The following is a 94,841-nucleotide window of genomic DNA, read 5'->3' on the forward strand; positions in this document are numbered from 1 at the left end:
CGGCTACTTCGGCCGGTGGCTGAACGCGGGGGAACTGATGCCCACCGCGAGCGCGGCCCTCGCGCCCACCGCGGTCGCGGCCCGCGGCCGCGCCCTCCCCCGCCCCGGCGCCGGCCCCGGTGGTACGGCCCGTGCTGCCCGCGCAGCTCAGCGGGGACGCCGTGGCGGCCGCACGGACGGTGCTCGCGGCGGGCGGGGCACCGGAGAGCCTCGCCGAGGCCGCCGTGGCGGCGCTGGGCGAGCGGGCCGGGGAGACGTTGCGCGAGGACCCGTGGCAGGTGCTGGCGCTCGCCGGGGTCCGGGTGGACCAGGCCGACGGCTTCGCCAAGGCGCTGCTCGGCGGCGAGGGCGGCCCCGACGACGGGCGGCGGGTGCGCGCGCTGGTCGTCTGGCTGCTGGAACGGGCCGCCGAGCGGGGTCACACCGCGCTCGAGTGGGCCACGCTCGGTGCGGCGCTCGGGCAGAACGGGGTCACCGACGCCGAGGAGACCCTGAAGGCCGCCGTCGCGGACGGCCTGGTGCTGGTCTTCCACGTGCCGGACGAGAGCGCCGGCGCCCGTCCGGCGGCCGACGAGGAGGACGCGGAGGCGCCGGTGCGGCTGCTCCTCGGCCTGGACCGCTACGCGCTCGCCGAGGAGAGCCTCGCGGACGGCCTGAGCAGGCTCCTCAACACCTTCGACGCGGACGAGTCGCAGGACTGGGAGGGCGCGGCCGCGGCGGCCCCGTCCCCGTCCGCCGCGGCGCTGGTCCGGGCGGTCGCCGGGAGCGGGCTGGTCGCCCACACCGGCGCGGAGGCGGCCCGCGCGGAACCGGCGGCGCTGGTCGCGGCCGCCCGGTCGCTGGGGCTGCGGGCCTGGGCCGTCGCGGCCACCGAGGACGGCAGGCGGCGGCTGGCCGGGTCCGTGGACGCGGAGGCGACCGCCACCCTCGCCGGGCTGCTGGCGGGCCACGAGGGCCCCGGCCGGGACGAGGACGGCGCGCTGGCGCTGGACCTGCTGGCGGTGCTGGACGCGCCCCAGCTCGACGTGGAGACGGCCGCGACCCTGGTGGAATCCGTGCCCGACGGGGCGCGCCTGGTGCTCTCCGGGGACCCGGCGGTGCTGTGGTCCGTGGGCCCCGGCCGGGTCTTCTCCGACCTGCTCGCGGCGAAGGTGTGCCCTCAGGTCGCCTCGCGCACGCCCGACCCCGGCCCCATCGGCGAGCTGGTCTCCGGGATCGGCTTCGGCGAGCTGGCCACCGTCGACGCCCCCGGGAAGGAGGTCGTGATCGTCCCGGTGCGGGACGCCGGCGAGGCCGTGCACCGCACGGTCCAGCTCGTCGCGGACTCCGTGCCCCGGGCCATCGGCGTGCCCCCTGAGCAGACCCAGGTGATCACCCCGGGCCACGGCGGTGCCGCCGGCACCCGGGCGCTCAACGCCGCACTCAAGGAGCGTCTCAACCCCGGGCCCGGCCGCTTCGGCGGCTTCGACCCGGGCGACCGGATCGTGCACGCCCCGGCCCCCGGGACGGCCGTTCCGGGCACCGTCGTCTCCGCCGACACGGAGGGGCTGCGGCTCGACTGCGGGGGGACGCCCGTGGTGGTCGCGCCCGACGCGGTGACCGCCCAGGTGCGGCACGGCTGGGCGGTCACGGCGCACCAGGCGGCGGGCCGCCGCTGGCAAGCTGCCGTCGTCGTCCTGCCGGGGGACGCCACCCCGGCCCTGACCCGGGCCTGGATCTACACCGCCTTCAGCCGCGGGGAGCGCCATCTGTCCGTGGTGCAGGGCGTCGACCAGGCACTCCCCCACGCGGTGGCGGAGGTTCCCGCCCGGGACCGGACGACTCGCCTGCGGGACATCCTGCGCGAGCAGGCGGCCGCCGCCGCGGCGGAGTGATCCGCCGCACGGGCCCGGGCGGCTCCCCCGGGCCCGCGGGAACCGCGCCCGCGCCCGGTCAGGCCAGCCGGTCGAGCTCGTCCGCGTCGGCGTCGTCGTAGACCGCGCTGACGTCGAGGCGGAAGAGCAGATGCCGCGGGTCCGCCTGGTCGAAGGGCGCGGCAAGCCACTCGCCCGGCTCGGCGGGCTCCGCCGCGGTGACCCACAGCGTGGAGTCGCCCTCCTCCAGGCCGAACTCCTTGTGGCGCTCGGCGATCTCGTCGGGCTCGTACTCCCCGAAGAGGGCACCCACCGCCGCGCCGATGTCCCCGCCCTCGGCCGCGGCGGTTGCGGAGACCCCTTCCGCCTGCCTGCGCAGCCGCTGCGGGTCGGCCACGGTGTAGTCCCGGCGGATCAGGACGCTGATCGCGCCCGGTTCACCGGGGCCGGAGTAGTCGGGGAGGGTGTCCCCGAGCGGCACCTCGAAGGGGGTGACCTCGTCGTAGGTGTCGTAGAGCAGCTCGTCGTAGGCCTCGGCGGCCGAGGCGAGGCCCTCGAAGGCCTGGTAGACCGCGGGATCGTCCTCCCCGGTGCGGTTCTCGATCGCGTCCAGGTGGCGGTCCAGCGCGGCTTTCACCGCCTCGACGGCGGCTCGTACCTCGGCAACGGTGGGCTGCGCGGCATCAGACATGCAGAAGACGCTATCCGTACCGAGGCGCTCCCCGCACAATAGATGCGATGCCTGAATACGAATTCAGAGATGTGTACGTGCCACGGGGAGTCTCCCGCAAGGAGGCTCATCGCCTGCTGACCGACCACGCCGAGTACGGTCACTGGGAGCTCGACCGGCTCCGCCTCTACCCGGACGGCAGCCGCAGGGTGCGGCTGCGCCGCCGGATCATCCGGCAGATACGCGCCACCTGGTGAGGTCGCCGGCACGCCGAACGGGGCCCCGCGAACCGCGGGGCCCCGCTCGAAGGGGTGAGACCGGAAGGCTCAGTTCCTGACCGCGCGGGCGCGGCGGAAGAGCACCGCGCCGCCCAGCAGGAGACCGGCGCTGGTCAGCAGGCCCGTGGCGATGTCGCCGGCACCGGTGCGGGCCAGGGACGGACCGCCGCCGTGGCCCATGGACTGCGGCTGGTTGCCACCGCCGCCGCCACCGCCGCCGCCGCCACCGCCGCCGTTGCCACCACCGTTGTTCTCCTTGCCCGGCTTGTGGCGGTTGCCGTGGTGCCCGGGCTTGTGGTGGTGACCCTTGCCCTTGCCGCCGTGGTGGTAGCCACCGTTGTTGACGCAGGCGTTGCCCGCCGCCGGGTTCAGGATCCCGATGGCGTCGATCGTGTTGCCGCAGACGTTGACCGGGATGTTGATCGGCGCCTGGATCACGTTGCCGGACAGGACGCCCGGGGAGCCGACCGCTGCGGCGCGCGCCGAGGCGCCGCCACCGTGACCGTAGCCGTAGCCGTCGTCACCGCTGTGGCCCTTGCCGTAGCCCTTGCCGCCGCCGTAACCCTTGCTGCCGCCCTGGCCGTAGCCCTTGCCGCCGCCGTGGCCCTTGCCGCCGTCCTTGTCGCGGTAGCTGCCGCTGTCCTTCTTGCCGTAGCCCCCGCTCTCCTTCTTCCCGTAGCCCTTGCCCTGGCCGTAGCCATGGCCCTTGCCCTGGTCGATGGAGCCGTTGACGCAGGTGTTGCCCGCCGCCGAGTTGAGGAGCCCGACGACGTTGACGGTGTTGCCACAGGCGTTGATCGGAATGTTCACCGGCGCCTGGATGGTGTTGCCGGACAGAACGCCCGGAGAGCCGGCGGCGACCCCGGACGCGTGGGAGTCCGCGTAGGCCATACCGCCGGTGACGGCGAGCACGCCGCCTGTCGCGACTGCGGTGAGCAGCCCCTTTTTCGCGACTTGTCGCATTGAATGTCCCTGCCTCTTGCTTTTCCGATACGGAAACCGGCGGACAATCGCCCGCCGGGGGAATGAATGACCCCCCGGGGCCGGAAAACCGGTGTCCCACCCCTAGCCGGTGCGGCGGCCCCGGAACGCGGAGATGGCGCATCCGGGGCCGCCGGGATCAGGCCTGCAACGATGCGGCCCGCCGCGACGTCAGTTGTTGAAGCAGGCGTTGCCCAGGGCCGGGTTCAGCAGCCCCACGATGTTGATCGTGTTGCCGCACAGGTTGACCGGGATGTTGACGGGCACCTGGATCACATTGCCGGAGAGGACCCCCGGGGAACCGACAGCGGCGGCCTGAGCGCCGGAGTCGGCGACGGCCACGCCGGCACCCGCAGCCACGAGCCCTCCGGTGACAGCGGCAGCAGCGACGACCTTCTTGATCATTTTTCCTCCTTGTTGGCAAAACGGCCCCGACCTCGGACCGCACACGAACCAACGACTCGGAAGAAGGCGCGCTACTGCCGCCGGGATTCATTCACTCTTTTCGGCTAAGCGGCAAGAAATGTCGATAATGCGAGCGTCGTTTCAGCAGTTCGCAAGGAACCGGTCGAGAACACGGACGCCGAACTTCAGTCCGTCGACCGGTACCCGCTCGTCCACGCCGTGGAACATTCCGGCGAAATCGAGCTCCGGCGGCAGCTGCAGCGGGGCGAATCCGAAGCAGCGGATCCCCAGGTCGTCGAAGGACTTGGCGTCGGTCCCGCCGGACAGGCAGTACGGCACCGCGCGGGCGATCGGGTCCTCGGCCTTCAGCGCCGCCTGCATGGCGTCGACCAGGGCGCCGTCGAAGCTGGTCTCCAGCGCCTTGTCGGAGTGGACGTCCTCGCGCTTGACCCGGGGGCCGAGGATCCGGTCGACGTCGGCCAGGAACTCCTCCTCGTACCCGGGCAGGAAGCGCCCGTCGACGTGCGCGGTGGCCTGGCCGGGGATGACGTTCACCTTGTAGCCGGCGCCCAGCATCGTGGGGGCCGCGGTGTTGCGCAGCGTGGCCCCGATGATCTTGGCGATGCCGCCGAGCTTGGCGAGCGTGGTCTCCATGTCCTCCGGGTCGAGCTCGGTACCGAGGGCGTCGCCCAGCTCGTCCAGGAATCCGCGCACGGACTTGGTCACCCGCACCGGGAACTCGTGCCGGCCAAGCCGGCCGACCGCCTCGCAGAGCTCGGTGATGGCGTTGTCGGTGTTGGTCATGGACCCATGGCCGGCGGTGCCGTCCACGGTCAGCCGCATCCAGTGCATGCCCTTCTGGGCGGTCTCGATCAGGTACAGGCGCACGTCCTCGTTGACGGTGAAGGAGAAGCCGCCCACCTCGCCGATGGCCTCGGTCACGCCCTCGAAGAGCCCGGCGTGGCGGTCGACCAGGTGCCGCGCCCCGTAGACGCCGCCCGCCTCCTCGTCGGCGAGGAAGGCCAGCACGATGTCCCGGGGCGGACGGCGACCGCTGCGCAGCATGTCGCGCACGACGGCCAGGGTCATCGCGTCCATGTCCTTCATGTCGACCGCACCGCGTCCCCACACGCACCCGTCGGCGATCTCGCCGGAGAAGGGGTGGTGGGTCCAGTCGTCCGCGTTCGCGGGCACGACGTCGGTGTGGCCGTGGATCAGCAGGGCCGGGCGGGAGGGGTCCTCGCCGGCGATGCGGGCGACGGTGGAGGCCCGCCCCTTGTGCGACTCGAAGATCTGCGGTTCCAGGCCGACCTCGGCGAGCTTCTCCGCCACGTACTCGGCGGCGGCCCGCTCACCCGGCCCGGAGTGGTCGCCGTAGTTGCTGGTGTCGATCCGGATGAGGTCCCGGCAGAGGTCGACGACCTCGTCCTCTCCGGTGGTCGTACGGGCGGCCGAGTTCGACTCACTCACGCTGTCTCCTTCGTTCGTCGGTCACGGCCATCCTCCCCCGCGCCCTCCGGGGCCCGCGAGGGCCCCGGGTCGGCCGTCACGCTCCCGTCACGGGAAGCGCGTGATCGGGGACCTCCGGATGTTTGCTATTGTTTTCCACGTCGCCGGGCCGAGTGCCGGGCGGCGAACACCTTGTCCGGGTGGCGGAATGGCAGACGCGCTAGCTTGAGGTGCTAGTGCCCTTTATCGGGCGTGGGGGTTCAAGTCCCCCCTCGGACACCACGTAGACGCCTGTGGGCGGCTCCACCGGGAGACCGGTGGAGCCGCCCACAGGCGTCTGTGGCGCTTCCGGCGAGCCGCGCCGTCAGCCGCCGAGGACGGCGCGTTTCTGCGTCCGGAACTCCTCCTCGGTGAGGATTCCCTGCTCCTTCAGTTCGCCGAGCTGCTTGAGCTGCTCCAGCTTCCCCGCCATGTCGCCCCCCGGGGCGGGCGGGGGTGGCGGAGGCGGGGCGGCCGCGGGCGGCGGGGCGGGGACCGTGGGCTCCTGGACCGCCGCCTGTCCGTAGCCCTGCTCCGCCCACCGGCCCTGCTGCCGTCGCGCCACCCGCTGCGACACCGCGGTGGCCGTGCCCGCGACGACGGCCGTACGTACCGCTCCACGCAGTAGACCGGGCATGGTGCCGTCCCTTCCGGTGGCTCCTTGACCTCCATTCGACCACCGCGCCGGGCGGGCCGCACGCCGGCACCTGGTCCGCCGTCACCACCAGGGGGAGGACGATTCGGCCGACTGGGCGTGCCCGGCATGACAGCGTGGCCGCTTTCGGGGCAGCGTGGCCTTGGCACCGCTCTCCGCACAGACGAGGACGCTCACCATGGCAGATCTCCGGCGGCACGGCATCCGCGCCGGCGCCCTGTTCCTTCTGCTCGGCGCCGCGGGCTGCTCCGGACTGGACTCCCAAGCGGTGGGCACGGTGGTGTACACCACGCCGGACAACAAGGTGGTGCAGCTGGACAATCCGTCGGTGGACGGCTGCCACCAGTTGCCGCCCACGGGTGCCAGGTCGATCGTGAACAACACCCTCAACGACGTGGTCCTGCACACCGGTCCCGGCTGCAAGAACCTCGAAGGCACGCAGAGCACCTACCTGGCGACGAAGACCAGCAACCCGGGCATCCCCGACGCGGAGCCGTGGATGAGTTTCACCGTGGTCGGCGGGAACGCCTGACCAGGGGTCATCAGGGGCCGGACTCCGCGGCGTCCAGGGAGGCGAGCACGGCCTGGACGGGGATCCGGCCGCCGGCCACGAGCCTGCCCCCGCCCCGGCGGATCGCGACGGCGAGGGGCGCGGCCCACAGGTTCTCGTAGACCAGGACGGCGGCGGAGCTGCCCGGTTCGAGGACGGCGGCGGCGTCCGCGAGGTCGTCCGCGCCGAGCAGGCCGGAGGAGGCGCCCTGGAAGACCTCGAGCTCGCCGAGTCCCGCGGCGGTGAGGTCGGCGATCTCCAGGCCGGCGACGCTCCCGTCCAGGTCCTTGCGGACGAAGGTCAGGTCGAGGATGCGGACGAGCCCGCGGTCCACGAGGTCGAGCAGGAGCGGGAAGGCCTCCCCGGTCATGCGGTTGCCGGGGAATTCGATCACCACGTAGTCGATGGGGCCCATCTCGTCGATCGCGTCGCTCACGGCACTGCTCCCTTCCCCCGCGCCATCCCCCGTGCCATTGGACCACCGGGAGGGGGTCATCGCACCTCGGCCCGGGCCGCCGCCCCGGCGCTGATGCGGCGCCAGATGGCGCGCTGGCACCTGAGGGTCCCGGTGCCGACGAGGATCAGCACGACGACGTTGAGCAGCAGCTGGAACAGGGAGCCCCGCGCCTCGTCCCAGGAGGCGAAGGCGAGCGAGACGCCGAGGTCGGCGCCGGCCGGGATGGTCGTCACGGAGATGAAGACGCCGAGCAGGGCGCTGGTGCGGGCCTCGGTGAGGGAGACGATGCCGACGATCCCGGCGAGCACGGCCACCACGAGGGAGAAGAAGTTGGGGGTGTTGATCAGGTGGGCGACCGGCCGCACCCCCAGCCGGAAGGCCTCCGGCTGCAGGTCGAAGGCCCGTACGAGCAGGGCGAAGAGCAGCGTGGCGGCGATGGCCAGCGCGAAGCCCACGAGCAGGGCCCGGAGCCCCTCCCGGACCCGGGCGCGGTCGTGGCGGTCGATGCCGAGGGCGACGCTGGTGATGGCCCCGTACTCGGGTCCGACGACCATCGCGGCCACGATGAGGATCTGCGAGTTGCTGATGATGCCGACCGCGCCGATGATCCCGGCGATGACCAGCAGCAGGTGGAAGCTGGGCGGGTAGCGGCCCTCGGCCCGGATGCGGGCCTCGACCTGGTCCCACACCGGGGTGCGCAGCCGTGCGCCGGGGGAGGCCGCTCCGGCCCGCTCGGCGGTGTCGGAGAGGACGACGTCGACGGGGTCGAGGACGAGCGATCCGCGGCGGTCGATCCCGAGTTCGCGCAGCCCGCGCAGGACGGTGTTGGCTGCACCGGTCAGCACGTCGCACTCGATGGCGTCGCCGTCCGGGTGGCGGGCGCCGCCGCGCAGCAGGACGAGGTTGAGCACGCAGGGATCGGCACCGAGCGCGGTCAGCGCCCGGTCCGTGAGGTCCGGCGGGCTCACCGCACGGACATGGATCATGTCCACCCCTGCATTACGCCCGCGACCGGCGGGGGCGGCAACTCGGCGCGGCGCAGCGGGGGCAGGCTCAGGCGGTGAGCTGGTAGAGGCTCTTGGCGACCAGGACCAGCCCGATGACCAGGCACAGCCCGATGATCGCCTGGTCCTGGTGGCCGTCGAGCCAGGTGCGCAGGACGCGCAGCCGGACGCGGGCGGAGTCCGGGGCGACGAGGGTGTAGACCTCCATCGTCAGCAGGGTGGAGCTGGCGATCAGGCAGTACGCCATGAGCGCCAGGTAGGACTCGAGGTGGGACAGGTCGGCCTCGACGACGGTCGCGGCGCCCGCCGCGACCAGTCCCCACGGCTGGAGCAGCACCGCGAGGCCCGCGGACGACCAGGCGGAGACGCGCTCCAGGCGGCTCGTCATCCGGGACGGCCGGTGGGGGCGCGCCGCGCGGCGCCTGCGGTGCTCGGCGTAGCCCACCAGGCCGACGCCGACGGCGAGTTTGCCGGCAAGGGCGGCCGTCGAGGGCGAGGACTTCGGCTCCGGGGGCTTGCCCTGGGTCAGCAGCAGCACCGCCGCGACGACCGCGACCAGGCAGGCCAGCCAGGCAACGATGAAGGCCAGTCCCTTCCACGCCCCGCCGCGGGTGCTCAGCACCAGCACGAACGCCATCAGCGGGAACGGGAACAGGGTGACGGCCAGCCCGATCAGGACGAGGTCAAGGACCATCGCCGCCCCCGCCGGGGGCCGGGGGCCCCGGAAGGTGGCCGGCCGCGTCCATGGGGTCATGGTCACCGGGACCGCCCAGGGGCACAACTCCGCGGCCCCGGGTCGGGCTCGCCGGACCCATGTGCCGGGCTTACGTTTGAGGGGGCCGGCGCACCCACGCATTCCCGGCGAGGTCCGTGCGGCCCGGAGGACGGTGACCGCGATGACCGTGGACGCCCGGTGGAGTTCGCCCGGGGAGCGGGCCGCGCGCGGCAAGGCGGCCCGCAAGAGGACCCCCCGCTCCGCCCACGCGGAGTACGCGCCCGCGGCGGACCGGGCCGATCCGGTGGACGTCGTGGAGGGGCAGTCGGCGCGGCGTGTGCCGGAGCTCGTGCCGATCCGCTACGGCCGCATGGCCGAATCGCCGTTCCGTTTCTACCGCGGGGCGGCCGCGGTCATGGCCGGGGACCTCGCGCACACGCCCCGCTCGGGCCTGCGGGCCCAGTTGTGCGGGGACGCGCACCTGCTCAACTTCCGGCTGCTGGCCTCGCCGGAGCGGCGGCTGATGTTCGACATCAACGACTTCGACGAGACCCTGCCGGGCCCCTGGGAGTGGGACGTCAAGCGCCTGGCCGCCAGTCTGGTCATCGCGGGCCGTGCCAACGGCTTCTCGGCGGCCGAGCGCGCGGGGGTGGTGCGGGCGGCGGTGGGAGCGTACCGGCGGCGGATGCGCGGCTTCGCCGGGATGGGCAACCTGCAGGTCTGGTACACCCGTTTCGAGGCGGACCGGTTGCAGCAGCAGTTCGCCCCGATGATGGGCGGCGAGGACGTGCTGCGCTGGGAGCGTGCCCGGGCCCGGGCGCGGGCCCACGACACGCTGCAGGTCTTCGACAAGCTGACCCGGGTGATCGACGGCAGGCGCCTGATCGCCCCCGATCCCCCGCTGCTGATGCCGCTGCGCGACCTGCTCGACGGCGACGCCCGCGCCGCCCTGGAGAAGGAGATCTCCCGGCTGGTCGAGCGCTACGGCCACTCCCTGCAGCCCGACCGCCGCTTCCTGCTGGAGCAGTACCGGCTCGCCGACTGCGCGCGCAAGGTCGTCGGGGTGGGCAGTGTGGGGACCCGCTGCTGGATCCTGCTCCTGCTGGGCAAGGACGACGAGGATCCGCTGTTCCTGCAGGCGAAGGAGGCCGAGGAGTCGGTCCTGGCCCCGTACGCGGGGGCCGGCCCGCACCGTACGCAGGGCGAGCGGGTGGTCGCCGGGCAGCGCCTGATGCAGGCGACCAGCGACATCTTCCTCGGCTGGGAACGCCTCCACGGCATCGACGGGCGGCAGCGCGACTTCTACGTACGGCAGTTGCGCGACTGGAAGGGCATCGTGGTGGCCGAGAGCCTGGTGCCCAGGACGATGACGCTGTTCGGGGAGGTGTGCGGCGCCACGCTGGCCCGGGCGCACGCGCGGTCCGGGGACCGGATCGCGATCGCCGCGTACCTGGGGGGGTCCGACGTCTTCGACCGGGCCGTCGCCGGGTTCGCCGAGGCGTACGCGGACCAGAACGAACGGGACCACCGGGCACTCGTGGACGCCGTCCGCACCGGACGCGTCCGGGCGGAGGCCGCCTGAACCGGCACCATGGCGACGCCCGCCGGGGGTTCGCGTACCCGGCGCTCCTCAGGGGCGCGGCGACGCGGGCCGTGACGCCGCGCCGGACGCGGGCGGCCGCCCGCCGCCGAGCGGCGGCAGGGGCGGGATGTCCGGGCCCTGCGGCAGCAGTTCGGCCGCCACGAAGGCGACGACCACCGCCAGCACCACGACCGGCACCGATGCGGTGTTGCCGAGCAGGAGCACCACGAGCACCACGCTGCTCACCGGCAGGCGCATCGCGGCGGCACCCGCGGCCGCCATGCCCGCCGCCATCGCCGGGACGACCCCGAAACCCGGCAGCGGGGCGGCCAGCAGCCCGGCGGCGCCGCCGAGGAAGAGCGAGGGGAAGATCGGGCCGCCGCGCAGGCTGCCCAGGCACAGCCCGTAGCCGACGCCCTTGCACAGCAGCACCGCGACCAGGGCGCCGGCCGGCCAGGCGTGCGGGTCGGCGGCCATCTGCGCCAGCGCCGCCTGCCCGGAGGAGGCGACCTCCTCCGGTGTGCGGCCCGTGGCCAGCGCGTACACGGCGGCGCACACGCCGGCGGCGAGTGCGCAGAGCACGGTGTGCGGCAGCGGCCGGCGGGAGACGAACACCGCGGCGGCCTTGCCGCCGGTGAGGATCAGGTGCACGGCCACTCCGACCGCCAGGGCGAGCAGCACGCCCCACGCCACGTCGCCCGCGTCGAGGGTGGGCGGGCGGGGCAGGCCGATGTCGAGGTGGGTGGTCTTCAGTCCCGTCCAGCGGCCGAAGCCGGTGAACACGATGTCGCCCACGCCGCTGGCGAGCAGGGCCGGCAGCATCACGGCGAACAGCTGGGACCCGCCGACCCCGGCCACCTCCATCAGGAGCACCGCGGCCACCACCGGGTTGCCGAAGATCGTGGCGATCGCCGCCGCGGAACCGGCCGCGCCGACCAGCGCGTTGGTCTGCGGGGTCGCCGGCGAGCGGACCAGGTCGCGGAAGAGCAGCGCCAGTGCGCCGCCGAAGGCGATGAGCGGGGCCTCGGGCCCGAGCACCGCGCCCAGCGGCAGGCCCGCCAGGGCGGCGAGGACCACGCCGGGCAGGGCGGAGGTGGCCATCCCGCCGGTGTGCAGGCCGCCGGCCGGGACGTGGCCGCCGCGGCCCAGCATACGGGTGACGACCAGGCCCACGACCGCACCGGCCAGGGTGAGCAGCGGCAGCGGCCACCACCACGGGGGCGTCTGCAGGCCGAGGTGCCCGGGCAGCACCTCCCACAGCAGCCGCTCGAGTTCGTGGAGGGCGACGAGGAACCAGAAGGCCAGGAAGGACACCGGGATGCCGATCACCGCGGAGAACACGAGCGTCATGCGGTACGCCGGCCGGCGCAGCAGGTCGCGCAGCTGGTCGGCTTCCTGGGGCTGGTTCACGGGAGGGCTGATCGTCGTCCTCCTCGTTCGCGAATGGGGCGGAACGGGTGATGTCCGGCGAGACTACCGACGCGGGGCCGCACGGCGGCGAAGGCCACGCTGGACGTTAGGGTGAGCCGACCGCGCGAGGAAGCGCGGCCCCGACGTATCTGGAGGTGCCATGGCCGCCCCCACCTGGGTCGCCGTGCCGGACGACTCCCCCTTCGGCGTCCACAATCTGCCGTACGGGGTGTTCACCACCGCGGACCGTCCGCACGAACGCCGGATCGGCGTCGCCATCGGAGACCACGTGCTCGACGCGGGCGCCGCCGCACGGGCCGCCGGAGCGGGAACGGCCGGGCCCGAGGCCGGGCTGCTGACGGCGCCGACGCTCAACCCGTTGCTGGCGGCCGGGCGTTCGGCCTGGACGGCGGTGCGGTCGCTGGTCACCGCCTGGCTGACCGACGAGGCCCACCGGGCGGCCGTCGAGCCGCACCTGCTGCCGCGCGGCTCCGTCACGCTCCGCCTCGCGTTCGACGTCGCGGACTACGTCGACTTCTACGCCTCGGAGCACCACGCCACGAACGTCGGCCGGATCTTCCGCCCGGACGGGGAGCCGCTGCCCCCCAACTGGAAGCACCTGCCCATCGGTTACCACGGCCGCAGCGGCACGATCGTCGTGTCGGGGACGCCGGTGGTCCGGCCGAACGGGCAGCGCAGGGGCGCCGCCCTGTCCGCCCCGTCCTTCGGGCCGTGCGAACGGCTGGACTTCGAGGCCGAGCTCGGCTTCGTCGTCGGCGGCCCGACCGTGCAGGGCGAGCCGGTGCCGCTGGCGGCGGCCGAGGAGCACGTCTTCGGGGTCTGCCTGCTCAACGACTGGTCCGCCCGCGACATCCAGGCCTGGGAGACCGTGCCGCTCGGCCCGTTCCTCGGGAAGTCGTTCGCGACCTCCGTCTCCCCGTGGGTCGTCCCCCTCGACGCGCTGTCGGCGGCGCGCGTCGCCCCGCCGCCGCACGACGTGGGGACGCTGCCGTACCTGGACGACCGGGGCGCGGGGACGCCGCCGCGCGGGCTCGACATCGCCGTGGAGGTCCGGCTGCGGGGCGAGGTCGTCTCCCGTCCGCCGTTCTCCACCATGTACTGGACGTACGCCCAGATGCTCACCCACATGACCGTGAACGGCGCCTCGTTGCGGGCGGGCGACCTCTTCGCCTCGGGGACCATCAGCGGCCCGCGGCGCGAGCAGCGGGGCGCGCTGATCGAGCTGACGTGGAACGGCGAGGAGCCGCTGGTGCTGACGGACGGCACGAAGCGGACGTTCCTGGAGGACGGCGACGAGCTCGTCATCTCGGCGACCGCCCCGGGGCCGGACGGCACCCGGATCGGCTTCGGCGAGGTCGCGGGCCGGGTGGTGGCGGGACCGGCCCTTTTCGTGAACTGACCTGTTCAGGGGTCTGTCCGAGTCCCGGGTCGGCGTGATCTCCTACGCGTGACGGCGCGGCGTCCGGCCACGGCACGCCGCGCCGTCGCGTACGCCACGCCGTCGCGTACGCCGCCCCGAGTCGATCCGGACCCGCAGGGGAGCCATGTCCGAGACGCTGCCCTCCGCACCCGCCGAGGACGCCGGCCGAGCGTCCGCCCCGCCGCTGCCCCGGCAGGTGCGGATCGGCTACGGCCTGGGATCGCTGGGCACCGGCACCTTCGGCACGGTGCCGGGCCTGATCCTGCTCTACTACCTCACCAATGTGCTGGCCGTCCCGGCGGCCGTGGCGGGCGCGGCCGTCTTCCTCCCCAAGGCGTGGGACGTGCTGGTCAACCCCCTGGTGGGCGCGGCCGCCGACCGCAGCCGGCTGCAGGGCGGCTCCCGGCGGCCGTTCCTGCTGGCCGGGGCGCTCACGCTGCCGCCACTGTTCGCGCTGGTCTTCGCGGCGCCGCCGCTGCGCGGGGCCGCCGCCGCGGGCTACGTGGCGGTGCTCTTCCTGCTGGCCGCCACCGCCTACGCCGTCTTCCAGGTGCCGTACGTGACCATGCCCGCCGAGATGACGGACGACCCCGGCGAGCGCGCCCGGGTGCTGGGCTGGCGCGTGGCGTTCCTCGGGGTGGCGATCCTGTTGTCGGGCGCGCTGGCCCCCGCGGTCGCCCACGGATACGGCGACACGCCCGCGGGCTACCGGCTGATGGGGGCGGTCGTGGCGGTCCTTCTGCTGGTGGGGATGCTCGGCGCCTGGCGCTTCACCCGGCACGCGCCGTCGGTCGCCCGCAGCGAGTCGGAGGCTTCGCTGCGGGCACAGTTGGCGGCGGCCCGCGACAACCGGCCGTTCCTGTTCCTGGTGGGCATGTGGACGCTGCAGGCGCTCGCCGTGGGGATCATGCTGGCCGGGGTCCAGTACTTCGCCACGTACACCCTGGGCTCGGCGGGGGCCGTCACCCCGCTGTTCGTCTGCATGATCGGCCCGCTGGTGCTGGTGATGCCGCTGTGGAACCGGCTGGCCCGGGCGCGCGGCGTGACGTACGCGCAGTGGTGCGCCTCGCTGCTCTTCGTGGCCGGTGCCGCCCTGCTGGCCCTGACCCCGTACGCGGGGCCGGCGCTCGGCTACCCGGCGGTCGCCGCCGTCGGGATCGCCTACGCGGGGCTGCAGTTGCTCCCGCTGACGATGCTCGCCGACACCCTGGCCGCGGACGCGGTCCGCACCGGGCGGCGCAGGGCGGCCACCTTCACCGGGCTGTGGACGGCCGCCGAGACGCTGGCGTTCGCGCTGGGCGCCGGGGCCTTCGCGCTGGTGCTGGCGGTGAGCGGGTTCCGTTCCTCGGACGCCGCGCACCACGTCGACCAGCCGGACTCGGCCCTGACCGGCATCACCGCCGGCATGAGCGTGCTGCCCGCGGTGCTCGCCGCCGCGAGCCTGTGGCTGCTCCACCGCTACCGGGAGGACCCCGTGGACTCCGGCCCGGCCCCGCAGACCCCCGACCGCACCGACCCGCCCGAGGACACCGACGACCATGCCCACTGAGCCCGTTCCCTCCCCCGCCCTCCCCCAGGGCCGCCCCGCCGGCGAGGTGCTGGCGCAGCTGCGTGAGCTGCGCGCGGACGACGCCCCCACCCGCGGCGGCCGCACCTTCGCCTACGTCTACGACTCCGGGCTGTCCGGCGTGGACGAGCTGGCCGCCTCGGCGTACGCGGCGTTCGCCACCGTCAACGGGCTGGACATGACGGTCTTCCCCAGCGTCGCCCGACTGGAGAACGACCTGATCGCCGCCGCCGTGGCCCTGCTGGGCACGCCCGGCGCCCAGGGCACCTTCACCAGCGGCGGCACCGAGTCGATCCTGCTGGCCGTGAAGACCGCCCGGGACCACGCCCGCGCGGTGCGCGCGGTGACCGCGCCGCAGCTGGTCCTGCCCTCCACCGCGCACGCCGCCTTCCACAAGGCCGCCGCCTACCTCGGTCTGGAGACCGTGGTGGTGCCGGTGGACCGGGACACGCTGCGGGCCGACGCGGCGGCCGTGGCGGCCGCGATCACCGACCGCACGGCGCTGGTGGTGGCCTCGGCGCCCTCGTACGCCCACGGGGTGGTCGACCCGGTCGCGGAGATCGCCGCCGCGGCGGCCGGCCGCGGCGTGCTCTGCCACGTCGACGCGTGCATCGGCGGCTGGCTGCTGCCCTACCTGCGGCGCGCCGGGCGGGACGTGCCGGCCTTCGACCTGTCGGTGCCCGGGGTGACCTCGCTCTCGGTGGACCTGCACAAGTACGGCTACGCCGACAAGGGCGCCTCCGTGGTGCTCTACCGGGACGCCGAACTGCGCCGCCACCAGTACTTCGCGCACGCGGGCTGGCCGGGCTACCCCGTGGTCAACCCCACCGTGCAGGGCACCAAGTCGGCCGGGCTGCTGGCCCAGGCGTGGGCCGTGCAGCGGCACATCGGCGAGGACGGCTACCGCGCGCTTGCCGAGCGCACCGCCGCGGCCGCCGACCGGCTGCTGCCGGGGCTGCGCGCCGTCGAGGGCGTGCGGGTGCTGGGCGATCCCCAGGCCGGGCTCCTCGCGTTCACGCTGCTCGGTGCCGACGGCACACCGGACCTGAGCCTGCTGCTCCACCTCGCCGACGAGATGCGCGAACGCGGCTGGTACCTGCAGCCGCAGCTGTCCTTCGACGGGCTGCCGCCCAATCTGCACCTGACCCTGACCCCCGCGGCGGCCGGTCTGGTGGACGCGCTCCTCACCGACCTGGACGCGGCGTTGAAGGCGGCCCGCGCCCTGGACCCGGTGACGGTGGACCCGGCGGTCGCGCAGTTCGCTGCGGAACTCGACCCGGCCACCCTCGGACCGGAGGAGGTGGAGGCGGTACTGGCCTTCGCCGGCATGGGCGGCGGCACCGGGCTGCCACACCGCATGGCCCCGGTACTGGCGCTGCTCGACGGACTGCCCGTACCGCTCAAGGAACGGTTGCTGACGGAGTTCGTCGGGGCGGTCTTCCGCGTCTGACAGCGCGGGCGCTTGCCGGCGGACGGCCCGGTCCGCCGGACGGCCCGGGCCGCCGGGCGGCACGGGACCCCCGGCGCCTCGCGGACGTGACGACCCGGAGGGCGCCTGGGAAGGCCGGCGGTGGGAATTCGCGCGGCGTGTACGCGTCCGCAGGGTCCTCCGAGTCGGCCGGGAACCGCCGCCCGGCGTCTCGGGCCCCGTGGCCGGGGAAGCCAGGAAGCAGCGCCGCCCCGCGCCGCGGCGGGGAGCCGTCCCGGAAGGCCGCGCGGCAGGCGCGTTCGCGTGACACGCACGCCTCGGCGGGACCCACGGAGCCCGCCGGGCCGGCCGTGCGGCGCAGTACCACGGCCGCACCGATCGCGAGGGGGACGCCAGGGGCCTCAGGTCTCCGCGACGGAGCAGCACGACGCGCCCGCACCCCGCGCGGGAGCACCGGCCCTCCACGAGGGTCGAGCCGGCCACAGCCGCGCAGTCCGCAAGGTCGGCGCGGGTCCCTGTCGGCCCGGCGACGCCACCGCGAACCGGGCGCGCCCAGGAGACCGGCCCGGTGGGCGAGTTCGCGCATGCCTCGGGGGGACCCTTGGAACCGCACACGGCGACGGCGCGGCGCAGCGCCTCCGCGCAGGCCGCGACGGCGCCGCGGAGGACCGCGGGCCCCTCGCGGCCGGTCAGTACCCGGAGTACGCCCGCCGCAGCGAGCGGGGCATCGGCGAGCAGGGCACTCCAGGACGCCGAGACGGTGAGCGAGTTCGCGAAGCGCACACACGTCGGCGGCCGCGGGCCCTCACGGCCGGTCAGCGCCCAGCGGGCGTCCGCCGCCCCCGCGCGCGGACCTCGAGAATCCGAACGCCGCCCAGGAGGCCTGCCCTGGCTGGCGAGTTCACGCGACCGCACGCCTCGGCGCGGCCCATGCAACCGGCCAGGGAGACCCCAATGGACGCAGTGCATGCGGTCGGCCCAGCGCTGACCCGTCGCCGGTCCCTCCAAGGCGGTCGAGGCGGCCACCGCCGCGCGGCGGTCAGCGTTCGCGTCCGCGGGGTTTGAGCGGGGTCGCGGGGAGCTCCGGGGCGAGGAGGCGGTCGCCGTCGTAGCCGTGCACGGTGCCGAAGGCACTGCCGGAGTTCCACTCCTCGCGGGCACGGGCGATCTCCTCGCCGTCGCGGGCGACGAAGTTCCACCACATGACGAGCTTCTCCTCGAACGGCTCGCCCCCGAGCAGCATCAGGCCCGCGTCGGTGTCCGCGCGCAGCGGCAGTCCGGTGCGGCCGCAGCCCAGGTAGAGCATCGAACCGGCCTCGACGGGCACACCGTCGACGTCGGCCCGGCCGGACATCGACAGCACCGCGTACTCGAAGTCCCGCTCCAGCGGCAGCGTCACGTCGGTGCCCGCGGCGAGGGCGAGGTCGGCGCCGACGAGGGGCGTGTGCACGGTGCCGGGCGAGGCCGCGCCGTCCACCTCGCCGAGGATCACCGTGGCGGTGAGCCCTTGGCCGCCGTTCAGCACCGGCAGGCCGGCGTGGTGCTCGAAGGCGGGCTCGCGGTGCCGGGCCGCGTCCGGGAGGGCGACCCACAACTGGGCGCCGTGCAGGAGGCGGGCGTGCTCGCGCGGGGACTCCTCCGAATGGGCGATGCCCCGGCCCGAGGTCATCAGGCCCAGTTCCCTCGGCCGTACGGTCTGCAGGCTGCCGAGGGTGTCGCGGTGCAGCACCTCGCCCTCGTGGAGCCAGCTGACGGTCTGCAGCCCGACGTGCGGGTGCGGGGGCACCTGCATGCCGGGCTGGTCGGCGACGTCGTCGGGACCGTAGTGGTCGACGAAGCACCAGGCGCCGACCATGCGGCGGCCGAGGTTGGGCAGCAGACGGCGTACGACGCTGCTCTCGCCGAGCGGCACGAGGCGTCCGGTGAGCAGGTCGTGGACGGGCTTCGCGGACACGTCCTCACGCCCGCCGCACGTGGCGGGCGCGGGATGGAGGTCGAGGTTGCTCATGGCGCGATCATGCCTCGCGGCGCTGCCCGGGTACGAGCACCGCGGGGATGTCGGCCTCCAGCCCGCGCAGGTACTCGCCGAGCCCCTTGGCCTGCGGGTCGGGGCGGGTGGAGGCGGCGACGCCGTCGCCGAGCAGGCCGTGGACGACGAAGTTCAGGGCGCGCAGGTTGGGCAGCTCGTAGCGGCTGACGGCGAGTTTGGCGGTCTCCGGGAGCAGGGCGCGCAGCCGTTCGACGTCCAGCCAGTCGCGCAGCCAGCCGTAGGCGGCGTCGTCGCGGGCCCACAGGCCGACGTTGGCGTCGCCGCCCTTGTCGCCGGAGCGGGCGCCGACGAGCAGGCCCAGCGGGGCGCGCACGGTGGGGCCCTCGGCCGGCCGGGCGGGCGGGGCCGGGGGCTGCGCGGGGACGCGTACCGACGTGACGGGCGGGCGCGGCACGGGGACGCGGGTGCCGTCCTGCAGCACGACCTCGGGGTGGACGAGGGCGGCGGGGACGAGGGCCGGCCAGTGGACGCCGTACTCGGTGGGCCTGGGCGAGAAGTGCTCCATGTGCAGCCCGGGCGCGGTGGACAGGCCCGTGCCGACGATGGCGCCGAACAGGGAGCGGCCGACCTTGTCCTTGTCGGGGTCCTTGACGGTGAGGGTGAGCCGGGCGCCGGTGGCGGTGGGTTCGGTGCGGACGTCGTACGTCTCGAAGCCGGACGGGCCGCCGGTCGCGTCGAGCAGGGACGCCTCGGCGAACCGGACCTTGGCCTCGATGTCGGGGCCGGTGAGCACGAAGGTGGCCGTGTTGCGGTAGCCGCCATGGTGGTTGAGGCACACCTTGAGGGTGTCGGGGGCGGGTTCGCCGCGGGCGCCGGAGACCAGGACCCGGTCGGGACCCTCCTGTTCCAGGGTCACGGTGTCGAAGCGGGTGACGACGTCGGGGTTGAGGTAGGCGGGGCGGTCGATCTCGTACAGCAGCTGGGCGGTGACCGTGTCGACGGTGACCGCGCCCCCGGTGCCCGCGTGCTTGGTGATGACGCTGGAGCCGTCGGGCCGCAGCTCGGCGATGGGGAAACCGGGGCGCACGGGCCGTTCGACCTCGGTGAAGAAGGAGTAGTTGCCGCCGGTGGCCTGGGCCCCGCACTCGATGATGTGCCCGGCGGTGACCGCGCCGGCGAGCCGGTCCCAGTCGTCGGTGGCCCAGTCGAAGGCCCAGGCGGCGGGACCGACCACCAGGGAGGCGTCGGTGACGCGGCCGCAGATGACGACGTCCGCCCCGGCGCGCAGCGCCTCGGTGATGCCCCAGGCGCCGAGGTAGGCGTTGGCGGTGAGCGGGCGCACGTCCGCGTCGGCGAGCGGGAGCCCGGTGGCCAGGTGGGCGAACGGGTGGCCCTCGTGCTGGAGTCCGGGCAGCCGGTCGAGCAGGTCGTCGCCCTCCAGGTGGGCGACGGAGGGGCTCAGCCCTGCCAGGGCGGCCAGTTCGCGGAGCTTTCCGGCGAGACCTGCGGGGTTGAGCCCGCCCGCGTTGACGACGATCTTGATGCCGCGGTCCAGGCAGGTGGCGAGGACGTCGCCCATCTGGGCGAGGAAGGACAGGGCGTAGCCGGCCTCGGGGTCGCGCTGCCGGGCCTTCCAGAGCAGCAGCATCGTCAGCTCGGCGAGGTAGTCGCCGGTCAGTACGTCGATCGGGCCGCCCTCGACCATCTCGCGGGCGGCCGACACGCGGTCGCCGTAGAAGCCGGAGCAGTTGGCGATGCGCAGGGTCTCACGTCGCTGGGTCATGTCCCTCGCCGTCAGCGGTGTCGGTGTTCAGATGTGGGCGTTCGAGATGTGGGTGGGGGTGGTGCACGTGTGGGACGGTCAAGCGGCCGTCGCGCGCAGCGACTCGACGTGGCGGCGGATCTCCTCCGGCGAGAGGTAGATGTCGGTGACCTCGAAGTCCTTCAGCGCGGCCGGCCTGCGGGCCTGGAAGCCGGTGCGGACGAAGTCGTCCCCGGCGACGGCGTTGAGGAACCAGCCCGCGGCGGCACGGAAGCGCGCGGGGAAGGTGCGCAGCGCACCGAGGTGGTAGCCGCGGGCGACGACCTGGGCGGGGAGACCGCTGAGCGGGATGCCGAGCGGCTTGGAGACCGCCTCGACCCCGCCGAGGTCGACGACGAGCCCGAGGTCCTTGTGCCGGTACGGCTGAAGGGGGCGGCCACGCAGTGCCGCGACGACGTTCTCGGCGACGGCCTTGCCCTGCCGCATGGCGTGCTGGGCGGTGGGCGGGCAGACCGCGCCACCGCCCACGTCGAGGTCGGGGACGGCGGCCGAGTCACCGAGGGCGAAGACCCCGTCGGCGCCGGGGATGCACATCTCGGGGTCGGTGACGAGCCGGCCCTTGACGGTCTCGGTGCCCAGCGTGGCCACCAGGGGGCTGGAGACGACGCCGGCGGTCCAGATGAGGGTGCGGCAGGGCAGCTTGCGTCCGTCGGTGAAGGTCACGGTGTCGGGGGTGACCGCGGCGACGGACACGCCGAGCGAGACCTCGACCCCGCGCTCGCTGACGATCTGCAGCGCCTTCAGGCCGAGCTTCTCGCCGAGTTCGGGCATCAGGCGGGGCGCGATGTCGATCAGGTGCCACTTGATGAGGGCCGGATCGAGGCGCGGGTAGCGCTTGGCCGCCGCCGTGGTCAGCCGCTGCAAAACCGCCGCCGTCTCGGTGCCCGCGTAGCCGCCGCCGACGACGACGAACTGCAGCCGCGACTCACGCTCGGCCTGGTCCGTGGTGGCGGACGCCAGGTCCAGCTGGGCGATGACGTGGTCGCGGATGTACGCCGCCTCGGCCAGGGTCTTCATGCCGCGGCCGTACTCGCTGAGGCCGGGGATGTCGAAGGTGCGGGTCACGCTTCCGGGGGCCAGCACGAGGTAGTCGTACTCCCTGACGAGCTCCTCGTCGGTGATCTTCTTGATGACGACGGCCTTGGCGGCCGGGTCGACCCCGATCGCCCGCCCGGGTATGACCTCGCTGCGGTGCACCATGCGGCGCAGCGGGACGGCGACCGCCTGGGGGGTGAGCACGCCGGCGGCGACATGCGGGAGCAGGGGCAGGTAGAGCTGGTGGCTCCAGGGCGTGACCAGGGTGATCTCGGCCTCGTCCTGAGTCAGCCGCCGCTCCAGCCGGTGCACGCACTCCATGCCCGCGAAGCCGCCGCCGACGACCAGGATCCTGGGTCGCTTCATCACTCGCCTCCGTAGGACCGTTCGGGGCCCGTTTCCCTACCCGCGGCGTGTGCGGATACGCCTCCGGCCACGCTCGCACACGCCTCGTCGCGGCGCGAACGGAGCGGCGGCGCCCGCGTGCGGCACGCTACCGGCCCCGGCGTGCGCGGATGAAGGGTTCCGGCGGACCGGCCCCGGGGTCCGGGGCGCGGTCCGGCGGCCCGCCGGTCACACCCCCGCGCGGGGCGTGAGGCGGCAGCGGGCCGGTCCGCGGGCCTGGAGGGTGATGCCGGCGCCGAGGGGGACGTCGTGGTCGACGGCGGTGAGTTCGTGTCCGCGCAGCAGCACGGCGAGGGCGAGCACGGACTCCAGCAGGGAGAAGTGCCTGCCGATGCAGGCGCGGGGGCCGCCGCCGAAGGGGAGCCAGGCGTAGCGGTGGCGGGCGGCCTCCGCCTGCGGGGTGAAGCGGCCGGGGTCGAAGCGCCCGGGCTCCGGCCAGTGGCCGGGGTGGCGGTGGATCACCCAGGGGACGACGATGACGTCCGCGCCGGCCGGGACGAGGTGGCCGCCGACGCGGGTGGCGGCGGCCGAGCGGCGGCCGATGACGGGCGCGGCCGGGTACAGGCGCATGGCCTCCTTGAGGACCGCCGTGACGTACGGCAGGGCGTCGAGGTCCGCGGCCGCCGGGACGCGTCCACCGAGGACGCGGTCGATCTCCTCCCGGGCCCGGCCCTGTGCCTCGGGGTGACGGGCGAGCAGGTGCAGGGCGAAGGCGAGCGAGGTGGCGGTCGTCTCGTGGCCGGCGAGGAGGAAGATCAGCACCTGGTCGCGGATCTCGGCGGGGTCGAGGGGACGTCCGTCCTCGTCCCGGGCCGAGGCGAGCAGGGAGAGCAGGTCCTGGCCGTCACCGCCCTCCGCGCGGCGGCGCTCGATGATCGCGTCGCAGACCGCGTACAGCTCGGCGGTGGCGGCCGCCGCCCTCCGGTTGCCGGGGGTCGGCCAGTGGCGGGGGGTCCGCACCGGGGCGAAGCCGCGCCGCCGGACGTAGTCGTTGACGACCGGCATGCGGCGGCGGACGGTGTCGACGGCCGGCTCGATCGCGCCGCCGAACAGGACGCGGGCGATCGTGCGGAGGGTGAGGCCGTGCATCTCCTCCAGGACGTCGACGGTGCCGTCGGGCGCGTGGTGCCAGTCGGCGACGAGGGCGGCGGCCTCGGCGGTGACGGCGCTCGCGTAGCCGTCGACGCGGCGCGGGGTGAACAGCGGCTGCAGCAGCCTGCGCTGCCGCTGGTAGTCGGCGTCCTGGCTGGTGAGGAGCCCGTTGCCGAAGGACTGCCGGACCTCCTCGTAGAAGGGGCTGTCCTTGCGGAAGCCGGCCGCTTCGGTCGCCAGCACCTGCTGGGCGCCCTCGGGTGAGAACACCGCGTGCACCTCGGCGCGCAGCCCCGGTGGGCCGGCGCTGAAGCGGACGAGGTCCCCGTGGTCGCGCCGCGCGCGCTCGTAGGTGTCGAGGGGCTCGCGCAGCAGGTCGAACATCGACCCGAGCAGCGGCACCCCCGCCGGGCCCGGCACCTTCGTGTGAGCGGTCGTCATGACCCCGATTCTGCGCGCGTACGACGGCGCCGGGGCCCGGGCCGGGGAGCTTGGCCGGAACCCGCCCCGGGGCCGATCATGGGGCGCGTACCCGGCCCACGGGCACGGCGAAGGACGGGAGGCACCATGGAGGACGCTCCGCGCTCGGCGGACGAGCTGCTGGACATCGTGGACGAGCAGGACCGGGTGGTCGGCCGGGCGACGCGCGGCGAGGCCACCGCGCGCGGCCTGCGGCACCGCTGCGTCTTCGTCCTGGCCAGGGACGGCGAGGGGCGCGTGTTCGTGCACCGCCGCACCGCGGAGAAGCTGGTCTTCCCCTCCCTCCACGACATGTTCGTCGGCGGTGTGGTGGGCGCGGGCGAGGAGTACGACGACGCGGCGCTGCGCGAGGCGGAGGAGGAGCTGGGGGTCTGCGGTCTGCCGCGTCCGACGCCGCTGTTCAGCTTCCTGTACGAGGGGACGGGGGCGGCGGCGGGTCACACCTGGTGGTCCCGGGTGTACGAGGTGCGCTGCGGTCCGCCGGTCGTACCGCAGGCCGAGGAGGTCGCCTGGTACGACTTCGTGACGGAGGAGGAACTGGAACGCCTCCTGCCGGAGCGGGAATGGGTGCCCGACGGCCTGGAGGCCTGGCACCGACTGCGCGACTGGCGACGACGAAGGTGACGCTGATCAGCAGCGCCCAGGCGCCGAACTTGGCGAGGGACACCGGCACCCAGCCGTGCTCCTGGTCGGGGTAGCGCCAGGCGCCGACGTAGGTGGCGGCGTTCTCCGCGACCCAGAGGAAGAAGCCGATGAGGACGAAGGAGAGCGCCAGCGGCATCCGCAGGCGCACCCCGTCGACGGTGAAGTGCACCCAGGTGCCCGCCGTCGTCCAGAGCAGCAGGACGGCCAGCAGCCACCGCGCGTCGGGCAGCCAGTGGTGGGTGAAGAAGTTGAGGTAGACGGCCGCGGCCAGGATCGTCATGGCGCGGCGGCGGTAGCCGGTCAGGCCCAGCTCGAACAGCCGCCAGGCCGCGCACACGTAGCTGCCGACGGCGGCGTAGAGGAAGCCCCCGTACAGCGGGACGCCGCCGAACTTGGTGAGCGCGGGTTCGGGGTAGCTCCAGGAGCCCAGGTGCACCTTGACGAGTTCGAAGAGCAGCCCGACGGCGTGGCACACCGCGATGACGGCGACGTCACGGCCGCGCTCCCAGCCGCAGGCCCAGAACAGCGCGCTGAGCGCCACCCCGTAGCAGAGCAGCAGGTCGTAGCGGGCGACGGGCAGCGGCGGCAGCAGCCGCGAGCCGGCCACGCCCGCCATCAGCGCGACGGCGAAGGCGCAGCAGCGTGCCTCCGTCCAGCCGAAGAGCACGAGCCGGCGGACGCCGGTGACGATCGGTCCCATGGTGAGGGGGACACCGCCGGGCGCCGCCCCGGTTCCGGGCGGGTCCGGCGCGTTCAGTCCAGGGAGCGCAGGGCGGTCCCGACGGCGTCCTCGACGAAGGCCCGGCCGAGGCGGGCCCGGCCCACGACGCGCAGGCCCTGGACGAAGGTGGTGAGGAAACGGGCCAGTTCCACCGGCTCCTTGTCGGCGGACAGCTCCCCCCGGGCCTTCGCCTTCTCCAGCGCCGCCGCGAGGGCGGACTCCAGCAGGCGCATGGTGACGGTGACGCGGTCGACGGTGTCGGGGTCGTCGCCGCGCTCGGTGGCGGCGTTGACCAGCAGACAGCCCCGTTCGGGGTCCTCCAGGTCGGCCTCGACCATCTGCTCCAGCGCGGTGCGGACGGCGGGGCGGACCTCGTCCGCGTTCTCGAGCAGTTCGACGAGCCCGCCGGCGTACCGGGAGCAGTAGCGCTCCAGGGCGCGGGCGTAGAGCTTGTCCTTGGAGCCGAAGGCGGCGTAGAGGCTGCCGCTGCCGATGGAGAGCTCGGCCAGCAGGTCCTGGAGCGACGTCGCCGCGTAGCCGCGGCGCCAGAACAGGTCCATGGCACGGTCGAGGGCCTGGTCGATGTCGAACTCCCTGGTGCGCGCCATGGCGCGAGCCTACCATTTCTGGATCAGTTGATACACTACGCCGGCCGGCGGCCCGTCCCAGGACGCGCCCACCGCGATGGCGCTCGGTACTGTGGGGCCGTGATCAAGCATGTGCGGGCCGCGGCCGGGGCGGTCGCCCTCTGGTTCGCCCCGGCACGGGTAGGGACCGAGGGGACGACGCCGGACTACCGCTTCTCGCTGGCCAACGAGCGGACCTTCCTCGCCTGGCTGCGCACCGCGCTCGCGCTGGTGGGCGGCGGCTTCGCGGTCGACCAGTTCCTGCGGGACCTGCGCCGGCCGGTCCGGGTGACGCTCGCGGTGGTGCTGGTGGTCGGCGGTGCGATGTGCGCGGTCCGCGCGGTGAACCACTGGGTGCGCTGCGAGCGGGCGATGCGGCGCGGGGAGGACCTGCCCGTCTCGCGCTTCCCCGCCCTGCTGGCGGTGCTGGTGGCCCTGGTGGCCGTGGCGATGCTGCTCACGGTGACGCTGGGGTGGGCGGGCTGATGACGGCCCCCGGCGGCGACACCCCGCGGGACCCGGGCCTGCAGCCCGAGCGGACCCGGCTGGCCTGGCGGCGCACCACGCTGGCCTTCGCGGTGGCGGCGCTGCTGGCCGGACGCGAGGCGGTGCTGCACGGGGCGCCGCCGGCCGGACTGCTGGGGCTCTCGCTGTGCGCACTGGTGTGGCTGGCGTTCACCGTCACCGCCCAGCGGCGGATCGCCGCCCTGGGCTCCGCGCGGCCCGCCGCGATGACGCCGGGGACGGCGGCCCGGGCCGTGCTGAGCGTCCTGGTCCTGGCCGTCGCGGGCGCGCTGCTGGTCTTCCTCACGCCCCGCTGAGGGCGTGCACGTCCCGGCGGGGGGCGGCCCGCCCGTGGGCCGACGCTTGAAGACGTCAAGCTAATGATTTACCATTTCAAGCTTTTGAGTACACTCGCAGACATGAGCGCCCCGACCGCCGCGACGACCGCGCAGCCCACCAAGATCGAGCTGCTGGAGCTGCTCGCCGCCATCGGCACCGCCCAGTGGCAGGACTTCGCCGCCGCGGCCGCCCGGCACGGGCTGACCTCCATGCAGGCCAAGGTGCTCGCCCAGCTGGGCGGCCCGGTGCCCATGCGCGGCCTGGCCGAGCGGCTGGTGTGCGACGCGTCCAACGTCACCGGCATCGTCGACCGTCTCGAGGCGCACGGCTTCGTCCGCCGCGAGGTGAGCGCCAGCGACCGCCGGGTCAAGAACGTCGTGGCCACCGATCTCGGGCGCGAGACCATCCGCCGCGTCCGCGACGAGATGCAGGCCACCCACGGGGCGCTGGACACCCTGGACGCGGCGGAGCAAGCGGCCCTCTACGCACTGCTGGAGCGGCTCCGCCCGGTCATGGAGGCACGCGGCAAGGACCGCTAGGCCTCAGGCCCGGCGCCGGCCGGGCCGGGCGCGGGAACCGGCCCGAGGACGGGAGCGGGGCGGCTTCAGGCCGCGCAGTGGGGCGACGAGGGCGCGGACCTCGCGGTCCGCGTAACCGGGTTCCCCCGCGATCACCCGCACCAGTTCCTCGCGCACCGGGCGTCCGCGCCCCGCCTGGATCAGGGCCAGCGATTCGGCCAGCGCCGCCGGGAGGTCCGGTCCGTGCCAGGGGTCCGCGGCGTACGCGTCGAACCAGCGCGGCGGCGGGAAGGAGGGCTGCAGCTTGGCCTGCTCGTTCCCGAGGTACGACCACACCCAGGGGTCAAGCGACACCCCGACGACGTGCCCGGCCGGCAGGGCCCGGGCCCAGCCGCCCGCCGTGTGCTGCTGCCAGCGCCAGGTGTGGGGGCTGGTCCGCCGGCGGGCCGTCACCCCGACGAAGCGCAGCTTGCGGCGGATCACCGGCCACGGCTCGCGGCTCTCGCGCACCCAGTCGGCGAGGGCGGCGAAGAGCGTGTCGTAGGTGCCGCCCTCGGAGACGAGGTCGACCAGTGCCACCGGCCGGGTGCGGCGGGCCAGGGCGTGCGGCGCGAGCCCGGCGCAGGCGAGGTGCTCGCGCAGGCGGGCCGTGTGGGCGGGCGCCGGAACCGGGCGCAGGCGCAACGACAGTGGCAGGCGCAGCAACCGCCCTTCCCGGGACGAGCCTTCGAAGGCGCCGGTCAGCAGGTCGTACATGCTGTCCAGGGAGCGGCCGACGAAGCACAGGTCGGCGCCGCCCGTGCGGGCGAGCACCTTCCCCGTGCACGCGGCCAGTTCGGGGAGGTACCACAGGCGGGGGCGCGCGGCGCCCTCGGTCAGGGTGCCGAGCCGGTCCGGCGGCGCACCGTCGCGGGCGCGCGTCAGCACCCAGCGGTACGGCTGGGGCGGCGGGGCGGCCGGCGCGGTGGTCATGGCCCCCAGTGCACCACCCCCATCTCCGCCGGTCACCTGGTTTTCGGTCCGCCGAAACGTTCCGCTTGACGTGTCTCGAACATAGAGTCGCCCTGGGCGTCACGCGGCGTCCGGCGGGGTGACGGAAAGAGCAGAGCGGTGAGGTGCGAGCGATGTTCCTGATCACCGGGATCCCCGCGGCGGGGAAGTCGACCGTGGCGCAGGCACTGGCCGAGCGACTGCCCCGCTCGGCGCACGTCCGGGGCGACGCGTTCCGGCGGATGATCGTCGGCGGGCGGGCCGAGGCGCTGCCCGGCGACGGCTCGGGGGACGTCGCGGGCCTGACCGAGGAGGCGCTGCGGCAACTGCGGCTGCGTCACTCCCTGGCGGCGGCGAGCGCGGACGCGTACGCGGCGTCAGGGTTCACCCCCGTCCTGCAGGACGTCATCCTCGGCGACGAACTGCCGCGCACGATAGCCCTGTTGCGCACCCGGCCGCTGCACGTCGTGGTCCTCGTGCCCTCCCCGGAGGCGATCGCCGCCCGCGAGGCCGGCCGGGCCAAACGGGCCTACGGCGCATGGACACCCGCCGACCTCGACCGCGCCCTGCGCGCGGGCACCCCGCGGATCGGCCTCTGGCTGGACACCTCCCGCCAGACCCCGGAGGAGACCGTGGACGCGATCCTCCGCCACGCCGGCCCCACCGGCTGACCCCGCGCGGTCAGGGGGCCAGGACGTCCAGTTCGCGCAGCGCACCGACGCAGATCTCGCGCATCAGGCGCTCCGCGGACCGCGCGTCGCGGGCGCGGACGGCCTCGGCCACCCGGACGTGGAGGGTGACCGCCTCGGGATCGGGGGCGCTGAACATGACGTGGTGCTCGGTGCGCCCGGTGAGCACCTCCGCGACGACGTCGCCGAGTCGGGCGAACATCTCGTTGCCGGACGCGGTGAGCATCACGCGGTGGAAGGCCACGTCGTGCACCAGGTACTCGGCGAGGTCGGCGGCCCGTCCGGCCGCGGCCATCTCGGCGGCGAGGACGGTCAGTTCGCGGCACTGCTCCGGGCTCGCGGCGGCCGCCGCCAGAGCGGCGGCGACGGGCTCCACGGCGGTGCGCAGCATGGTGAGCGAGCGCAACTGCCGGGGCCGGTCCGCGCCGGCGAGGCGCCAGCGGATGACGGCCGGGTCGAAGACGTTCCACTCCTCGGTGCGGCGCACCGTGATGCCGACCCGGCGCCGCGACTCGACGAGGTGCATGGCCTCCAGGACGCGTACGGCCTCGCGGACGACGGTGCGGGAGACGCCGTACTGCCGCTCCAGCTCGTCGATGCGCAGCACGGTGCCGGGCGGGTACGCGCCCGAGGCGATGGCGGGGCCGAGTTCCGCCAGCACACGGGCGTGCAGGCCGCCGTGCTCTCCGTGCCGATCCATGGGCGACAGCCTATGCGGGGATTCCTTCGTATGACGATTTCATCTCAGGCACTTGAATAAGTAGTACCTATGGCGTTTCCTGGGGCGGTCATGCGGACGAGGAGGTACCTGTGATGACCGAGGCAGGCCCGGAAGGCCCGCACCGCCCCCTGGTGGTGGTGATGGGCGTGTCCGGTTCCGGCAAGTCCACCGTCGGGGGGCTGCTCGCCGAGCGGCTGGGCGTCCCCTACGCCGAGGCGGACGACTTCCACCCGCCCGCCAACATCGCCAAGATGTCGGCCGGGCACCCGCTGGACGACGAGGACCGGGCGCCCTGGCTGGACGCCATCGCAGCGTGGATCGTCGAGCGCGGCGACCGCGGCGGCGTGGTCAGCTGCTCGGCGCTGCGGCGCCGCTACCGCGACCGGCTGCGCCGGGACACCCCCGGGCTGTTCTTCCTCCACCTCGACGGGTCCGAGGAGCTCATCTCCGCGCGCCTGGCGGCGCGGATGGAGCACTTCATGCCCGCGGGCCTGCTGCACTCCCAGTTCGCGACGCTCGAACCGCTGGAGCCCGGTGAGGCCGGTGCCGTCGTCCCGGTCGACGGCGGTCCCCAGCAGATCACCGAGCGCGCCCTGGCCGCCCTCCCCCGCTGAACCCCCTCCCGACCATCCGTCCTCCCCTTCCCCCCACCCCCTCCCCCCCACGGAGTAGAACGTGTCTGCACTCAGCGCCGAGTTGCTGGCCGCGGCGCCGGCGGCGACGGAGCCGATCACCAGCGCGGGCGACACCCAGCTCGCCCTCGCCGCGCTCGCCGGCATCGCGGTGATCGTCCTGCTGATCACCCGCTGGAAGATGCACGCCTTCCTCGCCCTCACCATCGGCACCGGTGTCCTCGGTGCCGTCGCGGGCGCCCCCCTCGCCAAGACCATCACCAGCTTCACCACCGGCCTCGGCACGACCGTCGCCGGCGTGGGCGTCCTCATCGCGCTCGGCGCGATCCTCGGCAAGCTGCTCGCCGACTCCGGCGGCGCCGACCAGATCGTCGACACGATCCTCGCCAGGACCAGCGAACGGCGCCTGCCGTGGGCGATGGCGCTGATCGCCGGCCTGATCGGGCTGCCGCTCTTCTTCGAGGTCGGCATCGTGCTGCTGATCCCGGTCGTGCTGCTGGTGGCCCGGCGCGGCAACCACTCCCTGATCCGGATCGGCGTCCCGGCACTGGCGGGTCTGTCCGTGATGCACGGACTGGTGCCGCCGCACCCCGGCCCGCTCGCCGCGATCGACTCCATCCACGCCGACCTCGGCACCACCCTCGCGCTCGGCGTGCTCGTCGCGCTGCCCACCGTGGCGATAGCCGGCCCGCTCTTCGGGCGGTTCGCCGACCGCTGGGTGAAGGTCACCCCGCCCGAGCACCTCACCCCCACCCGGGCCTCGGACGACCTGGAGAAGCGTCCGGGCTTCACCGCCACCGTGGCCACGATGCTGCTGCCGGTGGTGCTGATGCTCGGCAAGGCGCTGGTGGACGTCCTCGTCGACGACCAGGGCAGCCTGGTCTTCCGGATCTTCGACGTCATCGGCTCGCCGCTGATCGCCCTGCTGTCCGCCGTGGTCCTGGGCATGTTCACCCTGGGCCGGGCGGCCGGCTTCACCAAGGAGCGGATCTCCACGACGGTGGAGAAGTCGCTCGGCCCGATCGCCGGCATCCTGCTGATCGTCGGCGCGGGCGGCGGCTTCAAGCAGACCCTCATCGACGCCGGCATCGGCAACATGATCCTGAACTGGTCGGACGGCTGGAACATCTCGCCGCTGCTGCTGGCCTGGCTGATCGCCGTCCTGATCCGCGTCGCCACCGGCTCCGCCACCGTGGCCACCATCTCCGCCGCGGGTCTGGTCGCGCCGCTGGCCGAGGGCATGACCTCGACGCACGCCGCGCTGCTGGTGCTCGCCGTCGGCGCCGGCTCGCTGTTCTTCTCGCACGTCAACGACGCGGGCTTCTGGCTGGTGAAGGAGTACTTCGGGATGAACGTCCCGCAGACCCTGAAGTCCTGGTCCGCCATGGAGACCGTCATCTCCGTCGTCGGCATCGTCTTCGTCCTGCTGCTCTCGCTCGTCTTGTAGGCGACGCCCCCGCGTCGCCGTCCGGACGCCCTTCCCTGATACGTTCCATGCGTCTGACCAGGGAAGGGCGTCAATATGTCACAGCTGCACACCGAGCACCCGTTCACCGTGGAGGTCGCTCCCGGGGTCCAGGCCTACGTCCAGCCGGACGGGGGCTGGTGCCTCAACAACGCGGGCTGGGTGACCGACGGGCACACGACGCTGCTGGTCGACACCGCGGCCACCGAGCGCCGGGCCCTGCTGCTGCGCGAGGCCCTCCTCGCCTCCGGCGCGCCGATGCCCGCGCACGTGGTCAACACCCACCACCACGGTGACCACACCTACGGCAACGCCGTCTTCGCGGAGGGGGCCCGGATCGTCGGGCACTCCGCGTGCGTCACCGAGCAGGTCGCGGCCGGGCACCAGCTCCACGCGATCTGGCCGGACGTGGAGTACGGCGAGGTGCCGGTGCTCCCGGCGACGGTCACCTACGAGGACCGGCTGACCCTCCACGTCGGCGAGGAGGAGGTCCAGCTCCTGCACCCCGGGGTGGCCCACACCCTCGGTGACACGATCGTCTGGCTCCCGGGGCGCAAGGTCGTCTTCACCGGCGACCTGGTCTTCAACGGCGGCGCCCCGTTCGTCCCCATGGGCTCGCTGGAGGGCTCGCTGCGTGCCCTGGAGGTGCTGCGCTCGCTCGACGCCGAGGTCGTCGTGCCGGGGCACGGCGGCATCTGCGACCCCTCGGTCTACGCCACCGTCGAGGGCTACCTGCGCTTCGTGGCCGAACTGGCGGCCGATGGCCACAAGGCGGGACGGACGCCGATGGAGGTCGCGCGGGCGGCCGACCTCGGCGAGTTCGCGACGCTGCGCGAGCCGGAGCGGCTGGTCGCCAACCTGCACCGCGCGTACGCGGAGCTGGACGGCCTGCCGCTCGGCTCGCCGCTGGACCTGATGCCCGTGATCACCGACATGGCCGTGCTGAACGGCGGCCGGATCCCGGAGTGCCTGGCCTGAGGCCCGCCCGGGTCACCAGCGGCGGGCGACCCAGCCGGGCTCGGCCTTGCGCATGGCGGCGGCGTCGTCGCGCTCGTGGAAGGTGCCGTCGTCGTCCAGCCAGCGCCGGTGCAGGGCGTCCAGGGCCGTACGGTCCACTTCCACCCCCAGGCCGGGGGCGTCGGAGACGGGCAGCCGGCCGCCGCGGAACTCGTGGCGGCGGGTGATGACGTCCTCGGTCTGCCAGGGGTAGTGCGAGTCGCAGGCGTGGTGCAGCCCGGGCACGGTGGCGGCGACATGGGTCATGGCGGCCAGGCTGATGCCCAGGTGGGTGTTGGAGTGCATCGACAGGCCGACCCCGAAGGTGCGGCAGATGGTGGCCAGTTCGCGGGTGTTGCGCAGCCCGCCCCAGTAGTGGTGGTCGGAGAGCACGATCTGGACCGCGTCCTTGGCGAAGGCCTCGGCGATCTCGGGGAAGGTCGTCACGCACATGTTGGTGGCGAGCGGCACGTCGGTGCCGGCGGAGACCTCGGCCATCAGGGCGGTGCCCGTGGCCGGGTCCTCCAGGTACTCCAGGACGTCGCCGAGCTCCCGCGCCACGTGCAGCGAGGTCTCCACCGACCAGGCGCCGTTGGGGTCCAGCCGCAGCGGCTGCTCGGGGAACGCCTCCGCCAGGGCCCGTACGGCGGCGATCTCCTCCTCCGGCGCGAACACCCCGCCCTTCAGCTTGAACGAGGTGAAGCCGTGCTCGCGCACCAGCCTGCGGGCCTGAGCCACCACCCCGGCCGGGTCCAGCGCGGCGTCCCAGTCGTCCTTCTCGCCCTGGCCTCCGGGGTGTCCGGCCCAGCGGTAGAAGAGGTAGGCGCTGTAGTCGACGGTGTCGCGGACCTTCCCGCCGAGCAGGGCGTGCACGGGCAGCCCTAGCACCTTGCCGAGGGCGTCCAGGCAGGCCACCTCGAAGGCCGAGACCACCGAGAGCAGCAATTTGTCGGCGGTCTGGACACCGCGCAGTCCGCCCGCGTCCACCGCGTCGGAGATCCCCTCGGGGGGCGCGCACACCAGCGCCGCGAGCGACGGCAGGTTGTTGAGGTCGTCGACGCGGCAGCCCGGCAGGGCATCCGCCAGCTGCCGGGCGGGTTCGAGGTAGCGGGTGTCGCCGTAGGTCTCCCCGACGCCGCTCACGCCGCTCGCGGTGGTCACCTCGACGATCAGGCGTGGGGTGTAGGGCTGGTGCACGCCTTGGGTGTTGAGCAGCGGCGGGTCGGAGATGAGGACGGGGGTGAGACGCACCCCCGTGATCGTCAGGTCCCTGTGCTGTGTCACTGCACGCCACCCCTCGCGTTCATCTCGTTCGCATATGTGAATTCCATACGTCCACCAGAACGCGACCCTAGGCGGCGTCCGGATGCCCGTCAAGAACGCGCAGGTCGGCGGCGCTACGCCGGTCCGCCGGACGGCGCCGGGACCCAGTCCGGCAGCGGCTCCAACGCCGCACGCCAGTCGGGCGGCAGCGAGGCGACACCCGTGCGGGCGGCGATGACCCCGCCGGCGATGGCACAGGTGGTGTCCATGTCGCCGAGCCCGGCGACGGTGTGCCACAGGCCGCCCTCCAGGTCGTCCAGGTGCCGCGCGGCGCACCACACAGCGCGAAGGGGACGGTGTCGGGCGCCGAGACCCCGTAACCGGAGCCCAGGACCTCGGCCGCGTGCCGCACCGAGGTGCCCTCGGGGAAGCGGCCCGCGGTGCGCAGGCCGGAGCGCACGTCGCTGTCGGGGAGCCGGTCGGCCACCGCCGTCAGCAGGTCCTCCGGGGCCGGGCCGCCACGGCTGCGGGCCGCGAGCGCCACGGCGACGGCTCCGGCGGCGGCCTCGGGGTGGTGGTGGGACACGGCCGCCTGCGCGGCGGCGGCGCCGGCGGCACCCTCCAGGTCGGCGGCGAGCCACGCACCCAGCGGGGCGACCCGCATCGCGGCTCCGTTGCCGTACGAGCCCTGCCCGCCGAACTGCCCGCCCACGACGTCCGCCCAGGGCTCCCCGGCGCCGATGCGGCGCAGGACGTCGTGCATGGAGGGTCCGTACTTGCGGTACGGGTCGGCGGCGTACGTCGCGGCGAGACCGGCCGCGAGGGCGTCCTGCCCGACGGTTCCGCCGTGCGCCTCGAGGTGCCCGAACAGCGCCAGGGCCTGGGCGGTGTCGTCGGTCCAGTACCAGGGAACGTCCTCGGGGGTGATCCGCTGCGCGATGCCGCCCTCCCGCTCCTCGCGCGGGAGGAAGAACCAGCGGTCGCCGAAGGCGTCGCCATGGGCCAGTCCGTACAGCGAGTCGAGGGCGGCGGGCGGGATCATGGCGTCAGTCTCGCAGCGCCGGGAACCGCGGGCACCTGGATTTCGCGGCGGACGGGGCGGCGGACTGGACGACATACCGACTGGTCGGCATGATAGCCGGGACAGCTTTGGCAGTGGCGAGGAGCAAGGATGAGCGGGACGGAGAACCCACCGGGACTCGACCTGGAGCGGCTGCGGCGGCACCTCGACGCCGAGCGGCCCGGGCTGGTGGCGGGCGCGCTCGACGGCGAGCTCATCGAGGGCGGCCGGTCGAACCTGACCTACGCGGTGACCGACGGCGTCTCCCGCTGGGTCGTCCGGCGCCCCCCGCTCGGCCACGTCCTGGCGACGGCGCACGACATGACCCGCGAGCACCGGGTCATCAGCGCCCTGCACGACACCCCCGTCCCCGTCCCGGGGGCGGTGCTCCTCTGCGAAAACCCCGAGGTCATCGGCGCGCCCTTCTACGTCATGGACTTCGTCGAGGGCACGCCCTACCGCACCGAGGGACAGCTCGCGGCGCTCGGGCCGGAGCGCACCCGGGACATCGTGCTGCGACTGGTGGACACCCTGGTGGCGCTGCACGCCGTGGACCCGCAAGCGGTGGGACTGGACGACTTCGGCAGGCCCGAGGGCTTCCTGGAGCGGCAGTTGCGCCGCTGGGGCAAGCAGCTCGACGCCTCGCGCAGCCGCGAGCTGGCGGGCATCGACGAACTCGCGGCGCTGCTCGGCACACGCCTGCCCGCCTCCGCGCCGGCGGCGGTCGTGCACGGCGACTACCGGCTCGACAACGTCCTGATCGGCGCCGACGACACCGTCCGGGCCATCCTCGACTGGGAGATGTCCACCCTCGGCGACCCGCTCACCGACCTCGGGCTGCTGCTCATGTACAGCGAGCTGCGCCCCACCCCCGGCACCCCCGTCTCCGTCACCGGTGGCGCGCCCGGCCACCCCTCCCCCGCCGAGCTGGTCGAGCGCTACGCGGCCGGCTCCGGCCGGGACGTGTCCTCGGTCGCCTGGTACACCGCCTTCGCCTACTTCAAGCTTGCGGTGATCCTCGAGGGCATCCACTACCGCTACACCCTCGGCCAGACCCTCGGCGCCGGCTTCGACCGGATCGGCGCCCTGGTCCCGGCCTTCATCGACAACGGCCTGCGGACGCTTCAGGAAGGCTGAGCCATGGATTTCGCGTACGACGCCAGGACCGAGGAACTGCGCGAGCGGCTGCTCGCGTTCATGGACGAGCACGTGTACCCGGCGGAACCGGTCTTCCACCGGCAGCGCGAGGAGGCCGAGGGAGAGGCCGTGTGGTCGGCGCCGCCGGTCGTGGAGGAACTGAAGGCCATGGCGCGCGAGCGCGGGCTGTGGAACCTCTTCCTCCCCGGCGAGCGCGGCGCCGGGCTCACCAACCTCCAGTACGCGCCGCTGGCCGAGATCACCGGCCGCAGCCCGCACCTCGCCCCGCCGGCCCTCAACTGCGCCGCGCCGGACACCGGCAACATGGAGGTGCTGAGCGAGTTCGGCAGCGAGGAGCAGCGCAAGACCTGGCTGGAGCCGCTGCTCGCGGGCGAGATCCGCTCGGCCTTCGCGATGACCGAGCCCGACGTCGCCTCGTCCGACGCGACCAACATCGAGACGCGGATCGAGCGGGTCGGCGACGAGTACGTCATCAACGGCCGCAAGTGGTACATCTCCGGCGCGATGAACCCTCGGTGCCAGATCTTCATCGTCATGGGCAAGACCGACCCGGCCGCGGACCGGCACCGCCAGCAGAGCATGGTCCTGGTGCCGCGCGACACCCCCGGCCTCGAAGTGCGCCGCGGCATGCGGGTGTTCGGCTACGACGACGGCGACCACGGCGGCCATGCGGAGGTCGTCTTCCACGACGTGCGCGTCCCCGCGGAGAACCTGATCGGCGAGGAGGGCGGCGGCTTCGCCATCGCCCAGGCGCGGCTGGGCCCGGGCCGCATCCACCACTGCATGCGGCTGATCGGCATGGCCGAACGGGCGGTGGAGCTGATGTGCCGGCGTGCCACGGGGCGTGTCGCCTTCGGCAGGCCGCTGGCGGCGCAGGGGGTCGTCCAGGAGTGGATCGCCGAGGCCCGGGTGGAGATCGAGCAGCTGCGGCTGCTGGTGCTCAAGACCGCCTGGCTGATGGACACCGTCGGCAACCGGGGCGCCCACACCGAGATCCAGGCCATCAAGATCGCCACCCCGGAGAAGGTCGGGCTGATCCTCGACCGCGCCATCCAGCTGCACGGCGCGGGCGGCGTCAGCCAGGACTTCCCGCTGGCCGAGCTGTACGCGGCGGCCCGCACGCTGCGGCTGGCCGACGGCCCCGACGAGGTCCACAAGCGCTCCCTGGCCCGCCGTGAACTGAAGCGGTACGCCGAGAACGCCTGACGCGGCACGCAGGACGGCGGCTCCACCGGGCTCCTGCCCCCGGGGGAGCCGCCCCCGCGCGGTGCGGATTCCGCGCAACCGGTGTCACGGCCGCCGCCGAACGCGCGGGCGGCACGCCCCCGGGGCCGATCCTCCACCTCGGTCCGTCCGCGCGCCGGCCCGCGTCGTGTGACGTCCGAACCCCTGGGCGCACCGCTCGGCGACCGCTTCGGCGAGCGGGGGCACGGCTGCCGCGACGGCACCCGGCCACGGCGCTCCGGCTCCGCGCTGCGCGATCAGCCGGGCAGGACCACCACGCGGCCGGTCGTCGTGCCGTCGGCGACCCGCTGGACGGCGTCCGCGGCACCCTCCAGGGCGACGCGCTCGCTGACGAGGGGCTTGATCGCGCCCTCGGCGGCGAGACGGGTGAGCTCGTCGTGGCAGCCGCGCACGGCGGCGGGGTCGTGGGCGTTGTACAGGCCCCAGTGCAGGCCGACGATGGAGTAGTTCTTGACCAGCGCGTGGTTGAGGCCGGGGCTGGGGATCGTGCCACTGGTGAAGCCCACGACCAGGATGCGGCCCTCGAAGGCGATGCACTTGGTGGACCGGGTGTAGGCCTCGCCGCCCACCGGGTCGTACACGACGTCGGCGCCGCGTCCGCCGGTGGCCTCCTTGACGACGGCCACGAAGTCCTCGCAGGTCCGGTCCACGACGACGTCGGCGCCCAGTTCGCGGGCGGCCTTGGCCTTCTCGGGCCCGCCGACCACGCCGATCACCGTGGCGCCCGCCGCCTTGCCGAGCTGGACGGCGGCGCTGCCGACACCGCCCGCCGCTGCGTGCACGAGCAGGATCTCGCCGGCCCGGAGCCCCGCCCGCCGGTGCAGCCCGAACCAGCCGGTCTGGTAACCGATGTGGAGGGCGGCGGCCTCGGCGTCGTCCAGCGCGGGGGGCGCGGGCAGCACGCTCGCGGCGGGGACGACGGCGAGTTCGGCGAAGGCACCGCCGGGCAGCGCCGCCGGGGCGATGACCCGGTCGCCGGCGACGTGCCCGGTGACCCCCTCGCCGGTCGCGACGACCTCACCGCAGAACTCGACGCCCGGGGTGAACGGCAGCGGCGGCCGCACCTGGTAGTGCCCGCGGCAGAGCAGCGCGTCGGGGAAGTTGACGTTGGCCGCGCGGACCTTCAGGAGCAGTTCACCGGGGCCCGGCTGCGGGTCGGGGACCTCGTCCAGGCGCATCGCCGCGCGCGGCTCCCCGTTCTCGTGCACTCGCCATGCCTTCATGCGGTCTGCTCCCGGTTCGGTTCAGGGCTGCCGCACGGAGTGCAGCAGCATGTCTGCGAAGTCGGCGGCGACCTGGTCGGCGGAGAGCGGCCCGTCCTCCCGGTACCAGGTGCCGAGGTGGTGCACGGCGCCGAAGAAGAAGTCGACGACGAGATCCGGCCGGACCTCCTGCCGGAACACGCCCTCGCGCTGCCCCTCCTCGACCAGTGCGCGGAACTTCTCGTGGTAGCGGCGGCGGTCGGCCCGCACCGCCTTCTGCTTCTCCGGGCTGAGCTGGTGCATCGACCGGAAGAAGATCTTGGTGTCGTCGAGGTTGCCGATGCTGGTGACGACGACGTCGGCGGCGGCCTCGACCAGGCGTTCCGCCACCGGAGCCGTCTCCTTGCCGGCGATCGCCTCCAGGCGCTGCATCTGCAGCCGCAGCACGCGCCCGTAGATCTCGTGCAGGAGGTCGTCCTTGCTGCCGAAGTAGTGGTAGAGCGCGCCCTTGGTGACGCCGGCCGCCTCGACGATCTCCTGCACCGACGTCCGGTCGTATCCGCGCTCGGCGAAGAGGCGGGTGGCCTCGGCGAGCAGCCGCTGGGGTACCGCGGTCGTGGTCGCCTTGGGTGGGGTGGTGCTCCGTGCCATGGCCTGCCCTCTCTCCGTACCGGTGCGCCCGGACAGCATACCGACCGGTATGTGACTCAATCCCGCCGTGCGCGCAGCTCCCTGCGGAGGATCTTGCCGCTCGACGTCTTGGGCAGCTCGGGCAGGACCTCGATCTCGCGGGGGTACTTGTACGCCGCGAGGTGCTCCCTGCAGTACCCGATCAGCTCGGCCGGGTCCGCCGCGGCCCCCGGCCGGAGGCTGACGAAGGCCTTCACCGACTCGCCCCGGTAGGCGTCGGGGACCCCGACCACGGCCGCCTCGCGCACGGCGGGGTGCGTGTACAGGACGTCCTCGACCTCGCGCGGCCACACCTTGAAGCCGGACGCGTTGATCATGTCCTTCTTGCGGTCGACGACGTAGAGCCAGCCCTCCTCGTCCATGAAGCCGATGTCGCCGGTGCGCAGCTCGCCGCCGGGCAGGGCCTCCTGCGAGGCCTCGGGCCGGTTCCAGTAGCCCGGTACGACCATGGGCCCGCGGACGGCGATCTCCCCGTGCTCGCCGAAGGGCACGTCGGCGCCCTTGTCGTCGACGATGCGCACCAGCGTGCCGGGGCCGGGGACGCCGACCGAGAGCGTCCCGGAGACCGGGTCGACCGGGGCCTCCAGACCGGCCGGGACGCTGGCGCAGGGCGCGGTGCACTCGGTGAGGCCGTATCCGTTGCGCAGGTAGTGGCCGAAGCGGTCGCGGAAGGCGGCGACCAGCGCGGGCGGCACAGGGGCGCCGCCGGAGTAGAGCAGGTGGAAGGAGGAGAAGTCCTCGGCGGTGGCGTCGGGCCGGGCCATGAGCGCCATGTAGGCGGTGGAGGGGCCGACCATGTACGCCGGACGGTGCTCGCGCAGCGCGTCGAGGACGACGCCCGGCTCGAAGCGATGGGCCAGTGCCACGGTGGAGCCCGCGGCGAGGCCGGCGGCCAGCTGGCAGACCATGCCGGTGATGTGGAACAGCGGGGCGAGCGCGAAGAGCGTGGCGCCGTCGGGCAGGACGCTGTGCGCGCGCTGCCGGTCGGCGTTGTAGCTGATGTTGCCGTGGGTGTTCATCGCGCCCTTGGGGACGCCGCTGGTGCCCGAGGTGTAACTGATCAGCGCGATGTCGCCGGCGGTCAGGCCGGGGTCGGGCAGCGCCGGTCCTGCGGTGCCCGCGCGGGCGGCGGCGAGCAGGTCCTCCGCGTCGTCCGCCGGTGTGCGCCGCTCCGGCAGGACGCGCGCGTCGTTCCGGGTCTGCAGGTCGAGTTCACTGGTCGTCAGCGGGATCCGCACCGGTGAACCGGCCGCGGTCCGGCGGACGTGCGTGTCCCAGGCGCGGTCGGAGCAGACCAGGGCGGTCACCCCGGCGTCCTCCAGTACGTGGGCGAGTTCACGCTCCTTGTACATGGGGTTGACGGGCACGACCGTACCGCCGGCCTTCCAGGCGCCGAGCAGGGCGACGGCGAACTGCGGCACGTTCTGCAGGGCGATCGCCAGCCGGTCGCCGCGCGCGAAGCCGCGGGCGGCCAGGCGCCGGGCGAGCCCATCGGACAGTTCGTCGAGCGCGCGGTAGGTCAGCCGGCCGTCGAAGTACGCGAGCGCGGTGCGGCCGGGGACGCGGGCGACGACCTCGCGGAACGCGTGCAGCAGGGTGACCGGCGGGTCGGGGAGGGTGTGCAGCTCCTCGGCGAAGTGCCGCAGCCAGGGCTTGCCGTCGTACGGGCTCACGCGTCGCGGCCCTCCTCCAGCTTCCGCTGCACCCGGTTCATGCCGTCGATCCAGCGGTCGGTGTCCCCGGCGCGGGCGGTGTAGTAGGCGCCCGCCTCGGGGTGCGGCAGGATCAGGAAGCGCTCGTCGGCGATGCCCTGGAACACGGCCTCGGCGACGTCCTCCGGCTCGATGGCGGTGGGGGCGAGCACGAGGTCGCCGGCGTGCCCTGCCGCGCGCAGCATGTCGGTGCGCACCCCCTGCGGGCAGACGGCGTGGACGCGCACGCCCCGGTGGCGGTAGGTGACGGCGAGCCACTCGGCGAAGGCGAGCGCGCCGTGCTTGGTGACCGAGTAGGGGGCGTCGCCGACCATCGTCAGCAGCCCGGCGGCGGAGACGGTGGCGATGAAGCGGCCCTCGCCGCGCTCCAGCCACTCCGGGAGCAGCGCGCGGGCGGCGCGCACGTGCGCCATGACGTTGACGTCCCAGACCCGTTCCCAGACGGCGTCGTCGGCCTCGGCCCCGGCCATGGCGCCGATGCCGGCGTTGGCGCAGAACACGTCGATGCCCCCGCCGAGCGCCGCGCGGGCCGGCTCGACGACCGCCGAGGCGTCGCCGGGGACGCAGATGCCGCCGATCTCGTCCGCGACGGTCTTGGCGGCGTCCTCGTCCAGGTCGTTGACGACGACGCGCGCGCCGTGCGCCGCGAATCTCCGGGCCAGCGCCGCCCCGATCCCGCCTCCGGCACCGGTGACCACCACCCGGGCATCGCGCAGCGCTTCCATCGCGTCTCCTTCGGCTCGGAACGGCTCCCGTCGGCATACTAAGCGGTCGGTCAGACCTTGGGAAGGGCGCGCCGCGCGGGTGCCGGAATTCCCCTCGCGCGGTGTATGGCCGCATCCCCGCCGGATTGGGATGATGCGACCGCATCGGTCCGGGCGAGCCAGGGGGACGGTCATGCCGGAAATGAGTGTCGAGCCGTACTGGGAGCTGACCTTCGACGCGGACGGCGATCCCGACCGGGCACAGCGCGACCGGCTCACCGCGGGCGTCGGCGCGAAGGGCCTCACCGACCTGCTGGTCTTCTCGCACGGCTGGAACAGCGACCGCTCCGGCGCGACCAGCCTCTACGACCGTTTCCTCGCCCCCGTCCCCGGACTGCTCGCCGGCCGCGCCCGGCCCGGCACGGTCATCGGCTACGCGGGCGTGCTGTGGCCCTCCATGCGCTTCTCCGACGAGCCGATCCCCGACTTCGACGCCCTCCTGCCCGGCCCGGAACCGCGGCGGCCCGAGCCGGCGCTCGACGCGGCCACCCGTGACGCGCTCGTGGCGGTCTTCCCCGGCCACGAGGACGAGATCCGCCGGATCGCCGAACTGCTGGAGGAACGCCCCGACGGCGAGGAGCCGTTCGCGGAGTTCGCCGCCCTGGTGCGGCAGCTGACCGGGGTGCCGCCGCAGGCCGTGGCGGGGCTGTGCGCGGACGACACCTCCGACGCGGCGCCGGGGGCCGAACCGGCCGTCCTGTGCGGCGACCCCGTGGCCGCCTGCGAGGAGTACGCGGCGGCCCTGGAGGGCGGCACCGGGCTGCCGCTGGCGGGCGGCGGCTGGACGCGGCTGTGGAACGGCGCCAAGGAGATGCTGCGCCAGGCGACGTACTACGCGATGAAGCGGCGGGCCGGGACGGTGGGCGAGCGCGGACTGGGCCCCCTCCTGGGCCGGCTCGCGCGGGCCCACCCCTCGCTCTCCGTCCACCTGGTCGGCCACAGCTTCGGCGGCCGGCTGGTCTCCTACGCGCTGCGCGGACTGCCCGACGGGGTACGCGCCGTGAAGTCGGTGACCCTGCTCCAGGGCGCCTTCTCGCACTACGCGTTCGCGTCACGGCTCCCCCACGACGGGGCCCACGGCGGCGCGTTGAGCGCCGCCCGGCTCAAGGTGGCAGGTCCGGTGGTGTCCTGCTACTCCCGCCACGACACGGCGCTCGGCACGATGTACCCGATCGCCTCCCGGCTGGCGGGTGACGACCAGGGGTTCGGGCCCGACCTCGGCGACCGCTGGGGCGCGACGGGCCACGACGGCATCAAGGCGGTCGACGACACCATGGACGTGCCGCTGGCCGAGGCGCTGCGGGGGGCGTTCCCCCGGGCCGGGTGCGTGAGCGTGGACGCCTCGGCCGTGGTGCGCCGAGGGGGGCCGCCCTCCGGGGCGCACAGCGACATCTGCCACCCCGAGCTGGCGCGGATCGTGTTGCGCGCGGGCCGGCTCCTGGCCTGAGGCCGTGGGCCGGGCGCCGGCCCGCGCGGGCCGTGCACGACGGGTCAGCGGTGGGCGGGGAACTCCACGACCTGCTGGTAGGTCGGGCGGTTCTGCCAGCTGATCTTGCCGTGCTTGATGCCGCCGAGGGTGCGGTGGATGACCGTGTCGGCGCACCACTGGTCGCCGGCCGAGCAGTTCTCGTCACCCGGGTACACCTGGGCAGCGGTCCTGGCGGCGGCCTGCTTGAGGGTGCCGCTCAGCACGTCCCGGCAGGCCGCGAGGTCGCCGCCGCCGCAGTACGGGCGCGCCAGGCCGCCCTGCACGGGTTCGCCGAGCACCGTCCGTATGTCCTTGTCGACATAGGACCACCAGCCGTACTGGAAGGAGCTGCCGGCGTGCGACCCGGTCGGGCCGTGCCCGGCCGAGGGCGCCTCGTCGACGGTGAGGTTGGCGGTCAGCGCCGCGTACAGCTCGCTCCCCAGGCCCGGTTCGAACTCGGCCTGGACCAGCAGCGGCCACCACGCGTCCATGATCCGCACCGCGTCGGCGTTGGCGTAGGCGTGCGAACCCGGCGAGGTCTCCCGGCGCTTGGCGCCGGCGGTCGCCCAGTCGGAGAGCTTGGTGACGGCCGCGGACACCGCGGGGTCGGAGACCGTGCCGCTGCGCAGCACCTTGAGCAGGTCGGGCAGCACGTCCTCGCCGCGCAGGTCGGTCAGGGCCGCGTCGGCCATCGCCCTGGTCAGCTGGGCCCGCGTGACCCCGCCTGCCGCGACCAGCTTCTTCACCCGGTCGTCCAGGAGGTTGCCGCGGTGCACCGAGCCGTTGCCGAACCCGGCCGCGTCGTAGTCCTTGGCCTGCCGGTTGTTCCAGGAGACGTAGTAGTCCTGGCCGACGGACTGCGGGTGCTCCGAGGCGGGCGTGTAGTCGGCGGTGTTGTGGGCGGGGTCGAAACCGCGCCACTCGTAGGCGGGCTCGGCCAGGACCGGGAAGGTCGGGTCGACGTCCGCGGCCCGCACCGGATTGGCGCCGCTGTTGAAGTAGGCCGCCTGCCGGGAGTCGGCGTAGAACCAGTTGAAGGTGTAGTTGATGTGCTGGACGGCCTGCTGGAAGGAGGCCGCGTCGGTGACGGCGGCCGGGTCGTTGAGCATCTGGAAGCCGACGACCGAGTCGGCCTCGTGCATGTAGGAGCTGCGCAGCGACACGTAGGCGACCTTCTTGCCGCCGATCGTGGCACGGTGCGTCACCGGGCCGTACTCGGTGCGGTAGATCTGCATCCGGTAGGAACCGGCCGCGGTGCCGTCGGCGGTCGTCGGCTTCCAGGAGTTGCTGCGCTCCAGCTTCTCCATGGCCGTGCAGGTGCCGCGGTGGAGGTAGTGGACGTCGTCCTGGCAGAGCTCCACCGTGTAGGTGTCGGTGATGTCCTGGGCCGAGGTGGTCGCGCTCCACGCGTAGTCCTGGCCACGGCCCAGCTCCACGTACATGCTCAGCCCCGCGAAGGAGGCGCCGCGGGCGCTGATGCCGGGGCCCTGGATCTCCTGGAGCATCAGCAGCTGTGGCGCGAAGTAGCCGGTCTGCGGGCCGAAGACGGCGATCGGGTGGCCGCTCGCGGTGTGCGCGCCGCTGACCAGCAGCGCGTTGGACATGCCTCGGGTGCTGGCGGACAGGGCCGTGGTGGTGGCGCTCTTCGAGGCCGCGGACGCCTTCGCGGTGCCCGCGCTGCCGGTGCGGTCGTAGACCAGCGGCTCGACCGTCACGCTCCCGGCGTCGGGCAGCGCCCTCCCCTGCGGGTTCTCCGGCCGGACGGCGTACGGGAAGCTCCGGCCGTCGTGCACGGTCAGGGCCGCCTCGGGGTCGTTGCGCTCGCGGAAGGACTCCCAGACCCTGGTGCCCTCGGTGACCCCGTACTTCTGCTGGGCGGCCAGCAGGGACAGGGCGTTGGTCACCTCGCCACCGCCTCCGGTGCCGAACAGCGCACCGATCACGGACGCCAGGGCGATCAGGTCGGTGGACTTGAACCTCTCGATGGTGCCGGCGTTGGTGATGGCGTCCTTGTGGCCGGTCAGCACGTACTCACCGGGGAAGTAGCGGCCGCTGTCGGAGGCCGCGATGTAGGCGTTGATCCCGTCGACGTAGGCGTTGACGTCGGCCAGCGCCTGCCGGCCGCGCTCCCCGTTCTGCGTGGCGATCCAGTCGACCTGGGCCTGCAGGTCCTCCTCGGTGTACGGCGCGGCGCGCCAGAACTCCTGCTCCAGCCCCTGGTTCGCGGGGGCGCCGCCGGCGAAGGAGGTCAGCTGGCCGCGTCCCACGTGCCGGAACAGGTCCATCAGCCAGAGCCGGTCCTGCGCCGCGGCGTACCCGGCCCCGAACTCCGTCCCGTACCGGGTCGTGCCGGAGATGTGCGGCACCCCGGTCTTCTTGTCCCGGGTGATCGTCACGTCGCTGCGGGGCGAGGTCGTCGAGGCGACCTGCCCGGACGGGACGCCGAAGGAGGCGTCGTTGAAGAAGTTGTTGATCGTGGCGTCGGTGAGGTTCTGGTACCCGCCGGCCAGGTTCGCGTACGGCCCGAGCTGGTCCTCCGCGTGCTCCGGCTGGGTGCCGAAGATCTGGTTGAGCAGGATCTGGGCGAGGGTGGCGTTGCCGTTCTCACCCGGCGGCAGGATGTCCGAGCACCGCCCCTGGCAGTAGTCGGTGACGGGGGCGGCGTGCGCCGCCATGGGCAACGGGGCGACGAGGCTCGCACCCAGGGCGAGGACCGCCGCTGCGGCGGTCGTTCTGATTTTTGTCCTGAACCTGACAAATCTGGCTCGCATGACCACTCCTCACGAAGCGCGGTGTGACGCAGGTTACTTCGAAATATGACCCCCCGGTAAGATGAACATGCGTCACGTTTGAGCTACGCCATCCCGGCTGGAACTCGCCGCCCCGGGGATGGATCCGGAACGCCGTCCGTTACGTCCATTCGACAGCGATGCGACACCGACGACGGAGGTGGCACACACCATGGCCGGATTCCGGAGCCTCGCCAGACAGGTGCGCGATCCCCGGCGCTCCCCCACCCAGCGCCGCACCTACCTGCGCAGGTGCCTCGAGCGCTTCGCGCCGTACGGGCACCGCGCGACCTGGGACCACCTGTGCGCCGGCGCGGGGATCGCGCCCGACGACCGCGAGCCGGACCCGGTCCGGCTCGTCACGGCCCTCGCGGAACTGGAGGAGGCGCGAGCGGTCTGGCTCACCTACGAGGGGGAGTTCGCGGCCCGCCGCAAGGAGGAGAAGTTCTACGGCATCCGGCAGCCCGGCGCGCTCGACGACTGGCACCGGCGCACCTGGGGCGGCAACGGGGTCGCCTGGTGCGAGGACCCCCGCGTCCACCCCGACGACCGGCTGGCCGACGTACTGCGGCGCATCATCGCGGCGATCGACGCGGGGCCCGGTACGGGGTGCCCGGTCTGCGGCGAGTCGCACCTGCGGTGGCGGAACGGGCTCAACCACTACCCAGGGGCGGGGCCCGTGTGCGGGCGATGCGGGATCGTGGTCCCGCTCCCGGTCCTCTGCGAGGCCGCGCTCGCGGAGGCGCGCGGTGCGCTCGCCCCCACGGGGTGAGCCTGCGCGCGGTGCCCGGCTTGCGACCCGAGGTGCGTTCTGTGGGGCCTGGTTGTCGTGTGCGGCGCCGTTGTGGTTGCGGGCGGCTGCGCCTGCGGCGGGCATCCACCCGCCCGCCCTCCCGATTGCCCTGCGCGGTCAGTGCGGGCCTGCCCACCGTGTGCCTGGGTCGGGGCCGCGCCGGCGCACGTCCTCAGCGCTCGCGGTTTACCCCTGCAGTATTGGGCACCGGGTCCGCCGCTCGTCTCCCCCAGCCTTCGGCCGGGGGTACCCCCATGGGCGCACCCCGCCACACCCCCTCATGCCGGTTGGGGCGCATGACGGCCGGTGGGGGTTCAGTAGGCACCTGCGGCAACCCCGGACCCCTCACTGACCCCCCACCGGCCGTTGGTCGCCCGGCGATACGGAGGGGGCGGGGGAGTTGGGGGCAGCCCCGGCCGAAGGCTGGGGGAGGGAGGGCGGCGGGGAAACCGCCCGCCGCAGGCGGAGACAACCCGCACACGACAACCGGGCCCCACAGAGCGCACCCGGGAGCGCAAAGCGCACCGCGCGCCGCGCTACTGACACCCCCGCGGCCGTGGTGCGACGATGCCACCCCAGGCAACGCACACCCTCGCGCGACGGGACGGGACCGGCACATGGCGGAGCTGCACGATCTGACGGCGCTGGAGCAGGGGAAGGCGATCAAGGCCGGGGAGGTCTCCCCGACGGAACTCGCCGAGCACTATCTGGACCGCGTCGACCGGCACAACGACACCCTCGGGGCGTTCATCACCGTGACCCCGGAGATCGCCCGCAAGCAGGCCGCCGACGCCGAGTCGGAGGCGCTCGCGGCCCGCCGCGAGGACCGCCAAGGGCAGCTGTCGCCGCTGCACGGCGTCCCCGTTCCGGTCAAGGACCTCAACTTCGTGGCCGGCGTGCGCTGCACGCTCGGCTCGCAGGCGTACGCCGACCACGTGCCGGACGTCGACGACCACGTCGCCGCCAAGCTGCGCGCGGCCGGGACGGTCCTGCTGGGCAAGACCAACACCCCGGAGTTCGGGCTGCCCTGCTACACCGAGAACAAGCTCGCCCCACCCGCCCGCACCCCGTGGGACCTGGAGCGGTCCGCCGGCGGCTCCAGCGGCGGCGCGGCGGCCGCGGTCGCCGCGGGGCTGGCGCCGGTCGCGCAGGGCAGCGACGGCGGCGGCTCGATCCGCATACCCTCCTCCGTCTGCGGCCTGTTCGGCATCAAGCCCAGCCGCGGAAGGGTGAGCGCGGGCCCGGTGCAGCACGACGTCAGCGGTCTGAGCGGCAGCGGCCCGATAGCCCGTACGGTCGCGGACGCGGCGGCCCTGCTCGACGTCCTGGCGGGCCCGATGCCGGGCGACCCGTACAGCGCGCCGTCGTTGCCGCCCGGTGAGTCCTTCTCCTCGTACGTCACCCGTGAGCCGGGAACGCTGCGCGTGGTGGGGCTGCCGCAGCCCCCCGTGCCCGGGGTCGAACTGCACCCGGACTGCCGCGCCGCGTACGAGGGGACCGCGGAACTGCTGCGCGGGCTCGGCCACCAGGTGGACGAGATCGAACTGCCCGTCGACGACGCGATCCTGCACGCCTTCACCCGGGTGTGGGGCGTGATGGCCACCGTCTACCCGGTGGCGCCGGAGCAGGAGGAGCTGCTGATGCCGCTCACGCGGCACCTGCGTGCCGAGGGCGGCAAGGTGAGCGGCCCGGACTTCGCGGCGTCGCTGTACGCGTTCCGGGCGCTGGGGCAGCTGATCGCGGACGCGCTGCTGTCCTCGTACGACCTGGTGCTGACCCCGACGCTGGCACAGCCCCCGGCGTTCGTCGGGAGCGCGGGCCTGCGGGACGACGACGACCCGGCGGCGGAGTTCGCGGGGCTGGCCGCCTACACGCCGTTCACCCCGATCTTCAACGCGACCGGTCAGCCGGCCGTGAACGTGCCGCTGCACTGGACGGAGGAGGGGCTGCCGATCGGTGTGATGTTCGGCGGCCGTTACGGGGACGAGGCGACGCTCATCTCGCTGTCGGCGCAGCTGGAGGCGGCCCGTCCGTGGGCCGGCCGCAGGCCCGCGATCTGGTAGCGGGCGCGGGGCGCGGCGGCGGCTCCGTACCGAGCAGCCGCCGCGCGCCCGGTCCCTGGTCGCCGAGCGTGTCGCCGGGGTTGGACAGGGCGCAGCGGTCCAGGGAGAGGCAGCCGCAGCCGATGCAGTCGTCGAGGCTGTCCCGGAGGGCGGTGAGCCGGTCGATGCGGGCGTCGAGTTCGGCTCGCCAGCCCGCAGAGAGCCGGGCCCAGTCGGCCCGGTCCGGGGTGCGGCCCTCGGGCAGGCCGTCCAGCGCCTCGCGGATCGCGGCGAGTGGCATGCCGACCCGCTGCGAGGCCCGGATGAAGGCGACGCGGCGCAGGGTGTCGCGGGTATAGCGGCGCTGGTTGCCGGCTGTGCGGCGGCTGCGGATCAGGCCCTGGGCCTCGTAGTAGTGCAGCGCGGAGACGGCGGCCCCGCTGCGCCCGCTCAGCTGGCCGACGGTCAGTTCGCGGGGCTCGCCCGGGATCCTCGCCACGTGCCGACTCTACGGGAGCTCGGCGAGCCGCTTGCGGTGCGGAACACTCGTGCGCCACAGCCGTACGCAGGAGACGAGCGCGGCGGCGACCAGCAGCGCGTTGCGGACCGCGACGATGGCGGCGCCCTGCCAGGTGGCGGCGGTGACGTCCGTGAAGAACAGCGGGTAGTCGATCGTGGTGACGGCGGTGGCGAGCAGCACCAGCGCGGCGACCGGCCGTTGGGTGGTCTGCCGCACGGTGAGGCAGACCGCGCCGAGGCCGATCAGCCAGACCAGGTACTGGGGGCTGATGACCCGGCTGGTGACGGTGAACAGGAGCACGGCGGTGAGCGCCGCGTCGTACGGAGTGGCCGGGGTCCAACGGGCCGCCCTCACGCGCCACATCAGCAGCCACACCAGGGCGACCCCGGTGAGCAGCAGGGAGGCGGTGGTGATCTCGGCGACGTACGGGCCGGTGAACTCCAGCGACCCGTAGTGCGCGACCACGCGCCCCGGCCAGCCGAACATCTCGGCGACGTGCAGGAAGGTGCCGCCGAGGGACTCGATCTCGACCCCGCGGTGGTGCTGTGCGGACAGGAAGCCGAGGGCGCCGCGGAACGCGGTGCACAGCACCAGCAGCAGCCCGCCCGCGGACAGGGCGAGCGCGGTCCAGGTCTGCCGGGTGGTCCGGCCGCGCGGGGTGCCGAGCACGGTCAGCACGGGCCAGAGCTTGATCAGGGCGGCGAGTCCGGCGAGCGCGCCGCCGAGCCGCGGCCGCGCGGGCAGCGCGAGCAGCGCGCCGACCGCGACGACGGTGACCATCAGGTCGTACCGGGCGTAGGGCAGCTGCATCAGCAGCGGCAGGGCGAGCGCCCACAGCCACGCACCGGCCGTGCTGCGTCCGGGCCGGCCGGTCCCGGCCCGCAGCAGGAGGACCAGGACGACGGCGTCGGCGGCGAGCGACAGCAGGACGAAGCCCTGCAGGTAGCTGAGCCCGGGCAGCAGCGCCGGGGCGAGCATCACCAGCGCGGCCCCGGGCGGGTACTGCCAGGTCACGTCGCCCACGGGGAAGGTCCCGTGCGCGAAGCCCTCGCTCCAGTGGCGGTAGAGGAAGTGCACCTCGCGGGCGATGTCGCCCTGCCCGCTGCGCAGCAGGGCCAGCATGACCACCCGGCTGGCGAGCCAGTAGACGGCGAGGGCGAGCCAGCTCTGGGGCCAGGTCGCGGGGCGCAGCAGGACGGTGCGGACGGCCGCCGGGGAAGGGGTGCCGCCGCCGCTTCGGACCTCCACCGGGTGCCAGTCGGACGGGCTGGTCTCCGTGGGGGCCTCGGCCACTTCCGTCTCCTCCACCGGCGCGAACAGGGGCATACGGAGATGAAAGATAGTCACAAACCGGATGAACGGCCCTTGATACGCGCCGGGTGCGGGGCGTTGACACGGATCCTCCGCGGAGACCATGCTGAGCAAGCGCTTGGACAGTACGGGAGGCATGACATGGGACAGCCCAGGATCTTCACCTCGGTCGGCGAACTGAAGGACGCCATCGGGGAGGACCTCGGGACGACCGGCTGGCTGGAGGTCGACCAGAAGCGGATCGACCTGTTCGCGGACGCCACCGGGGACCACCAGTGGATCCACGTGGATCCGCAGAAGGCGGCCGAGGGCCCCTTCGGCACCACCATCGCGCACGGCTACCTGACGCTGTCGCTGATCCCGTCCCTCACCCCGGAGCTGCTGCGGGTCGAGGGCGTGAAGATGGGCGTCAACTACGGCGTGAACAAGGTCCGTTTCCCCTCCCCCGTGCCGGTCGGCTCACGGCTGCGGGCCGGCGGCCGGATCGCCGAGGTGAGCGAGGTCCCCGGCGGCGCCCAGCTCGTCGTGGCGATCACCGTGGAGCGGGAGGGCGGCGACAAGCCGGTGTGCGTGGCCGAGACGGTCGTCCGCTTCTACCTCTGACGGGGCGCGTACCCGACCATGCGCAGGGCGAGATCGGCGTACAGCGCGCCGATCTCGTCCGGCGTCCTGCGCCCGCCGGGGTTGAACCAGCGGGCCACGTCGATGCAGAGCGACAGCAGCGCGACGGTGGTCCCGGAGACGTCCGGCACGTCGAAGTCCCCGGCCTGCACGCCGTCGTGGATGACCGAGCGGACCGCGGCCTCGCTCTCCCGGCGCAGCTCCACCACCTCGGTGTAGTGCTCGGGGCCGAGCGCGCCGAGCTCGTACTGCACGACGCGGCCGGTGGTGTGGTGCTCCGCGTGCCAGCGGACGAAGGAGCGCACGGCCGTGGCCAGCCGTTCGGCGGGGCCGCCCGCGCCGTCCGCGGCGTCCTGGAGCAGCCCGAGGGAGAGCCGGTGCCCGACCACGCTGATCTGGTAGAGCAGCTCTTCCTTGGTCTTGTAGTGGATGTAGAGCGCCGCGGGGCTCATGCCGGCCCGGCCCGCGATGTCGCGCGTGGTCGTCGCGTGGTAGCCGCGCTCCGCGAACGCCTCGACCGCGGCGATCACCAGCCGCCTGGCGGCATCAGGGGTGATGCCGGTCCACGCCTCGGTCCGCTCCGACTGCTCCGCCTCCACGTCCATGGCGGACACCCTACATGGACGCTGAGCAAGCGCTTAGATACCGAGCGGTCGGTCGGCGCCGGCCGGCCCCGTCAGAAGGCCGCGATCCCCGTCAGCTCCCGGCCGATCAGCAGTTTCTGGATCTGGCTCGTGCCCTCGTAGAGGGTCATCACGCGGGCGTCCCGCAGCAGCTTGCCCACGGGGTACTCGTCGATGTAGCCGTAGCCGCCGAACACCTGCAGCGCGTTGTTGGCACAGCGCACCGCCGCCTCGCTCGCGAAGAGCTTCGCCTTGGACGACTCCGCCGCGAAGGGCCGGCCCCGGTCGATGAGGTCGGCGACCCGCCAGGTCAGCAGCCGGGCCGCGTCCACGTCCAGGGCGATGTCCGCGAGCAGTTCCTGCACCAGCTGGTGCGCGGCGATCGGCTTGCCGAACTGCACGCGGTCCTTGGCGTAGCCCACGGCCGCGTCCAGCGCCGCCTGCGCGATGCCCACGCACCCGGCGGCGACCGACATGCGGCCCTTGGCCAGGGCGGACATCGCCACCGAGAAGCCCTTCCCCTCGGGCCCGAGCATCGCCGAGGCCGGCACGCGCACGTCCTCCAGCACCAGCTCCGCCGTGGCCTGGCCGCGCAGCCCCAGCTTCCCGTGCACCTCGTGCCGGGTGAGGCCGGGGGTGCCGGTGGGCACGAGGAAGGCGCTGACGCCCTTGTGGCCGGGGAGGTCGTTGGTGCGGGCGAAGAGCAGGACCACGTCCGCCCAGGTGCCGTTCGTGATGAACATCTTGGCGCCGTTGATCACGTAGTCGCCGCCCTCGCGCCGGGCCCGCGTGGTCAGGCTGCCCGCGTCCGACCCGGTGCCGGGCTCGGTCAGCCCGAAGCAGCCCACCGCCTCGCCGGAGGCCAGCCGGGGCAGCCAGGCCCGCTTCTGCTCCTCCGTGCCCCAGTGGGCGACGGACTTCGCCACCAGCCCGAGCGAGACGGAGACGATCCCGCGCACGGACGAGTCACCGCGCCCCAGCTCCTCGGTGACCAGGCAGTACGCCAGGTGGTCGCCGCCCGAGCCGCCGTACTCCTCCGGGATGGTCAGCCCGAGGAAGCCCACGGCACCCAGCTTCTTGACGATGCCCCGGTCCACGCCCTCCGCCCGGTCCCACGCGGCCGCGTGCGGCACGATCTCGCGCTCGGCGAACTCGGCGGCCAGCGCGCGGACCGCGGCCTGCTCCTCGGACAGCTCAAGATTCACGGCGCACCTCGGTTCGGCTTTAAATTATCACTGCTAGTTTCCTGGCGGCAGCCTCTACTATGTGCCGCATGGCCCGCCCCCGCAAGCCCCTGCTCAGCCGAGAACGCATCGTCGCCACGGCACTCGCGCTCGTGGACGGGGAGGGACTGCAGGCCGTCTCCACGCGCCGTCTCGCGGCGGAGCTCGGCGTCAGCGGGCCAAGCCTCTACAACCACTTCACGACCAAGGACGGGATCCTGGACGCGGTCGCCGACGCGGTCGTCGGCGAGGTCGACCTCTCCATGTTCGACGACGGCCGCGACTGGCGCGACGCCCTGGTCGCCTGGGCCCGCTCCTACCGCGCCGCGCTCGCCGCCCACCCGCAGATCGTCCCGTTCCTCGCGCAGGGCCCGGGCCGCCGTCCGGCGGGCCTGCGCATGGCCGACGCGGTCTTCGGCGGCATGACCGCCGCCGGCTGGCCCCCGGCCCACGCCACCCGCGTGGGCGCGCTCATGCGGTACTTCGTGGCGGGCTCGGCGCTGGGGTCCTTCGCGCGCGGGTTCGTCGACGACCCGTCGGCGTACGACCCGGCGGACTACCCGCACCTCGGGCAGGCCCACCTGCTCGCGCAGCGGCAGGCGCAGGTGGACGAGGGCGCCTTCGAGACGGGCCTGCGCGCCCTCGTCGACGGCCTCGCGGTGCAGTTCGCTGCGCTCGACCGGGCACCGGCCCCCGAGGCCCAGTAGGCCTCACAGCTCGCAGGGGGCGGCGAAGCAGACGGGATGCGTGCGCCAGTCGTCGCCGGTGTCCACGCCGCCGCCGTAGCCGTCCCCGTCGTGGTCACCGCGGCCCGGGTCCCAGTTACCCCCGTCCCAGCCGTCGGACCCGATCGAGCCGCCGGAACCGTCCTGGCTCATGTCGTCGGTGTGGAGGAGCGTCGAGTACGACCCGGAATCATCGGCGAACGCGGTCGTGGGCAGCAGCGCGCCTCCCGTCACGAAGGCGGAGGCGGCGGCGAGCGCGAAGAAGCGGCGGGTCAAGATCTTGTGCGGCATGGGAGTTCCCCTCGGGCGGGGGCCGCCTGTGCGGCCCGCGTATCTGGACTCCCTCCAGTAGGCGGTGCGTGCCCGCTCCCGGTCACGCCCCTTCATTTCGTGGCTTGACACGGTTGGGGCGTCCATGTGCGGGTGCGGCGCAGTTGTGGTTGCGGTTGCGGTTTCTCCCCCGCCCGTCCTCCCGATTGCCCGGCGCGGTCAGTGCGGGCCGGCGCTCTGTTCGTCTGGGGTCGGGGCCGCGCCGGCGCACGTCCTCAGCGCTCGCGGTTTGGCCCGACATCGTTCGGTGCCCGGGTCCGCCGCTCGTCTCCCCCAGCCTTCGGCCGGGGGGACCCCCATGGGCGCACCCCGCCACACCCCCACCCACGAGTTGGGGCGACTGACGGCCGGTGGGGGGTCAGTAGGGCACTTGCGGCAACCCCGGACCGCCTTCTCACCCCGTCCGGCCGTTAGTCGCCCATACGGCTGGAGGGGGTGTGGCGGGGTGCCCACATGGGGGTCCCCCCGGCCGAAGGCTGGGGGCGTGCGCCGGCGCGGCACCAACCCCACAACGACCGCGCGAGGCGGTCACTGACCGCGCCGGATGGGGGTCCCCCCGGCCGAAGGCTGGGGGAGGGCGGGCGGACGGGTGGACGCCCGCCGCAGGCGCAAACGACCCACGGACGGCGACGAACCGGTCAGAAGACGACCAGCGCCCGCCCGCCCCTCCCCGAAAGCATCGCCGAGAACGCCCCCGGAATCCCCTCCAGCCCGATCCGCTCCGTGACCATCGCCGACAGGTCGAGCCGCCCCGCCCGCACGTGCTCCGCCAGCACCGGCAGGTCCCGCGCCGGGTCGCTGTTCCCGTACACGCACCCGGAGAGCGTGCGCCCGAAGTGGAAGAGCTCCAGCGCGGAGAAGGAGACCAGGTCCCCCTTCCCGCCGATGCCCACCACCGTCGTGCGCCCGCCGCGCCGCGTCGAGGACCACGCGGAGCGGATCGTCTCGCCGCGCCCCACGCACTCGATGGCGACGTCCGCCCCGTGCCCGTCGGTCAGCGCGCGGATGCGCTTCGCGACGTCCTCCCCCGCGAGGAGGAACTCCGTGGCGCCCGCGGCCCGCGCCAGGGCCTCCTTCTCCGGGGAGACGTCGACGGCCACGACGGCGCCCGCCCCCGCGATGCGGGCGGCCTGGAGGACGGCGAGGCCGACGCCCCCGACACCGAAGACCGCGACGGACTCCCCGGGGCGCACCCCGGCGCTGTGGTGGACCGCCCCGTAGCCGGTGAGCACGGCGCACCCGAGGAGCGCGGCCTCGGTGAGCGGCACCCCGTCCGGGAGGGGCAGCACCGCGGCCGCCGGGACCACGGTCTCCTCGGCGAACGCGGCCGTCCCGAGCCCCGGGTAGAGCTCGTCCCCGCCGCCCACGAGCTTGGCGTAGGGCACGCCCGCCGCCGCGCCCGCGGCGGCGCACAGCCAGGGCTCGCCGAGCCCGCAGTAGTGGCAGGCGCCGCAGGAGGGCGCCCAGTTGAGGATGACGGGGTCGCCCGGCGTCACGCCCGTGACGCCCTCGCCCACGGAGACGACCGTGCCGGCGCCCTCGTGCCCGAGGACGGCGGGCACGGGCTGCCGCAGCGTCCCGTTGGACAGGGACAGGTCGGAGTGGCACACCCCGGCCGCGGCGAGCCTGACCCGTACCTGGCCCGGCCCGGGTTCGGGCAGGTCGATCTCGGCGAGGGTCAGGGGCGCGTTGACGGCGGGCAGTACGGCGGCGCGGACCACGGTGTTTTCTCCTGCGCTCAGAACTGGAGGGACTTGGTCTGGAGGTATTCGGTGAGGCCGTGCGGGCCGAGCTCGCGCCCGACACCGGACTGCTTGTACCCGCCGAACGGGGCCAGCGGGTTGAAGCGGCCGCCGTTGATGTCGACCTGGCCGGTGTCCATGCGCCGGGCGAAGGCGACGGCCGCCGCCTCGTCGGCCGCCCAGACCGCCCCGGCGAGGCCGTAGACGGTGCCGTTGGCGATGCGCAGCGCGTCCTCCTCGTCCTCGTACGCCAGGATCGACAGGACGGGGCCGAAGATCTCCTCCTGGGCGATCGTCATCTCCGGGGTGACGTCCGCGAAGACGGTGGGGCTGACCCAGTAGCCGCGCTCCCGGGGGGCCTCGGTGCCGCCGGCCACGAGGCGGGCGCCCTCCTCGACGCCCTTGGCGATGTAGCCGCGGACGCGCTCGTGCTGCTTGGCGTTGACGACGGGGCCGATGCGCTCGCCGGGCACGTACTTGGCGGCGGCCGTCACGGCGAGGGCCACCGCCTCCTCGTACCGGTCCCGGTGGACGAGCATCCGGGTCCAGGCGCTGCACGTCTGGCCGCTGTTGGACATGACGTTGGCGACGCCGACGTTGACGGCCTTGGCGAGGTCCGCGCCCGGGAGGATGACGTTGGCGGACTTGCCGCCGAGTTCCAGGGCGACGCGCTTGACGGCGGCGCCCGCGGTCGCGGCGATCTGCCGGCCGACGGCGGTGGATCCGGTGAAGGAGACCAGGTCGACGCCTTCGTGGGCGGCCAGGGCCTGTCCGGCGACCGGGCCGAGACCCGTGACGAGGTTGAACACGCCCGCGGGCACGCCCGCTTCGTGGACGGCCTCGGCGAAGAGCTGGGCGACCAGCGGGGTGTCCTCGGCGGGCTTGAGGACGACCGTGCAGCCGGCGGCGAGCGCGGGGGCGACCTTGGCGACGATCTGGTGGAGCGGGTAGTTCCAGGGGGTGATCGCGCCGACCACTCCGACGGGCTCGTGGAGGACGGTGGAGTTGCCGATCCGCTCCTCGAAGGCGTGGCCGGCGGCGAGTTCGGCGTACGAGCCGGCGACCGCGACCGGGAGCCCCGCGTGGACCGCCTGGCTGAACGGCAGCGGCGCGCCCAGTTCGGCGGTGACGGTCTCGGCGATCTCGTCGCGGCGCGCTGCGAGGGTGTCGCGCAGCGCGGCGATCCGGGCGGCCCGTTCGGCGGGCGGCGTGGCGGCCCAGCCGGGGAACGCGGCCCGGGCGGCGCTGACCGCCGCGTCGACGTCGGCGGCGGTGCCCGCGGGCACGGTGGCGAACACCTGCTCGTCGGCGGGGTTGACGACGTCGATCGTCTCCGTGCCGGCGGCGGGCCGCCATTCGCCGTCGATGTACATCCCGTCGTGCGGCTTCATCCCTTGTCCTCCCGGGCGGACCTGCCGTGGCCCGCCCAAACTAGCGCCGATAGTTTTCCGTTTCCAGGGCGGCACCCCGTGCGGTGGGTCACGCCGGGGCAACCTGGACGGGGAATCCGTTGAGGACGGCCGTGCCCGACAGCGGGTCGAGCAGGGTGCCGTCGAGCAACTGGTTGAGGTTGGCGCCCGGTTCACGGGACGCGACCGTCAGCCGGGTGCCCGCGCGGTCGTGGCCCCAGCCGTGCGGCAGGCTCACCACGCCGGGCCGCACCGCGTCCGTGATCTCGACCGGGGCCTCGATCTCGCCGCCGTCGCCCTTGATGCGGGCGGGCGCCGCGTCGGTGAGGCCGAGGCGGGTGGCGTCCTCGGGGTGCACCTGGAGGGTGCAGCGGTTGCTCCCGCCGGTGAGCGCGGGCACGTTGTGCATCCAGCTGTTGTTGGAGCGCAGGTGGCGGCGGCCGATGAGGACCAGCCCGTCCCCGGACCTGCCGGTGACCGCCGCCAGCAGCCGGGGCACGTCGGCGGTGAGCGGCGCGGGCGCCAGTTCGATCGTGCCGGAGACGGTGCGCAGCACCTCGGGGACGCGGGGGCGCAGCGGGCCGAGGTCGATGCCGTGCGGCCGGTCGAGGAGGCTGCGCAGGGTGAGGCCGTCGGGGTCGGCGCCGAAGCCGTCGCCGTACGGGCCGAGCCGCAGCATCATGTCGAGCCGCCGCTCGTAGCCGGTGCCTCCGGTGAGCACGGCGGCCAGTTCGGCGGGGTCGCGGCCGTGGACCGCGGAGTGCGGGTCGGCGGTCTCCTTGGCCAGGCGGTGGGTGACGGCCTGCTCGTCGACGAGCGCGGGGTCGGCCTCCGGGCCGAAGCCGCCGAGGAGGAGGGCGAGCCGGGCCAGGATCTCCGGCTCCCCGGGCCTGCCGTCCTCCAGGGGGATGGCGGGCGGGCTGTAGCGGGCGTTGTTGCGCACGGAGAAGTTGCCGAACGCGAAGTCGTAGTGGGCGCTGCGCGACGGCGGGGGCGGCGGCAGGACGGCGTCCGCGTGGCGGGTGGTCTCGTTGAGGTACGGGTCGACGCTGACCATGAAGTCCAGCCCCGCCAGGGCCCGGTCGAGGCGGGCCCCGTCGGGGGCGGACAGCACGGGGTTGCCCGCGATGGTGACCAGGGCGCGCAGTTGCCCGTCGCCGGGGGTGTCGATCTCCTCGGCGAGTGCGGCGGCGGGCAGTTCGGAGGCGACCTCCGGGTGGCCGGAGACCCGGCTGCGCCAGCGGCCGGTGGTGAATCCCCGGCCGGGGCCGGCCGGGCGCGGGGCGCGTGCCGTGGCCGGCAACGGGAACATCGCACCGCCGGGGCGGTCGAGGTTGCCGGTCAGGATGTTGAGGACGTCGATCAGCCAGCTGGCGAGGGTGCCGAAGCGTACGGCGGTGCTGCCCAGGCGTCCGTAGACGGCGGCGCTGGGGGCGGCGGCCAGGTCGCGGGCGAGGGAGCGGATGAGCTCGGCGGGGACGTCGCAGTACGGGGCGACCGCCTCGGGGGTGAAGTCGCGGGCCAGTGCGCGGACCTCGTCGACGCCGGTGACGTGGCCTTCGAGGTGGCCGAGGCCGGTGAGCCCCTCCTCGAACAGCACGTGGACGACGGCGAAGAGCAGCGCGGCGTCGGTGCCGGGGCGCGGGGCGATGTGGAGGTCGGCGCGTTCGGCGGTGCGGGTGCGCTTGGGGTCGATGACGGTGAGTCTGCCGCCGCGGCGACGCAGCGCCTTGAGCTTGCCGGGGAAGTCGGCGGCGGTGGCGAGGCTGCCGTTGGACACCAGGGGGTTGCCGCCGATGACGACCAGGTGGTCGGTGCGGTCCAGGTCGGGCACGGGGACGGCGAGCGCGTCCCCGTAGAGGTGGCCGCACGCGGCCTGCTTGGGCATCTGGTCCAGGGTGCTGGCGGAGAACAGCGCGCGGGTGCCGAGGGCACGGATGACCGTCGGCGGGTAGAGGCCGCCGGCGATGGTGTGCACGTTGGGGTTGCCCAGGTAGACGCCGGTCGCCGCGGTGCCGTGGGTCGCGCGGACGCGGGCGAAGCCCTCGTCGACGGCCGCGTACGCCTCGGCCCAGGTGGCCTCGGTGAGCACGCCGTCGCGGCGCACGAGCGGGCGGGTCAGCCGGTCGGGGTCGCCGTCGACCTCGCCGAAGGAGGCGCCCTTGGGGCAGATGAAGCCCGCGCTGAAGACGTCGTCGCGGTCGCCGCGGGCGCCGGTGACCCGGTCCGCGTCGATGGTCAGGGTCAGTCCGCACGTGGCCTCGCACAGCGGACAGATACGCAGGGCGGTACGACTGCTGGCCATCGGGCCTCCCGGGGCAAGGACGCTTCCTCGTGTGCGGTCACCATACCGACCGGTATGCATGTCGGGATAGCACTCGCGGCGCTACGGCTCCAGAACGCCTGCGAGGTACGCGCGGAGCAGCACCTTCGTCTCGGCGATGAGCGAGGCGTCGCCCTGCGGCTCGGCGCGGAAGGCCATCTTGAGCAGGGCGTCGGCGGCCTCCACGCCCACCACGAAGGCGGTCCGCAGTCGCCGGTCGTCGGTCACGGCCACGCCGGCGGCGCCGAGCGGGGCGATGAGCAGGGCCCGCAGCCGGTCGGCGACCAGGTGGTTGGCCAGGTCGTTCACGGCGGGGCCGGGAGCCGGGCCGGCGAAGCTGACGAGGGCGAAGCCGGGCACGGTGCGCCGCATGGCGACGTACTGGTCGACGACGACGTCGATCAGGCGGCGCCAGTCCCCGGGGCCGCCGGGGGCCGTGCCACCCGGGGCCGCGTGGCCGGGGGCCGGGCCGAGGGCGTCGAGGGCGTCGAGGCGGTCGGTGACCCCGGCGAGGTACTTGTCGAGGTTGCGGCGGGCGAGGGCGTCCGCCATGGCGCGCTTGTTGGAGAAGAAGCGGTAGACCGAGCCGATCGGCACGCCCGCGCGGGCGGCCACGTCCCGCGTGCTCAGCTCCTCGTAGCCGCCCTCGTCGAGGATCGCCGCGGCCGCGTCGAGGATCCGGGCGAAGCGTTCGGCGCTGCGCTGCTGGACGGGTACGCGCCGGAGACCGTTGCCGCTGCTGTGCACGAGGTCCATCATGCCGGTTTTCCACAGGGACAGGCCGATCCCTTGCGGGGTTGATTCCTATGGACAACCATAGGAATCGTGACCAGCACAGAGATCGCCAGCACAGAGATCCAGGCCGGCAGGGACCTCGCCTACCTCCCCGGCTTCGGCAACGAGCACATGAGCGAGGCGGTCCCCGGAGCGGTTCCGGTCGGCCGCAACTCACCGCAGCGCGCCCCGCTCGGCCTCTACGCGGAGCAGCTGAGCGGCACCGCCTTCACCGAGCCGCGGCATCACAACCGCCGCTCGTGGCTGTACCGCATCCGCCCCTCGGCGGCCCATCCGCCGTTCCGCCGCATCACCAACGGGCGGCTGCGCAGCGCGCCCTTCACGCAGGCCGAGCCCGATCCCAACCGGCTGCGCTGGAGCCCGCTGCCGCTGCCGCAGGAGCCGGCCGACTTCGTGGACGGCCTGGTCACCGTCGGCGGCAACGGTGACGTGCTGCGCCGCGAGGGCATCGGCATCCACTGGTACGCGGCCAACCGCTCCATGGCCGACCGGGTGTTCTCCTCCTCCGACGGCGAGCTGCTGATCGTGCCGGAGCGCGGCCGGCTGCTGATCCGTACCGAACTGGGCGTCCTGGCCGCCGGGCCGGGCCACGTGGCGCTGGTGCCGCGCGGGGTGCGCTTCCGCGTCGAGCTGCCGGACGGGGAGGCGCGCGGCTACGTCTGCGAGAACTACGGCCAGTCCTTCCGGCTGCCCGACCTCGGCCCGATCGGCGCCAACGGCCTGGCCAACGCGCGGGACTTCATGGCGCCGGTCGCGGCGTACGAGGACCGCGAGGAACCGGTGGAGGTGGTGAACAAGTTCGGCGGCAACCTGTGGGCCGCCGAGTACGGCCACTCCCCGCTCGACGTCGTCGGCTGGCACGGCAACCTGGTGCCCTACGTCTACGACCTGCGGCGCTTCAACGTGCTCGGCTCGGTCAGCTACGACCACCCCGATCCGTCGATCTACACCGTGCTGACCTCGCCCTCCGACACCCCGGGCCTGGCCAACGCCGACTTCGTGGTCTTCGCGCCGCGCTGGCTGGTCGGCGAGGACACCTTCCGCCCGCCGTACTTCCACCGGAACGTGATGAGCGAGTTCATGGGGCTCGTCGAGGGCGCGTACGACGCCAAGGCGGAGGGCTTCGTCCCCGGCGGGGCGTCGCTGCACAACATGATGTCGGCGCACGGCCCGGACCGGACCACCTTCGACAAGGCGAGCGCCGCCGAGCTGGTCCCGCAGAAGGTGGACGACGGGCTGGCCTTCATGTTCGAGACGCGCTGGCCGGTGGTGGCGACCCCGGAAGCGCTGGGGGCGGAGCACCTGCAGCGGGACTACGACGGCGTGTGGCGGGGGCTTGAGCGACACTTCAGGCCATGACGACGAGCCCGAGCAGCACCTTCGCCCCCGACTCGCTGGTCCTGAACCGCAAACTCCCCTTGTGGTACCAGGTCTCGCAGTCCCTGCGCGCCTCGATACTCGGCCGTCGTCCGGACGCCCCGCTGCGGCTGCCGACCGAGGACGCGCTGGCAGGGCACTACGGCGTCAGCGTGCTCACGATGCGGCAGGCGCTGAAGGAGCTGGAGGAGGAGGGGCTGATCAGCCGCCACCGGCGGCGCGGCACGTTCATCGAACCGGCCGCACGGCGCGGGGCACCGGTGCGGCTGCTGGGCTCGGTCGACGCGATCGTCGCCCAGCAGTCCGGGGACCGCACCAGCGTGCTCGGCCACGGCCCGGCGCCCGTGCCGCAGGAGTACGCCGAGTACTTCCCCGGGCTGCCGGAGGCCGTCGCCTACCGCCGGCTGCGCTGCGACGAGTCGGGTGAGCCCACCAACTGGGCGGAGAACTTCGTCCTGCCGGAACTGGCCGCCCGGATCGACCTCGCGGACCTGGCGCGCTGGCCGATGACGAAGGTGCTCCGGGACGCCCTCGGGGTTCGGATCAGCCGCATCACCGACACCGTCGAGGCGCGGCTGGCCGACCCGGACACCGCCCGGCTGCTGCAGGTGCCCCTGCTCAGCCCGATCCTGCACTACACGGGGGTGACCTACGACGACACGGGCCGCGCGGTCGACGTGGTGCGCATCCGCTACCGGGGCGACCGCTTCTCCTTCACCGTGACCGTGGAGGCACCCTGAGGGGCGTCAGTAGCATGCCCACGGTGAGCGATGTGAGCGATGAAGCGCCGACGCTGGCCGACCTGATGCCGTGGTCCGTCCCGCCCCTGCGCCTGGGGCGGAGCTGGGTCATGGCCCCCGAGGCGGCGACCCTCACCTCGCGCTGGGACCGGCTGGTGAAGGCCGGGGGCGCCGAGCGCGAGCGGCTGTTCCATCCGACCCGGGCGCGCACCCCGCGCACCGCCGTCGCCCAGTTGCCGGGCCACCCGGCGTCCACCACCCGGCTGGAGCGCGAGGAGGGCGCCTGCGCGGAGCCGGTGCGGGTGCTCCACGGCCCGTACGACCTGCAGTGGCTCATCCCCGACCAGCGCCTGATCGACGCCGCCCGCCCCGAGTTGTGGCGGGTCGCCGACGAGGACCGGCAGTTGTACGCGGTGGAACTCGCGCGCCTGCCGCAGGTCCCGGGGCCGCCGCTGGCCTTCTCCGCGCTGCTCCCCGACGGCCACTCCCCCGCCGGCCGGCCCGGCCGGATCCGGCCGTTGTTCCGCCGCCCCGGCGGACGGGACCCGAACCTCGCGCCGGGTCTGCTGGACCGGCTCGCCCGTCGGCTGGACACCCCGGTCGGCGCACAGGACGTGCTCGCCTGGGTCGCCGCGCTCGCCACCGGCTCGCCCGTCGAGGTCCCGCTCACCGCCGATCCGGCGCTGTGGGCGGAGGGCGTCGCACTGGGCCGCCGTCTGCTGTGGCTGCACACCCGGGGCACCCGCTTCGCCGATCCGGCGGAGGACCGCCCCGCGGGGCATCCCCGGCTGCCCGGCGGCCGGCGCCCCTACGTCCGGGCGGCGCTGCCCGACGTGCCGCGGGAGGCCCCGTCGTACGACCCGGAGGAGCAGGCGCTGGTCCTGGGGAGCGGGCGGGTGGCACCGGTGCCGCAGGCGGCCTGGGAGTTCCACGCCGGGGGGACGCGGGTGCTGGAGACCTGGTTCGAGCGGCGGCTCCCCACCGGGGCGGCGGAGGGACTCGACGCGGTCCGGCCCGCCGCCTGGCCGCGGGCCAGGACGACCGAACTGCTGGAGCTGATCAGCGTGCTGGCGATGCTGGCGGAGCTGCGGCCGTCCCGTCGCGCGCTCGCCGCCCGGGTCGCGGACGGCCCGCGGATCAGTGCCGCCGAGCTGCGCGCGGCCCGCGTCCTGCCGGTGCCCGATTCCGCGCGCCGCCCGGCCTCCGTGCTGGATCACCACGAAGAGGGACCGGACGGGCAGTTCGCCCTGCTGTGACCACAAGTCGACACGACAACAGGCTCGGACGGAGTACACCGACGCGCCGCATGACGCAGCGCGGTGCCGGGACGGTGTACTGCGCCCGAGCCTGTCCGCTGAAAGGAACGCCGAGAACGCCTCCGGTCAGCCGCGGCTGCCGAAGAGCGAACGGCGCAGCCGCCGCAGCGGCGCGAACAGCGACACACGCGCCCCGCGGTTGGCGTTCGCGCGCACGTGGTCGCGCGAGGTCAGCTCGCGCATCAACAGCGTGGCCTCCTCCGCCTCCCGTTGCGGCACGGCGGGGCCGGCCAGCACCGAGAGATGGCGGTCGAGACGCGCGCTGGACGCGCTGCTCCCGCACGTGACGGCAGGCACTCGCGGCCTGCTCCGCATTGCTATCTGATCCATGACACTCCCCACCCGTTCGAGGGCACCCGGCACCGGGCAGGGTAACCCTATCGTCCTGCGGCGTCACCTATGCATCCGCGCTCCCGGATTCACCTGCCCGTCAAGGGGGTTGACGGTCACGAACCGATCCCCAGCGCGAGCAGGGGAAGTTGCACCATGGGATCCGAGGTCGGCACCACGGATCCGCCAGTCGGCTCAACCGTCACGGTGAACGCGTACGACCGCTCGTTCAGCCCGTCGGTCACGATCGGCGCGGGCGTGCCGTCCGCCGCCGGATCGGCGCCCAGCACGCCGAGGGAGCGGAAGGACGTAGGGCGCTCGCTCACCAGCCACAGCTGGTAGACGGTCCGTCCCTCCAGGCGCGGCAGCCCGTGCACCGTCACCACGGCGCGGCGCAGGTCCCGTGACACCACGGCGGTCACCCCCCGTCCATGGTCGTCGCTCGCGAAGGCCGGGCGGGCGTCGGCGGCCGTCAGAACCTCGTTCACCGCACGCGCGTTCCCCCGTTCCCGGTCCAGTTGGGTGGCGGTCCGCAGCAGCAGGGCGCCCAGCACCGCGCAGACCAGGAGGGCCGCCCCGGCGCCCGTCGCGGCCAGACGCGCCGGGGACGGCCGGCGCCACGCCTCCCACCACCGGCCCGGTCGTAGGGGTTCCAGGGGTTCCAGGGGTTCAAGGGCTTGCGGCGCTTCCTGATCCCCCCGCACCCCGTCCACCGGCACCCCGTCCACCAACAGCGGGACCATCGGGGGCGGCGGCGCGGCGGAACCCGGGTTGCCGAGCCGCACGGTGTCCCCGGCCAGATCCCGCACCCGCTCGGCGCACGCGTCGCAGCGCATCAGATGCCGCTCGAATCGGCGCAGTTCCCGCGGCGCGAGGGTGTCCAGCGCGTACGCCGCGGCCAGTTCGTGCACGGAACCTCTCATGGGTCGCCCCGCTTCCCTCCGCGGTGCACGCACCGTCCGGCCGGGCCTATATCACGTTACAACCCTGTGACACAAATTCGCCCCGGTCCGCCAATCCGCCGTCCGACCGGCCCCGAACAACCCACGCAGGACCTCTTCCAAGGGGGAGGGGCCAGACTCGCGAAGGACCGACGCGATGACCGCACACAGCAGGAACAGGCTCACGGCCCGGTTCGGGCGATCGCGCACGATCGCCCTGCTGGCCGCCGGCGCACTGGCCGCGGGGGGACTCGCCGCGGCGGGCGTCACCGGACTGGAGCCGGGGACGGCACAGGCGTCCAGCCACCGGGAGGCACCGCTGATCTCGGGGCAGCCGCAGTACGACACCACGGACGTCTACGCGTTCGTCAGCCCCGACCGCCCGGACACCACCACGCTGGTGGCGAACTGGATACCGTTCGAGGACCCGGCCGGCGGCCCGAACTTCTACAAGTTCGCCGACGACGCCCAGTACGACATCCACATCGACAGCGACGGGGACGCCCAGGGCGACTACCTCTACCGGTGGACGTTCCGGGACCACCTCCGCAACAAGAAGACGTTCCTCTACAACACCGGCCCGGTCACCAGCCTCGACGACCCGGACCTGAACTTCTTCCAGACCTACGACATCGACCTGTTCCGGCTGCACGACCAGCAGGTAACCGGCCGCTACAAGGTCGCGAACGACGTGCCCGTCGCGCCGTCGAACGTCGGCAAGGCCTCGATGCCGGACTACAACGTGCTGCGCCAGCAGGCCGTCAAGGACCTGGGCCGCGGCACCACGGCCTTCGCCGGCCAGTCCGACGACCCGTTCTTCCTCGACCTGCGGGTCTTCGACCTGCTCTACGGGGGCAACCTCTCCGAGGTCGGCGACGACACCCTCAAGGGCTACAACGTCAACACCATCGCCCTGCAGGTCCCGACGGCCGCGATCCGCCAGTCGGCCAAGCAGCCGGTCGTCGGCATCTGGTCCACCACGCAGCGGCGCACGGCGAACGGCGACTGGGCACAGGTCTCGCGCCTCGGCATGCCGCTGGTCAACGAGGTGGTCAACCCGCTCAAGGACAAGGACCGGTTCAACGCGTCCTCGCCCTGGAACGACGCCCAGTTCCTCAAGAACGTGACCCACCCCGAACTGCCCGGGCTCATCGAGGGCATCTACAAGATCAAGGCGCCGGCCACGCCGCGCAACGACCTCGTCCAGGTGTTCCTGACGGGTGTGCCCAAGCTCAACCAGCCGCCGCACGTCCGCCCGTCGGAGATGCTGCGCCTCAACACGGCCGTCCTGCCCACCGCCAATCCCAAGCGGCTCGGCGTCCTGGACGGCGACAACGCCGGCTTCCCCAACGGCCGCCGGCTCGGTGACGACGTCGTGGACATCGCGCTCCAGGTGGTGGAGGGCGAACTGGTCGGGTCGAAGAACGACCTGGGCGACGCCGTCAACGCCAACGACCAGGCCTTCGGCGCCAGCTTCCCGTACGTGGCCCTGCCGGCCTCCGGCTCGGACGGCCCGCTGGCCAAGCCGGCCACCAACTCGGCGCAGACCAACGGGGTCACCCAGCTCAACGGGGGCGGCCTGCTCACGGGCGGCGGTGACGACAACACCGTGCTCATCGCCTCCGCGGCCTCCGGCGGCGCGGGCGTGCTGCTGATCGGCGCCGCGCTGCTGTGGTGGCGGATGCGCCGCAGCCCCGCCGGCCGCCGGGCGCACGGCCGGGCCTGACGCACCGCCGCGCCGGACCCGACGGCCCGGCGCAGACACACCGCACGGCACCCGGCCGGGACGCACCGCGAGCGCCCCGGCCGGGCTCCACCCCATCATCCCGAAAGGCAGCAGCCATGGACGTACCGGCCCCGGGCCGACTGCGCGCCGCCGTCCTGTACGCGGCGCTGGTGCTCGGCCTCGCGCTGGCGCTCACCGCGGGCGCGCTGGTCCTCGGCGGGTCCCCCGCCCCGCGGGACGCCGCGCGGACCGCGGCACCCGCCGCCGACGCCCCGCTGGACCGCCTCGCCGAGGGCGACCTCGCGGGCGGCATCGCGGCCCTGCAGACGCATCTGCGGGCCCAGCCCGACGACGCCCCGGGGTGGGCCGCCCTCGGCGCCGCCTACGTCGAGCAGGCCAGGACCAGCGGCGACCCGACCCGCTACCCGCAGGCGCAGGCCGCCTTCACCCGCTCGCTGCGGATCTCCCCCCGCGACAACGACGCCGCACTCGCCGGACGGGCCGCGCTCGCCGCCGCCCGCCACGACTTCCGCACCGCCCTCACCGAGGCGGACCGGGCGCTGAAGGTGAACCCGTACGGGGAGCGCGCCCTGGCCGTCCGGGTCGACGCCCTGGTCGAACTCGGCCGCTACGACGAGGCGCTGCGCGCCGCCGAGCACGCGGACGCGGTGCGTCCCGGCATCCCGGTCTTCACCCGCCTCGCCTACGTCCACGAACTGCGCGGCGACCCGGCCGGTGCCCGCCGCATCCTGACCCGCGCCCTGGACTCCGCCGCGACCCCGGGCGACACGGCCTACGTCGCCACGGCGCTGGGCCAGCTCGCCTGGAGCCAGGGCCAGTACCCGGCCGCACTGCGGCACTTCGCCACCGCGCTGCGCGCCGACCCCGGCTACCTGCCGGCGGTCGAGGGCCGCGGCCGTACGTACGCGGCACGCGGCGACCGGGAGAAGGCCCTGCGCGACCTGGGGCGGGTCGTCGACCGCTACCCGCTGCCCGCGCAACTCGCCGAACTGGGCGAACTGTACGAGGCCACGGGCCAGGACGAGCGGGCGGAGCAGCAGTACGCGGTGGTCGGCACCTGGATCGCCCTCGCCCGGGCGAACGGCGTCGCCACCGACCTCGACGCGGCACTGGTCGCCGCCGACCACGGGGACGCCGCCGAGGCGCTGCGCGCGGCCCGGGCCGAATGGTCGCGCCGGCAGACCGTCCACACCGCCGACGCGCTCGCCTGGGCCCTGCACGTCAACGGCCGCGACCGCGAGGCCCTGACGTACGCCGGACGCTCCTCCGCGCCGGGCTACCGCAACGCGGCCTTCCTCTACCACCGCGGCGTCATCGAGGCGGCCCTCGGCAGGCGCGCGGCCGCCAGGACGTCGCTGGCCGCGGCGCTCCGCCTCAACCCCGGCTTCTCCCCCACCGCCGCCCCCGCCGCCCGCCGCGCGCTGGCACGCATCGAAGGAGACCCGTCATGATCCGGCGCAGGACGGCCGCCGCGGCGGCCGCGGCAGCGGCGGGAGCGGCCCTCGCGCTGCTTCCCGCAGGACAGGCGCAGGCGCATCCGCTGGGCAACTTCACCGTCAACCGCTACGACGGCCTGGTCGCCGCCCCCGGTGTGCTGCGGATCGACCACGTCGAGGACCTCGCCGAGATCCCCGCGGCCCAGGCCGTCCCCGCGATCGACCGGGACGGCGACCGGGCGCTGGGCCGCGCCGAGTTGGCGGACTGGGCGGGGGCGCGGTGCGACGCGGCCGCGGAGGGCGCACGGGCGTCCGTGGGCGGTCGCCGCGAACCGGTCACCGTGCGCCGGGCCACGGCGACCGTACGGCCGGGGCAGGCGGGGCTGACGACACTGCGCGTCGAGTGCCGGATGACGGCGCGCCTGCCGGACGGCAGGTCCGCGCCCCTGACGTACCGTCCGGCGGACATCGGTGCCGGGCCGGGCTGGCGGGAGATCACCGCGCGCGGCGACCGGATGACGCTCCACGACGCCGACGTGCCGGGGACGTCGGTGTCGCGGCGGCTCACCGCGTACCCGAAGGACCTGCTCTCCTCGCCCGCCGACGAGCGCGCGGCCGGTTTCCGGGTGACCCCGGGCGGCCCCGCGCTGGCGGCGGAGGACGACGCCCCCGCCGCCGGTGTGCTGCCGCGCGGCGCGGACCGCTGGACCCAGGCCCTCACCGACCTGGTGTCACGGCACGCGCTCACCCCGGGGTTCGCCGCCCTGGCCCTGCTCACGGCGCTGGCCCTGGGCGCGATGCACGCGCTCGCGCCCGGGCACGGCAAGACGCTGATGGCCGCGGCGGCCGCCGCGGGCGGCCGGCGGTCGCGCCGGGACATGGTCGCGCTGGGCGCGTCGGTGACGGTCACCCACACCATGGGGGTGTTCGCGCTGGGCCTGCTGGTGACGACCGGTTCGGCCGCGGCGCCCTCGGTCATCGGCTGGCTGGGCGTCGCCAGCGGGGTGCTGGTCGCCTGCGCCGGTGCGGCGCTGCTCCGCCGCGCCTGGCGGCTGCGGGGTCAGTCCCACGGCCACGACCACGGACATGGGCACGGGCAAGGGCATGACCACGGCCACGACCATGGGGGCGGCCACCACGGGCACGGCCATCGCCACCACGGCGAACACCACGTCCACCCGCGCCGCCCCGCACCCGCACCCGGGACGGCGGCGCAGACCGCGCCCGCGGCCGTCCTCACCGCCGAACGCCCCGCCCCCGAGCGCCACGTGCACGTCCACCCGCACACACACCCGCACGAGCCGCGGCCCACGCTCCGGGGCACGATCCTGCTCGGCTTCGCCGGCGGTCTCGTCCCCAGTCCTTCCGCGGTGGTCGTCCTGGTGGGTGCCGCGGCACTCGGCCAGGCCTGGTTCGGCTTCCTGCTGGTGCTCGCGTACGGCGCGGGTCTGGCGATCACGCTCACGGCCGCCGGTTTCGCCGTCGTGCGCCTCGGGCGGCTGGCCGGGAAGGCGTCGGCGCTGCGGTCCCGCGGCCGGCTGTTCACGGCGGCACGGCGCCTCGCGCCGCTGGCCACGGCGTCCGTGGTGCTGGTGCTGGGCTGCGGTCTGCTGCTCAGGGCGGTGCTGGCACTGCCGGCTTGAGGGAGCTTTCCGTCGAAAGGGTCCGTTCGGGAGGAAGTTCGGTCATGCTGGGCTGCGGGCGGCACGAAGGGGGGACACGCCGATGACACGGCTCGTGGCGGGGCGCTACCGGCTGATCAGCGAGCTGGGCCGGGGCGGCATGGGTGTGGTGTGGCTGGCCCGGGACGAACTGCTGGGCCGCGAGGTGGCCGTCAAGGAGGTCAAGGCCCCGCCGGGCCTGGAGGACGGGGAGGTCGAGCGCCTGTACGCGCGGCTGCAGCAGGAGGGCATCGCGGCCGCGCGGGTCGAGCACCCCAACGTCATCAAGGTGTACGACGTGGCCATGGCCGAGGGCAGCCCGTGGATCGTCATGGAGCTCGTCCGGGGCGTGACGCTCGCCGACGTCCTCGACGCGGAGGGCCCCATGGACCCCCGGCGCGCCGCGGGGATCGGCGGCAAGGTGCTGGCGGCGCTGCGCGCCGGCCATGCGGCCGGGGTGCTGCACCGCGACGTGAAGCCGGGCAACGTGCTCATCGGCAACGACGGGCGGGTCGTGCTCACCGACTTCGGCATCGCCATGATCGAGGGCTCCTCGGCGATCACCCGCACCGGCGAACTGGTGGGCTCACCGGAGTTCCTGGCCCCCGAGCGGGCGCTCGGCCGCCGTCCCGGCCCGGAGTCGGACCTGTGGTCGCTCGGGGTGCTGCTGTACGTGGCGGTGGAGGGCGGTTCGCCGTTCCGCCGCGACACCGCACTGAGCACGATGCGCGCGGTGGTGGACGAGGAACTGCCCGAGCCGCGCAGGGCGGGGCCGCTGGCCCCGGTGATCACCGGGCTGCTGCACAAGGACCCGGCGGCCCGGATCCCGGGCGACGAGGTGCAGCGGCGGCTGGACGCCCTCGCCGCCGGGCGCACCCCGCCGGGCGCCGGAACGGCCTACGCCACCACCCAGGCCGCCGTGCCGATGCCGCCGGGGCCGGACGGCACACCGGTCCGGTCCACGCCGGTCTCCTCGACTCCCGTCTCCTCGACACCGCTCGGGCCGACGACACCCGTCGGCACCGGATTCGGCCCCCCGTCAGGTGGCCCCCCGGCCCGGCCTCGTCGCGCGGCGGTGGCGATGGCCGCGGGCGTGCTCGCCCTCGCCCTGGGCATCGGGGGCGTGGCCTACGCCCTGCTCGACGACGGCTCACCCGGCGGTTCCGGCCACGGCACGACCGCCGGGAACACCCCGGGCGGCGACGGGACCCCGTCCGCCACCGGCTCGCAGGACGACGACGACACGGACGCCAGCGGCTACGAGGCGACGGCCGGCGGCGGCGACTCCGCGTCTCCGCACACCTCGGCGCCGCCCAGCACCCCGGCCCATGTGAACGTCCACGTCACGGTGTCGGCCGTGCGCGACACCTACACCGGGGGCTGTCCGCCGCCCGCGGAGCAGGCGCCGTCCTTCTCGGCGGTCGTCACGGTCGACCGCACCCCGGTGACGGTCACCTACCGCTGGAGGACGAGCGGCGCCGGTTCCGACCATGGCTGGCAGACCCTCGACTTCCCCTCGGGCGGCCCGAGGAGCCGGACGGTCGAGCACACCGAGCCGTCCTACGAGCCGGACGGCACGATCGAGGGCTGGGTGGCGGTCGAGGTGCGCAGTCCGGTGGGGACGGAGTCCGCGCACGTCCCGTTCACGGTCACGTGCCGGGCGCCGAGCCCGTCGCCGAGCGGTTCGGAGGGGACGGCGACGACCCCCTGAGGCAGCGCCGGCATGGGCGAGGGGTGCCGGGCGGTGGCCCGGCACCCCTCGTCTCACGTCGTCCGGGTGCTCCGCGCTGCGGTGCCGCGGGTCACGCGGCGGAGGTGAACACCGGCAAGTAGCCGCCGGACTGGCCGGAGGCGGTGGGGTGGTAGGACTCGTAGACGGGGAGGGTGAGGCTGTGCAGCCAGGCCGAGCCCGAGCAGAGCTCGTGCCCGGTGAAGGTGCCGCGGACGTCGGCGAAGGCGAAGCCGTGGTCGGCGGCGCGCTTCGCGGTGACGGTGTCGAGGAGGTCGGCCGCGTCGTTTATGGCCCTGCGCTTGGTCTCGCTGAGGCCGATGCAGGTGGTGCCCAGCTTGTAGAAGCGCGGGTAGCCGAGGACGACGACCCGGGCCGAAGGGGACCTGGAGCTGATGGCGTTGTAGACGGAGTCGAGCCGTGCGGGCAGCTGGTTGTTGGCGAAGTCCCTGGCCTGGTTGATACGGCTGAGGCAGGTGCTGTCGGAGCTGAGGACGCAGGTGGTCATCACGTCGGCGAAGCCGGCGTCGTTGCCGCCGATGCTGATGCTGACCAGGGTCGTCGAGGCGTTGAGCGGACCGAGCTGGTTGTTGAGCACGTCGGTCGTGGTCGCTCCGGAACACGCGGTGAAAGAGAACCCGGACGGGCTATGCGCGTTCGCCCACAGCCGGGGGAACGCCTTGCTGCTGCGGTAGCAGCTGCCGCTCGAGCCGTCGTAGCTGCCGGACCCGACTCCGGCGGAGTACGAGTCGCCCAGGGCCACGTAGACGGGGCCGGCGGCTCGGGCGGAACCGGCACCAACCAGGGCGAGTGCGGCGGTAAGGAGAAGTGTGGATGCGGCTGACACGAAACGGGACAGTCTCATGGAACCTCCCTTAGCAGGATCTCTGCCGCATCTTTCGTACCGCGCAGTAACACGTTCGGGAAGTGTCCATGCCAAGATTTCTTGACATGGACATTCCTGCGAGCTGTCCGTGATCGCCGCTGCGTGCACCGGATGTGACGCCGTCTCGGCCGGCGGGCTCTACTCCCGTAGTTGGGAGGCCCTTTAGGGGCGCCGACGGCGGCACCGCCCGGACGCGCCATCCCCGGCCGGACGCCCGGTGCCCCGTGAACCGCCCGCTGTGCCCGGATCGGGCCGGTTCCACCGGGCGTTCGGGAATTCCCGGTGATTCCGCCACTGCGTGAAAACCCGGTGCGGACGCGGACCCCGTGCCGGATCATGAGCGGCATGCCCGACGCAACGCCCCCGCATCGCGCCCTGTCCATCCGTCTCGGCATGAACGACGACGACTCGCCGTCCGACGCCATCGACGCCCTGTTCCTGAGCCGCTTCGTCACCGGCGAGCAGCCCTACTCGTGCGGCACGTCCCTGGACCGGGTCAAGTCGGGGCTGACGCTCGTACCGGGCGGCGGGTCGGTGCTGCGCTCCGCGCGGGACAAGGACCGCGGCGCGACCCTCGCCGAGGGCGACGGCTGGACGATCCTCGTGTCGCGCTGGCACCGCCGTGCCGACGTGACGGTGACGGCGGTCACCGAGGAGCTGGCGCAGCGCGTCCTGGCCGAGGCCGTCGAGGACGCCGAGGACCAGCCGGAACCGCAGCCCGACGACGTGACCATGGGCTTCTGGTACGTCGCCCCGCGCCGCGGGCCGCACCGCATCACGCGGCAGATCAGCGCCGCCCCCTGGGACGACGTGCGGGGCAACTACACCGCGCCGGTGGCGGAGGCCATGGACGGGCTGATGAAGCTCACCGCCGCCGACGTCAGCGGCCGGCTGCTGCTCCTGCACGGCCCGCCGGGCACCGGCAAGACCTCCGCGCTGCGCACGCTGGCCCGCGCCTGGCGCGACTGGTGCCAGGTGGACTGCGTCCTCGACCCCGAGGTGCTCTTCAACGACGTCGGCTACCTGATGGAGATCGCCATCGGCGAGGACGACACCGAAGGGCCGGGCCGCTGGCGGCTGCTGTTGCTGGAGGACTGCGACGAGCTCATCCGCGGCCAGGCCAAGCACCAGACCGGCCAGGCGCTGTCCCGTCTGCTCAACCTCACCGACGGCCTGCTCGGCCAGGGCCGCAACGTCCTGGTCGGCATCACGACCAACGAGGACCTGGAGCGGCTGCACCCCGCGGTGGTCCGCCCCGGGCGCTGCCTGGCCCGGATCGAGGTGGGCCCGCTGACCCGCGCCGAGGCGACCGGCTGGCTCGGCACGTCCGAGGGCATCGGCCGGGACGGCGCCACGCTCGCGGAGCTCTACGCCCTGCGCCGCGGCGCCTCCTCCTCCGGCGGCACCGCGCTCCCCCACCAGACGACCCCGGCCTCCGCCTCCGGAGGCCTCTACCTCTGATGGCCGGGGGTCCGCCCGGCGGCGCGACGGGGAGGATACGGACCCGCACCCCGGCGGAACTGCGCCGCAGTCGCCGCCCGCGGTCGCACAACTGCTGGGACCACCTGTACGCGGCGCCGCTGTGGCCGCTGCACGGCGCCAACCTCGGGACGCTGCTGCGCACCTGCGACGCCGTCGGCGCGTGCCTGGTCGTCCCGCGCTTCCCCTGGGTGCCGGAGGCGCTCGCCCGCGGCAACACCCTGCGGCGGCCCGCCTGCGTGCACTGGACCGGCGATCCCCTGGGCTGGCTGCAGCGGCAGCGCGACCGCGGAGCGCACGTCGTCGGGGTCGAACTCGCCGACGAGGCGGTCCGGCTGGCGGACCTGCCGGCCGCGCGGCGCACCACGGTCGTCGTGCTGGGGCACGAGCAGCAGGGCATCCCGCCGGAGGCGCTCGACCTGCTCGACCTCGCCGTCGAGATCCCCATGGTCGGCATGGGCGCCAGCCTCAACGTCGCGGTCGCGGGTTCGCTGGCGCTGTACAAACTCGCCGGACTGCTGTGAGCGGCGCGCGCTACGCCTCGTACGCGGCGCGCAGCGCGTCCCGCACGGCGTCCTCGGCGGCGGCGCGGTCCAGGCCGAGGCGCCGCACGCGCTGGGCGTAGGCCGACGCGGCGGCGGCCGCCTCACGGGTGGCGGCGTCGCCCGCGGCCGCGACGAAGGTGCCGTTGCGGCCGCGGGTCTCGATCACACCGTCCGACTCCAGGGCGCGGTAGGCCTTGGCCACGGTGTTGGCCGCCAGGCCGAGGTCGTCCGCGAGCCCGCGGACGGTCGGCAGCCGGTAGCCGACCGGGAGGGCCCCGGAACGGGCCTGGTCCGCGATCTGCTCGCGCAGTTGCTCGTAGGGCGCGGCGGCCGCGTCCGGCCTGACGGTGATCTTGAGGCTCACGGTGTGTCGTCCTCCCGGCGGGACGGGGCAGCGCTGTTTGTCGCGGCCATTGTGCTGCACGCACCGTCCGCGAGGACGACGGCGCGGCCGGGCCCCGCCGGGTCGTGGGCGATCGCGTCCCCCGGCTCGTGCAGGTGCAGCACGAAGCGCTCGCCCGCGCGGTACGCCTCCAGGCCCGCCCTGCAGTACGCCACCATGTCGTCCGGCAGCGCGTCCAGGGGGAACCAGCCGAGCTCCGAGCACTTCTCCGGCTCGCGGTTGACCGGCTCGTGGACGCCGCCGTCCGCCTCGAAGAACCAGCCGATGCGCTCGCCCCCGCCGGGCGCGCGGTGCTGCATGACCAGGGCGACGGCGATGTCCTCGGGGCGCAGCACGACGCCCACCTCCTCCTGGGCCTCGCGGACCAGGGCCGTCAGGACGTCCTCGCCGTCCTCGACGTGGCCGGAGGGGGCGTGCAGCAGGCCGTCGGCGTAACCGGTGTTGACGCGGCGGCCGAGCAGGACCTCGTCGCCGCGGCGGAGGACGAGGTGGACGTCGACGATCTCCGTGTGCCTGCGGGGCTGCTTGATCCGCACGACCGCGGCGTAGCGCTCGTCGTGGACCGGGCCGCCCCACAGCGCGGTGTCGTGGGCGAGCTGCTCCACCTCGGTGTGCTCGGCGAGCGGCCGTACCATCGCGGCCAGTTCGGCGGCGCGGATGCCCACCGGCTCGGCCTCTCCCCAGCACCCCTCGACCAGCACGAGGCGTCCGCCGCGGCGCAGCAGCCGGGCCCAGCGGCGCAACGCGGCCACGGGGTCGGGCAGCGCCCACAGCATGTGCCGGACGAGCACCACGTCGAACCGGCCCTGTGCGACGGGCGGTTCGGCCGCGTCCCCGAGCAGGACGCGGGCCCCGGTGCCGGCCAGCTTCGTCCGGGCCAGCGCGGCCATGCGCGCGGAGCGGTCGACGGCGGTCACCCGGTGCCCCTGCTCGGCGGCGAGCCGCGCGAGGCTGCCCGTGCCGCACCCGAGGTCGAGCACGTCCGCCGGGGTGCCGGGCAGCCACGTCCGCAGCCGTGCCGCCCACGCCTCCCGCACGGCCGGCTCCCGCAAGCCGTGGTCGGGCTCCTCGTCGAAGCGGTCGGCCACGGTGTCCCAGTACGTGTCACTGCTGAGTTCGCCCACCCCGTGATCCTTCCACCCCCCACTGACAACGCCTCCGTGCTTCCCCGCGGGACCGCCGGGTCCGGCCGGACCACGCCCCACGTGGCGATCCCCCGAGGAAGGGGCGACAGACGGATCCCGCCGAGGCCTGACCACGACCGCCCCCAACCGCCCGCGGACGCGGACGCCTCCCGTGCGGGACCAGGTGTGCGCGGCCCCGCATCCGGTGCCGCGGCCGAGGACACCGCCCCTGCCCCGGCCGCACGGGGCCGGCCCCACGCGGCCGCCACCGGCTCCCCCCGTTCCGGAGGGCCGCAGGGAAGCCCCCGGCAGAGCCGGGCCGGCCCCCCAACCACCCGCGACCGGCTTTTCCCGGCCCGGATCCCCGCCCGCCGCCGCGGAACGCCTCCCGCCGGAAGGGGCGTCAGCTCAGGCCCAGGTTCCGGTAGCGGGTGCGGCGGGCGGCGAGGCGGACGGCGCGGGGGTGGGCGCGCAGGGCCGCGAGTTCGGCACCCAGGACCGCGCCGAGGCGGGCCAGGAACGCCTCGGGCTCGTCCGCCGCGTCGGGCGTCTCCTCCACCACCCGGTCGACGATCCCGTGCGCGGCCAGGTCCGCCGACCGCACCCCCTGGCGCCCGGCCACTTCGTACGCCCGTTCCGTCGTCCGGTACAGGATCGCCGAGGCCCCCTCCGGCGGCAGCGGGGAGAGCCACGCGTGCCGCGCGGCCACCACCCGGTCCGCGGGCAGCAGCGCGAGCGCGCCCCCGCCGGCGCCCTGTCCGAGCAGCAGGCACAGCGTGGGCGCGGGCACGGTCATCAGGTCGGCGAGGGAGCGGGCGATCTCGCCCGCCAGGCCGCCCTCCTCGGCCTCCCGGGACAGCGCCGCACCCGCGGTGTCGACCACGCACAACAGCGGCAGGTCCAGTTCCGCCGCGATGCCCATGCCGCGGCGGGCGACCCGCAGGCCGGCGGGGCCGAGCGCGGACGGCCGCCCGTCGCCGGTCTCCCGCCGGTCGTGGCCGAGGACGACGCAGGGCGTGCCGCCGATCCGGGCGAGCGCGAGCAGGAGTCCGGGGTCCCGTTCCCCCGCGCCGGTGCCGCTGAGCGGGGTCACGTCCCGGGCGGCCGCCGCCAGCAGGGCGCGCAGCCCCGGCCGTTCGGGCCGCCGTGAGCGCCGGATGGACTCCGCGGCCGGTGGAGCGGAGGCGCCCGGCGCGGGCTCGGGACCGGCCCCGCCGGTGTCCGGGGCTCCCGCCGTGTCGCCGCACAGCACCCCGAGGACGCGTGCCGCGACGTCCGCGAGTTCCGCGGAGGGCAGCACGGCGTCCACGATGCCGTTGGCCAGCAGGTTCTCCGCGACCTGGACGCCGGGCGGGAACTCCTCGCCGTACAGGGCCTCGTGGATCCGCGGGCCGAGGAAGCCGATGAGCGCGCCGGGTTCGGCGGCGGTGACGTGCCCGAGGGAGCCCCAGGACGCGAAGACCCCGCCCGTGGTCGGGTGCCGCAGGTGGACCAGGTACGGCAGGCCCGCGGCCTTGTGGTCGGTGATGGCCGCCGCGACCTTGACCATCTGCAGGAACGCGATGGTGCCCTCCTGCATCCGCGTCCCGCCCGAGGCGGGCGAGGCCAGCAGGGGCAGCCGCTCACGGGTGGCCCGTTCGACGGCCCGTACGAGGCGTTCGCCCGCGGCGACGCCGATCGAGCCGCCCAGGAAGCGGAACTCGCCCGCGACGACGGCGACCCGGCGGCCGCGGATCCTGCCCTCGCCGGTGACGACCGACTCGTCGAGCCCGGTCCGCTCCCGTGCCCGGGCGAGGTCGGCGCGGTACCCGGCGTCGTCGAGGTAGCCGGGCAGCGCGGTCACGGGCTCGTCCCAGCCGTGCCAGGTGCCGGAGTCGACGACGGCGTCGATGAGCTCCAGGGCGGCCGCGCGGCGGCGCGTCGGTTCGGTCATGGCGTCACCCTAGGGTGCCTGCCGGGGCCTGTGGCCAGGGCCAACACCTCACGGAACACGGGGCGGAGGTCACTCGTACGGCGCAACTCCATCACGGGGCGGGGGTCGTTGTGGGGATGTGGTCACAGTCGATTCCCAGAACGCACCGGGTGCGCCGGCCGGGAACGAGGTCCCCCGGACGGTTCCGGCGCCCATCCGCCGCAGCCGTCCGTACCGCCCGAGGGAGGGCGTCCCCCTCGGGGAATGGGTCTTCGTCCCGGGGACGGCGGGATTCTTCGGCCGGAGTCCGGACGCCTACATCGAGCGTGGCGAGGAGCGCATTCCGCTCGTGTACTGCTCTTCGGAACTGGAACAGTTCACCAACGAAATGGTCGGCATCGAGGGGGATTTCATCCGCCGCTGCTCCGGCATCGATCTGGATGCGCGGTATTAGGGCGTGCATTCACCGTATCCCCCGCCCACGCCCGGCCCCGACAGGAATTCCTTCATGCCGCCTTTGCAGGACCGTTTCCGCTTCGAGAACGACATGCCGTACGAGGACCACCTCAGCGGCCACACCATTTACAGTCCCCGCCAGGCCCCGGACGACACTTCGGGGAACGGGTTCTTCTCCGCCCCGGACTACGACGTCCTGAACGGGGCGTGGACGTCCGAGGAGGAATTGGCCCAGCTCCTCGAACCCCCTCTGGCGGAGGAGGTGGACGACTACGAGGAGGAGGACGACGACGTCTTCGCCGCGCCCTCCCCGGAGTCCGCGACCCACGAGCTGCCGCTCACCCGGCACAGGCACCGCAGGATCCGCCGGGCGGCGCTGCGGCAGAAGGCGGCCAGGACCCAGACGCTCAGCTTCGTCGTCGCGGCGGTCGCGGCCACCATCGTGGCCATGGTGAGCGTGCTCGGGGGGATGGTCGCCCACGACCCGTTGCGCCACATCGCCGCCACCAACGGGGCGTCGGGGCTGGCGGGCTGGTGGCCGCTGCTGGTCTACGGCCCCTGGATGGTGGCCTCGTTGTCGATCCTGCGGGCCGCGCTGCACCAGCGCCGGGCCCCGCACTCCTGGGCGGTCGTGCTGCTCTTCTCGGCCTTCGCGATCCTGTTCTGCGTCGCCTCCGCCCCCCGGACGATCACCGACTGGACCGTCGCCAGCCTCCCCGCCATCGCGGCGCTGTCCTGCTTCCACCAGCTCGTACGGCAGATCACCCTCACCCACCCCCCGCGGCGCACCCCCCGCAGCCGGCACTCCTCCTGAGGGGGCCCCGCGGCGACACCGCCCATGATCCGCATCATTGACGTGTCCATTGCGACGATGTGAGGATGCCGGTGATCCGGTCGTGCAACGAGCTCTTCCTGGAGGGGACATGAACAAGCGCAGGGGCGCCTCGGTCGCCGTGGCCGTGGCCGCGACGCTCACCGGGATGCTGGCGCTCGCCGCCCCGGCGAACGCGAGCGTGCCGTACAAGGTGTACTCGACGAGCGCGGCCTGCAAGACGGCCGGCCAGAAGTTCGTCGACTCCGGCCAGGCCTACCAGTACACGTGCACGTGGGACAGCCCGGGCTACCTCCTGACGCTCTGGCTCGGCTGAGGGCCGGCGGACCGCACCCGGGAACAGGCGGGTGGGCGGCGCCGGACAGGACTCCTGTCCGGCGCCGCCGTCGTGCCGGGGGGACCCGGGCCGCACCGGCGACCGGCATCCTCAGCCCCCGCTTAGCGATGCCTTAACGCCGCCATAAAGATCGCCCGCAGGTCCTCCGAACAGGGGTTCCACCCGTGCGGCGCGGCTAGCGTGCTGGTTCGCCGGCGCCCGTCGGCACCGCGCACCGGGCCACCGCCGAAGGAGAACCCCACCATGACCGCACGCCGCAGGGCCGCCCTGGCCACCGTCCTCGGGATCGGACCGCTCGCACTGACCGGCCTGGCCGCGGGACCGGCGAGCGCGCACGGCACCATGGGCGGCCCGGTCAGCCGGGTGCTGACCTGCTACGCGGAGAACCCCGAGAACCCGACGTCGGCCGCGTGCAGGGCGGCGGTCGCGGCGGGCGGCACGCAGGCCTTCTACGACTGGAACGGGGTGCGCATCGGCGACGCGGCCGGACGCCACCGGCAGGTGATACCGGACGGCAAGCTGTGCAGCGCGGGCAACGAGGAGTTCAAGGCGCTGGACCTGGCGCGGGCAGACTGGCCGGCGACGAGGATGACGCCGGGACGGCAGGACCTGGCGTACCGGGTGACGGCCCGCCACAAGGGCTCGTTCGAGCTGTACATGACGAAGGCGGGGTACGACCCGTCGCGGCCGCTGACGTGGTCGGACCTGGAGGCGCAGCCGTTCGCGAAGGTGACCGACCCCCAGGTGCGGGACGGCAGTTACGTCCTGCCGGTGGACGTGCCGGCCAGGTCGGGGCGTCAGCTGGTCTACGCGATCTGGCAGCGCTCGGACAGCCCGGAGGCCTTCTACTCCTGCTCCGACGTGGTCTTCGGCGCGGACACCGGGAAGGCCCCCGGGGCGCCCGCCACGCCCGCGACCTCGGCCCCGGCCGGGACCGGGACCGGGACCCCCGCCGCGGCCACGACCGCCCCCGCGCCCACCGCCTCCGTACCGGACGACGCGCGGATCGCCGCCGGGGCGGACCGGTCGACGGTGCGCCACCACCACGCGCACACCGCCGCGGACGGCTCGGCGAGCCCGCTCGCGGAGCCGTCCGCGACGGCGGACACGTCCCTTTCCGGCGCGGACCTGGCGGAGACCGGAGGCAGCAGCAGCGGCACGACCTCGCTGATGGCGGCGGGGGCCGCCGCCGTCTCGCTCGGTGCGTCGGTGCTGCTGCTCGTCGCCCGCAGGCGCCGGACGCGGGTCGGCTGACGGGGGACGTCAGCTGAAGACGTCCCCGCAGTCGGTCGCGGTGGCGTGCGCCGGGTCGAGGGCGTTGGCCGCCTCGTGGAACACGATGCGGTCGGTCAGCCCGACGAAGACGTGCTCGGACAGGTCGAGCGGGCACAGGTCCTGCAGCACCACGTTGCGGACGTCAGGGCCGGACAGGAACTGCGAGGTGTACGGCGTGACGACCTCGTCGTACTTGGTCGCGATCACCGTGTAGTGGACGCCGGGGAGGGTGTCGCCGCCGGCGTTCAGCTTGGTGAGGAAGGCCGATCCGGCCATCTGGTCCGTCAGCCCCTGCGGGCTGAGGTGCTCGATGGCCTCGGCCGCCCCGGGGAAGTACGGCAGCAGCCTGAGCAGCCCGCCCAGGTCGGTCCCGTGGTTGCTGGGCGCGATGCCGACGAGCGCGTTCACCTTGGGGGCACCGCCCAGGAACTTCATGTAGTAGCGCGGCATCATGCCGCCCTGGGAGTGCCCGACGATGTCGACCTTGCCCGCGCCGGTGGCCGTGAGGACCCGGTCGACGTAGTCGGCGAGCTGCTGGGAGGAGGCGGTGATGGAGCCGAGCCCGTAGAAGAGGGGCACGCCGGGCAGCTGGCCGTAGTCCAGGGAGTAGACGCAGTAGCCCCGCTTGACCAGGTAGGGCGCGAGGCCGAGCCAGTTGTCGATGGAGTTGCCGAGGGTGCCGTGGACGAGGACGACGGGCCGCGGGTGGGCGGCGGACGGCTTGCAGGACCAGTTGTTCCAGCCGCTGCTCGCGGTGGCGCCGGCGGTGGTCGCGGCGGCGACGGTCGTGGTGGCGTGGGTGTCGGACGTGGGGGTCTTCGCCAGTGCGGTGGTCGTGCTGTCCACCAGGACGGGGGTGGCGAAGAGGGCGGCGGTGAGAGTCAGCGCGGAGAGGAGCCGGAGCGCTGATCGCGGTCTGATGGGCAGCATCGAGCGATCTCCTCGCAGGTGGGGGAATGACTGGCTCCCGTGCAGCCTGTGATCCGGATCACCAGAGTGCTGAGCTTCCGTCAATTTACGGAGGAGTAACAAACGTCGCTAGCTACCGGTGGGTAAAGAATTCATCACGCCGGCTTCACGTCGATGTGATAATGGACCGTCAGGCCGCACCCGACAGTGCCGCGGGCATCAGCGCCCGCGGGCCGAAGCGGGCTCGCGCCCGGTCCGCGACCGCCTCGATCCGGCGCGCCTTCTCGTCCCCCGGGTCCAGGCTGAGCTGCAGCGTCGCGAGACCGGCGTCCGTCAGCCCCTCCGCACGCAACGCGAGGCCGCGCACCCGGGCACGCTGCAGCCCCAGCCCCTCGTAGAGCCGGTACGCGGCCTCGGCGAGGGCGGTGCCGTGGCCGGTGGGCTCGGGCAGCGCGCGGGTGCGGGTGGTCGTGGAGCGGTCGGCGTAGCGGACGGTGAGGGTCAGTGAGCGCGCGACCCGGCCCGACGCGCGCAGTGAGGAGCCCAGTTCCTCGGTGAGCGACAGCAGGGCGCGGCGGTGCCGCACCGGGTCCAGTTCGTCGTGGCCGAAGCGGCGCTCGGCGCCGGCCGAACGGGCGGGGGCGTTCGGGACGACCGGGGGCGGGTCGATGCCGCGGGCCCGTTCGTGCGTCCTGCGGCCCGCCGCGGCGCCCAGGATCCGCTGCAGGGTGCTCAGGGGCGCGGCCGCGACGCGCCCGACGGTGTCCAGGCCGTACGTGCCCAACTGCCGTGCCGTCGCCGGGCCGACGCCGTGCAGCGCCGCCACCGGGCGGTCGGCGAGGAAGGCCGCCACGGCCGCGGGGTCGGTGGGGGCGGCGCGCACCGCGCCCTCCGGTCCGCCCTGCGCCGCCATCCGGGCGAGCAGCTGGTTCGGGCCGACGCCGATCGTGCAGTCCACACCGTGGAGGGCGAGCAGCCGCACCCGCAGCAGCGTGGCCAGTTCCACGGCGTCGCGCCCGAAGTAGCGCAGCGCCCCGCGGACGTCGGCGAGCGCGGCGTCGGGCGGGAGCGCCTGGACGACCGGGGTGAAGCCGCCCAGCAGCCCGAGGAGTCGCTCGTACAGCGCCTCGGCGGCGTGGAAGTGCACGTACAGCACGTGCAGGTCGTCCGTCATCGCCCCGCGCTCCCCGGACTGGAGTGCCACAGCTTGCGGCCGGTGGGAACGCCCTCGCCCGCGGGCCGCAGATCGGCCCAGGGGTGCATCTCGTACCCGGTGGACATCCGGACCCGGCGGCCCCCGGGCGGGGGTGCGGGGAGGCCAGGGGGCTCGCCCGGGGTCTCGGCCAGGCGGGCCGCGACCGCCTCCAGGCCGCCCTCCCTGCGCAGTTCGACCAGTTCGGCCAGGTTCCAGGCGGCGGCGCCGACGACGGACAGGCTCTGCGGTCCGCGGCGCTGGACCACCCCGCGGACCAGCAGCAGCCAGGAGTGGAAGACGGTGTGGGCGCAGGTCTCGTGGCTGTCGTCGAAGAAGGCGAGGTCGACCAGGCCGGTGCCGTCGTCGAGGGTGGTGAAGATGACCCGGCGCCCGGAGCGGATGGGCGGGGTCTGCGTGGCCGCCTTGGCCCCGGCGACCAGCACGGTCTCGCCGTGCCGCACCTCGCGCAGCCGGTTCGCCGGGATCGCGCCCAGCTCCTCCAGGAAGGCGAGGTGGTCGTCCATCAGGTGGCGGGAGGCGTCCATGCCGAGGGCGCCGAGTTCGGCGCCGAGCCGCTCGCCGTCGTCCATGTCGGGCAGGCCGGCCGGCGCGAACGCCGGCTCGCCCTCCCCTCCGGTCAGGGTGAGCTGGCCGTCGTAGGCGGAGGCCCGGCCCTGCCGGTGCACTTCGGCGACCTGGAGCAGCATGTCGCGGCGGTTGCCCCCGAAGGGGTCCAGCGCGCCGACCTGGACCAGGCGTTCGGCGGCGGCACGGCCTGGGCGGGCGCGCTCCCAGAGGTCCTGGAGGGAGGAGTAGGGCTGTCCGGCGGTGATCCGGGCGACCTCGGCCTCGCTGATGCCGTGCACCTCGGAGAGCGCGAGCCGCAGCCCCCACACCTCCTCGCCCACCTCACCACCCCCCTCACCGGACACCAGTTCGATTCGATAGGCCGCGCCCGACCGGTTGACGTCCAGCGGCAGCACCGGCACCCCGCGCCGCCGCGCGTCCGCGAGCAGCAGCCGCTTGGGGTACATCCCGGGGTCATGGGTGAGCACCCCGGCGTAGAAGGCCGCCGGATGGTGCGCCTTGAGCCAGGCGGACTGGTAGGTCGGCACGGCGAAGGCGACGGCGTGCGCCTTGCAGAAGCCGTACGCGCCGAAGGCCGAGACGATCTCCCAGGTGCGCCGGATGACCTCGCGGGAGTAGCCGCGCCCCCGGGCCGCGTCCGCGAACCAGGCCCGCAGCCGTCCCTGCCGGGCCTCGTCCGACAGCGCGCGCCGCGCCTCGTCGGCGAACCCCCGGTCGCAGCCGGTCATGACGCTCATGATGTCGATGAGCTGCTCGTGGAAGACGACCACCCCGTGGGTCTCGCGCAGCACGGGCTCCAGGTCGGGGTGCGGGTAGTGGACGGGCCTGCGGCCGTGCCGGGCGTCGATGAAGGGCCGCACCATGTCGGCGGCGACCGGCCCGGGACGGAACAGGGAGATGTCCACGACCAGGTCGTGGAAGGTGGCCGGCTGCAGCCGCCCCACCAGGTCGCGCTGGCCCGGGGACTCGATCTGGAAGCAGCCCAGCGTCTCGGCGGACTGCACCAGTTCGTACGTCGCGGGGTCGCCCTGCGGGATGCGGTCCAGGTCGATCCGGCCGCCGCCGGTGCGTTCCACCTCGTCCAGGGTGTGCGCCATCGCGGACTGCATGCGCACCCCGAGCACGTCGAGCTTGAGCAGCCCGAGGTCCTCGACGTCGTCCTTGTCGAACTGCGCCATGGGGAAGCCCTCGCCGCTGGTCGGCACGACCGGTGTGCGCTCCAGCAGCCCGGCGTCCGACAGCAGCACCCCGCAGGGGTGCATGGCGACCCCGCGCGGCAGCGCGTCCAGCGCCTCGACCAGCTCCCACAGCCGGCCGTGGTCCTCCCCCGCCACCTGCCGCAGCTCGGGCAGCTCGGCGAGCGCGGCCCGCGCGTCGCGGGCCCGGATGTGCGGGAAGGCCTTGGCCAGCCGGTCGGTCCGCTCCGGGTCCATCCCGAGGGCGGTGCCCACGTCGCGCACGGCGTGCCGGACGCGGTAGGTCTCGGGCATGGCGACGGTGGCGACCCGCTCGCCGCCGAAGCGGTCCAGGATCCGCCGGTAGACCTCCAGCCGGCGGGCCGACTCCACGTCGATGTCGATGTCGGGCAGCGAGGCCCGCCGCCCGGACAGGAAGCGTTCCATGAGCAGGTCGTGCTCGACGGGGTCGGCGGCCGCGATGCCCAGCAGGTGGTTGACGAGCGATCCGGCGCCCGAGCCGCGCGCGGCGACCCGGATGCCCATCTCCCGCACGTCGGCGACCACCTGGCCGACGGTGAGGAAGTACGAGGCGAAGCCGAGCCCCTCGATGATCCGCAGCTCGTGGTCGAGCCGCGCCCAGTACTCCGGCTCCCGGTCGTGGCCCTCGCGGACCATCCCGGCCGCGCAGCGCGAGCGCAGCACGCGGTCGGCGGTGCGGGCGCCCGCGCCGACGAGCTGCGGCTCGGGGAAGTGCACCTGCCCGAGCCCCAGGTCCTCCTCCGGGTCGACGGCGCAGCCCGCGGCGGTCTCCTCGGTGGCCCGCAGCAGCCGGTGGGCGTCGCCGCGGGCGAACCCGGCCGCCTCCATGACCCGCTCGGCGGTGCGCGCCATGTCCCCGGCGTCCTTCAGCCAGCGCTCCCCGCTGTCCAGGCTCCCCGCGTCGCGCACGTCGATCGGCACCAGCCGGCGCGCCGAGTCCAGGACGTCGGCCACCTCCCCCTGGCCGGGGTCGGCGTAGCGGACGGCGTTGGTCAGCACCGGGACGACCCCCTGCTCGACGGCGAAGCCGACGGTGCGGGCGGCGAGCCGCAGCGAGCCGGACCCGGTGCCGGTGCGGCCGTGGTGCACGGCCTCCAGGCGCAGCGCGTCCCCGTACACCTCGCGCCAGGGGCGCAGCAGCCTGGCGGCCCGGTCGGGGCGTCCGGCCGCCAGGGCGCGGCCGACCTCGGAGTCCGCGCCGAGCAGCACGTACACCCCTTCCCGCCCCAGGTCCTCCCAGCCGATGCCGCCGTCGGTGTGGGCGGCGCTGACCAGCCGGCACAGCGCGCCCCAGCCGCGGCGGTCCCGGGCGAGGAAGACCGCCCGGTCGGTCGCCTCCGGCACGAAGGCCCCGCCGCGCACCGGGGTGCGCCGGCGGGCGGCCGGCGGACCGGCCTGAGGGGCGGCGCCCTCCCCCGCGTACGCCGCCGGCACCGCCAGGGAGGCGCCGAACAGCGGCCGCACCCCGGCCCGCGCGCACGCCTTGGCGAAGCGCACCACGCCGGCCACCGTGTCCCGGTCGGTCAGCGCCAGCGCGTCCATCCCCCGTTCGGCGGCGCGCTCGGCGAGCCGCTCGGGGTGCGAGGCCCCGTACCGCAGCGAGAAGCCGGAGACGGTGTGCAGGTGCGTGAATCCCGGCATACGCACCTCCGACCGCTCACGTCTCCCCCCTTCCGGACCCTCCGCCACCCACCATAGACCACTTGTCGAACACGTGTACGAAGACACGCCGGATCCCTGTCCTCCGCCACCCTCCGCGTGGTTTCCTGCACACGACGTCACCGACGCTCACACCCCGATGGGGAGTCGCCATGCCGATGCTGCTGGTCAAGGGCTCTTTCCAGATAAAGAACACCGAACCGGACGGGGACACCGTGGGCTTCACCCCCACCCGTCACCCCGACTGGAACCGCATCAGGGGCGGGCTCGGGCTCGACCTCACCCACTCCTGCCGGGGCAAGCTGCGCCTGGACGCCGTCGACGCGCTGGAGACCCACTACGGGCCCACCTCCGCCCCGGCCCACCAGCCGCTGCCCTTCGCCCACGCGGCCCGGGACGAGCTGCTGCGGTGGCTCGGCTTCACCGCCGTGGAGCGCGGGCCCGGCGGCGAGCGGGTCGTCGCCGCCAGCCCCGAGAGCGTCCCCGGCTGGATCCTCACCGGCGGGGTCGACGTGCACGGCCGCTGCGTCGCCCTGGCCGGACGGGGCGCGCTGCCGGAGGGCACGAAGAGCGGCCAGGAGGTCACGGTCGGCGTGCCGCTGCTGCGCGCCACCGTCAACCACCACCTGGTCGCCGAGGGCCTGGCCTACCCGACCTTCTACAGCAACCTCCACGAGGACCTGCGCCGGGAGCTGACCGACGTCGCCCGGCAGGCCCGCGAGGCGGGCAGGGGGCTGTGGCCCGGCGACGTGAGCACCAGCGGCGCGAAGGTCACCGGGCTCTCCTCGCTCACCGACGACGTGGTGCTCGTCCCCAAGCTCTTCCGGCGGCTCTTCGACTACCTCGCGCTCGGCGAGCCCTCCCTCGCCGCCTTCCGCGCCTACCTGGCCGGGGCGGCCGACACCTACCGGATCCTGTCCTCGGACACCCCGCGCGCGCAGGTGCGGGGACTGCACCACGTCGTCGAGGTGACCGGCGACCACACCGTGCGGATGACCGTCCCGGTCGAGGACCTGGTCTTCATCGAGGCATGACGACCGGGGCGAACTCCGCAGCCCACCGCAGCAGTTCCTCGTCCTCGCCGGGGCGCCCGACGACCTGCAGACCGAGCGGCAGGCCGTTCGCGGCGTACCCGGCGGGCAGACTCACCGCGGGGAAGCCCGCGTTGCTCCACGGCAGGCACATCACCGAGTCGCCGGTGCTGCCCAGGCCGAACGGGGCGGGGCCGGTGGCGGACGGCGCCAGCCAGACGTCGACCTCCCCCATGGCCGCCAGCAGCCGCTCGCGGAAGACCCGGCGCTCGCCCACGGCCCGCTCGTAGTCGTCGCGGCCGACGGCGTGGCCCTCGCGGATGGCGGCGACCGTCTGCTCGCGGTACAGCCGGCCGTGCCGGGGGAACCAGTCGGCGTGCGTACGGGCCACCTCGTAGCGGTTCATGACGTACAACTGCCGTACGACCGCCTCGAACTCACCCGGACCCGGCATCAGCGGCACCTCGCGCACGGTCCAGCCCGCCGCCTCCAGCCGCTTGGCCCGCGCCGCGAAGGCCTCCCGCGCCTCCGTCCCCGCGCGGTCCAGGTACGGGCCGACGGGGACGCCGAGCACCGGCCGGCCGTCGCCGGCCGCCGGCTCCCGCCAGTCGTCGCACAGGACGGACGCGCCGAGCGTCGCCGTCGCGACGTCCGCGGCGAGCACCCCGACCGTGTCGAAGCTCGGGGCGTTGGCGATCACCCCGTCCACCGGGACGCGCCCGAAGGTCGGCTTGAAGCCCACCACCCCGCAGTAGGCCGCGGGCCGGACCACCGAGCCGACGGTCTGCGTCCCGACCGCCAGCGGCACCATGCCCGCCGCCACCGCGGCCGCCGATCCGCTGCTCGAACCACCGGGTGTGTGGGCGGTGTTGTGCGGATTGCGGGTCGGCCCCGGCGCGGTCACCGCGAACTCGGCCGTCACCGTCTTCCCCGCGACCAGCGCCCCTGCCGCCCGCAGCCGGTCCACCAGCGGTGCCTGCGGCCCGGCCAGCACCTCCGCCGGTACCGCGGACCCGGCCCTGGTGTCCATCCCGTCGATCCGGACGATGTCCTTGACGCCCACCATCACCCCGGACAGCACGCCCGGCGGTGCCGCGGCCGCCTCCGCCGCCAGCCGGCCCCGCCGGTCCGGTTCCCGTACGAACGCCTTGATCCGGGCGTCGAGCCGGTCGATGCGGTCACAAGTCCGTGCCACCAGATCCGTCACGGCGGCCACGCTACGCCGAAAAGCTCCGGCCTTCCTCAAACAGCGCGTCATCGCCGCGCCCACGGGCACACCGACCACAGGGGGTGGTGCGACATGTCATGGCTCGCATGGACATATCCGGTGGCCGAGGTGGCACTGCTCGTCACGGCGGGGGTGCTGCTGCGCGCACCGCGCGTCGCGGCCTACGAGCTGACGGACCCCCACGAGGCGGCCTACCTGCGCGACGGGCGCCGCGGCACGGTGGTCGTCGCGTTGGTCGCGCTGCATCTGCGCGGCACGGTGGACGCCGGCGCGCACCGCACCGCGCGCATCTCCGGGCCGCTGCACGGGCTCTCGCAGCCGCTGCAACTGGCCGTCTACCAGGCCCTGTACCGGCCGGCGGGGGTGAACACCGTCGCCACGTCGCGGCCGGTGCGGCGCGAACTGGACGTACTGCGCGGGCGACTGGCCGGCGCGGGGCTGATCCGGGGCGACCGGCGTCGGCGTACGGCCCGTGCGCTGCTCTGCGCGGCCGTGCCGACCGCGGCCGCGGAGCTGGTGCCCGGCGCCCTGACGGCCTGGGACCCGTTCCGGACGGCCGTCCCCGCCCTCACGGTGGCCGCCGCCCTCGCCCTGTGGAGGGTGCCGCGGCGCACCCGGGCCGGCCGCCGCGTCCTGCGGCGGGCCCAGGAGCGTTTCCCGCGCCCGCGCACCCGCAGGGCCTCACCCGAGTCGGTCCTCCTGGCGGTCGCCCTGCACGGCGGGCCGGCGCTGCGGCTGGCCGTCCCGCACTTCGCCGGGGAGGCCGGGCTGCTCGCCCACCACGACAAGGCCGAGAGCCTCTACGGCGTCAACCACTGGCACAGCGGCGGCGGCGGCACGCCCACCTCGTGCGCGAGTTCGGGGGCGGGCGGCTGCGGCTCGGGAGGGGTGTGAGGGTACGCGTCCTCCCGGACGGCCCAAACACCGCATCGGTGCGAGATTCGTCACGTCCCGATGTCACATGGGTGCTCCCACGTCCCGTGCGTCAACCCGTGTCACGCGCGCGTCACCCCGGTGGCTACTCAGGGGTTGCGAAGCCAAGGGGACGGCACGATTTACTGACCGCCATGACGGCGACCGACACCACCTCCAGACCCGTGGCGCACCCCGGCCGGCTGCGCATGATGAGCCACCTGCGCCGCCTCGCGGCCGCCGGTCTGGTGGAGCCGCCGTGCGGCGCACGGCCCCTGCGGGACCCGCAGGACGAGGACGCCGAGGTCTGGGACGACTTCCGGCACCGGCTGGCGGCCCTGCTGGTCGGCCTGCACGAGGATGCCCAGGCACCCCGCCCGGCCCCTCGGGCCGTGCACGTCGGCGCGACGGTGACGGCCTTCCCGCTGCACCGCCGGTTCAGCTGACCCCCCGGCCGCCGGATCCGCTGGATCCGGCGGCCCGCCCGCACCACGTGGACGTCAGCCGAGTTCCGCCCCGACCGCGGCCAGCGCCGTGGTCACCGGCTGGAAGAAGGTCTCCCCGCCCGCCTGGCAGTCCCCGCTGCCGCCGGAGGTGAGGCCGATCGCACTCCCGTCGCGGCTGAACAGCGCGCCCCCGCTGTCGCCCGGCTCGGCGCAGACGTCGGTCTGGATCAGCCCGGTGACGGTGCCCTCCGGATAGTTGACCGTCGCGTCGAGCCCGAGGACCGTGCCCCCGTGCAGCCCGGTGGTGCTGCCCATCCGGAACACCTCCTGGCCCACGGCCGCCTCGGCCGCCCCGTTGATCGCCAGGGCACGGCCGTCGCCGAGGCTCACCTGGCTGGGCGCCTGGGTGTCCGGGTCGTCGTACGTCACGAGGGCGAAGTCGCCGTCACCCGGGAAGGTCGCCTGCCGTACGGTCGCGATGGGCGTCCCGCCCTGGCTGTCCGACCAGTTCGCGAACGCGACCCCGCAGTGGCCTGCGGTGAGGAAGGCCGGGGCGCCGTCCTTGACGACATTGAAGCCCAGCGAACAGCGCGCGCCGTCGGCGAAGATGGCGTCCCCGCCGGCCACCAGGGGCTTGAACTCGCCCGCGGACTTGTGGATCCGGGCCATGCCGCCGCCCAGGGACCGCACGGTGGACTCCAGGGTGTCCCACTTGCCGCCGGTGACGGTGCGGTCCGCGGTGACCAGGATCCGGTTGGTCCGGGGGTCGACGGCCCAGGCGGTGCCGGGGATCGTGGCGCGCTGCTTCAAGGTCCGTGCGGCGGCGCCCAGTTCGGCGGCGCTGTTCTCGACCGTCCGGGTCGCGGCGCCGGCCTTCCCGGCCTGCGCGGCCACGTCGTCGCCGTCCCCTGCGACCACGTTCACCACGAGCTGCCTGCTCGCCGCGTCGTAGTACGCCCCCGCGATGGACGGGCCGAACCGCGAGCCGAGCCGCGCGGCGAGTTCCGCGGCGGCCGCGGCGGTGAGCCGCTTCGGCGAGGGGGCCTGCGGACCCTGCGCGGCGGACTGCGACGCGTTGGCGTTGGGCAGCAGTACGGCCGCTGCCGCGATGGCGGCGGCACCGGCCGCAACGAACACGATCTTCCGCTTGGCTATCTGTTTGTGCTTCAACTCGTGACCTCCTGTGGGGGGATACAGGCCGGATCGTCGGGCGCAAGGGGGGGAAGCGTCGTTCCGTCTGACATACGCAGCCCCGCCCCGTCGCGTTCACCGCGGCCCATCCGCTCGCGCCCGGGGTCGCGGTTGTGGTGGAATCCGCCCGATGAGCACTTTCGACCCCTCCCTCGTGGCGCTGGAGTACCGCGCCGCCTACGACCGGCAGTTGCGCGCCCGTGTGCCCGCCGACCTCTCGCGGTACGAGTCGGTGGAACGCGACGGCCCGCTGCTGCGCAAGACCTACCGGCACGGGGAGGCGGGGTTCCTCGACTACCGCGACCTCGGCGGGCTGGACGGGCCCGGGCTGGACGCCCTGATCGCCCGGCAGCGGGACCACTACGCCGCGCTGGGCGTGCCGGTGGAGTGGAAGTACCATGCGCACGACCTGCCCGTGGGACTGCCGGACCGGCTGGTCGCGGCCGGCTTCGTGCCGGAGGAACCGGAGACGGTGCTGGTCGGCGAGGCGCAGGCGCTGACGGCCGCCCCGGCGCTGCCGGAGGGCCTCGCGCTGCGGGAGGTCGGCTCACGGGCGGACTTCGAGCGCATCCGGGAGATGGAGGAGACGGTCTGGGGCGTGCCCCACGACTGGCTGCCGGGGATGCTGGAGAGCGAGGTGTCGGGGCCCGGCGACCCCTGCGCGGTGGTCGTCGCCGAGACCGCCGACGGCACGGTGGTCTGCGCCGGCTGGGCCCGTTTCCACGAGGGCACCGACTTCGTGTCGCTGTGGGGCGGCTCCACCCTGCCGCAGTGGCGGGGGCGGGGCGCCTACCGGGCGACGGTGGCGCACCGGGCCCGGCTCGCGGTCGCGGCGGGTCACCGCTTCGTGCAGGTCGACGCCTCCCCGGACAGCGCCCCGATCCTGGCCCGGCTGGGGCTGCTGCCGGTGGCGGTGACCGTTCCGTACGTGTGGCGGCCGGACGTGCCGCAGGCGGAGGGCGGGCTCAGCTGACGTCGGAGGGCCGCTGCGGCCGGACGGTGTCCAGCAGCGGGTCCGCCGAGAGGGCCTCGCGCAGGTCGGCGGGGAGCTCCTCGGCGGGCTCCACCACCGGCGCACCGGCGGCCGGCGCCTCCGCCGCGGCGGCCCGCGGTGCGGGCCCGGGGGGAGGTGCGGCCGCCACCGGGGGTCCGGGGGGAGGTGCGGCCGCCACCGGGGGTCCGGGCGCCGGCTGCTGTCCGACGGCCGGGTAGGGCGCCGGCTGGGCGCGCTCGAGGAAGCGCAGCAGCTCCACCGGGAAGGGCAGGACCAGGGTGGAGTTCTTCTCCGCGGCGACGGCGACGACCGTCTGCAGCAGGCGGAGCTGGAGCGCGGCGGGGGTGTCGCTCATGACCGCCGCGGCGTCGGCGAGCTTCTTGGAGGCCTGGAACTCGGCGTCCGCGTTGATGATCCGCGCCCGGCGCTCCCGCTCGGACTCGGCCTGGCGGGCCATCGAGCGCTTCATCGTCTCCGGCAGCGAGACGTCCTTGATCTCGACGCGGTCGATCTGCACGCCCCAGCCGATGGCCGGGCTGTCGATCATCAGCTCCAGCCCCTGGTTGAGCTTCTCGCGGTTGGAGAGCAGGTCGTCCAGGTCGCTCTTGCCGATGATCGAGCGCAGCGAGGTCTGCGCCATCTGCGAGACGGCGAAGCGGTAGTCCTCGACGTTGATGATCGCGTCGGCCGCGTGGACGACCTTGAAGTAGACCACCGCGTCCACCTTGACCGTGACGTTGTCGCGGGTGATGCCCTCCTGAGCGGGCACCGGCATCGTCACGATCTGCAGGTTCACCTTCCGCATCCGGTCGACGATCGGGACGATCATGGTGAATCCCGGGTTCCGCACCCCGCCCCTGACCCGGCCGAGCCGGAACACCACGCCCCGCTCGAACTGCTGCACCACACGGGCCCCGGCCACGAAGTACAACGCTCCTGCCGAGAGCACGGCGGCAATCAACTCGACGACCATCACGGCCCCCTGGGGTCCGGAATCGCAGTACTTCCACGGTACCTCGCGAGTAACCCGCCGGATACGGGCCGGGATGCCCCGGTTACGGGCCCGGTGCCGGCCTACCGCGGCGCACCCGCCGCCCGGGCGAGGCGGTCCGCGACGACCCGCAGCCGTTCGGCCAGCTCAGGGGGCTCCCGCACCTCGAAGTCGACGCCGAGCATGCCGATGTAGACGGCGAGCGCGTCGAGGGACTCGGAACCGGTGCGCAGCACGCAGCTGTCCGGTCCGGTGGACTCCACGGTCGCGTAACCGGCGTACTCGGCCACGGCCTCGGCGGGGGCGTGCACGACCACGACGGCCTGGTGGCGGTAGGCCCGCGAGGTGACGCCGCGGGCGACGTACGACGCGGCGTCCGCCGGAGGCCGCCGGGGCGTGAAGCGGGGGCCGGCCGGGGACTTGGGGTCCATCCGGTCCACGCGGAAGGTGCGCCAGTCCTGCCGGTCGGTGTCCCAGGCGAGCAGGTACCAGCGGCGGCCGTGGTGGACCAGGCCGTGCGGCTCCACCGTGCGGCGGCTGGCGGTGCCGCCGTGCGCCCGGTAGTCGAAGCGCAGCCGTTCGTGGTCGCGGCACGCGGCGCCGATCGCGGTCAGCACGTCCTGGGCGACGGCGCCCGGCACGGTCGCGGGCCGGGCGACCGCGACGGCCTCCATGGCCTGCGCCCGGCGGCGCAGCCGGGAGGGCAGCACCTGTTCCAGTTTGGCCAGCGCGCGCAGCGAGGTCTCCTCGATGCCCTCGACGCTGCCCCCGGCGCCGGTGCGCAGGCAGAGCGCGACCGCGATCGCCTCCTCGTCGTCGAGCAGCAGCGGGGGCAGGGCGGCGCCCGCGCCGAGCCGGTAGCCCCCGGCGGTGCCGGGGGTGGCGTGCACGGGGTAGCCCAGGGCCCGCAGGCGCTCCACGTCGCGGCGCACCGTCCGGGCGGTGACCTCGAGGCGTCCGGCGAGTTCGGGCCCGGTCCAGTCGCGCCGGGACTGGAGCAGGGACAACAGGCGCAGCAGTCGGGCGGAGGTTTCCAGCACGGCACCAGTCTGGCAGCCATCGCGGACGGTTCCTGGCCGCATTCCGCCCTACCGTGACGCCCATGGAGACCATCCCCGAAGGCACCGTCCTGGACCGCCGGACGCTCAACCGTTCCCTCCTGGCCCGGCAGTCGCTGCTGGGGCGGGTGCGCACCGGTGCGGAGGAGATGGTCGAGGCCCTGGTGGGACTGCAGGCGCAGGAGCCGCAGGACCCGTACGTCGCCCTGTGGTCCCGGATCGAGGACTTCGCGCCGGAGGAGCTGTCCGGGATGCTCGCGGACCGGCGGGCGGTGCGGATGTCACTGCTGCGGTGGACGGTGCACCTGGTGACGGCACGGGACTGCATGGCACTGCGCCCTGTGGTGCAGGACGTGCTCGAACGGCGCCTGCTCGGGCAGTTCCGGCGCCAGCTGGCGGGGCTGGACCTGGCGGAGGTGGCCGGGGCCGGCCGGGCGCTCCTCGAGGACGGCCCGCTGTCCCCGAGCAGGCTCGGGGACGCCCTGCGGGAACGCTGGCCGGACCGCGAGCGGCTGCCGCTCAGCCTGGCCGTCACGGCCCGGGTGCCGACCGTGCAGCCGCCGCCGCGCGGCCTGTGGCGCACCTCGGGCGCGGCCCTGCAGACCCCGGCCGACCGGTGGCTCGGCCGGGACTTCGACTTCGCGGCCGGCTCCGCGCCGGACGCGGCCGTCCTGCGCTACCTCGCCGCCTTCGGCCCCGCGTCGGCCGGGGACGTCGCCGTATGGTCGGGGCTGACCGGGCTCCGCGCGGTCATGGACCGGCTCCGCCCGGGGCTGCGGGTCTACCGCGACGAGAAGGGCACCGCGTTGTACGACGTGCCGGACGCGCCCTTCCCCGACCCCGGGACGAAGGCGCCGCCCCGGTTCCTCCCGCAGTACGACAACATCGCCCTGTCGCACGCCGACCGGACGCGGATCATGCTGCGCAACCCCT

84 protein-coding genes, 1 tRNA gene and 2 pseudogenes are annotated in these 94,841 nt (G+C 74.3%); 41 read left to right on the top strand and 46 right to left on the bottom strand.

Going from position 1 to position 94,841, the window contains the following annotated elements:
- Positions 1–131 precede the first annotated feature (131 nt).
- Positions 132–1,874 (top strand): helix-hairpin-helix domain-containing protein, encoded by a 1,743-nt coding sequence (locus PV410_RS27625; protein WP_500328377.1) that lies wholly within the window; start codon positions 132–134, stop codon positions 1,872–1,874.
- 58 nt (positions 1,875–1,932) lie between these two features.
- On the opposite strand, the gene PV410_RS27630 is transcribed toward PV410_RS27625, so the two are convergent.
- Positions 1,933–2,544, bottom strand: a complete 612-nt coding sequence (locus PV410_RS27630) for a hypothetical protein (protein WP_500328378.1) — start codon at positions 2,542–2,544, stop codon at positions 1,933–1,935.
- Between the two features lie 47 nt (positions 2,545–2,591).
- On the opposite strand from PV410_RS27630, the gene PV410_RS27635 reads away from it, so the two are divergent.
- Positions 2,592–2,780 (top strand): DUF5703 family protein, encoded by a 189-nt coding sequence (locus PV410_RS27635; protein WP_319133625.1) that lies wholly within the window; start codon positions 2,592–2,594, stop codon positions 2,778–2,780.
- Positions 2,781–2,849: 69 nt separating this feature from the next.
- Here PV410_RS27635 and PV410_RS27640 read toward each other — a convergent pair whose 3' ends face one another.
- The 3 genes from PV410_RS27640 to PV410_RS27650 all read right to left on the bottom strand — a co-directional run bounded on the left by PV410_RS27640 (position 2,850) and on the right by PV410_RS27650 (position 5,657).
- Entirely contained in the window at positions 2,850–3,764 is a 915-nt protein-coding gene (locus PV410_RS27640; protein WP_500328380.1) for a chaplin, read from the bottom strand.
- Positions 3,765–3,953: 189 nt separating this feature from the next.
- A complete protein-coding gene (locus tag PV410_RS27645) occupies positions 3,954–4,187 on the bottom strand; it encodes a chaplin (protein WP_018559022.1) in 234 nt (77 codons plus the stop codon).
- Between the two features lie 141 nt (positions 4,188–4,328).
- Positions 4,329–5,657 carry a M20/M25/M40 family metallo-hydrolase gene (locus PV410_RS27650; RefSeq protein ID WP_500328382.1) on the bottom strand — a complete coding sequence of 443 codons (1,329 nt, stop codon included), beginning with the start codon at positions 5,655–5,657 and terminating at the stop codon, positions 4,329–4,331.
- A gap of 173 nt (positions 5,658–5,830) precedes the next feature.
- Between PV410_RS27650 and PV410_RS27655 the strand changes: the two genes are divergently transcribed.
- A tRNA-Leu gene (locus tag PV410_RS27655) sits at positions 5,831–5,918 on the top strand.
- Positions 5,919–6,000: 82 nt separating this feature from the next.
- On the opposite strand, the gene PV410_RS27660 is transcribed toward PV410_RS27655, so the two are convergent.
- A complete protein-coding gene (locus PV410_RS27660) occupies positions 6,001–6,312 on the bottom strand; it encodes an SHOCT domain-containing protein (RefSeq protein ID WP_500328384.1) in 312 nt (103 codons plus the stop codon).
- A gap of 196 nt (positions 6,313–6,508) precedes the next feature.
- On the opposite strand from PV410_RS27660, the gene PV410_RS27665 reads away from it, so the two are divergent.
- Positions 6,509–6,862 carry a hypothetical protein gene (locus tag PV410_RS27665; RefSeq protein WP_500328386.1) on the top strand — a complete coding sequence of 118 codons (354 nt, stop codon included), beginning with the start codon at positions 6,509–6,511 and terminating at the stop codon, positions 6,860–6,862.
- 10 nt (positions 6,863–6,872) lie between these two features.
- Here PV410_RS27665 and PV410_RS27670 read toward each other — a convergent pair whose 3' ends face one another.
- From PV410_RS27670 to PV410_RS27680, 3 genes are all read right to left on the bottom strand, one after another.
- Positions 6,873–7,316: a DUF6325 family protein gene (locus PV410_RS27670; protein WP_500328388.1), complete on the bottom strand. Its 444-nt coding sequence runs from the start codon at positions 7,314–7,316 to the stop codon at positions 6,873–6,875.
- A 56-nt stretch (positions 7,317–7,372) separates the two neighbouring features.
- A complete protein-coding gene (locus PV410_RS27675) occupies positions 7,373–8,329 on the bottom strand; it encodes a DUF389 domain-containing protein (protein ID WP_500328390.1) in 957 nt (318 codons plus the stop codon).
- 61 nt (positions 8,330–8,390) lie between these two features.
- Complete coding sequence (locus PV410_RS27680) at positions 8,391–9,035, bottom strand: GAP family protein (RefSeq protein WP_500328392.1); 645 nt, start codon at positions 9,033–9,035, stop codon at positions 8,391–8,393.
- A 202-nt stretch (positions 9,036–9,237) separates the two neighbouring features.
- Here PV410_RS27680 and PV410_RS27685 point away from each other — a divergent pair, with 202 nt between their 5' ends.
- A complete protein-coding gene (locus PV410_RS27685) occupies positions 9,238–10,638 on the top strand; it encodes a DUF2252 domain-containing protein (protein WP_500328394.1) in 1,401 nt (466 codons plus the stop codon).
- A gap of 48 nt (positions 10,639–10,686) precedes the next feature.
- Here the strand turns inward: PV410_RS27685 and PV410_RS27690 are convergent, their stop codons facing one another.
- The gene (locus PV410_RS27690; protein WP_500328592.1) at positions 10,687–11,988 is read right to left on the bottom strand and encodes a chloride channel protein; all 1,302 of its coding nucleotides are present in this window, start codon (positions 11,986–11,988) and stop codon (positions 10,687–10,689) included.
- A 220-nt stretch (positions 11,989–12,208) separates the two neighbouring features.
- Here PV410_RS27690 and fahA point away from each other — a divergent pair, with 220 nt between their 5' ends.
- The 3 genes from fahA to PV410_RS27705 all read left to right on the top strand — a co-directional run bounded on the left by fahA (position 12,209) and on the right by PV410_RS27705 (position 16,506).
- A complete protein-coding gene (gene fahA / locus PV410_RS27695) occupies positions 12,209–13,468 on the top strand; it encodes a fumarylacetoacetase (protein WP_500328396.1) in 1,260 nt (419 codons plus the stop codon).
- A gap of 145 nt (positions 13,469–13,613) precedes the next feature.
- A complete protein-coding gene (locus PV410_RS27700) occupies positions 13,614–15,038 on the top strand; it encodes an MFS transporter (protein WP_500328397.1) in 1,425 nt (474 codons plus the stop codon).
- Complete coding sequence (locus PV410_RS27705) at positions 15,028–16,506, top strand: pyridoxal phosphate-dependent decarboxylase family protein (RefSeq protein WP_500328399.1); 1,479 nt, start codon at positions 15,028–15,030, stop codon at positions 16,504–16,506. The genes PV410_RS27700 and PV410_RS27705 overlap by 11 nt, the downstream gene beginning before the upstream one ends.
- 1,018 nt (positions 16,507–17,524) lie before the next feature.
- Here PV410_RS27705 and PV410_RS27710 read toward each other — a convergent pair.
- From PV410_RS27710 to PV410_RS27725, 4 genes are all read right to left on the bottom strand, one after another.
- Positions 17,525–18,493: a pirin family protein gene (locus PV410_RS27710; protein WP_500328401.1), complete on the bottom strand. Its 969-nt coding sequence runs from the start codon at positions 18,491–18,493 to the stop codon at positions 17,525–17,527.
- A 7-nt stretch (positions 18,494–18,500) separates the two neighbouring features.
- Positions 18,501–20,258 carry an acyclic terpene utilization AtuA family protein gene (locus PV410_RS27715; protein ID WP_500328403.1) on the bottom strand — a complete coding sequence of 586 codons (1,758 nt, stop codon included), beginning with the start codon at positions 20,256–20,258 and terminating at the stop codon, positions 18,501–18,503.
- A 78-nt stretch (positions 20,259–20,336) separates the two neighbouring features.
- Complete coding sequence (locus tag PV410_RS27720) at positions 20,337–21,698, bottom strand: NAD(P)/FAD-dependent oxidoreductase (protein ID WP_500328405.1); 1,362 nt, start codon at positions 21,696–21,698, stop codon at positions 20,337–20,339.
- A gap of 207 nt (positions 21,699–21,905) precedes the next feature.
- Positions 21,906–23,270, bottom strand: coding sequence for a cytochrome P450 (locus tag PV410_RS27725; RefSeq protein ID WP_500328406.1), 1,365 nt, complete (start codon positions 23,268–23,270; stop codon positions 21,906–21,908).
- Between the two features lie 126 nt (positions 23,271–23,396).
- On the opposite strand from PV410_RS27725, the gene PV410_RS27730 reads away from it, so the two are divergent.
- Positions 23,397–23,933, top strand: coding sequence for an NUDIX hydrolase (locus tag PV410_RS27730; RefSeq protein WP_500328408.1), 537 nt, complete (start codon positions 23,397–23,399; stop codon positions 23,931–23,933).
- On the opposite strand, the pseudogene PV410_RS27735 reads toward PV410_RS27730, so the two are convergent.
- Both PV410_RS27735 and PV410_RS27740 read right to left on the bottom strand, forming a co-directional pair.
- Positions 23,884–24,654: pseudogene (locus PV410_RS27735) on the bottom strand (DUF817 domain-containing protein); the annotation flags it as partial. The gene PV410_RS27730 and the pseudogene PV410_RS27735 overlap by 50 nt on opposite strands.
- 53 nt (positions 24,655–24,707) lie before the next feature.
- Positions 24,708–25,283, bottom strand: a complete 576-nt coding sequence (locus PV410_RS27740) for a TetR/AcrR family transcriptional regulator (RefSeq protein ID WP_500328410.1) — start codon at positions 25,281–25,283, stop codon at positions 24,708–24,710.
- Positions 25,284–25,382: 99 nt separating this feature from the next.
- On the opposite strand from PV410_RS27740, the gene PV410_RS27745 reads away from it, so the two are divergent.
- The 3 genes from PV410_RS27745 to PV410_RS27755 all read left to right on the top strand — a co-directional run bounded on the left by PV410_RS27745 (position 25,383) and on the right by PV410_RS27755 (position 26,683).
- Positions 25,383–25,787, top strand: coding sequence for a YidH family protein (locus PV410_RS27745; protein ID WP_500328411.1), 405 nt, complete (start codon positions 25,383–25,385; stop codon positions 25,785–25,787).
- Positions 25,787–26,122, top strand: coding sequence for a DUF202 domain-containing protein (locus tag PV410_RS27750; RefSeq protein ID WP_500328413.1), 336 nt, complete (start codon positions 25,787–25,789; stop codon positions 26,120–26,122). The genes PV410_RS27745 and PV410_RS27750 overlap by 1 nt, the downstream gene beginning before the upstream one ends.
- A 102-nt stretch (positions 26,123–26,224) precedes the next feature.
- The gene (locus PV410_RS27755) at positions 26,225–26,683 is read left to right on the top strand and encodes a MarR family winged helix-turn-helix transcriptional regulator (protein WP_500328415.1); all 459 of its coding nucleotides are present in this window, start codon (positions 26,225–26,227) and stop codon (positions 26,681–26,683) included.
- A gap of 3 nt (positions 26,684–26,686) precedes the next feature.
- Here PV410_RS27755 and PV410_RS27760 read toward each other — a convergent pair whose 3' ends face one another.
- Complete coding sequence (locus PV410_RS27760; RefSeq protein WP_500328417.1) at positions 26,687–27,634, bottom strand: hypothetical protein; 948 nt, start codon at positions 27,632–27,634, stop codon at positions 26,687–26,689.
- Positions 27,635–27,786: 152 nt separating this feature from the next.
- On the opposite strand from PV410_RS27760, the gene PV410_RS27765 reads away from it, so the two are divergent.
- Complete coding sequence (locus tag PV410_RS27765) at positions 27,787–28,323, top strand: nucleoside/nucleotide kinase family protein (protein ID WP_499510995.1); 537 nt, start codon at positions 27,787–27,789, stop codon at positions 28,321–28,323.
- Between the two features lie 10 nt (positions 28,324–28,333).
- On the opposite strand, the gene PV410_RS27770 is transcribed toward PV410_RS27765, so the two are convergent.
- On the bottom strand, positions 28,334–29,041 hold the full coding sequence (locus tag PV410_RS27770) for a FadR/GntR family transcriptional regulator (protein ID WP_500328419.1): 708 nt from the start codon (positions 29,039–29,041) through the stop codon (positions 28,334–28,336).
- 113 nt (positions 29,042–29,154) lie between these two features.
- Here PV410_RS27770 and PV410_RS27775 point away from each other — a divergent pair, with 113 nt between their 5' ends.
- The 3 genes from PV410_RS27775 (at position 29,155) to PV410_RS27785 (ending at position 32,137) form a co-directional block, all read left to right on the top strand.
- A complete protein-coding gene (locus PV410_RS27775; protein ID WP_500328421.1) occupies positions 29,155–29,676 on the top strand; it encodes a gluconokinase in 522 nt (173 codons plus the stop codon).
- 61 nt (positions 29,677–29,737) lie between these two features.
- Positions 29,738–31,141, top strand: a complete 1,404-nt coding sequence (locus PV410_RS27780) for a GntP family permease (protein WP_500328423.1) — start codon at positions 29,738–29,740, stop codon at positions 31,139–31,141.
- 75 nt (positions 31,142–31,216) lie between these two features.
- Complete coding sequence (locus tag PV410_RS27785; protein WP_500328425.1) at positions 31,217–32,137, top strand: MBL fold metallo-hydrolase; 921 nt, start codon at positions 31,217–31,219, stop codon at positions 32,135–32,137.
- Positions 32,138–32,149: 12 nt separating this feature from the next.
- On the opposite strand, the gene PV410_RS27790 is transcribed toward PV410_RS27785, so the two are convergent.
- Together PV410_RS27790 and PV410_RS27795 are read right to left on the bottom strand one after the other, a co-directional pair.
- Positions 32,150–33,439, bottom strand: coding sequence for a glucarate dehydratase family protein (locus tag PV410_RS27790; RefSeq protein ID WP_500328427.1), 1,290 nt, complete (start codon positions 33,437–33,439; stop codon positions 32,150–32,152).
- 113 nt (positions 33,440–33,552) lie between these two features.
- Positions 33,553–34,460, bottom strand: a pseudogene (locus tag PV410_RS27795) (ADP-ribosylglycohydrolase family protein).
- A gap of 129 nt (positions 34,461–34,589) precedes the next feature.
- Here PV410_RS27795 and PV410_RS27800 point away from each other — a divergent pair.
- On the top strand, positions 34,590–35,615 hold the full coding sequence (locus PV410_RS27800; protein ID WP_500328429.1) for a phosphotransferase family protein: 1,026 nt from the start codon (positions 34,590–34,592) through the stop codon (positions 35,613–35,615).
- A gap of 3 nt (positions 35,616–35,618) precedes the next feature.
- On the top strand, positions 35,619–36,842 hold the full coding sequence (locus PV410_RS27805) for an acyl-CoA dehydrogenase family protein (RefSeq protein ID WP_500328430.1): 1,224 nt from the start codon (positions 35,619–35,621) through the stop codon (positions 36,840–36,842).
- Between the two features lie 275 nt (positions 36,843–37,117).
- Here PV410_RS27805 and PV410_RS27810 read toward each other — a convergent pair whose 3' ends face one another.
- Genes PV410_RS27810 through PV410_RS27825 form a run of 4 tightly spaced genes read right to left on the bottom strand, consistent with a single transcriptional unit; the run spans position 37,118 to position 41,210 of the window.
- Complete coding sequence (locus PV410_RS27810) at positions 37,118–38,104, bottom strand: NADPH:quinone oxidoreductase family protein (RefSeq protein WP_500328432.1); 987 nt, start codon at positions 38,102–38,104, stop codon at positions 37,118–37,120.
- A 21-nt stretch (positions 38,105–38,125) separates the two neighbouring features.
- The gene (locus PV410_RS27815; RefSeq protein ID WP_499511005.1) at positions 38,126–38,734 is read right to left on the bottom strand and encodes a TetR/AcrR family transcriptional regulator; all 609 of its coding nucleotides are present in this window, start codon (positions 38,732–38,734) and stop codon (positions 38,126–38,128) included.
- Between the two features lie 56 nt (positions 38,735–38,790).
- Positions 38,791–40,446 (bottom strand): long-chain-fatty-acid--CoA ligase, encoded by a 1,656-nt coding sequence (locus PV410_RS27820; RefSeq protein WP_500328434.1) that lies wholly within the window; start codon positions 40,444–40,446, stop codon positions 38,791–38,793.
- A complete protein-coding gene (locus tag PV410_RS27825) occupies positions 40,443–41,210 on the bottom strand; it encodes an SDR family oxidoreductase (protein WP_500328436.1) in 768 nt (255 codons plus the stop codon). Before PV410_RS27825 ends, PV410_RS27820 begins: the two co-directional genes overlap by 4 nt.
- A 181-nt stretch (positions 41,211–41,391) precedes the next feature.
- Between PV410_RS27825 and PV410_RS27830 the strand changes: the two genes are divergently transcribed.
- Positions 41,392–42,696, top strand: coding sequence for a lipase family protein (locus PV410_RS27830; protein WP_500328594.1), 1,305 nt, complete (start codon positions 41,392–41,394; stop codon positions 42,694–42,696).
- Positions 42,697–42,740: 44 nt separating this feature from the next.
- Here PV410_RS27830 and PV410_RS27835 read toward each other — a convergent pair whose 3' ends face one another.
- Positions 42,741–45,488 carry a penicillin acylase family protein gene (locus PV410_RS27835; RefSeq protein ID WP_500328437.1) on the bottom strand — a complete coding sequence of 916 codons (2,748 nt, stop codon included), beginning with the start codon at positions 45,486–45,488 and terminating at the stop codon, positions 42,741–42,743.
- A 190-nt stretch (positions 45,489–45,678) separates the two neighbouring features.
- Here PV410_RS27835 and PV410_RS27840 point away from each other — a divergent pair, with 190 nt between their 5' ends.
- Together PV410_RS27840 and PV410_RS27845 are read left to right on the top strand one after the other, a co-directional pair.
- Positions 45,679–46,278, top strand: a complete 600-nt coding sequence (locus PV410_RS27840; RefSeq protein ID WP_499511009.1) for a hypothetical protein — start codon at positions 45,679–45,681, stop codon at positions 46,276–46,278.
- A gap of 638 nt (positions 46,279–46,916) precedes the next feature.
- Complete coding sequence (locus PV410_RS27845) at positions 46,917–48,362, top strand: amidase (protein ID WP_500328439.1); 1,446 nt, start codon at positions 46,917–46,919, stop codon at positions 48,360–48,362.
- On the opposite strand, the gene soxR is transcribed toward PV410_RS27845, so the two are convergent.
- Positions 48,295–48,840 (bottom strand): redox-sensitive transcriptional activator SoxR, encoded by a 546-nt coding sequence (gene soxR / locus PV410_RS27850; protein ID WP_500328440.1) that lies wholly within the window; start codon positions 48,838–48,840, stop codon positions 48,295–48,297. The genes PV410_RS27845 and soxR overlap by 68 nt on opposite strands.
- Positions 48,841–48,849: 9 nt before the next feature.
- Positions 48,850–50,187 (bottom strand): glycosyltransferase 87 family protein, encoded by a 1,338-nt coding sequence (locus PV410_RS27855; RefSeq protein ID WP_500328442.1) that lies wholly within the window; start codon positions 50,185–50,187, stop codon positions 48,850–48,852.
- A 126-nt stretch (positions 50,188–50,313) separates the two neighbouring features.
- Between PV410_RS27855 and PV410_RS27860 the strand changes: the two genes are divergently transcribed.
- Entirely contained in the window at positions 50,314–50,775 is a 462-nt protein-coding gene (locus PV410_RS27860) for a MaoC family dehydratase (RefSeq protein WP_499511013.1), read from the top strand.
- Here PV410_RS27860 and PV410_RS27865 read toward each other — a convergent pair.
- Both PV410_RS27865 and PV410_RS27870 read right to left on the bottom strand, forming a co-directional pair.
- Complete coding sequence (locus tag PV410_RS27865) at positions 50,766–51,398, bottom strand: TetR/AcrR family transcriptional regulator (RefSeq protein ID WP_500328444.1); 633 nt, start codon at positions 51,396–51,398, stop codon at positions 50,766–50,768. The genes PV410_RS27860 and PV410_RS27865 overlap by 10 nt on opposite strands.
- Before the next feature lie 71 nt (positions 51,399–51,469).
- Positions 51,470–52,621: an acyl-CoA dehydrogenase family protein gene (locus PV410_RS27870; RefSeq protein ID WP_500328446.1), complete on the bottom strand. Its 1,152-nt coding sequence runs from the start codon at positions 52,619–52,621 to the stop codon at positions 51,470–51,472.
- 68 nt (positions 52,622–52,689) lie between these two features.
- Between PV410_RS27870 and PV410_RS27875 the strand changes: the two genes are divergently transcribed.
- Positions 52,690–53,346, top strand: coding sequence for a TetR/AcrR family transcriptional regulator (locus PV410_RS27875; protein WP_500328448.1), 657 nt, complete (start codon positions 52,690–52,692; stop codon positions 53,344–53,346).
- A gap of 3 nt (positions 53,347–53,349) precedes the next feature.
- Here PV410_RS27875 and PV410_RS27880 read toward each other — a convergent pair whose 3' ends face one another.
- The 5 genes from PV410_RS27880 to PV410_RS27900 form a co-directional block, all read right to left on the bottom strand.
- Positions 53,350–53,655 (bottom strand): hypothetical protein, encoded by a 306-nt coding sequence (locus tag PV410_RS27880; protein WP_500328450.1) that lies wholly within the window; start codon positions 53,653–53,655, stop codon positions 53,350–53,352.
- A 677-nt stretch (positions 53,656–54,332) separates the two neighbouring features.
- Positions 54,333–55,415 carry a zinc-binding dehydrogenase gene (locus PV410_RS27885; protein ID WP_500328452.1) on the bottom strand — a complete coding sequence of 361 codons (1,083 nt, stop codon included), beginning with the start codon at positions 55,413–55,415 and terminating at the stop codon, positions 54,333–54,335.
- 17 nt (positions 55,416–55,432) lie between these two features.
- Positions 55,433–56,827, bottom strand: coding sequence for an aldehyde dehydrogenase family protein (locus tag PV410_RS27890; protein ID WP_500328454.1), 1,395 nt, complete (start codon positions 56,825–56,827; stop codon positions 55,433–55,435).
- Positions 56,828–56,915: 88 nt separating this feature from the next.
- Positions 56,916–59,150 (bottom strand): molybdopterin oxidoreductase family protein, encoded by a 2,235-nt coding sequence (locus tag PV410_RS27895; RefSeq protein WP_500328455.1) that lies wholly within the window; start codon positions 59,148–59,150, stop codon positions 56,916–56,918.
- 81 nt (positions 59,151–59,231) lie between these two features.
- Positions 59,232–59,927 carry a TetR/AcrR family transcriptional regulator gene (locus PV410_RS27900; RefSeq protein ID WP_500328457.1) on the bottom strand — a complete coding sequence of 232 codons (696 nt, stop codon included), beginning with the start codon at positions 59,925–59,927 and terminating at the stop codon, positions 59,232–59,234.
- 66 nt (positions 59,928–59,993) lie between these two features.
- Between PV410_RS27900 and hmgA the strand changes: the two genes are divergently transcribed.
- Genes hmgA through PV410_RS27915 form a run of 3 tightly spaced genes read left to right on the top strand, consistent with a single transcriptional unit; the run spans position 59,994 to position 63,336 of the window.
- Complete coding sequence (hmgA, locus tag PV410_RS27905) at positions 59,994–61,322, top strand: homogentisate 1,2-dioxygenase (RefSeq protein ID WP_500328459.1); 1,329 nt, start codon at positions 59,994–59,996, stop codon at positions 61,320–61,322.
- Positions 61,319–62,080 (top strand): GntR family transcriptional regulator, encoded by a 762-nt coding sequence (locus PV410_RS27910; RefSeq protein ID WP_500328461.1) that lies wholly within the window; start codon positions 61,319–61,321, stop codon positions 62,078–62,080. Before hmgA ends, PV410_RS27910 begins: the two co-directional genes overlap by 4 nt.
- A 14-nt stretch (positions 62,081–62,094) precedes the next feature.
- Positions 62,095–63,336, top strand: a complete 1,242-nt coding sequence (locus tag PV410_RS27915) for a type ISP restriction/modification enzyme (protein ID WP_500328463.1) — start codon at positions 62,095–62,097, stop codon at positions 63,334–63,336.
- A gap of 126 nt (positions 63,337–63,462) precedes the next feature.
- On the opposite strand, the gene PV410_RS27920 is transcribed toward PV410_RS27915, so the two are convergent.
- Both PV410_RS27920 and PV410_RS27925 read right to left on the bottom strand, forming a co-directional pair.
- Positions 63,463–63,726, bottom strand: coding sequence for a hypothetical protein (locus tag PV410_RS27920; RefSeq protein WP_499511025.1), 264 nt, complete (start codon positions 63,724–63,726; stop codon positions 63,463–63,465).
- 116 nt (positions 63,727–63,842) lie between these two features.
- Entirely contained in the window at positions 63,843–64,649 is an 807-nt protein-coding gene (locus PV410_RS27925) for an anti-sigma factor (protein WP_500328465.1), read from the bottom strand.
- 175 nt (positions 64,650–64,824) lie between these two features.
- Between PV410_RS27925 and PV410_RS27930 the strand changes: the two genes are divergently transcribed.
- The 4 genes from PV410_RS27930 to PV410_RS27945 all read left to right on the top strand — a co-directional run bounded on the left by PV410_RS27930 (position 64,825) and on the right by PV410_RS27945 (position 71,222).
- Complete coding sequence (locus PV410_RS27930; protein WP_500328467.1) at positions 64,825–66,393, top strand: DUF4331 domain-containing protein; 1,569 nt, start codon at positions 64,825–64,827, stop codon at positions 66,391–66,393.
- Between the two features lie 116 nt (positions 66,394–66,509).
- Positions 66,510–67,865, top strand: coding sequence for a tetratricopeptide repeat protein (locus tag PV410_RS27935; protein ID WP_500328469.1), 1,356 nt, complete (start codon positions 66,510–66,512; stop codon positions 67,863–67,865).
- A complete protein-coding gene (locus tag PV410_RS27940; RefSeq protein ID WP_500328470.1) occupies positions 67,862–69,493 on the top strand; it encodes a nickel transporter in 1,632 nt (543 codons plus the stop codon). Before PV410_RS27935 ends, PV410_RS27940 begins: the two co-directional genes overlap by 4 nt.
- A gap of 82 nt (positions 69,494–69,575) precedes the next feature.
- Complete coding sequence (locus PV410_RS27945) at positions 69,576–71,222, top strand: serine/threonine-protein kinase (RefSeq protein ID WP_500328472.1); 1,647 nt, start codon at positions 69,576–69,578, stop codon at positions 71,220–71,222.
- A gap of 91 nt (positions 71,223–71,313) precedes the next feature.
- Here PV410_RS27945 and PV410_RS27950 read toward each other — a convergent pair whose 3' ends face one another.
- Positions 71,314–72,105, bottom strand: coding sequence for an SGNH/GDSL hydrolase family protein (locus tag PV410_RS27950; RefSeq protein ID WP_499511030.1), 792 nt, complete (start codon positions 72,103–72,105; stop codon positions 71,314–71,316).
- A 366-nt stretch (positions 72,106–72,471) separates the two neighbouring features.
- Here PV410_RS27950 and PV410_RS27955 point away from each other — a divergent pair, with 366 nt between their 5' ends.
- The gene (locus tag PV410_RS27955) at positions 72,472–73,587 is read left to right on the top strand and encodes a DUF5925 domain-containing protein (RefSeq protein WP_500328474.1); all 1,116 of its coding nucleotides are present in this window, start codon (positions 72,472–72,474) and stop codon (positions 73,585–73,587) included.
- Positions 73,587–74,129 (top strand): TrmH family RNA methyltransferase, encoded by a 543-nt coding sequence (locus PV410_RS27960; protein WP_500328476.1) that lies wholly within the window; start codon positions 73,587–73,589, stop codon positions 74,127–74,129. The genes PV410_RS27955 and PV410_RS27960 overlap by 1 nt, the downstream gene beginning before the upstream one ends.
- A 10-nt stretch (positions 74,130–74,139) precedes the next feature.
- On the opposite strand, the gene PV410_RS27965 is transcribed toward PV410_RS27960, so the two are convergent.
- From PV410_RS27965 to PV410_RS27975, 3 genes are all read right to left on the bottom strand, one after another.
- Positions 74,140–74,514, bottom strand: a complete 375-nt coding sequence (locus PV410_RS27965) for a GntR family transcriptional regulator (RefSeq protein ID WP_500328477.1) — start codon at positions 74,512–74,514, stop codon at positions 74,140–74,142.
- On the bottom strand, positions 74,511–75,677 hold the full coding sequence (locus PV410_RS27970) for a methyltransferase domain-containing protein (protein ID WP_500328479.1): 1,167 nt from the start codon (positions 75,675–75,677) through the stop codon (positions 74,511–74,513). Before PV410_RS27970 ends, PV410_RS27965 begins: the two co-directional genes overlap by 4 nt.
- Before the next feature lie 403 nt (positions 75,678–76,080).
- Positions 76,081–77,610, bottom strand: coding sequence for a carboxyl transferase domain-containing protein (locus PV410_RS27975; RefSeq protein ID WP_500328480.1), 1,530 nt, complete (start codon positions 77,608–77,610; stop codon positions 76,081–76,083).
- Between the two features lie 118 nt (positions 77,611–77,728).
- On the opposite strand from PV410_RS27975, the gene PV410_RS27980 reads away from it, so the two are divergent.
- From PV410_RS27980 to PV410_RS27995, 4 genes are all read left to right on the top strand, one after another.
- The gene (locus PV410_RS27980) at positions 77,729–78,043 is read left to right on the top strand and encodes a hypothetical protein (protein WP_500328482.1); all 315 of its coding nucleotides are present in this window, start codon (positions 77,729–77,731) and stop codon (positions 78,041–78,043) included.
- Between the two features lie 54 nt (positions 78,044–78,097).
- Positions 78,098–78,859: a DUF2637 domain-containing protein gene (locus PV410_RS27985; protein WP_500328484.1), complete on the top strand. Its 762-nt coding sequence runs from the start codon at positions 78,098–78,100 to the stop codon at positions 78,857–78,859.
- A 109-nt stretch (positions 78,860–78,968) separates the two neighbouring features.
- Positions 78,969–79,193 (top strand): hypothetical protein, encoded by a 225-nt coding sequence (locus tag PV410_RS27990; RefSeq protein ID WP_499511037.1) that lies wholly within the window; start codon positions 78,969–78,971, stop codon positions 79,191–79,193.
- 264 nt (positions 79,194–79,457) lie between these two features.
- Complete coding sequence (locus PV410_RS27995; RefSeq protein WP_500328486.1) at positions 79,458–80,468, top strand: lytic polysaccharide monooxygenase auxiliary activity family 9 protein; 1,011 nt, start codon at positions 79,458–79,460, stop codon at positions 80,466–80,468.
- Positions 80,469–80,477: 9 nt separating this feature from the next.
- Here PV410_RS27995 and PV410_RS28000 read toward each other — a convergent pair whose 3' ends face one another.
- The 3 genes from PV410_RS28000 to PV410_RS28010 all read right to left on the bottom strand — a co-directional run bounded on the left by PV410_RS28000 (position 80,478) and on the right by PV410_RS28010 (position 86,039).
- A complete protein-coding gene (locus tag PV410_RS28000; RefSeq protein ID WP_500328488.1) occupies positions 80,478–81,419 on the bottom strand; it encodes an esterase/lipase family protein in 942 nt (313 codons plus the stop codon).
- A gap of 169 nt (positions 81,420–81,588) precedes the next feature.
- Positions 81,589–82,572 (bottom strand): DNA polymerase Y family protein, encoded by a 984-nt coding sequence (locus PV410_RS28005; protein ID WP_500328490.1) that lies wholly within the window; start codon positions 82,570–82,572, stop codon positions 81,589–81,591.
- Positions 82,569–86,039 (bottom strand): DNA polymerase III subunit alpha, encoded by a 3,471-nt coding sequence (locus tag PV410_RS28010; RefSeq protein ID WP_500328493.1) that lies wholly within the window; start codon positions 86,037–86,039, stop codon positions 82,569–82,571. Before PV410_RS28010 ends, PV410_RS28005 begins: the two co-directional genes overlap by 4 nt.
- Before the next feature lie 170 nt (positions 86,040–86,209).
- Here PV410_RS28010 and PV410_RS28015 point away from each other — a divergent pair, with 170 nt between their 5' ends.
- On the top strand, positions 86,210–87,091 hold the full coding sequence (locus PV410_RS28015; RefSeq protein WP_500328495.1) for a nuclease: 882 nt from the start codon (positions 86,210–86,212) through the stop codon (positions 87,089–87,091).
- Here PV410_RS28015 and PV410_RS28020 read toward each other — a convergent pair.
- Entirely contained in the window at positions 87,078–88,295 is a 1,218-nt protein-coding gene (locus tag PV410_RS28020) for an amidase (RefSeq protein WP_500328497.1), read from the bottom strand. The genes PV410_RS28015 and PV410_RS28020 overlap by 14 nt on opposite strands.
- 93 nt (positions 88,296–88,388) lie before the next feature.
- Here PV410_RS28020 and PV410_RS28025 point away from each other — a divergent pair, with 93 nt between their 5' ends.
- Positions 88,389–89,210, top strand: a complete 822-nt coding sequence (locus PV410_RS28025; RefSeq protein WP_500328499.1) for a TIGR04222 domain-containing membrane protein — start codon at positions 88,389–88,391, stop codon at positions 89,208–89,210.
- A gap of 173 nt (positions 89,211–89,383) precedes the next feature.
- Positions 89,384–89,674 (top strand): hypothetical protein, encoded by a 291-nt coding sequence (locus tag PV410_RS28030; RefSeq protein ID WP_500328501.1) that lies wholly within the window; start codon positions 89,384–89,386, stop codon positions 89,672–89,674.
- 54 nt (positions 89,675–89,728) lie between these two features.
- Here PV410_RS28030 and PV410_RS28035 read toward each other — a convergent pair whose 3' ends face one another.
- Positions 89,729–90,844 (bottom strand): S1 family peptidase, encoded by a 1,116-nt coding sequence (locus tag PV410_RS28035; RefSeq protein ID WP_500328503.1) that lies wholly within the window; start codon positions 90,842–90,844, stop codon positions 89,729–89,731.
- A gap of 151 nt (positions 90,845–90,995) precedes the next feature.
- Here PV410_RS28035 and PV410_RS28040 point away from each other — a divergent pair, with 151 nt between their 5' ends.
- Positions 90,996–91,838: a GNAT family N-acetyltransferase gene (locus tag PV410_RS28040; RefSeq protein WP_500328505.1), complete on the top strand. Its 843-nt coding sequence runs from the start codon at positions 90,996–90,998 to the stop codon at positions 91,836–91,838.
- On the opposite strand, the gene PV410_RS28045 is transcribed toward PV410_RS28040, so the two are convergent.
- Both PV410_RS28045 and PV410_RS28050 read right to left on the bottom strand, forming a co-directional pair.
- Positions 91,831–92,832, bottom strand: coding sequence for a slipin family protein (locus tag PV410_RS28045; RefSeq protein WP_500328507.1), 1,002 nt, complete (start codon positions 92,830–92,832; stop codon positions 91,831–91,833). The genes PV410_RS28040 and PV410_RS28045 overlap by 8 nt on opposite strands.
- 101 nt (positions 92,833–92,933) lie before the next feature.
- Positions 92,934–93,890, bottom strand: a complete 957-nt coding sequence (locus PV410_RS28050; protein ID WP_500328509.1) for a helix-turn-helix transcriptional regulator — start codon at positions 93,888–93,890, stop codon at positions 92,934–92,936.
- Between the two features lie 62 nt (positions 93,891–93,952).
- Here PV410_RS28050 and PV410_RS28055 point away from each other — a divergent pair.
- On the top strand, positions 93,953–94,841 hold an 889-nt coding region (locus PV410_RS28055), incomplete at its 3' end, for a winged helix DNA-binding domain-containing protein (protein WP_500328511.1).

The sequence above is a fragment of the Streptomyces sp. PA03-5A genome (assembly GCF_033792725.1).
GTDB lineage: Bacteria > Actinomycetota > Actinomycetes > Streptomycetales > Streptomycetaceae > Actinacidiphila.

Bases quoted from the DNA above. Each gene is read 5' to 3' on its own strand.
- PV410_RS27630 (WP_500328378.1), bottom strand. From the start codon at position 2,544: ATGTCTGATGCCGCGCAGCCCACCGTTGCCGAGGTACGAGCCGCCGTC.
- PV410_RS27635 (WP_319133625.1), top strand. From the start codon at position 2,592: ATGCCTGAATACGAATTCAGAGATGTGTACGTGCCACGGGGAGTCTCC.
- PV410_RS27640 (WP_500328380.1), bottom strand. From the start codon at position 3,764: ATGCGACAAGTCGCGAAAAAGGGGCTGCTCACCGCAGTCGCGACAGGC.
- PV410_RS27645 (WP_018559022.1), bottom strand. From the start codon at position 4,187: ATGATCAAGAAGGTCGTCGCTGCTGCCGCTGTCACCGGAGGGCTCGTG.
- PV410_RS27660 (WP_500328384.1), bottom strand. From the start codon at position 6,312: ATGCCCGGTCTACTGCGTGGAGCGGTACGTACGGCCGTCGTCGCGGGC.
- PV410_RS27665 (WP_500328386.1), top strand. From the start codon at position 6,509: ATGGCAGATCTCCGGCGGCACGGCATCCGCGCCGGCGCCCTGTTCCTT.
- PV410_RS27680 (WP_500328392.1), bottom strand. From the start codon at position 9,035: ATGGTCCTTGACCTCGTCCTGATCGGGCTGGCCGTCACCCTGTTCCCG.
- PV410_RS27685 (WP_500328394.1), top strand. From the start codon at position 9,238: ATGACCGTGGACGCCCGGTGGAGTTCGCCCGGGGAGCGGGCCGCGCGC.
- PV410_RS27690 (WP_500328592.1), bottom strand. From the start codon at position 11,988: ATGACGCTCGTGTTCTCCGCGGTGATCGGCATCCCGGTGTCCTTCCTG.
- fahA (WP_500328396.1), top strand. From the start codon at position 12,209: ATGGCCGCCCCCACCTGGGTCGCCGTGCCGGACGACTCCCCCTTCGGC.
- PV410_RS27700 (WP_500328397.1), top strand. From the start codon at position 13,614: ATGTCCGAGACGCTGCCCTCCGCACCCGCCGAGGACGCCGGCCGAGCG.
- PV410_RS27705 (WP_500328399.1), top strand. From the start codon at position 15,028: ATGCCCACTGAGCCCGTTCCCTCCCCCGCCCTCCCCCAGGGCCGCCCC.
- PV410_RS27710 (WP_500328401.1), bottom strand. From the start codon at position 18,493: ATGAGCAACCTCGACCTCCATCCCGCGCCCGCCACGTGCGGCGGGCGT.
- PV410_RS27715 (WP_500328403.1), bottom strand. From the start codon at position 20,258: ATGACCCAGCGACGTGAGACCCTGCGCATCGCCAACTGCTCCGGCTTC.
- PV410_RS27720 (WP_500328405.1), bottom strand. From the start codon at position 21,698: ATGAAGCGACCCAGGATCCTGGTCGTCGGCGGCGGCTTCGCGGGCATG.
- PV410_RS27725 (WP_500328406.1), bottom strand. From the start codon at position 23,270: ATGACGACCGCTCACACGAAGGTGCCGGGCCCGGCGGGGGTGCCGCTG.
- PV410_RS27730 (WP_500328408.1), top strand. From the start codon at position 23,397: ATGGAGGACGCTCCGCGCTCGGCGGACGAGCTGCTGGACATCGTGGAC.
- PV410_RS27740 (WP_500328410.1), bottom strand. From the start codon at position 25,283: ATGGCGCGCACCAGGGAGTTCGACATCGACCAGGCCCTCGACCGTGCC.
- PV410_RS27750 (WP_500328413.1), top strand. From the start codon at position 25,787: ATGACGGCCCCCGGCGGCGACACCCCGCGGGACCCGGGCCTGCAGCCC.
- PV410_RS27755 (WP_500328415.1), top strand. From the start codon at position 26,225: ATGAGCGCCCCGACCGCCGCGACGACCGCGCAGCCCACCAAGATCGAG.
- PV410_RS27760 (WP_500328417.1), bottom strand. From the start codon at position 27,634: ATGACCACCGCGCCGGCCGCCCCGCCGCCCCAGCCGTACCGCTGGGTG.
- PV410_RS27765 (WP_499510995.1), top strand. From the start codon at position 27,787: ATGTTCCTGATCACCGGGATCCCCGCGGCGGGGAAGTCGACCGTGGCG.
- PV410_RS27770 (WP_500328419.1), bottom strand. From the start codon at position 29,041: ATGGATCGGCACGGAGAGCACGGCGGCCTGCACGCCCGTGTGCTGGCG.
- PV410_RS27775 (WP_500328421.1), top strand. From the start codon at position 29,155: ATGACCGAGGCAGGCCCGGAAGGCCCGCACCGCCCCCTGGTGGTGGTG.
- PV410_RS27785 (WP_500328425.1), top strand. From the start codon at position 31,217: ATGTCACAGCTGCACACCGAGCACCCGTTCACCGTGGAGGTCGCTCCC.
- PV410_RS27800 (WP_500328429.1), top strand. From the start codon at position 34,590: ATGAGCGGGACGGAGAACCCACCGGGACTCGACCTGGAGCGGCTGCGG.
- PV410_RS27805 (WP_500328430.1), top strand. From the start codon at position 35,619: ATGGATTTCGCGTACGACGCCAGGACCGAGGAACTGCGCGAGCGGCTG.
- PV410_RS27810 (WP_500328432.1), bottom strand. From the start codon at position 38,104: ATGAAGGCATGGCGAGTGCACGAGAACGGGGAGCCGCGCGCGGCGATG.
- PV410_RS27815 (WP_499511005.1), bottom strand. From the start codon at position 38,734: ATGGCACGGAGCACCACCCCACCCAAGGCGACCACGACCGCGGTACCC.
- PV410_RS27825 (WP_500328436.1), bottom strand. From the start codon at position 41,210: ATGGAAGCGCTGCGCGATGCCCGGGTGGTGGTCACCGGTGCCGGAGGC.
- PV410_RS27830 (WP_500328594.1), top strand. From the start codon at position 41,392: ATGAGTGTCGAGCCGTACTGGGAGCTGACCTTCGACGCGGACGGCGAT.
- PV410_RS27835 (WP_500328437.1), bottom strand. From the start codon at position 45,488: ATGCGAGCCAGATTTGTCAGGTTCAGGACAAAAATCAGAACGACCGCC.
- PV410_RS27840 (WP_499511009.1), top strand. From the start codon at position 45,679: ATGGCCGGATTCCGGAGCCTCGCCAGACAGGTGCGCGATCCCCGGCGC.
- PV410_RS27845 (WP_500328439.1), top strand. From the start codon at position 46,917: ATGGCGGAGCTGCACGATCTGACGGCGCTGGAGCAGGGGAAGGCGATC.
- PV410_RS27855 (WP_500328442.1), bottom strand. From the start codon at position 50,187: ATGCCCCTGTTCGCGCCGGTGGAGGAGACGGAAGTGGCCGAGGCCCCC.
- PV410_RS27860 (WP_499511013.1), top strand. From the start codon at position 50,314: ATGGGACAGCCCAGGATCTTCACCTCGGTCGGCGAACTGAAGGACGCC.
- PV410_RS27865 (WP_500328444.1), bottom strand. From the start codon at position 51,398: ATGGACGTGGAGGCGGAGCAGTCGGAGCGGACCGAGGCGTGGACCGGC.
- PV410_RS27875 (WP_500328448.1), top strand. From the start codon at position 52,690: ATGGCCCGCCCCCGCAAGCCCCTGCTCAGCCGAGAACGCATCGTCGCC.
- PV410_RS27880 (WP_500328450.1), bottom strand. From the start codon at position 53,655: ATGCCGCACAAGATCTTGACCCGCCGCTTCTTCGCGCTCGCCGCCGCC.
- PV410_RS27890 (WP_500328454.1), bottom strand. From the start codon at position 56,827: ATGAAGCCGCACGACGGGATGTACATCGACGGCGAATGGCGGCCCGCC.
- PV410_RS27895 (WP_500328455.1), bottom strand. From the start codon at position 59,150: ATGGCCAGCAGTCGTACCGCCCTGCGTATCTGTCCGCTGTGCGAGGCC.
- PV410_RS27900 (WP_500328457.1), bottom strand. From the start codon at position 59,927: ATGATGGACCTCGTGCACAGCAGCGGCAACGGTCTCCGGCGCGTACCC.
- PV410_RS27910 (WP_500328461.1), top strand. From the start codon at position 61,319: ATGACGACGAGCCCGAGCAGCACCTTCGCCCCCGACTCGCTGGTCCTG.
- PV410_RS27915 (WP_500328463.1), top strand. From the start codon at position 62,095: ATGCCCACGGTGAGCGATGTGAGCGATGAAGCGCCGACGCTGGCCGAC.
- PV410_RS27920 (WP_499511025.1), bottom strand. From the start codon at position 63,726: ATGGATCAGATAGCAATGCGGAGCAGGCCGCGAGTGCCTGCCGTCACG.
- PV410_RS27925 (WP_500328465.1), bottom strand. From the start codon at position 64,649: ATGAGAGGTTCCGTGCACGAACTGGCCGCGGCGTACGCGCTGGACACC.
- PV410_RS27930 (WP_500328467.1), top strand. From the start codon at position 64,825: ATGACCGCACACAGCAGGAACAGGCTCACGGCCCGGTTCGGGCGATCG.
- PV410_RS27935 (WP_500328469.1), top strand. From the start codon at position 66,510: ATGGACGTACCGGCCCCGGGCCGACTGCGCGCCGCCGTCCTGTACGCG.
- PV410_RS27940 (WP_500328470.1), top strand. From the start codon at position 67,862: ATGATCCGGCGCAGGACGGCCGCCGCGGCGGCCGCGGCAGCGGCGGGA.
- PV410_RS27945 (WP_500328472.1), top strand. From the start codon at position 69,576: ATGACACGGCTCGTGGCGGGGCGCTACCGGCTGATCAGCGAGCTGGGC.
- PV410_RS27950 (WP_499511030.1), bottom strand. From the start codon at position 72,105: ATGAGACTGTCCCGTTTCGTGTCAGCCGCATCCACACTTCTCCTTACC.
- PV410_RS27955 (WP_500328474.1), top strand. From the start codon at position 72,472: ATGCCCGACGCAACGCCCCCGCATCGCGCCCTGTCCATCCGTCTCGGC.
- PV410_RS27960 (WP_500328476.1), top strand. From the start codon at position 73,587: ATGGCCGGGGGTCCGCCCGGCGGCGCGACGGGGAGGATACGGACCCGC.
- PV410_RS27975 (WP_500328480.1), bottom strand. From the start codon at position 77,610: ATGACCGAACCGACGCGCCGCCGCGCGGCCGCCCTGGAGCTCATCGAC.
- PV410_RS27985 (WP_500328484.1), top strand. From the start codon at position 78,098: ATGCCGCCTTTGCAGGACCGTTTCCGCTTCGAGAACGACATGCCGTAC.
- PV410_RS27990 (WP_499511037.1), top strand. From the start codon at position 78,969: ATGAACAAGCGCAGGGGCGCCTCGGTCGCCGTGGCCGTGGCCGCGACG.
- PV410_RS27995 (WP_500328486.1), top strand. From the start codon at position 79,458: ATGACCGCACGCCGCAGGGCCGCCCTGGCCACCGTCCTCGGGATCGGA.
- PV410_RS28000 (WP_500328488.1), bottom strand. From the start codon at position 81,419: ATGCTGCCCATCAGACCGCGATCAGCGCTCCGGCTCCTCTCCGCGCTG.
- PV410_RS28005 (WP_500328490.1), bottom strand. From the start codon at position 82,572: ATGACGGACGACCTGCACGTGCTGTACGTGCACTTCCACGCCGCCGAG.
- PV410_RS28010 (WP_500328493.1), bottom strand. From the start codon at position 86,039: ATGCCGGGATTCACGCACCTGCACACCGTCTCCGGCTTCTCGCTGCGG.
- PV410_RS28015 (WP_500328495.1), top strand. From the start codon at position 86,210: ATGCCGATGCTGCTGGTCAAGGGCTCTTTCCAGATAAAGAACACCGAA.
- PV410_RS28025 (WP_500328499.1), top strand. From the start codon at position 88,389: ATGTCATGGCTCGCATGGACATATCCGGTGGCCGAGGTGGCACTGCTC.
- PV410_RS28030 (WP_500328501.1), top strand. From the start codon at position 89,384: ATGACGGCGACCGACACCACCTCCAGACCCGTGGCGCACCCCGGCCGG.
- PV410_RS28040 (WP_500328505.1), top strand. From the start codon at position 90,996: ATGAGCACTTTCGACCCCTCCCTCGTGGCGCTGGAGTACCGCGCCGCC.
- PV410_RS28045 (WP_500328507.1), bottom strand. From the start codon at position 92,832: ATGGTCGTCGAGTTGATTGCCGCCGTGCTCTCGGCAGGAGCGTTGTAC.